Annotated in this window: 97 protein-coding genes and 2 pseudogenes; 42 read left to right on the top strand and 57 right to left on the bottom strand. The window is 50.1% G+C overall.

The window, feature by feature from the left end; all coding sequences use genetic code 11:
• Positions 1-59 precede the first annotated feature (59 nt).
• From ACKWMY_RS20295 to ACKWMY_RS20275, 5 genes are all read right to left on the bottom strand, one after another.
• Positions 60-1,064 carry a transketolase family protein gene (locus tag ACKWMY_RS20295; RefSeq protein ID WP_409486920.1) on the bottom strand — a complete coding sequence of 335 codons (1,005 nt, stop codon included), beginning with the start codon at positions 1,062-1,064 and terminating at the stop codon, positions 60-62.
• Complete coding sequence (locus ACKWMY_RS20290; protein WP_409486919.1) at positions 1,057-1,893, bottom strand: transketolase; 837 nt, start codon at positions 1,891-1,893, stop codon at positions 1,057-1,059. Before ACKWMY_RS20290 ends, ACKWMY_RS20295 begins: the two co-directional genes overlap by 8 nt.
• Positions 1,890-3,272 (bottom strand): PTS ascorbate transporter subunit IIC, encoded by a 1,383-nt coding sequence (locus ACKWMY_RS20285; protein ID WP_024530683.1) that lies wholly within the window; start codon positions 3,270-3,272, stop codon positions 1,890-1,892. The genes ACKWMY_RS20290 and ACKWMY_RS20285 overlap by 4 nt, the downstream gene beginning before the upstream one ends.
• A 23-nt stretch (positions 3,273-3,295) precedes the next feature.
• On the bottom strand, positions 3,296-3,577 hold the full coding sequence (locus tag ACKWMY_RS20280) for a PTS sugar transporter subunit IIB (protein WP_024530682.1): 282 nt from the start codon (positions 3,575-3,577) through the stop codon (positions 3,296-3,298).
• 97 nt (positions 3,578-3,674) lie between these two features.
• Positions 3,675-4,118 (bottom strand): PTS sugar transporter subunit IIA, encoded by a 444-nt coding sequence (locus ACKWMY_RS20275; RefSeq protein WP_409486918.1) that lies wholly within the window; start codon positions 4,116-4,118, stop codon positions 3,675-3,677.
• A 375-nt stretch (positions 4,119-4,493) separates the two neighbouring features.
• On the opposite strand from ACKWMY_RS20275, the gene ACKWMY_RS20270 reads away from it, so the two are divergent.
• A complete protein-coding gene (locus ACKWMY_RS20270; protein ID WP_024530680.1) occupies positions 4,494-5,513 on the top strand; it encodes a LacI family DNA-binding transcriptional regulator in 1,020 nt (339 codons plus the stop codon).
• A gap of 57 nt (positions 5,514-5,570) precedes the next feature.
• Here the strand turns inward: ACKWMY_RS20270 and ACKWMY_RS20265 are convergent, their stop codons facing one another.
• The 11 genes from ACKWMY_RS20265 to ACKWMY_RS20215 all read right to left on the bottom strand — a co-directional run bounded on the left by ACKWMY_RS20265 (position 5,571) and on the right by ACKWMY_RS20215 (position 18,343).
• On the bottom strand, positions 5,571-6,263 hold the full coding sequence (locus ACKWMY_RS20265; RefSeq protein ID WP_024530679.1) for an oligogalacturonate-specific porin KdgM family protein: 693 nt from the start codon (positions 6,261-6,263) through the stop codon (positions 5,571-5,573).
• 338 nt (positions 6,264-6,601) lie between these two features.
• Positions 6,602-7,891, bottom strand: a complete 1,290-nt coding sequence (locus ACKWMY_RS20260) for an ABC transporter substrate-binding protein (RefSeq protein WP_024530678.1) — start codon at positions 7,889-7,891, stop codon at positions 6,602-6,604.
• Positions 7,892-7,906: 15 nt separating this feature from the next.
• Entirely contained in the window at positions 7,907-9,034 is a 1,128-nt protein-coding gene (locus tag ACKWMY_RS20255; RefSeq protein WP_409486917.1) for an ABC transporter ATP-binding protein, read from the bottom strand.
• 13 nt (positions 9,035-9,047) lie between these two features.
• On the bottom strand, positions 9,048-9,962 hold the full coding sequence (locus ACKWMY_RS20250; RefSeq protein WP_024485192.1) for a carbohydrate ABC transporter permease: 915 nt from the start codon (positions 9,960-9,962) through the stop codon (positions 9,048-9,050).
• The gene (locus tag ACKWMY_RS20245; protein ID WP_024530676.1) at positions 9,955-10,845 is read right to left on the bottom strand and encodes a carbohydrate ABC transporter permease; all 891 of its coding nucleotides are present in this window, start codon (positions 10,843-10,845) and stop codon (positions 9,955-9,957) included. The genes ACKWMY_RS20250 and ACKWMY_RS20245 overlap by 8 nt, the downstream gene beginning before the upstream one ends.
• A gap of 682 nt (positions 10,846-11,527) precedes the next feature.
• On the bottom strand, positions 11,528-12,103 hold the full coding sequence (gene yfcD / locus ACKWMY_RS20240; protein WP_024530675.1) for an NUDIX hydrolase YfcD: 576 nt from the start codon (positions 12,101-12,103) through the stop codon (positions 11,528-11,530).
• Between the two features lie 131 nt (positions 12,104-12,234).
• Positions 12,235-12,786, bottom strand: coding sequence for a phosphodiesterase (yfcE, locus tag ACKWMY_RS20235; protein WP_024530674.1), 552 nt, complete (start codon positions 12,784-12,786; stop codon positions 12,235-12,237).
• A gap of 103 nt (positions 12,787-12,889) precedes the next feature.
• Positions 12,890-13,534, bottom strand: a complete 645-nt coding sequence (locus ACKWMY_RS20230) for an RpiB/LacA/LacB family sugar-phosphate isomerase (protein ID WP_021178550.1) — start codon at positions 13,532-13,534, stop codon at positions 12,890-12,892.
• A gap of 45 nt (positions 13,535-13,579) precedes the next feature.
• Complete coding sequence (gene kduD, locus ACKWMY_RS20225; protein WP_065683085.1) at positions 13,580-14,341, bottom strand: 2-dehydro-3-deoxy-D-gluconate 5-dehydrogenase KduD; 762 nt, start codon at positions 14,339-14,341, stop codon at positions 13,580-13,582.
• Positions 14,342-14,625: 284 nt separating this feature from the next.
• The gene (locus ACKWMY_RS20220; RefSeq protein WP_409486916.1) at positions 14,626-16,689 is read right to left on the bottom strand and encodes a right-handed parallel beta-helix repeat-containing protein; all 2,064 of its coding nucleotides are present in this window, start codon (positions 16,687-16,689) and stop codon (positions 14,626-14,628) included.
• 88 nt (positions 16,690-16,777) lie between these two features.
• Entirely contained in the window at positions 16,778-18,343 is a 1,566-nt protein-coding gene (locus ACKWMY_RS20215) for an MFS transporter (protein WP_024530672.1), read from the bottom strand.
• Between the two features lie 431 nt (positions 18,344-18,774).
• Between ACKWMY_RS20215 and ACKWMY_RS20210 the strand changes: the two genes are divergently transcribed.
• The 3 genes from ACKWMY_RS20210 to ACKWMY_RS20200 all read left to right on the top strand — a co-directional run bounded on the left by ACKWMY_RS20210 (position 18,775) and on the right by ACKWMY_RS20200 (position 21,532).
• Complete coding sequence (locus tag ACKWMY_RS20210) at positions 18,775-19,941, top strand: oligogalacturonate lyase family protein (protein WP_211135531.1); 1,167 nt, start codon at positions 18,775-18,777, stop codon at positions 19,939-19,941.
• Positions 19,942-19,967: 26 nt separating this feature from the next.
• Positions 19,968-20,291, top strand: a complete 324-nt coding sequence (locus tag ACKWMY_RS20205; protein WP_024530670.1) for a cupin domain-containing protein — start codon at positions 19,968-19,970, stop codon at positions 20,289-20,291.
• 629 nt (positions 20,292-20,920) lie between these two features.
• Positions 20,921-21,532 (top strand): helix-turn-helix transcriptional regulator, encoded by a 612-nt coding sequence (locus ACKWMY_RS20200; RefSeq protein WP_409486915.1) that lies wholly within the window; start codon positions 20,921-20,923, stop codon positions 21,530-21,532.
• 199 nt (positions 21,533-21,731) lie between these two features.
• Here the strand turns inward: ACKWMY_RS20200 and ACKWMY_RS20195 are convergent, their stop codons facing one another.
• A complete protein-coding gene (locus ACKWMY_RS20195; RefSeq protein WP_409486914.1) occupies positions 21,732-22,940 on the bottom strand; it encodes an MFS transporter in 1,209 nt (402 codons plus the stop codon).
• 103 nt (positions 22,941-23,043) lie between these two features.
• Here ACKWMY_RS20195 and ACKWMY_RS20190 point away from each other — a divergent pair, with 103 nt between their 5' ends.
• From ACKWMY_RS20190 to ACKWMY_RS20165, 6 genes are all read left to right on the top strand, one after another.
• Entirely contained in the window at positions 23,044-23,961 is a 918-nt protein-coding gene (locus ACKWMY_RS20190; protein ID WP_211136370.1) for a LysR family transcriptional regulator, read from the top strand.
• 671 nt (positions 23,962-24,632) lie between these two features.
• On the top strand, positions 24,633-26,594 hold the full coding sequence (locus ACKWMY_RS20185) for a type VI secretion system Vgr family protein (protein ID WP_121607393.1): 1,962 nt from the start codon (positions 24,633-24,635) through the stop codon (positions 26,592-26,594).
• A 3-nt stretch (positions 26,595-26,597) separates the two neighbouring features.
• On the top strand, positions 26,598-27,557 hold the full coding sequence (locus tag ACKWMY_RS20180; protein ID WP_409486913.1) for a DUF4123 domain-containing protein: 960 nt from the start codon (positions 26,598-26,600) through the stop codon (positions 27,555-27,557).
• 1 nt (position 27,558) lies between these two features.
• Positions 27,559-29,160, top strand: a complete 1,602-nt coding sequence (locus ACKWMY_RS20175) for a hypothetical protein (protein ID WP_409486912.1) — start codon at positions 27,559-27,561, stop codon at positions 29,158-29,160.
• Positions 29,161-29,194: 34 nt separating this feature from the next.
• Positions 29,195-30,211, top strand: coding sequence for a hypothetical protein (locus tag ACKWMY_RS20170; RefSeq protein ID WP_409486911.1), 1,017 nt, complete (start codon positions 29,195-29,197; stop codon positions 30,209-30,211).
• A 67-nt stretch (positions 30,212-30,278) separates the two neighbouring features.
• Positions 30,279-30,545, top strand: coding sequence for a type VI secretion system PAAR protein (locus ACKWMY_RS20165; protein WP_211136376.1), 267 nt, complete (start codon positions 30,279-30,281; stop codon positions 30,543-30,545).
• A 290-nt stretch (positions 30,546-30,835) separates the two neighbouring features.
• On the opposite strand, the gene ACKWMY_RS20160 is transcribed toward ACKWMY_RS20165, so the two are convergent.
• The 4 genes from ACKWMY_RS20160 to ACKWMY_RS20145 all read right to left on the bottom strand — a co-directional run bounded on the left by ACKWMY_RS20160 (position 30,836) and on the right by ACKWMY_RS20145 (position 36,400).
• Positions 30,836-31,126, bottom strand: coding sequence for a chorismate mutase (locus ACKWMY_RS20160; protein WP_074028079.1), 291 nt, complete (start codon positions 31,124-31,126; stop codon positions 30,836-30,838).
• Positions 31,127-31,233: 107 nt separating this feature from the next.
• Positions 31,234-32,850: an Ig-like domain-containing protein gene (locus ACKWMY_RS20155; RefSeq protein ID WP_409486910.1), complete on the bottom strand. Its 1,617-nt coding sequence runs from the start codon at positions 32,848-32,850 to the stop codon at positions 31,234-31,236.
• Between the two features lie 76 nt (positions 32,851-32,926).
• A complete protein-coding gene (locus tag ACKWMY_RS20150) occupies positions 32,927-33,625 on the bottom strand; it encodes a ZirU family protein (RefSeq protein WP_024530666.1) in 699 nt (232 codons plus the stop codon).
• Between the two features lie 81 nt (positions 33,626-33,706).
• Positions 33,707-36,400, bottom strand: a complete 2,694-nt coding sequence (locus tag ACKWMY_RS20145) for a ZirU family protein (RefSeq protein WP_409486909.1) — start codon at positions 36,398-36,400, stop codon at positions 33,707-33,709.
• 585 nt (positions 36,401-36,985) lie between these two features.
• On the opposite strand from ACKWMY_RS20145, the gene ACKWMY_RS20140 reads away from it, so the two are divergent.
• Entirely contained in the window at positions 36,986-37,561 is a 576-nt protein-coding gene (locus ACKWMY_RS20140) for a DUF2913 family protein (RefSeq protein WP_409486908.1), read from the top strand.
• 176 nt (positions 37,562-37,737) lie between these two features.
• On the top strand, positions 37,738-38,589 hold the full coding sequence (locus ACKWMY_RS20135; protein ID WP_409486907.1) for a DUF6216 family protein: 852 nt from the start codon (positions 37,738-37,740) through the stop codon (positions 38,587-38,589).
• Positions 38,590-38,878: 289 nt separating this feature from the next.
• Here the strand turns inward: ACKWMY_RS20135 and ACKWMY_RS20130 are convergent, their stop codons facing one another.
• From ACKWMY_RS20130 to ACKWMY_RS20115, 4 genes are all read right to left on the bottom strand, one after another.
• Positions 38,879-39,319, bottom strand: coding sequence for a hypothetical protein (locus ACKWMY_RS20130; protein ID WP_409486906.1), 441 nt, complete (start codon positions 39,317-39,319; stop codon positions 38,879-38,881).
• Between the two features lie 88 nt (positions 39,320-39,407).
• On the bottom strand, positions 39,408-39,782 hold the full coding sequence (locus ACKWMY_RS20125) for a hypothetical protein (RefSeq protein ID WP_409486905.1): 375 nt from the start codon (positions 39,780-39,782) through the stop codon (positions 39,408-39,410).
• Positions 39,782-39,994 carry a DNA translocase FtsK gene (locus ACKWMY_RS20120; protein WP_409486904.1) on the bottom strand — a complete coding sequence of 71 codons (213 nt, stop codon included), beginning with the start codon at positions 39,992-39,994 and terminating at the stop codon, positions 39,782-39,784. The genes ACKWMY_RS20125 and ACKWMY_RS20120 overlap by 1 nt, the downstream gene beginning before the upstream one ends.
• 171 nt (positions 39,995-40,165) lie before the next feature.
• Positions 40,166-40,519, bottom strand: coding sequence for an acyl-CoA dehydrogenase (locus ACKWMY_RS20115; protein WP_409486903.1), 354 nt, complete (start codon positions 40,517-40,519; stop codon positions 40,166-40,168).
• A 135-nt stretch (positions 40,520-40,654) separates the two neighbouring features.
• Between ACKWMY_RS20115 and ACKWMY_RS20110 the strand changes: the two genes are divergently transcribed.
• The 4 genes from ACKWMY_RS20110 (at position 40,655) to radC (ending at position 42,744) form a co-directional block, all read left to right on the top strand.
• A complete protein-coding gene (locus ACKWMY_RS20110) occupies positions 40,655-41,035 on the top strand; it encodes a helix-turn-helix domain-containing protein (protein ID WP_409486902.1) in 381 nt (126 codons plus the stop codon).
• 270 nt (positions 41,036-41,305) lie between these two features.
• Positions 41,306-41,728, top strand: coding sequence for a DUF2787 family protein (locus ACKWMY_RS20105; RefSeq protein ID WP_409486901.1), 423 nt, complete (start codon positions 41,306-41,308; stop codon positions 41,726-41,728).
• A 103-nt stretch (positions 41,729-41,831) separates the two neighbouring features.
• Positions 41,832-42,293, top strand: coding sequence for a hypothetical protein (locus tag ACKWMY_RS20100; protein ID WP_409486921.1), 462 nt, complete (start codon positions 41,832-41,834; stop codon positions 42,291-42,293).
• A 1-nt stretch (position 42,294) separates the two neighbouring features.
• On the top strand, positions 42,295-42,744 hold the full coding sequence (gene radC / locus ACKWMY_RS20095; protein WP_409486900.1) for a RadC family protein: 450 nt from the start codon (positions 42,295-42,297) through the stop codon (positions 42,742-42,744).
• A gap of 359 nt (positions 42,745-43,103) precedes the next feature.
• Here the strand turns inward: radC and ACKWMY_RS20090 are convergent, their stop codons facing one another.
• Together ACKWMY_RS20090 and ACKWMY_RS20085 are read right to left on the bottom strand one after the other, a co-directional pair.
• Positions 43,104-44,885 (bottom strand): UvrD-helicase domain-containing protein, encoded by a 1,782-nt coding sequence (locus ACKWMY_RS20090; RefSeq protein ID WP_409486899.1) that lies wholly within the window; start codon positions 44,883-44,885, stop codon positions 43,104-43,106.
• Positions 44,885-47,023, bottom strand: a complete 2,139-nt coding sequence (locus ACKWMY_RS20085) for an AAA family ATPase (protein WP_409486898.1) — start codon at positions 47,021-47,023, stop codon at positions 44,885-44,887. Before ACKWMY_RS20085 ends, ACKWMY_RS20090 begins: the two co-directional genes overlap by 1 nt.
• Positions 47,024-47,274: 251 nt before the next feature.
• Here ACKWMY_RS20085 and ACKWMY_RS20080 point away from each other — a divergent pair, with 251 nt between their 5' ends.
• On the top strand, positions 47,275-48,576 hold the full coding sequence (locus ACKWMY_RS20080; protein WP_409486897.1) for a hypothetical protein: 1,302 nt from the start codon (positions 47,275-47,277) through the stop codon (positions 48,574-48,576).
• 503 nt (positions 48,577-49,079) lie between these two features.
• Here the strand turns inward: ACKWMY_RS20080 and ACKWMY_RS20075 are convergent.
• From ACKWMY_RS20075 to ACKWMY_RS20060, 4 genes and pseudogenes are all read right to left on the bottom strand, one after another.
• Positions 49,080-49,221: pseudogene (locus tag ACKWMY_RS20075) on the bottom strand (IS630 family transposase); the annotation flags it as partial.
• An 87-nt stretch (positions 49,222-49,308) separates the two neighbouring features.
• On the bottom strand, positions 49,309-52,377 hold the full coding sequence (locus tag ACKWMY_RS20070) for a DEAD/DEAH box helicase (RefSeq protein ID WP_409486896.1): 3,069 nt from the start codon (positions 52,375-52,377) through the stop codon (positions 49,309-49,311).
• A 536-nt stretch (positions 52,378-52,913) separates the two neighbouring features.
• A pseudogene (locus ACKWMY_RS20065) lies at positions 52,914-53,134 on the bottom strand (DUF6500 family protein).
• Positions 53,135-53,206: 72 nt separating this feature from the next.
• A complete protein-coding gene (locus ACKWMY_RS20060) occupies positions 53,207-53,779 on the bottom strand; it encodes a hypothetical protein (RefSeq protein WP_409486895.1) in 573 nt (190 codons plus the stop codon).
• Positions 53,780-53,990: 211 nt separating this feature from the next.
• On the opposite strand from ACKWMY_RS20060, the gene ACKWMY_RS20055 reads away from it, so the two are divergent.
• The 13 genes from ACKWMY_RS20055 to ACKWMY_RS19995 all read left to right on the top strand — a co-directional run bounded on the left by ACKWMY_RS20055 (position 53,991) and on the right by ACKWMY_RS19995 (position 68,890).
• Entirely contained in the window at positions 53,991-54,182 is a 192-nt protein-coding gene (locus tag ACKWMY_RS20055) for a helix-turn-helix transcriptional regulator (protein WP_114196124.1), read from the top strand.
• An 8-nt stretch (positions 54,183-54,190) separates the two neighbouring features.
• A complete protein-coding gene (locus tag ACKWMY_RS20050; protein WP_409486894.1) occupies positions 54,191-55,030 on the top strand; it encodes a hypothetical protein in 840 nt (279 codons plus the stop codon).
• Positions 55,031-55,207: 177 nt separating this feature from the next.
• On the top strand, positions 55,208-56,887 hold the full coding sequence (locus ACKWMY_RS20045; protein WP_409486893.1) for a DUF927 domain-containing protein: 1,680 nt from the start codon (positions 55,208-55,210) through the stop codon (positions 56,885-56,887).
• Positions 56,888-57,173: 286 nt separating this feature from the next.
• Positions 57,174-57,494, top strand: coding sequence for a hypothetical protein (locus ACKWMY_RS20040; RefSeq protein WP_409486892.1), 321 nt, complete (start codon positions 57,174-57,176; stop codon positions 57,492-57,494).
• A gap of 1,677 nt (positions 57,495-59,171) precedes the next feature.
• Entirely contained in the window at positions 59,172-60,677 is a 1,506-nt protein-coding gene (locus ACKWMY_RS20035; protein WP_409486891.1) for a hypothetical protein, read from the top strand.
• Between the two features lie 184 nt (positions 60,678-60,861).
• Positions 60,862-62,946, top strand: coding sequence for a type VI secretion system tip protein VgrG (locus ACKWMY_RS20030; protein WP_409486890.1), 2,085 nt, complete (start codon positions 60,862-60,864; stop codon positions 62,944-62,946).
• Complete coding sequence (locus ACKWMY_RS20025; protein ID WP_409486889.1) at positions 62,936-63,520, top strand: DUF4123 domain-containing protein; 585 nt, start codon at positions 62,936-62,938, stop codon at positions 63,518-63,520. Before ACKWMY_RS20030 ends, ACKWMY_RS20025 begins: the two co-directional genes overlap by 11 nt.
• A gap of 81 nt (positions 63,521-63,601) precedes the next feature.
• A complete protein-coding gene (locus tag ACKWMY_RS20020) occupies positions 63,602-64,882 on the top strand; it encodes a hypothetical protein (RefSeq protein WP_409486888.1) in 1,281 nt (426 codons plus the stop codon).
• A 34-nt stretch (positions 64,883-64,916) separates the two neighbouring features.
• Positions 64,917-65,801 carry a hypothetical protein gene (locus tag ACKWMY_RS20015; RefSeq protein ID WP_409486887.1) on the top strand — a complete coding sequence of 295 codons (885 nt, stop codon included), beginning with the start codon at positions 64,917-64,919 and terminating at the stop codon, positions 65,799-65,801.
• 18 nt (positions 65,802-65,819) lie between these two features.
• The gene (locus tag ACKWMY_RS20010; protein ID WP_409486886.1) at positions 65,820-66,782 is read left to right on the top strand and encodes a hypothetical protein; all 963 of its coding nucleotides are present in this window, start codon (positions 65,820-65,822) and stop codon (positions 66,780-66,782) included.
• A gap of 44 nt (positions 66,783-66,826) precedes the next feature.
• A complete protein-coding gene (locus tag ACKWMY_RS20005) occupies positions 66,827-67,579 on the top strand; it encodes a hypothetical protein (RefSeq protein WP_409486885.1) in 753 nt (250 codons plus the stop codon).
• A gap of 76 nt (positions 67,580-67,655) precedes the next feature.
• Positions 67,656-67,919, top strand: coding sequence for a PAAR domain-containing protein (locus ACKWMY_RS20000; protein WP_409486884.1), 264 nt, complete (start codon positions 67,656-67,658; stop codon positions 67,917-67,919).
• Positions 67,920-67,990: 71 nt separating this feature from the next.
• Entirely contained in the window at positions 67,991-68,890 is a 900-nt protein-coding gene (locus tag ACKWMY_RS19995) for a transposase (RefSeq protein WP_409486883.1), read from the top strand.
• Between the two features lie 4 nt (positions 68,891-68,894).
• On the opposite strand, the gene ACKWMY_RS19990 is transcribed toward ACKWMY_RS19995, so the two are convergent.
• On the bottom strand, positions 68,895-70,175 hold the full coding sequence (locus ACKWMY_RS19990) for a tyrosine-type recombinase/integrase (RefSeq protein ID WP_409486882.1): 1,281 nt from the start codon (positions 70,173-70,175) through the stop codon (positions 68,895-68,897).
• A gap of 245 nt (positions 70,176-70,420) precedes the next feature.
• Here ACKWMY_RS19990 and yfcG point away from each other — a divergent pair, with 245 nt between their 5' ends.
• The 3 genes from yfcG (at position 70,421) to ACKWMY_RS19975 (ending at position 72,519) form a co-directional block, all read left to right on the top strand.
• Positions 70,421-71,050, top strand: a complete 630-nt coding sequence (yfcG, locus tag ACKWMY_RS19985; protein WP_021806021.1) for a GSH-dependent disulfide bond oxidoreductase — start codon at positions 70,421-70,423, stop codon at positions 71,048-71,050.
• Between the two features lie 158 nt (positions 71,051-71,208).
• Positions 71,209-71,586, top strand: a complete 378-nt coding sequence (folX, locus tag ACKWMY_RS19980; protein ID WP_021178565.1) for a dihydroneopterin triphosphate 2'-epimerase — start codon at positions 71,209-71,211, stop codon at positions 71,584-71,586.
• 27 nt (positions 71,587-71,613) lie between these two features.
• Complete coding sequence (locus ACKWMY_RS19975) at positions 71,614-72,519, top strand: TIGR01777 family oxidoreductase (RefSeq protein ID WP_024485206.1); 906 nt, start codon at positions 71,614-71,616, stop codon at positions 72,517-72,519.
• 248 nt (positions 72,520-72,767) lie between these two features.
• Here ACKWMY_RS19975 and hisP read toward each other — a convergent pair whose 3' ends face one another.
• From hisP to pdxB, 14 genes are all read right to left on the bottom strand, one after another.
• Positions 72,768-73,541, bottom strand: a complete 774-nt coding sequence (hisP, locus tag ACKWMY_RS19970) for a histidine ABC transporter ATP-binding protein HisP (protein WP_024530664.1) — start codon at positions 73,539-73,541, stop codon at positions 72,768-72,770.
• A gap of 16 nt (positions 73,542-73,557) precedes the next feature.
• Complete coding sequence (locus ACKWMY_RS19965; RefSeq protein WP_024485209.1) at positions 73,558-74,265, bottom strand: ABC transporter permease; 708 nt, start codon at positions 74,263-74,265, stop codon at positions 73,558-73,560.
• Positions 74,262-74,948, bottom strand: coding sequence for a histidine ABC transporter permease HisQ (locus ACKWMY_RS19960; protein WP_024530663.1), 687 nt, complete (start codon positions 74,946-74,948; stop codon positions 74,262-74,264). Before ACKWMY_RS19960 ends, ACKWMY_RS19965 begins: the two co-directional genes overlap by 4 nt.
• Positions 74,949-75,044: 96 nt before the next feature.
• Complete coding sequence (gene hisJ, locus ACKWMY_RS19955) at positions 75,045-75,827, bottom strand: histidine ABC transporter substrate-binding protein HisJ (RefSeq protein ID WP_024530662.1); 783 nt, start codon at positions 75,825-75,827, stop codon at positions 75,045-75,047.
• Between the two features lie 297 nt (positions 75,828-76,124).
• The gene (locus ACKWMY_RS19950; protein WP_309048623.1) at positions 76,125-76,697 is read right to left on the bottom strand and encodes a UbiX family flavin prenyltransferase; all 573 of its coding nucleotides are present in this window, start codon (positions 76,695-76,697) and stop codon (positions 76,125-76,127) included.
• A gap of 147 nt (positions 76,698-76,844) precedes the next feature.
• Positions 76,845-78,362, bottom strand: a complete 1,518-nt coding sequence (gene purF, locus ACKWMY_RS19945) for an amidophosphoribosyltransferase (RefSeq protein WP_021178572.1) — start codon at positions 78,360-78,362, stop codon at positions 76,845-76,847.
• Positions 78,363-78,383: 21 nt separating this feature from the next.
• Complete coding sequence (gene cvpA, locus ACKWMY_RS19940) at positions 78,384-78,884, bottom strand: colicin V production protein (RefSeq protein WP_024485212.1); 501 nt, start codon at positions 78,882-78,884, stop codon at positions 78,384-78,386.
• A 580-nt stretch (positions 78,885-79,464) separates the two neighbouring features.
• The gene (gene dedD / locus ACKWMY_RS19935) at positions 79,465-80,208 is read right to left on the bottom strand and encodes a cell division protein DedD (RefSeq protein ID WP_409486881.1); all 744 of its coding nucleotides are present in this window, start codon (positions 80,206-80,208) and stop codon (positions 79,465-79,467) included.
• Positions 80,209-81,474: a bifunctional tetrahydrofolate synthase/dihydrofolate synthase gene (gene folC, locus ACKWMY_RS19930; protein WP_409486880.1), complete on the bottom strand. Its 1,266-nt coding sequence runs from the start codon at positions 81,472-81,474 to the stop codon at positions 80,209-80,211.
• A 155-nt stretch (positions 81,475-81,629) separates the two neighbouring features.
• On the bottom strand, positions 81,630-82,538 hold the full coding sequence (gene accD / locus ACKWMY_RS19925) for an acetyl-CoA carboxylase, carboxyltransferase subunit beta (protein ID WP_021178576.1): 909 nt from the start codon (positions 82,536-82,538) through the stop codon (positions 81,630-81,632).
• A 231-nt stretch (positions 82,539-82,769) separates the two neighbouring features.
• Positions 82,770-83,432, bottom strand: coding sequence for a DedA family protein (locus ACKWMY_RS19920; protein WP_024485601.1), 663 nt, complete (start codon positions 83,430-83,432; stop codon positions 82,770-82,772).
• Between the two features lie 80 nt (positions 83,433-83,512).
• Positions 83,513-84,334: a tRNA pseudouridine(38-40) synthase TruA gene (truA, locus tag ACKWMY_RS19915; RefSeq protein ID WP_261160507.1), complete on the bottom strand. Its 822-nt coding sequence runs from the start codon at positions 84,332-84,334 to the stop codon at positions 83,513-83,515.
• Entirely contained in the window at positions 84,334-85,344 is a 1,011-nt protein-coding gene (locus ACKWMY_RS19910) for an aspartate-semialdehyde dehydrogenase (protein WP_024485602.1), read from the bottom strand. The genes truA and ACKWMY_RS19910 overlap by 1 nt, the downstream gene beginning before the upstream one ends.
• A gap of 102 nt (positions 85,345-85,446) precedes the next feature.
• Complete coding sequence (gene pdxB / locus ACKWMY_RS19905) at positions 85,447-86,568, bottom strand: 4-phosphoerythronate dehydrogenase PdxB (protein WP_199062923.1); 1,122 nt, start codon at positions 86,566-86,568, stop codon at positions 85,447-85,449.
• Between the two features lie 254 nt (positions 86,569-86,822).
• Between pdxB and ACKWMY_RS19900 the strand changes: the two genes are divergently transcribed.
• Complete coding sequence (locus ACKWMY_RS19900; RefSeq protein ID WP_074028073.1) at positions 86,823-87,404, top strand: common pilus major fimbrillin subunit EcpA; 582 nt, start codon at positions 86,823-86,825, stop codon at positions 87,402-87,404.
• Positions 87,405-87,420: 16 nt separating this feature from the next.
• On the opposite strand, the gene ACKWMY_RS19895 is transcribed toward ACKWMY_RS19900, so the two are convergent.
• Positions 87,421-88,194, bottom strand: a complete 774-nt coding sequence (locus tag ACKWMY_RS19895; protein WP_024530655.1) for an AraC family transcriptional regulator — start codon at positions 88,192-88,194, stop codon at positions 87,421-87,423.
• Between the two features lie 108 nt (positions 88,195-88,302).
• Here ACKWMY_RS19895 and ACKWMY_RS19890 point away from each other — a divergent pair, with 108 nt between their 5' ends.
• Complete coding sequence (locus tag ACKWMY_RS19890) at positions 88,303-89,196, top strand: DMT family transporter (protein WP_024530654.1); 894 nt, start codon at positions 88,303-88,305, stop codon at positions 89,194-89,196.
• 642 nt (positions 89,197-89,838) lie between these two features.
• Here ACKWMY_RS19890 and ACKWMY_RS19885 read toward each other — a convergent pair.
• Together ACKWMY_RS19885 and tctD are read right to left on the bottom strand one after the other, a co-directional pair.
• Complete coding sequence (locus tag ACKWMY_RS19885) at positions 89,839-91,251, bottom strand: sensor histidine kinase (RefSeq protein ID WP_409486879.1); 1,413 nt, start codon at positions 91,249-91,251, stop codon at positions 89,839-89,841.
• Entirely contained in the window at positions 91,238-91,912 is a 675-nt protein-coding gene (tctD, locus tag ACKWMY_RS19880; protein ID WP_024530652.1) for a transcriptional regulator TctD, read from the bottom strand. The genes ACKWMY_RS19885 and tctD overlap by 14 nt, the downstream gene beginning before the upstream one ends.
• Positions 91,913-92,035: 123 nt before the next feature.
• Between tctD and ACKWMY_RS19875 the strand changes: the two genes are divergently transcribed.
• Genes ACKWMY_RS19875 through ACKWMY_RS19865 form a run of 3 tightly spaced genes read left to right on the top strand, consistent with a single transcriptional unit; the run spans position 92,036 to position 94,994 of the window.
• Complete coding sequence (locus ACKWMY_RS19875) at positions 92,036-93,016, top strand: Bug family tripartite tricarboxylate transporter substrate binding protein (protein WP_409486878.1); 981 nt, start codon at positions 92,036-92,038, stop codon at positions 93,014-93,016.
• A 14-nt stretch (positions 93,017-93,030) separates the two neighbouring features.
• Positions 93,031-93,462, top strand: coding sequence for a tripartite tricarboxylate transporter TctB family protein (locus ACKWMY_RS19870; protein WP_024530650.1), 432 nt, complete (start codon positions 93,031-93,033; stop codon positions 93,460-93,462).
• Positions 93,463-93,473: 11 nt separating this feature from the next.
• Positions 93,474-94,994 carry a tripartite tricarboxylate transporter permease gene (locus tag ACKWMY_RS19865; protein WP_065683069.1) on the top strand — a complete coding sequence of 507 codons (1,521 nt, stop codon included), beginning with the start codon at positions 93,474-93,476 and terminating at the stop codon, positions 94,992-94,994.
• 79 nt (positions 94,995-95,073) lie between these two features.
• Here the strand turns inward: ACKWMY_RS19865 and ACKWMY_RS19860 are convergent, their stop codons facing one another.
• Positions 95,074-95,703: a CatB-related O-acetyltransferase gene (locus tag ACKWMY_RS19860; protein WP_409486877.1), complete on the bottom strand. Its 630-nt coding sequence runs from the start codon at positions 95,701-95,703 to the stop codon at positions 95,074-95,076.
• Positions 95,704-95,887: 184 nt separating this feature from the next.
• Positions 95,888-96,874, bottom strand: coding sequence for a DMT family transporter (locus ACKWMY_RS19855; protein WP_409486876.1), 987 nt, complete (start codon positions 96,872-96,874; stop codon positions 95,888-95,890).
• Positions 96,875-97,042: 168 nt separating this feature from the next.
• Between ACKWMY_RS19855 and ACKWMY_RS19850 the strand changes: the two genes are divergently transcribed.
• Entirely contained in the window at positions 97,043-98,497 is a 1,455-nt protein-coding gene (locus ACKWMY_RS19850; protein ID WP_409486875.1) for a PLP-dependent aminotransferase family protein, read from the top strand.
• Here ACKWMY_RS19850 and ACKWMY_RS19845 read toward each other — a convergent pair.
• Genes ACKWMY_RS19845 through ACKWMY_RS19830 form a run of 4 tightly spaced genes read right to left on the bottom strand, consistent with a single transcriptional unit; the run spans position 98,494 to position 102,154 of the window.
• Entirely contained in the window at positions 98,494-98,994 is a 501-nt protein-coding gene (locus tag ACKWMY_RS19845) for a protein disulfide oxidoreductase (protein ID WP_199062919.1), read from the bottom strand. The genes ACKWMY_RS19850 and ACKWMY_RS19845 overlap by 4 nt on opposite strands.
• On the bottom strand, positions 98,987-99,703 hold the full coding sequence (locus ACKWMY_RS19840; protein WP_199062918.1) for a DsbA family protein: 717 nt from the start codon (positions 99,701-99,703) through the stop codon (positions 98,987-98,989). The genes ACKWMY_RS19845 and ACKWMY_RS19840 overlap by 8 nt, the downstream gene beginning before the upstream one ends.
• Positions 99,703-101,736 carry a protein-disulfide reductase DsbD family protein gene (locus tag ACKWMY_RS19835; protein WP_409486874.1) on the bottom strand — a complete coding sequence of 678 codons (2,034 nt, stop codon included), beginning with the start codon at positions 101,734-101,736 and terminating at the stop codon, positions 99,703-99,705. The genes ACKWMY_RS19840 and ACKWMY_RS19835 overlap by 1 nt, the downstream gene beginning before the upstream one ends.
• A 49-nt stretch (positions 101,737-101,785) precedes the next feature.
• Positions 101,786-102,154: a hypothetical protein gene (locus ACKWMY_RS19830; protein WP_024530642.1), complete on the bottom strand. Its 369-nt coding sequence runs from the start codon at positions 102,152-102,154 to the stop codon at positions 101,786-101,788.
• Between the two features lie 180 nt (positions 102,155-102,334).
• Here ACKWMY_RS19830 and flk point away from each other — a divergent pair, with 180 nt between their 5' ends.
• Positions 102,335-103,360, top strand: a complete 1,026-nt coding sequence (gene flk / locus ACKWMY_RS19825) for a flagella biosynthesis regulator Flk (RefSeq protein WP_024530641.1) — start codon at positions 102,335-102,337, stop codon at positions 103,358-103,360.
• On the opposite strand, the gene ACKWMY_RS19820 is transcribed toward flk, so the two are convergent.
• On the bottom strand, positions 103,357-103,809 hold the full coding sequence (locus ACKWMY_RS19820; protein WP_024530640.1) for a rhodanese-like domain-containing protein: 453 nt from the start codon (positions 103,807-103,809) through the stop codon (positions 103,357-103,359). The genes flk and ACKWMY_RS19820 overlap by 4 nt on opposite strands.
• 92 nt (positions 103,810-103,901) lie before the next feature.
• Between ACKWMY_RS19820 and ACKWMY_RS19815 the strand changes: the two genes are divergently transcribed.
• Positions 103,902-105,353: a PLP-dependent aminotransferase family protein gene (locus ACKWMY_RS19815; protein ID WP_409486873.1), complete on the top strand. Its 1,452-nt coding sequence runs from the start codon at positions 103,902-103,904 to the stop codon at positions 105,351-105,353.
• On the opposite strand, the gene ACKWMY_RS19810 is transcribed toward ACKWMY_RS19815, so the two are convergent.
• Positions 105,322-106,437, bottom strand: a complete 1,116-nt coding sequence (locus ACKWMY_RS19810) for an SLC13 family permease (RefSeq protein WP_074028063.1) — start codon at positions 106,435-106,437, stop codon at positions 105,322-105,324. The genes ACKWMY_RS19815 and ACKWMY_RS19810 overlap by 32 nt on opposite strands.
• 145 nt (positions 106,438-106,582) lie before the next feature.
• Between ACKWMY_RS19810 and apbE the strand changes: the two genes are divergently transcribed.
• Positions 106,583-107,614 carry an FAD:protein FMN transferase ApbE gene (gene apbE / locus ACKWMY_RS19805; RefSeq protein ID WP_024530637.1) on the top strand — a complete coding sequence of 344 codons (1,032 nt, stop codon included), beginning with the start codon at positions 106,583-106,585 and terminating at the stop codon, positions 107,612-107,614.
• The last annotated feature ends 35 nt before the right edge of the window (positions 107,615-107,649 follow it).

The following is a 107,649-nucleotide window of genomic DNA, read 5'->3' as shown; positions in this document are numbered from 1 at the left end:
GATCTGAAAATTCGGTGGCTCACCTTGGATGAGGGGGCGGTCGAATTTGTTGAGATTACCTATTTACTTCCAGCAGAGCGCCGCCTATCAGCTCCCTCTCCCTGTGGGAGCGCCAGCAGCTCATCCGCCGCCGCCACAATATGCGCCGCCGTCAGGCCATATTCCTGCTGCAAGAACTCCTGCGTACCCACTTGCCCATAGCGGCCTTTCACTCCCACCCGCCGCATCGGTACCGGGCACTCTTCCACCAGTACCTCCGCCACTGCCGAACCAAGTCCGTTATGAATGCTGTGGTTCTCGCAGGTGACGATCCTGCCGGTTTTCGCCGCAAAGGTTTTAATGATTTCACGATCGATAGGCTTGAGCGTAAACATGTCTATCACCGCCGCGCTGATGCCACGCTGTTGCAGCTCCTGCGCCGCCTGCAATGCTTCGGCGACCATAATGCCGTTGGCGATCAGCGTAATATCGCTGCCGTCACGCAGCAGATTAGCCTTACCGATAGTGAAACGATAGCCTGCGGGATAAATATGTGTCGCCTGCTTACGGATGGTTCGCACCCAGTAGAAGCCTTGCAACTTCACCAGTTGCTGCAAAATATCCTGGAACATGGTGGCATCGGTCACCTCCAGCACCACCGAATTCGCCAGGCCGCGCACGATCCCCATGTCTTCAAACGACATATGCGTACCCCCGTTATGGCAGGCGCTGACCCCGGCATCGGAAGCGATCACCTTGACGTTGTTGCGCTGATAGTCCAACGACATAAACAGCTGATCGAAACAGCGGCGGCTGGCAAAAGCGGTGAAGGTGTGGACAAATGGCACTCGTCCGGTCAGTGACAAACCGGCAGCCACGCCAATCACATTGGCCTCCATGATACCGCAGTTGATGACCCGCTCTCGGTGATCCTTATGTACGCCATCCATCGCCATCGAACTCATCAGATCGGCTTCCAGTGCGATCACCGGCGTATCGGCTTCGGCCTGTTGACGGATCACGCTGGCGTACACCTTGCGCATCTCTACGGCGTCTTTTTCGAATGGCATTTCCAGGTTAAACATAGGCGGCCTCCAGCTCGGCAATGGCCTTTTCGATTTCGCTGCGAACATCTGGCGTTAAACGCAGATGATGTGAGTTTTTCAGGTTCTCGAGATAAGCCACCCCCTGCCCCTTGAGGCTATCGAGGATCACCACCAATGGCCGTTGCTCTCCACTGCGCTCCGGCAATACGGCATCACGGATCGCCGCAATGTCATCCCCACGAACGGTTTGCACCTCAAAACCGAAGGCGCGGAATTTACCGGCCAGATCGAAAGGTTTGATCACCTCATCCAGCGTGCCGTCCAATTGCTGTTTGTTGTAATCAATAAACAGCGTCAGATTATGCAGGTTATGGTGGGCGATAAACTGGAACGCTTCCCAGCATTGGCCTTCGTTCAATTCACCGTCCCCCAGGATGCAGAATACCCGGTTGCTGCGCTTTGCCAGTTGGTGTGCAAGCGCCATACCGGCAGCGATAGAGACCCCTTGCCCGAGCGAACCGGTGGTGGCATCTACCCCACGGGTGAGCAAACGGTCTGGGTGGCTCGGCAAACGGGTGCCATTCTGGTTGAGCGTTTGCAATTGCTCCAACGGGAAATAGCCCTTAAGCGCCAGCACGCTATACAGCGCCGGGCCTGCATGGCCTTTCGACAGCACGAAATAATCGCGCTCAGGCCAATCCGGGTCACCCGGATCGATACGCATCACTTCGCCGTACAGCACCGCCAGCGTTTCAACCACCGACATACAGCCACCATAATGGCCAAATCCCAGTCCAGTGAGTGCCTTCAGCGTTTCCAGACGGATTGCCCCGGCCAATTGCGTCAAATCAGTCACGGTGTTGCTCATGAGCTTTCCTCCTTATTTTTGGCTGGGGCATCTTTGCGTTTCCCCAAGAAGTTATGTGCGACCAGCAAGCCAAAAATGGCGACGATCGCGACCATGATCATTTCTTTGGTCAGGAAGCGCGCCATATTGCCCAACACGATCCCCACCACACCGAAGTCCGTATCGGAGAAGGTGGTGTTGGCAAAACCCAGCGCGCCCAGTACCGGCAACAACAGCACCGGCAGGAAGGTAATCAACAGACCGTTGGCAAATGCCCCCAGCATGGCACCGCGCCGCCCGCCGGTCGCATTGCCGAACACCCCGGCAGTGGCCCCGGTGAAGAAGTGCGGCACCACGCCCGGCAGGATCAGCACCATCTTCATTTGGCCGAGCAAAAATAGACCGGCCAAGCCCCCCAGGAAACTGAACAGGAAACCAATCAACACCGCATTAGGGGCGTAGGGATAGACCACCGGGCAGTCCAGCGCCGGGCGGGCATTAGGGACCAGTTTTTCCGAGAAGCCGGTAAAGGCCGGGACGATCTCGGCCAGGATCAGGCGCACCCCTTGCAGAATGATGAATACCCCGGCGGCAAAAGTGATCGCCTGAATAATCGAGTACACCAGGTAGTTCTGCCCGCCACTCAATTGGCTTTCGACGTAATCCTGGCCCGCGCAGATAGCCAGGATCAGGTAGATCACGATCATGGTCATCGAGATGGAAATCGAGCTGTCACGCAGGAAGCTGAGGTTTTTAGGTAAGTTCATCTCCTCGGTGGAACGCGAGTTTTTCCCCACCTTGGAGCCGATCCAGCCGGAAAGGACATAGCCCAAGGTACCGAAATGGCCAAAGGCAATGTCGTCGTTACCGGTAATGCGGCGCATATAGCGCTGGGCGATCGCCGGGAAGAACGCCATCACCAAGCCCAGAGTCAACGCTCCGGTGAACACCAGCTGTACGCCCTCAAAACCGGCCACGGTGAGGATGATGCCGATCATACAGGCCATGTAGAAGGTGTGGTGTCCGGTCAGGAAGATGTATTTCAAGCGGGTAAAGCGGGCCACGATGATGTTGGCCACCATGCCAAACGCCATGATCAACGCGGTGGAGGCACCGTATTTCTCTAGTGAGATAGAGACAATCGCTTCGTTATTGGGAATAATTCCCTGAATATTGAACGCATGCTCAAACATGCCGCCCAATGGATTCAGCGAGCCGACTAATACCGTCGCCCCACCACCCAACACAATAAAGCCCAGAATGGTTTTAACCGTACCTTTGACTACGTCAGAAAAAGATTTCTTTTGTGCCAATAAGCCAATCAAGGCAATCACCCCGACCAATACCGCCGGGACCTTTAATATATCAACCACAAACCTGAGCGTTTCCTGGATAAACATATCCACCTCGCCAATGGGTTAGATTAAATAATGGAGTGAGCTGCGAAGTAAGCACGCAGCTTGGCTTCAAGCTCATTAATATCAATGATATTGCTGATCACCACCAACTGGTCGGCAGGCACGCTGGCGCTAGCGGCAATATCTTTCGCCATCACGAAGATATCTGCCGCACCCGGCGTTGCCGAGGAAAGGTCAGAGTGTTCAACCTCCGCCTCAATATTCATTTTCTTCAGCACTTTCTTGATGTTCATTTCCACCATAAAGCTGCTACCTAATCCTGAGCCACAAATAGCCATGATTTTCATTATTCTTACCTGCCAAATTTTATGTGTAGGATAGCGTCACCCGATATCTATCGGATGTTGAGTATTATCAAAGGTTGCTGGTATAACCGGTTAGAGCTTAATAATTGGCGATAACATCCTCAATTTGCCGTTTGGTTTGCGCCAGGAGCAGTTTCTCCATGGCTTCGCTATCAGAAAATAATTCGGCCAGTTGCGAGATCATTTCAATGTGGCTACTGCTATCCGGAGCGGAAAGCATCACCACGATGAAGACCGGATCGTTATCTTCTGACTGAAAATGCACGCCCTGATTTATCTTCAATAGTGAAAGACCGAGTGCTTTGGCGCCTTCCTCCGGCCTGGCATGGGGCATCGCGATACCAGGTGCCAACACGAAATAGGGCCCCAGCGCCTGATGTTGGCGAAATATGGCCGTCAGATAATCGGCGGTGATCACTCCGCGCTGCAGCAGCGGCTGGGCGCTAAGCGTGACCGCCTCCTGCCAGTCGCTAACCTGATCGCACAGTTGAATGTGGTCGGCGTTCAGCCAGTCGTTGAGCACATCTCCTCCTTATGGGTATTTCCCTTAAGCCGCCAGAGTTTCCGACCCCTAACGGGACGAAATCTGTTGGCTATGGATCGTTTGATGGCGCGTGGCCGTCATGCAATAGCCCGGCGACGGTAAAACTTTAATCAACGCGCTGGGGTTAAACTGTGATTAAACGCACAAAGATAGCGCTACCAAAAATCAATCATCCAGATCTGTGATAGCGCTATCAAAACTATCGGGGACGAAACCCGGCGGCTTAGTTTTTTTATCGATCACCTGAGGAACGGGGTAGAATGGGTACAGAAGCGGGAACCACGAAGCCCAGTAATGGCTTTCAACCCATGAGCTCATTTATGCGTTATGCGCGCATTTCAGTCAGGATCAGCAATGTCGATCGGTAGAAAACGACGCAGTACCGGCCGGGTTACCCTGGCCGACGTGGCCCAATTGGCAGGCGTGGGCACCATGACCGTCTCGCGGGCGCTACGCACGCCGGAGCAGGTTTCAGATAAGCTGAGAGAAAAAATTGAGTCGGCGGTCAGTGAACTGGGTTACCTCCCCAACCTGGCGGCCAGTTCGTTAGCCTCGGCGTCTTCTTATACCATCGCCATGGTGGTGCCGAGTTTTTCCGAGTCCGGCTGTGCGGATATGTTTGCCGGGTTACAGCGGGTATTGCAACCGGCGGGTTACCAGATCATGCTGGCCGAGTCCCAACATCATATCGAGCGTGAAGAAACGTTGCTGGAAACCCTGCTCTCTTACAACCTGGCGGCGGCCGTGCTGTTAAGCATTGAACATTCTGAAAATACCCGTCAGGCATTAACCGCCGCCAATATTCCGGTGGTGGAGATTGGGGCAATCCGCACCGACCCGATCGACATCAATATCGGCATTGATTACGTCGCAGCCATGTATCAACTCACTCAAACCTTAATTGCCAGCGGGTATCAAAATATTGGCCTGCTGTGCGCCAATCAGGAGCAGTGGATTTTCCAACAGCATCTGCAAGGCTGGCACAAAGCGCTACTGCAAAACCACATGTCCCCTCATCGGGTGATTAATGCCGCGCAACCCGCCAGCTTCAGCCTCGGCGCTCAGCAATTGCCGGAGTTTTTACTGGCCTGGCCGGAGTTGGATGCCTTGGTCTGTGCGTCTGATGAACTGGCCTGTGGCGCGCTGTATGAATGCCAGCGGCGGAGGATCAAGGTGCCGGAGCAGTTGGCTATCGTGGGGTTTGGCAACAGCGAGGTCAGCCAGGTCTGCCAGCCACCGCTGACGACCATGACCGTGCCGCATAAGGAGATTGGTATCCAGGCAGGTAAGGCATTGTTGGCACGCTTGAACGATCAGCCCTGGCAACCAGAAGGTTCGATCCCTTCAACCCTGTGCCGTCGTAGCAGCTGTTAACGATGACGATACCGGGAACCCGCCAATAAGGCGGTATTCCCGGTAACTTAACCACACTTACCAGCTATAAGAGACCCCAACACGGTAGCGCGTCTGGCGGTTATCATTTTTGCTATCTTGCTTCACGTTCCCGACTTCAACATAAGGCTTCCAGTTTTTATCCCATTTGTAAGCCAGTTTGACGTTATGTTCGTAATCGGTTTTACCGTCGTCAAAAATAACCTTGTTGCTGCTCTTATACACGTAGTTATATTCGGCCGACCAGTCTTTGTAGAAGTTATAACCTAACCAAAAATCACCACGGTTGGTTTTCTCATCCCCCTCTGAACCTTTTGAGGTGGTGCGCTTATATTCGTAGCGATATCTGCCCGCCACATAAATGTCTTTAGTAAAGTTATACTGCGCGCGCAGATAAGGGCGATAGCCGTTATTATTACTGTTGGACTCTAGCGAGAAGCCAGGCTGTAGAGTGATTGCATCAAATTTATGCTGATAGCTGACGACGGCTTCTGTCCCATTACTGACCTGCTCGTGGAAAGGTTTATCAGGCGTTGAGTCTGAAGGATCCTGACGCCATTTTGCTTCCAGAGAGAATCCCAGGCCGTTATCGAAACGATGCGAGACCAACATACGATTTTTATGATCGCCTTTGCCGGTATCCTGCCATTCATGGCGCAAATCGAGCGACATGGCCATTGCACTAAAGTTTGCTACAGAGGCTAACACCAGAGTCAATAATTTAAATTTCATTATTACTACCCTTATCATTAATTATAGAAAAGACATCCCCACTCTATTTAAGGGGGTTATAGTGTTATTTAAAATACGTATTACTCAATAATGGAAATAGCGAACATTTAACTTAAAACAAACTTTATCTTTTTTGATGAATAAAGATTACCCAACATAAATAGTCGTACGTGATACCGCGCCACCTTAAGCCTCTGACAGATGGGCGCTATGCAGGTTAGCCGACCGTTGAGCGCATGGATGCGCGATTCGAGCCCCCAAGGACGGGTTCACGGCGTGCCGGCGTTCTGCATAGCTCCCAGCTGTATCACTAAAACTAACAGCTATTTAAGTAAGCCTTATCTCATTGCGCGTTTCAGAATACGGTCGCCCTGGCGCTGGAAATCTGTCGCGACTTCCTGAACCGTTTTCTTACCATAATCGATATTCTGAATGGCATCCTGGAACAGCACGACGATCTGCGGGTCATCAAAATACGGCGACGCAGTGATGGCATGCGGCAGTGACAGCGCCAGTTTCAACCCGGAAACTGCTGGATCGTTATCCTGGATCGCACCACTTTCGCGCAACTGGTTGACGGCCACTTTGCTCAGCGGTACGCCACGCTCCAGCTTCAGTGCCTCGACGCCTTCCTTACTGTTTAACAGGAAGTTAATCAACATTGCCGCTTCTTTTGGATGCTTGCTGCTTTTACCAATCGAGAACATTTGCGACGGTTTGAAGAACAATCCGGCATCCTTGGCTCCTGGCAGCATCGGGTATGGCCCCAGTTCAAGCTTGGCCGGTGCCTTCAGGTTGTCGGAATATTTGTTGATGGTGGAGTTCCACATATAGGTTCCGCCCCACTCCCCCGCAATCCAGGGTTTCATCTCATACATATTGCTTTTGCCGAACGAAGCATAGTATTTCGATGACGGCATGACGTGGCTATCCACCATGTCTTTATACATCTGGAAAAAGTCGACCCATTGCGCTTCGCTGTAAGCAAACTTTTTCTTAGACTCGTCGATAATATCAACGTTATATTTTTGGATCATATACGAGCGCAACAAGGCAAAGGTATCCTGATGCTCTAACACCACCGGATAATATTTCTCGCCCAGTTTTTCGTTGAAAGTTTTACCGGCGGCGAGCAACTCATCCCAGTTATTGGGATATTGCACGCCCGCGTCTTTCCAGGTGACATCGTTATAATAGAAAACGCGCGCGGTCACTGAAATCGGAATGCCGTTCAGCTTGCCGTCAATCGTGGTAGTTTGCAGCTCTTTGGGATCAAACTGGGTCAGATCCAGATACTCACTCACCTTGTTCAGGTCATAGAACCCGGTGCCGGTTTTTGAAAAGATCGGCAGCCAGTTCCAGTTGGTTTGCATCACGTCCGGCTCGGTGCCCCCGGCAATCTGGGTGGTCAGACGTGAAAGGTGGCCGTCCCAGCCGGTATATTCCGATTTCACCTTGATATTCGGGTTCTGTTTCTCGAACGCTTCGATCGCTTTCAACGTAACCTGATGGCGGCCATTGCCTCCCCACCAGGACATACGTAAGTCAACCTGTTCAGCGGCAAAAGCCTGATGGGCAAATATCGCCATGGACGAGGCTACCAGAGTACGTAAGACTATTTTTTTCATTATTTACTACTCCTGTTAAAGAGAAATATTCTTTTCTGTTTGCGCATCAAAAATGTGGCATTTATCCATATCGAATTTGAAGTAAACCGGACGATGCAGCCCATTTTTCAGGATCGGTTTAACGTCATCGGAAGGAATACGGCAGGTCAGTTCAAAATCATTCACCTTCAGGTAAACAAAGAACTCATGGCCCATATTCTCGACGCGGACCAGTTCTCCTTCGGAGTGGTTGCCCTCAAACGGCGACTCTGAAATCGACACAAACTCAGGCCGCACGCCAAAGAACACGTCCTGCCCGACAAAGCTGGCGACCTTATCCTGCTGATACTGGCTGAGGGTCAAGGTGTAATTACCGACGGTAAGGCCGATTTTGCCGTCCTTCTCTACCAGCTTGCTCGGCTTGATGTTCATTTCTGGCGCGCCGATAAAGCCGGCGACAAACATGTTTTTCGGGAAGTGGTACAGGTTATCTGGCGTATCCACCTGCATGATATGGCCCAGCTTCATCACGCAGATACGGTCGCCCATGGTCATGGCTTCGGTCTGATCGTGGGTGACATAGACGGTGGTTGCCGGTTTGCCGCTCTTTTTCAGCTGCTTGTGCAAGTCGGAAATACGGATACGCATCGAAGCACGCAGCTTGGCATCCAGGTTAGACAACGGTTCATCGAACAGGAACACGTCTGGTTTTTTCACAATTGCGCGGCCCACGGCCACACGCTGCGCCTGCCCACCAGAGAGTTGGCGTGGCAAACGATCCAACAGTTCTTCCAGCTCCAGGATCTTGGCGGCTTCGTTAACCTGCTCTTCAATCTGCTCTTTAGGCAGCTTGCTCAGCTTCAAACCAAACGCCAGATTGTCTTTTACCGTCATATGCGGATACAGCGCATAGTTCTGAAACACCATGGCAATACCACGGGATTTAGGGGCCAGGTTATTCACCACGCGGTCGCCAATGCGCACTTCGCCGCCGCTGATGGTCTCCAGCCCTGCCAGCATCCGCAGCGTGGTCGATTTGGCACAGCCGGAAGGGCCGACAATCACCATAAACTCGCCATCGGCAATGGTCAGATTGATGCCATGCACCGCCTTATAACCGTTGCTATACACTTTCTGCAGATTGTTAAAAATGACTTCAGCCATGATAGATCCTCAATTAACCTTTAATTCCGCTGCTGGTAACGCCCTGCACAAAGTAGCGTTGGGCCAGGAAGAACACGATGATGGACGGCAGAATAGAGATGCTTGCCATAGCCAAGATTTCGTTCCACGGCGCACCTTCTGTCACGTCGATAGACATTTTCAACGCCAGCGCAATCGGGTACTTATCGACGCTGTAGACGTAGATCAACGGGCCAATAAAGTCATTCATCGACCACATAAACTGGAACAGGGCGACGGAGATAATCGCCGGTTTCAGGATCGGCACCACCACATACCACAGCACCTGGAACGAGTTGCAACCATCAATCTGGGCCGCCTCTTCCATATCCCGTGGCACACCGCGCAAGAACTGGATCAACATAAAGACGAAGAACCCTTGGGTCGCAAATGCCAGCGGTAAATAGAGCGGCAGATAGCTGTCCAACATGCCCATTTCACGGAACATGATGTATTGCGGGATCAATAACACCGTGCTTGGCAGCAACATGGTGGTGATCAGCGTGGCAAACCAGAATTTCTTCCACGGGATCTCAAAGCGGGCAAAGCCGTAGGCCACAATGGTTGAAGAGATAATGGTTAATAACACCTTGGGGATCACAAACTTAAAGGTATTAAGCATGTAGTGACCAAAGTTATATTCCGTGCCGGTTTTCCAACCGTTGACGAAACCGTCCGAGGTCGCATTGTCTGGCCACAGGCCCAGAGTGGTGAAGATCTCCTGGTTGGGTTTAAACGAGGCCGAGAACATCCACACCAGCGGATACAGCATCAACAATCCCACCAGCAGCAGCACAACGTAACGAATAGCGGCGCTGATTTTTTCCCGGCGCAATGTGCGCTGAACTTCACGCTCAGCGATTTCCTGCGCGCTGGACATGGGTAATTGGTTCTGTTGCATGTCAGCCATTTTTGCCACCCTTATCTGCCGAGTAGAAGACCCAATACTTCGATGATTTAAAGGCGATTGAGGCGAACAGGGCCACAACCAGGAACAGGATCCACGCCAATGCGGCACCGTAACCCATATCAAAATATTTAAAGGCGGTATCGTAGATATACAGTGAGAATAGATAGGTGTAATGGGTTGGCCCGCCCCCGGTAATCACATACGGAGCCGTAAACTCCTGGAACGCCTGCGTGGTCTGCATAATAAAGTTGAAGAAAATCACCGGCGTGATCAGCGGTACCGTGACCTTCATAAACATCTGCCACTTGGAAGCACCATCAATCATGGCCGCTTCATATTGTGACTGTGGCACGTTTTGCAGCGCCGCCAGGAAGATCACCATCGCAGAGCCGAACTGCCATACACGCAGCAACGTGACCGACATTAATGCCAGTGAAGGCTCTCCCAACCAGTTGACCGGATCCATCCCAAAGACACCGATAAAGCTGTTTAGCAGCCCGTCGATGGCAAACAAAGCACGCCATAGCACGGCGATAGCCACGCTGCTGCCCAGAATAGAAGGAACGTAATATGCGGTACGGAAAAAGCCGATGCCGCGTAGTTTGAAATTAAGAACAAAAGCGATACCTAACGCAAAGGCCAATTTTAACGGGATAGTCAGAAACACATATGCAAAGGTGACGCCCATCGATTTCCAAAAAAGATGGTCTTCCATCAGCATATAACGATAGTTTTCTACCCCGTTAAACACCGGGGGATTCATCAGGTCATATTCCGTAAAACTCAGCAAGAATGATGACACAAAGGGGAACGCCGTAAATATGATCAACCCTATTATATAAGGTGATATATAGGCTAACCCCAGCATTCTGTTTTCATTCATGGTTGTTACCCATAGCCATTTAAATAGAAAAAGAAATGAAATTAGTTAAGTAAAATTTAAGTACGATTAAACATTAGAAATGACAAGCCCGGCAGTCTGCCCAGGTTCAGCATCCTCCCCGTCGTGATAAATCGATAAATTTTTTCAGGCGATCGCTGGTCAATCTCAGCCAGGGATCTGCGGCCAATGTTCGCATTGTCACTATGCTTTCGGGTTGCTTGCTACAGTAGGATAATTCCATTTCCCGGTCTCCCAGATGATCCTGTCATCGACCAACCAACAAACTGAAACACTATTTCAAATTATTATATCTGAAATTTTTCCAACGTCATTCAGCGGATGGCAAAAGTGTGACCAAAGTAGAAACGTTGTTTTGATTTTTTTATTTAAAAACAAAAATTATCAAAACCACGCACCACCGACATCGCAAGGCAATGAAAAATAATGATATTTTTTCTTGATGGATTTGTAACGACAAGGATAGCAATGTTGATGAGATCGGTTAGTCAATTGTAGGTAGGTAGAATCAGCGGATTTGAGTCGAGAAGGGAAGTATGAACGTCGTCATTGATGGTTACATTTGTGATTTAAGGTGATTGGCAAGGGGCGAGAGCCTAACTGGGAGGGAGAAGAATAGACGGCCTTGCTACTCTATGGATAGCAAGCAAGGCCGTGCGTTAAATCAGGCGTCTTCCTCGCCAGAGTTGGCTCTGCTTTCGCGCGGCAGCGGCTTACCGTGATCCTGGCCGTTATTACGCGTCAGCCACAGAGATAATGCCTTCAGCGAATCGGGGGTGAACTCGTCGCAGCGGGCGGTGATCTCCTCTGGCGTCAACCAGCTCACTTCAGCCACTTCTTCTTCCTGCAGGGCAAACGGGCCATTGGCGACGCAGCTAAATAACGCCCCCCAAATACGGCACTGTTCCTCTTCAAAGTAGAACAGGCCATGTTCGGCAAACGGGATCCCGGCAATACCCAGCTCTTCTTCCGCCTCACGGCGGGCAGAGTCCAACACGTTTTCCCCGCTTTGTACCACGCCCCCTGCGGTGGCATCCATCCAACCCGGGTAAAAATCTTTGGTGTCAGTGCGCCGCTGCACCAGAATTTTCCCCATGCCATCATGCACCACAATATAGGTCGCACGATGACGCAGCCGTTGGGCACGCATCTGTTGACGACTGGACTGAGCAATCACTTCGTTTTGCTCGTTGACGATATCAACCCACTCGGTATCTGCAGCCTGATCCTGTTCCGCCATCCTGTAAAACCTTCTTTTTTGGGCGCGATGCATGCCGCGCACGGGTTATGCTTCAATTATTTTTGGCATGTGTCCCAGCTCTGCCAAGGAACAACCCTGGCTGCCATTTTCGAGCTATCGGGTCTATAAAATTAGTGCGTTAACGCCACCTCTGCAACAACCTTGCCGTTGTGCAACTCGAGCACGCTCAAGACGTCGTCTGCCAGTATGCCATAGCTGGCTGGAAAACCCCCTTTCGGGATGCTGACCGAGCCCGGATTAAAGCAGTAGATATCCCCTTGCCTTTGTGCCTGGGGCAAATGCGTATGGCCATACACCAGCACGTCTCCGCGCGTTAAAGGCGGTAATGTGTTGGGATGATAAAGGTGCCCGTGGGTTAAAAACAATCGTCTTTTGGCTAATAGCACCTGTTGGTAAGGGGCCATCATCGGGAAGGAAAGCAGCATCTGATCGACTTCACTGTCGCAATTACCGCGAACGGCAACGATCTTGTCACTAACGTGATTCAATCGTTCGGCCACCTGCGCGGGCTGATAATTATCTGGCAAGGCGTTACGCGGACCGTGATTAAGCAAATCCCCCAACAGTATCAACCAATCGGCCTGGCTTTGAGCAAACAATTCGAGGATTTTGTCGGTGGCAGAGAGTGAACCATGCAGGTCCGAGGCGAACATCAGCTTCATAAGCTTTCCTTTAACACGGAATATGAAACCATTTTAACGTAGCTGGGGTAGACAACAAGCTGTGGGTAAAACCGGTGGCCGATATTCGGCCACCTGAAGAACATCAGGCGCGGGCCAGCAGTTCTTTGACAAACGCCACAATCTCCGGCTTTTTGCCGTTGGAGAACAGGCATTCCTGGAAGCGAGGGCCGCTAACGGCGGTCTTCACCAGCTCTGGATCGATGGCACGCAGCGTATCAAGGTAGTTGTCTTTGATCACTGCCTGCTTAACCTGATTGAGGATACCGGCGTTACGAACCTGAGGTTCCTTACGTTCTACCGGATAACCTTCACCTTTACGCCCGGTAAAGGCCTTCTCAAAGATATAGCGCACGTTCAACTCTGCCCCCCAGCCAAAGCCTTTGGCAAACGGCAGAGACAGCGCATTACCGTTGTTGATCTGAGCGAACAGGAAAGCATCCGCAGGATCGATACAATAGCCGCACACTACGCCAGGATGAATGTTCAGTGACATCAAGGCGCCCTGCCCGGTACCACAGCCGGTGACCACAAAGTCGACCGCTTCGGCGTTCAACAGAATGCTGGCCATAATCCCTAAATGAATATAGGTCAGATGGTGATCCTGCTCATCGCTCATACCCACGTTGAACACCGCATCATGATTGCCAGCCGCAACCGCCTGCAATTGTTCGAGAACCAGCGCATTTTTACCCGCCTGGCTGTTTTCCATCATCAGTGCAATATTCATCTTTCGCTCTCCGCAAATAAAATCAATCGGTTATTCTTTGTCTGGTTAGCGAGCCAACCAGCCGCCATCTACCGCTACGGTGTAGCCATTGATGTAATCCGACGCTGGTGACGCCAGGAATACCACCGGCCCCATCAGATCTTCTGGCAGGCCCCAACGGCCAGCCGGGATACGCTCGAGGATTTCCTCACTACGAGCCTGATCGTCGCGCAGTTGGCGAGTATTGTTCGTCGCCATATAGCCAGGAGCCAACGCGTTCACGTTGATACCGTGGCTGGCCCATTCGTTGGCCAACAGACGAGTAACCCCCATCACGGCGCTCTTGGACGCGGTATAAGACGGCACACGGATGCCGCCTTGGTAAGACAGCATGGAGGCGATATTGATGATCTTGCCGCCGGTGCCTTGGGCAATAAACTGGCGGGCCACCGCCTGAGACATGAAGAACACCGTCTTGATGTTCAGGTTCATCACGTCATCCCAATCTTTTTCGCTAAACTGCAGCGCATCCTGGCGGCGAATGATGCCCGCGTTATTAACCAGAATATCAATATGGCCGAATTCGGCCACCGCGCGCTCCAGCAGCTCAGGCAGCACTTCCAGTTTGCTCAGGTCGGCTTTCAGGCTCAGGAAACGACGCCCCAGCGCGGTGACTTTGGCGATGGTTTCTTCCGGCTCAACCACGTTAACGCCAACGATATCACAACCCGCTTGAGCCAGCCCTATGGCCATCCCCTGTCCCAACCCGGTGTCACAACCGGTCACAATCGCCACTTTACCCTGTAATGAAAAATTATCGAGAATCATGCTCTTGTCCTTAGTACTCAGGGCATCAGCGGCCCTTGTCAAAAGTGGGGATAGCGTTGCAATCCCGCCAGTGTCCGCAGCTTGCTGCCATACAGGGGGAGCGATATTGCCCGCCCCTGTCATCATGATGGCGCAAGTCTAACGCTTATCCCTGACGCGATCAATAAAATTGAAACAATGTTTTAATTTAAATGAAAGTAATTTTTGATTGTGTGATGTGTGCCGTTTTCACCAGGGAAAAGACGACGCCGCAGGTTCATCACATGCGGCGTCTCTAAAGAGGGTCATTTCATTGCTGATAACATAAAGGCATTGTTGTCGGCGATGTTCCCCACCACCGCATCGGCATATTCTCCCGGCTTGCTGCGCAGCGAGACGTTGCCGCTGAATACACCCTGTTTATCCTGCGTGGTATATGGGCCCGGGCGGAAAATGTAGTTAAACCTCTGGTTATCAATCGCCATATTGTTGGTCACTTGCAGTGCGCCAGGGTTGAAGTTGTCGGTAAACCCATCCATGCCGTTTTCAATGGCGAGGCTGTTAGTCACCTGATGGGCCACTGGCAACCCTTCTCCCCCCAGTTTGAAACCATTATTGACATTACGCAGCGCGACGCTGTTCTCAATGATCACCTTACCGTTCGGGCCATCCTCAATCTTGTTAAACAGATCAAAACCGTCATCTACGTTGTCATGGGAGAAGCAGGCGACTAGCCGATTTCCCTCACCCACACGCATTTTGACGGCAAACCCATCCGCATTGATCAGACCTGGATCCTTGTTGGCGTATGATTCGGAATGGGTGATCAGGTTGTGGCTGGCCCATAGTGGTCGATCGGCGTTGGCCGGGGAGGAAATGACAATTCCGGTATCATCCGCATGGTGTGCCACCACCCGATCAAGGTGGTTATGGCTGCCCGTAATACGCAGGCTTTTTTCCGTTACCGTGATGCCCTGAATATCCCAATGGCTGGCTTCCAGTTCCATCCCGTGCAGCACCACTTCATCCCCAAGCGGCCGGAGCTTTTTGGCATGCTTGGCAGTGCCACTGGCTACGGCAGGTATGACAGCCAAGGGATAATCCCCCGCCGCCAGCCAAAGCGTGCCGCCCGGCATTAATGATTGCACGGCGGTGGCAAAATCCAGCGGGTGCTGCTGGCTGCCATCATTTTCGGCTTTGCCCTGTGGCGCAGCATACAGATTAGCGGCGTCGGCATAGCGCGCTTTGCGCACCAGCAACTTGTCACTCTGAGCGTTGCCTTTTACCGTGGTGAAACGGTAATCCAGCGCGGTTTCGGCCTTCTTCAACACAACCTTCACCGCCAGCATCTCTCCGGCCTGTACCTTACGCTCTGCGGCAATGACCACGCCGTCCTGGCTTAGCGACAGAGTGCCACTCTCATTACTGCGGAGCTGGAAGACGTAATCATCCGTGGCGGATATTGGCGCAGAACCGATCTCGATCTGCAGCGGCATCGCTTTAACCGCGAACTCTTGTGCCGCCGGAAGCTGACTTTCGCTGAGCGTCAGGCTGGCCTGTTTGACGGTAATGCGTGCGTTACGTGAAGCAAAGAAGCCCACGTAGTAACCTTCAGGATCCAGCTTGGTGACGCGGTGCGGATCGTTGGTCGTTTTACTGACCCAATTGTCGCTACCTAGCGGGGCGTAGGCCGCGGTAAACCCCTGATCCGTGCGAGCCAGACGCAGCCGGAAGCTTGGCGTTTTTTGCAGATCGACCTCGGGCTGATAGCTCTCACGTTTGATCTCGACACCCGCGTTGCCCCAGGAGTTGAGCACGCCATTGCGGGAAATCAGCGTCATTTTGACCCGCTGATGATCCTTTTTATCCTGCGTCATGATGGCATTCATCACCATGTTGGATGCCGCCGGAAACTCCTCATAACCCTGCTGGATCTTCTCCAACCTTGGTTTGCCGAGGATATCGCGGATCAGCAACCCCGCCCCCTCCTGCCCGGCGGGCAGAGCCATATTTTCCGGGCCAAACTGATCGACCGTCACCTCCGCCTCCAGAACCACATTGGCATTGGCAGGAACGCGCGTGTAGTAGAAGGTCAGGCCATCATGACTATTGCCGATTTTGCCCCCACGGCTTTCAACGTGGAACGGCATTTTCAGCGGCCCGGCCAGCATCGGCTTACCGTTGGCCATCGTCACCTGATTGGTGCCCACTTTTTCCGGCAGCACGTTGGTGGCAAAGTTGACATCCGTTGACTGGCCAAAAGCGACGGCCTGCCAAACCAGTTCATTAGCGGCAGGCAGCGGTGCGGTGACACCGTGATGACACACGCTGGCCAGAGCAATTAATAACGACAGAGGTACGATCTTCATTTCCCTTTCCTTGTTTTTAATAGGTAGGGATCCCCCCGCCATGTTGGCGAGAAGATCCTGTTACTGGGTTTTGGTGAGATCAGGCCGGTTAGGCCGGTTTATACACAGGGGCAGAAACTTCAGGAGTGATATTCATCTTCTGGCAGATCTTGCTGTTGCCCCAGCACTGTTCGTAGGGCAGCCCCACCAGTTTCTCGATGACCAGGCGAACGTCGGGTTTGATATCGCCGATCTTGCCGCCAGCCTTGATGCGGGCCACTTCGTACAGCACCACCTGGTGAGTTTGGCGGTTAAGCGTCATCTGGCTACTAAAGACAATCGCCATCAGCGCCAACAAGATCACACCAGCAAAGAACACCCAGGAGATCGCGGTAATGGCGGTTTCCGGCTGAGTATGAGACTTGGACTGGAAGCCGTAGTAACTGAGGATCGCCCCCATGGTGAAGACGATAATCGAACGCATAATCTTGCCGGAGAAGGTCATCGCCCCAGCATAGATCCCTTCGCGACGGCGACCGGTAAAGACCTCATCCACGTCCGCCAGGAAGGTATATACCGTCCAGGGAATGTAATACACGCCGCCGGTGCCCAGGCCGAAGATCACGGTGATACCGATGATGGCAGCAGTGGCAATATGCGCAGGCAAGTTAAAGAAGTGCAGCAGGGAATAGCAACAGACCGCAAACATCACGATACCGAGCGCCCAGGAATAAGGTTTACTGAAGCCTTTTTTCACGCACAGACCAATAAAGATGGCGGTCGATATCAGCTGTAAGATGGCATTCAGGCTGTTCAATCCGGCCAGAATGGCGGGATCGTATTGCAGCACGAAGATCACGAAATAGGTGAATACCGAGGCAAACAGCCATTCCGCACCAAAGCCGAACAGATACATGCCCAGATGCTTGCGAAATACCCGCAGGTAGAAGGTCGATTGCATATCCCGCGCCAATGAAGCCAACGTTTTGAGCAGCGATTTCTTATGCTTAACCTCCGCTATCGCTTCATCCTTGCGTTCCCAGGAGAACAGATACAGCACGGTGATGGCAATAAACAGGATCACCCCATAGGTGATACCGGTATACAGAAAAGGCTGGGCCGACTCTTTGCCGTAGAGCAGAATAAATTGCCCAGGAATAAACGCCGCCAGAAAGTTGGCCATCTTGCCAAAAATCGCTTTATAGCCGGTCAGCTTGGAGCGCATGGCGAAATCATCGGTCATTTCGGTCGCCAGCGTCTCGTAAGGCACCATTACCGAGGTATAAATCAGTTCGAAAATGACGTAGGTGGCGAGGTAGTACCAAAAACCAAAGCCCTCAACCCACAGCAGCGGGTAAAAGACCATCAATGGCGCACCAATCAGCAAGAAGAAACGGCGCCGACCAAAGCGCTTACCGAGCCAGGTATTGCCAAAGTTATCGGTCAGATAGCCCATCACCGGGTTGCTGATAGCATCGATGACGCTCGCAACCGAGAAGATGAATGACGCCTCCAGCAGCGTCAGCCCACAGAACGTGGTGTAAAAATAGAGCAGCCAGGCACCGCTGATTGCCAGCGCGCCGCTGCCCAGCAGGTTCCCCCCGCCATAAGCCAGCTGATGCCCGAGCCTGACCGTTCTTCCCTTACCCAGAGCGTTAATACCATTAGTTGTCATCGTTTCTTCTCGCAAACAAAAATAATGAACTGCAATTTCATTTTTACAGGAATAGCGTTTTATACTTTTAGGCGAGTTATAATGTTGTGATGAAAGTCACATAAAAAATAAGGGGATCTCATTTAGCCATTTTTAAAACGCGGGCAGCATCTGGCCGCAGCCCCAGCATCAGGGATTGCCCATGCGTTATCTTTCTATAATGGCGAGCATGCAACGGCGTCATGCTGGTTGGCTATGAGCAAAACCGCGATCCGCCATCAATCGGGCAAAGCGCAACGATTTATGCGATGCAGCTCTCATAAATCACCCGTTCGGGTTGGCCTAATTCGTCACTTTGATATCATTTTTCTAAATTTATGAAACAATGTTTTATTTAATTAAATGATCGCCCGAACAGCGGCGGTTTATCGATAAGGTTAAGGGAGGCCATCGTGGCTAAAGGTTCAATCCACCAGTTCAATTTCCATCGTACAACCGATGCCGGTACCGGCGCACAACTCACTCGCCTGACACCGCCTGAAGTGCTGTGCCACCGCAATTATTTCTACCAGAAATGTTTCACCAACGACGGCAGTAAACTGTTGTTTGCTGGTGAGTTTGACGGTAACCGCAACTACTACCTGCTGGATCTGCAACTGCAGCAAGCGGTGCAACTGACCGAAGGCCCGGGCGACAATACCTTCGGCGGTTTTTTATCCCCGGACGATCGTTTCCTGTATTACGTGAAGAATGAGCGTGAGTTGCGCCGGGTAGAACTGAGCAACTGCAATGAACAAACCGTGTATCGAGTGCCTGAAGAGTGGGTTGGCTACGGTACCTGGGTTGCCAACAGTGAATGCACCAGCCTGGTGGGCATCGAAATCGATCGCCAGGATTGGCAACCTCTGACCGACTGGAAAATTTTCCACAGCTTCTTCACCAAAAACCCGCATTGCCGCCTGCTGCGTGTCGATTTGGCCAGCGGTGAATCACGTGTGATCTATGAAGACCGCCTCTGGCTGGGCCACCCAATCTATCGCCCATACCATAGCGACTGCGTCGCCTTCTGCCACGAAGGGCCGCACGATCTGGTAGATGCCCGCATGTGGCTGATCAACGAAGACGGCAGCAATATGCGCAAGGTAAAAACTCATGCCCCAGGCGAAAGCTGCACCCACGAATTCTGGGTGCCGGACGGTTCGGCCCTGATGTACGTCTCTTATTTGAAAGGCCAGCAAGAGCGCAACATCTGCCGTTACGATCCACAAACCGGGCAGGACGAGATCGTGATGACCATGCCAGCCTGTTCGCACCTGATGAGCAACTACGACGGCAGCCTGTTAGTGGGTGACGGTTCGGCTACGCCGGTCGATATCAAGGATTCTCAAGGCTACACCATTGAGAACGACCCGTGGCTTTACGTGTTCGACGCCAAACAAAAACGTCAGGCACGCCTGGCCGCGCATAACAGCTCATGGCGCGTGCTGAATGGCGACCGTCAGGTAACGCATCCGCACCCATCCTTTACCCCGGACAACCGGCAAGTGCTCTTCACCTCCGATTTTGAGGGTGAACCTGCGCTGTATCTAGCCCGCTTGCCGGAAGATCTCTTTGCTTGATGGCACTATTTGATTGAGGAACAACCATGTTTATCTACAAACAGGATTGTGCGTTAGAAGATTTAGGGAGCGGCGTGACACGCCGTATTCTCGCCCATGGCGGCACCATGATGGCGGTGGAGGTCAACTTTAGCCAAGGTGCTGTCGGCCCGTTGCACAGCCACCCGCACGAGCAACTGACCTACGTACTTTCCGGCCGCTTCAGCTTCACCATCGATGGCGTCACCAAGGAAGTGGCTGCCGGAGATACCTTGTACAAAAAACCCGACGTGGTGCATGGCTGCGTCTGCCTGGAGGCCGGAACCTTACTGGATACCTTCACTCCACAGCGTGAAGATTTCCTGAAGTAATCTCATGTGCTCCCGGCCATCATGCCGGGAGCATTTGACCCCCAATAAGCTGTAGCAATTCCCCCCCTCCTCTTGCATAAAATTGCCCTGTTCCCCTTGCCCACACCATCAATATGCCTGCCGCCAAACCGACCACAGACGAGAAATATCAATAATTCATATTTCAAACAATTAAACACTCATACATACATTCAGTGAATATATATGAGTCATTCTCAGTAATTGACCGATAAGTTAAGGATTGTTCTTATCTTTTGATTTCATTGAAATAATTAGTAACTTATCGATAAAATCAATTGTTTTTGTCATATCGATCTATTTTATTGATCATTAAAAACATCTCTGCTATCCTATGTAATATAAATTTTCAATATAAATCAATGGAATGAGTAAATATCATGGCTTACTGCGAGTATGTCGCCTATTGCCCACATTGTGATATTTCCATAGAGCTGACAGGGAACGTTCCTCCCTACGTTGAGGGGGCGGGCTGCTGTTGGATGTGCAGCAAGAAACTCATCCTGATTTTCAGAAAGTCGGCAAAAAACCGTGCACGCCATCGACAAGATTGCGGCTCATCCGCCAACCCGCGCACCAGATAGGATTATTACTGATTAGGATGATCAACTATGCCTGATATTCATATCTACACGGTGAGTAATGACCGCTATTTCTCCGCTGGCTTACACGCGCTGCTTAGGCACGGTGAAACCTTGCCCCACAATAAAATAGCGTTGCATGAATTACCCTTCGAGAAAGAGACATTTGAGGCTCACACGCTGCCGAAGCTGAAAAATAGCGCCTGTGATTTTCTGATTTTGGATTGCAGTTGCGGCTTTATTAATTATCACGGCGCCTGTTCCGCGCTCTATGCAGCCCTTGAGCAGGGCACGCTGGAGGCCAGGATCATCTTGATGTATGAAAACAGCCTGTGCCTGACCAACCCGGATATGTACAACCATTTTATCACTCTGGATAAAAATGCCTGCGTAGAGGATATCTTGCTAGCGATATTCCCTCGCCAAACGGTGCAGGATGAGTTTGATGCCGAGGTAGAGGAAGCCACAAGCCGGCAGTATCTGACCGGCCGAGAGCTGATCGTCATCAACGAAATCTACAGCGGTGCACAGCCTTATGAGATCGCCAAAAAGCTCAAGCTCAGGCTAAAAACCATCAACTGCTATAAAAACCGGGCGATGAAAAAGATTTGTAGCAAAAGAACGTTGGATGCATACGCATAACGGCCTGTTCGCTAGGTTAGTTCCCCCTTCATCGGCGGCGGTTTCACCTTGTTCGGGGTACTCCGCCACGACGAAAGCCGGGAGCCAACATCACGAGATCATATAGGCTGTCTCGGCATCCATCTTTATCTGAACCCCTTGTGACTTCTATGCCCAACCAGATCTGAAAGTCTGCTCAGTGCCAACAGCGGACGTTATGCTAATCATTGATGAGATGATTCGGTTGGAGCGTACGCTTAGCCAGTTTCTTTTTCAGAATGATAACCATGATTGGGAACCCTGATGCGGAAATTGCACATACCCCCAGCAACGTGTTCATATTTTGTGGTGCTATGGCGTGCCCAGGTAATAGAAAAGCTGACAGAAAAAATGCGACCGTTGTGATCATGTACATTATTGATGACTGCAATGAAGAGAATCCTGCTCGTTGCCTGTCATCAGGAAACTGAATGGTCAGCGCCGAGGAGGAAACCAGACGACTGTATGATGCACCGAGAAATACAGTAATAAATAGCCCCGCATGCGGATAGCCCAGAATGGGTATTAGCAAACTCACTATAAAGACGATGGTTGACCCTGTAGCCAGAACCAAAGCAGAGAAACGGGAAGTTAACGCGCCTGTCATTTTTGTTGACAGGTATCCTGCAATGCCCCCGGCGAAAAACAGCCATGGCAGCAGGTCTTGAGAGGCGCCCAGCAGTTGGGTCATTAATGGTACCAGAACAGGAATGATCAGCATCGGGCTAAATTGTACCAGCGCATTACTGGAAGCGAACAGCAAAGTATTAACGTCGAGTGGCAGTGCGTGGGGTGTGTCGAAAGAGAGTGGATCCGGAGGGATGATGGAAACAATCAGTGGCAATGCCAACAAACACAGCGTACTGATAAACCACAAAGCGACATGCCAGCCGTAATGAGCACACAAAAATAGTATCGCGGGCATTCCGACAATGCTTACCATCGAAAATGATGCAATGACCGTCGCCAACATTTTTCCGCGCAAGTTAGCCGGTGCGAGATTTATCAATATACTGATACCCACCCCCATTGTTGTGCCTCCTACCAGTCCTGCGCAGAATCGTAATGCAAGCAGAAGACTAAAACTGGAGGTGAATGTCGTCAAAAATGTCAGCATCCCCAGGAGTGCCATATTGACAAAGAGAAAACGTTTATTATTGAAACGACCAATCCAGTAAAAGGCGATAATTCCCGAGAGGACTGCCCCGGAGGTGTACATGCCGGATACGTAGCCTGAGAATGATACGGGAACGACGAAGTCTGCTGCCATAAAAGCAAAAACAGGGTTGAACATCATATATTCCAGTGCATTCGTGAACTGGATAAAAGCCATGACAACCGCCATCCGGATGAGGGCTTTATGATTAAACGTTGTTGTGACCAGTGACATAGCAAGCGACCTGTGGATGAAAGATATCTGAGTTTAACTGCTATCAATGCGGCTCATTAGATGGTAAAACTGACACTTATTGTTATCATTTATGGGATAGTTTATGCGGCCAGCTCTTGATTTTAATACCCTGAAAGTTTTCATTGCGGTGGTTGAAAGAGACAGTTTTGTTGGGGCATCGAAAATCCTTGAAATGCCGACATCAAACGTGAGTCGTTGTATTTCTCAGTTAGAAGACAGACTGAATCTTCAGCTTATTGAGCGCAACACCCGACATATGAAACTCACCCAGGCGGGACACCTGCTCTATACCCGGGCGAAGCCATTACTGGAAGCGCTTGAGCAGACTGAAACAGAATTAACGTTGCGGCAAATGCAGCTCAAGGGGCCACTACGTATCTGTATTCCCAATGAAATAGGTCCTGCACTGCTGGGTTCTGTGGTTGCCGATTTTGCCTGCCAGCACCCGGATCTGGAAATTAGCTGTGTCACAAATTTGTCTGGTTTTGAATCCCTGCGAGACGACCTGGATTTAGCCATCATTGTGAGCCGTGGCCAACTGGATGACAGTGATTACATAGCCCGTCATCTGGTGACAATCCCTTGCACTATCGTTGCAGCCCCCTCCATCATTCAGCGTTATGGCATCCCTTCTCGTATACAGCAATTTGAAGAATTACCCTGTATTACCACGGTAAATGCACTTAAAGGTGCTCCCTGGCAGTTTATGAATAAAAAGGGGGGATTCGAGACGATTAAGGTTAAAGGCCATTACAGGGTAAACAGCGGAGAGATGGCAGGATGCGCGGCGGTAGCGGGTGTTGGTTTCGCCATTCTTTCGAAACAGGCCTGCCAACCCTACATCGACGATGGACGGCTGATCGAGATTAAGTTTGAACAACCGCCAGCCCCACTTCAATTGTTCGCACTTTATTCTGACAGGCGTTATTTGCCAGCTAAAACGCGAGCGCTCATTGATTACATACAGCAGAATTTGAGCAATACATCCTTAGCAACCTAAGACTACATTAAACAGCCACAGAGAGTCCTGGTGTTACACTAGTCTCTAAATGCACAATGTCTGCTACTCGCTCTTAGCTGACGCGGTTCCGCCCTGTGGACTGCTAAGTTCCTGAAGCGGGCTTTGCAAACACTACGTCGCGTCAATCAATGGGAAGCATATAACACCAATATGCTTTCCTGTTCCAGACTCAAACGAACTTATCCAACGCATCAGAACTGTTTCCTCAGTCATAACTAGCCACAGCAGAGAACACCGACTAAATAGGGTTCTAGTGGCGTTGGATAGGACTTCCGGTGGTTCTTGGGCAAACTTGTGTCTGTAAGCCATTCATATGAATTAAGCCTATTAGTTTGATGGGATTAGGCGCTCGACACGATTCAACAGATTGCCCCGCCTACCAGGCTTGGAAGGAGGCCGATAAGAAGGGAAATTGGCTATCTCATTCTTGAACGCTTTGTTGAAAAATGAAGCTGTTCACAGCCTGAAGTGAACATTTCCTATCAGAGAAATTTCCCGATCTCTATGAGGCATAACCGTGCTAGCTCTCACTAAATGAACAAATTCAGGTTGTTGCCATTTTCCATATACATTAAAGTATCTTATATATTATAAATATTTTATTTGCATAGATTGGGATGCATTCACGCCATCAATAAGGAAATATGAACATGGATGCGAGTGGCCTGCGGTTTACGTTAAGTGTGGGGAACCTGCCATCTAAAACCTTCGTGGTATCAGGTTTTACGTTGCACGAGCAATTTTCTGCCCCTTTCACGCTTGAACTGGAGGTTGCCAGTGCCAGCCCCAATGTGGAGTTCCGTTCAATTCTAGACAATACCGCCACGCTGACCATTTGGCGTGAGACAGAAGTACAGCGTATCGTGAATGGCATTGTTACTTCCGTCGAGCAAGGCGATTCAGGACTTCATCAAACACGTTACCGACTCAGTGTGCACCCCGCCCTCTGGCGAGCAGGATTAAGACAAAACTCCCGCATTTTTCAGCAACAGGGTTTTCTGGAAATTCTTGAAACCTTGATGAAAGAAAATAAGATCAGTGACTATGCCCATGCTTTTCGCTACAAGCATGCACCCAGAGAGTTTTGTGTTCAGTATAATGAAAGCGATCTGGATTTCCTTCATCGAATGGCGGCAGAAGAAGGCATCTATTATTTCCTCGAGCATGAGAATGACAGGCACACGCTGGTCTTTGCCGACGATAACATCATCGTGAATGAAGGGCCGACGCTATCCTACTACCCAAATCAACAACAAACCTCACTCGATGAACCTTGCATTACCACCTTCAAGCGCCGGGAAAGTCTGCGCCCTTCAGAGGTATTGCTGAAAGATTACACCTTTAAAAACCCCTTGTGGGCCGCTGAATATCGCGATCGCGCTCGAGATGATGAACATCAGTCAGCGGAATATCTGCATTATGATTATCCTGGCCGCTATAAAGACACCGGTCCAAGCGGGGAAAAGTTTTCCCAATGGCGCATTCAGGCACTACGTAATGATGCCCATCAGGGCGAAGGGGCTAGTAATTGTCCTGCTCTACAACCCGGTGTGCGCTTTACCCTAGAAAACCATCCACTGGACACACTGAATACAAGCTGGCAAGTCACCCAGGCTATCCATAGCGGGCAACAACCCCAAGCTCTGGAAACTGTATCGGGAGGGCAAGGCACAACCATAACCACTCAGTTTGCGTTTATTCCCAATAATCAGACATGGCGCCCACTTTCACGGCCAAAACCACGCATTGACGGAGCCCAGATTGCGATTGTCACTGGTCCACCCTCAGAAGAGATTTATTGTGATCCTTATGGTCGGGTCAAGGTGCGTTTTCTTTGGGATCGTTCAGGGAAAGACGATGATACCAGCTCCTGTTGGATACGGGTATCGCATCCCTGGGCGGGGCCTCGTTGGGGGATGTCGGCCATTCCGCGCATTGGTCATGAAGTGATTGTTGAATTTTTAAACGGTGATCCTGATCAGCCGGTGATAATCGGCCGCACCTATCATGCCAACCATCTGCCTCCTGGTAATTTGCCAGGCAGCAAAACCCAGATGTCGATCCGTTCAAAAACCCATAAAGGCGAAGGATTTAACGAACTGCGTTTTGAAGATGAAAAAGATAATGAAGAAGTCTTCGTTCACGCACAAAAAAACATGGCAATACGGGTGCTCAATTCGAAAGACGAACGGGTGAACTACAACCGTAGCAGCAGTATCGGGCATGATGAAGAACTGGTGGTTGCCAACGATCGAAAAGTGACAGTTGAAGGTAATCAGGATCAGAAAATCACCGGTAACAATCTGGTGATGACGGAAGGCGACCGAGGTATACAGGTCAAGGGCGATCTGGCACAGAAAGTTAGCGGCGTGTTCAGTGTGGACAGCAACGGCGATCTGACGCTACAAAGCAATAGCAAACTGACGCTGAAAGTGGGTGGAAGTTTTGTTGTTATTCATGCCGGTGGCGTGGATATCAAGGCCCCCTCAATTAATCTGAATTCTGGTGGTAGCCCTGGTGATTTACTGACCCCAGCCAGCCCGGCAGTTTTAAAAGCAGCGGCGCTTGCAGGTTCAATGTTTGTCGCACATTGCCCACTGAAGGATAGCTAAGGTATGGAAGAACATAAACTGTACGCTATTATTGACGGTGCGTTAGAAGCCGATCTCCAGCTTATGCTCGAGCGTTATAATCCCCCGCACTGTTGTCTGTATGCCGAGCCGGTGCAACCGGAACTCCTTGAGCTTGCTCCCTGGTTGGTTATGGTCGATCAGCAGGTTGAAGCCTGGCTGGGGACTCGCGAAACGCCATGGGGAATTTATATCTATTCAAAGGCCAATATAAAATCGTTGCGTCAACATTTACGCAAATATTTACACGTATTGCTCCCTGATCAGGAAAAACCAGTCTATTTCCGTTTTTATGATCCACGTAATATCTGGGATTTTCTTAAAGTATTATCTGACTGGGATGTACATACCTTCTTGGGACCTATTACTAAAGTCAGGACATTATACAAAGCGGTTGAACGTGAAGATGACTTTTCGGCGATACGCGAACCATTTCCCAATGATGCAAAGTCGGGAAGGAAAATGCTGAAAATAACCGAGGCGCAGTACGGGGAAATCAATGCATTTGCGGAGAAGAGATATATTAACGTTCTGGCTTCAGATGTTGAGGCGTATTGGCTGTCAGGTCAAGAGGATATCGCTGAAGATGAGGACGATGACATCTTTAAAAGGATACATAATGGCACTTACTTCGATATAATAGATGAGAGCCCTACTATTTTCATATCGAAAAAAACGGCATGCAATGAAAAAAGGGATGCTTATTCCTTTGCTACCAAGTGCTTTTATTTCTGCAAGGAAAATACTATTACTGATGATCATTCAATAAGGGCAATGGTTCACCTTCTTCTCAAAAAAAACATCTCTACTATCGATATGATGCCTGATGCATGGAAAAATAAACTTACAGAAAGTCAAGCACCAGGATATTACCGGGTAGAATCTTTAATGCTCAGGGAATTAGGTGAAATCCCTGATGTGGCGCATTTAATCAAAGGAAGATAATATGGCCCGTTCTGTCGATGCAGGAACAGCCTGCGCAACCTGTAATAACCCGGACCCATGTATTCATGAGGTTGCGCTGGATTTTGATAAACAGCATCAAGTCTGGCCAGTCAAGCAGATGCTCTCGATGGATCTTCTGGATAAAGGTAAGGGGGCATCCGGCAGTATTAATATAACAACAAAGTGTAAAAAGGCAACTTCTCATACTGCTACACTTGAGAGCGTGAAATTTTCAGAAAAGATCCCACTCAACGCGAGTCAGGCAGTCACTTTGTTTTATAAGGATCAGAATCAGTCGCTGGTAGCAACCATGCCTTCAATCTGGTCATATTTATCTAATATTGCCAATCCAACTGATTTGTTCAATGACGGTAAACGCTATGATTTAGTCGTTAATGGCTGCGAAGGGAGACGTAATTACGCAACGCTCCGTGTTTTCCCTTCAGTGGAGTTTACCTACTCGGTTGCTTTTACGTATGCCTTCTCTCATAAGGAACGTACGATTAAAGAGCGCCGCGATGAACAGATAAAGGCACGTCAAGCCATGGAGAATGTTAAACCGAAAAATGGTAACAAACTCCGCTCCGGTTGGAAGACGCATACTGATAAATTCAGTTTGACACAAACTACATCGTTAGAGTTTACCTACGGACTAAAAGTTCAAGGTATGGATTACTCAAAAAAGTATGCTGACAAATATAAGAAAAACACCACAACCAAAACGCTGGATGCTATCTCTCGCATTGACAAATTGTTGAGTAATAGCCAAAAATATCTTCTTCCTGCACCGGAATCAATCGGAGCACAAAGCTATACTATCGCCGAACTGAAAGTAGAACCGATGAACGTGGGGGTTGCCTACGCCTATTCAAGATTGGATACAGTCGCTAGCAGTACACATTTTATTGGTTTCAATGCAGCCCCCTTTCTGGCCCTGACAGGCAAGCTAGATCTTATACAATTTGCAGCTGCTTACTGTAAAATTGATGCGCTAGCAAAAAAATGCCGTCAGGCACTGGCTCGTAAAAATGCCGGGGATAAAAACTATCTTGAAATTGAATGTTCCATATTGCTGAAATGCAGCCTATCTTTTCGTTTTGGTGCAGCATTAAAACAAGAAATATGGACGTTCTCCGCCGGTAGAGATAATGATCTGAAATTTAGTCTGGAAGGTAAGGTAAATGCGGCCTTTAAAACCAAGGTGATGATTATGGAGGTTGCACTCAATGCCAGTGGAGCGATCAAAACCGCCGCAGGGTTTAAGCTGGATCAGCATGATGATGGTATCGATTTGGTGGGCTACCATGATGGGATTGTGGCGGAGGTGGAGTTTAATGCAGATATTAAGAGAAAGAAGTCAGGAGCACCAGAAGAAAATACCAATACACTGAGCGCAAAAAAGCGATGGGTCATAGCAGCTCCGTTGAAAGAGAGTGAGTCCGCTCTACGGGTGAACTTGATCGGTAAAGAGCGGCCGATCGTCAGGCCCAAAGCCATCCCAGGTGAACCCTGGGCAATGGGTTCTAACCCCAAAGGAAACACACCACCCAAACCGAATAACGAGCCTTGGGCAATGGGCTCCAATCCCAAATGGAATAAATAAACTGCAAAACCGTGTTTAGCCAAATGAGAATAAGATGAGATTACCTAAATTAGCATTACTATTATCAGGAGTGATGATGACATTTACTACCTATGCCGAAGAGCCACGGTTATATATCCGCAGTCTGTTTGATATTCAATATGCCTTTTGCGCCATCAAAACCAATCAGGTGGTGGGTATGGACAATCGCAATTCGGCGCGTGAGGGACGCGGTTTTGGTACCTCGAGTACCGCTGCGATGATGCTGATGGAAAATGGTGAAAACGAGATCAGTTTAGAGATCGGTGCGTTGGGCTGGTTTAATAAGAAAGAGCTGCCGGAACCTGAACGCGCACAGTTTTATCCACAGGCGGGTTGCAAGCTGGAACTGACGAAAATGCGTGGCAGTAACAGTGAAGTGCTGAGCGCGATTGAAGTAGGTATCGGTAAGGATGGCCTGCCAGAAGCCAAAGTGTCTTCGGACGAACCGAAGTATAAAGCTATCAGCAGCCCAGTGGTTCGGGACAAAATACTGGCTGAGCAAGTGGTGCCAGGGCATAAGGATAGCAAATATTTTAGCTTAGTTGAGTATCCACATAATATGGAGCTGTATCGTTTTAGTCGTCAGGTCAAGGTCAGTGGGTTACCAATGTGGCCTTGGGTCAACGCCACACCCTATACCGGTACCCCAGAGCAGCGAAAGCTGTTAGAGCAGGCTTATCTTCAGGCCTGGCTGGCGATGGATAATAAAGATCTTGCCACTCTTCATCAACAACAGAAAATAGCTTTAGCAGCTTGGGCCTGGTCCACGGGAGAAACAGAGGATAGTATTTTTTCTGATAGTGGAATAGGTGAGGATACGAATAACTCCAAGTTCAAAATGATCCAAATTAACTGGCGGGATTATGATGTAAAAATAATGAATAAAGGTCGAATGGTGCAGTTGGTTAATAAATCAGATCCATCATACTCACCACTTTCATATTATATCGATAGTGATGGCACTATTTTCATGAACACGCTATCACCGATATTTTCCTTAATAAATGGTAAATTTGTGCAAGTGATTTAATCCGTAGAGTGGGTGTTAGTTATTAATACCTACTCTTCTTTTTATAAGTAAAGAGGAAACTAACACCATGGGCAATGCAGTTAAACTTGGTGATCAAGATACCGGCCACGGTAGTCATCCACCGACTCCAGTCGTAACAGGTTCTTCAACCGTTAATGTTGATGGTTCTCCATTGGCTCGACAGGGTGATGCTTTAGCTTCTCATGGGCATAATCGAACTATCAGTGGCGGATCATCCAGCGTATTTATTGATGGGCAACCTGCTGCTCGTACAGGTGATGCGGTTAATTGTGGCGGTGTACTGATTGGTGGAGGTAGCGTTAACATTGGGTAGTCGGACTATGATTCATGAACCTGAGACCAACTATTACCTTTATCTGCCAGAGTCCCTGCAGCAAGAGGCCGATCGTTTTATCCGCTACCTGAAGCATTCCCCGTTTGAAACGAGTTGTTGCCCCAAGTGCGGCCACAAGTCGTTTCAGCGGGACAACCGGGCCAGCAAGCGAGACAAAACCATCAAAAACTATCGATGCTATAACTGTGATGCGGGATTCAATCGTTTGTATGGAAATATACCCGCGCACCCTTGTTGCTCCCACCCTATTCGGCAGAGGTTGGCCGAAACTACTTTTGTACCAAACTTCGGTGCTGTTCCATCTCATAATCAATAAATGCGTTAATCATCGTACGGTAAACTTTTTCAATAATGTCTTCGGGGAGTCCGACCACAGCGGCTTCTGCCCTGACCTTATCAATGACCCTCTGAACCCTGTCGGGCGCACGAACAGCATCCTGATCTTTTTTGAATCCAGCAGCTGCTTTCACAAACCGACCACGTTCGGCAATGAGTGAAACAAGTTGGGAGTCGATGCCATCTATGGCCTTTCTTACGTCTTCGATAGTAGAAAAATGCACCCTTGTACTCCCTAGCTAGTTTAGAAGTACACGCTATCATAGCTATCGATGGCTGTCCTACCCTTTTTAAGATTCCTATCGGGTCCTGCTGCCTTTGCCACATTCGCCTATAGAGAGGTTGAGCAAGTCACATAGGTTACGCCGTCTAACGGGAAACTGAATAAATTACCGTTCCCCAGGTAAACATAATGCCGTTCGTTACCGGCAGCGGTAAGTTCCCTCCCCCAGTAGTTCCCCCCAAACCAACCGTTAGAGTATCGACTCATGCTGCCCCATTCATTCCATAATCTGGCATTGGCATCCCGGTTGGCCCCGGTCTGGGCTATCGGGGTTCGGTCTGTCATCTCACTATAGCTCGGCACCGCGTAGCCTCCCCCTTGGGAACTGCACCACGCGGCAGCCTCACTGGGTTCCATAAGGAAGTGGCTATTATTCCTGAACCAGCGGTTGACGGTAAATTGATAGGTTAACGTTGAGCCATTGCCTGTATGTTCGGCCGTAATGGTGACCCGATTATTAGCCGATGTAGGTTCTTGATTAAACCTCACATTACCGCTGCCATCCACGCTGGCCCAACTCTGATCGCTACTCCAGCTATAGGAACTGTTCCCGGCAGGATCCTCGCCAACCACCAACTGAAATTCCGCACCGGTAAATCCTGTTTTAGGGAAGCCATCATCAGCCGAGAAAGAGGCGCCGTTGGCCAAGATATGTGTCATCTGCACATCATCAAAAAACGCAACGTTGACGGTAGCAGAAACACCGTTAGCAGTGGTGGCCGTGACGTCACTATTGACAGCCGTGTCACTGGTCAGGGCTATTTTCACCTCACCGTTGCTGTCCGTAACGCCACTGGTCGCCAGCAGCGTTACGCCGTTGGTCGCAGTGAAGTTTACCGTTTCACCCTCAATACTGTTGCCATGGCGGTCTTCGACATAAACCACCACATTATTATCGTCAATGCCGTTGGCCAGCGCATTGTCCTGGGTGACTTCCGCATGCACAACCTCCACTGGGCCGGCAACAAACAGCGTATTGACCGTCTGAGCATCATCATCAATCCTGGCCGTTACCTGAGTGGTACCTGCAATCACATTCGTCACATACGCCGTTGCCTCGCCCTCAACTCCAGTTTGCGCACTGGCCGAAATTGCGCCCATATTATCGGCATCGAAAAGCACCGTTGCGCCCACAACAGGTGTACCGTCCAGATACTGAACGGTAGCATGTACGGTGTTCACCGCCAGCCCATCGGCAACCGCTCCCAGGGGAGACTCGGCCCATACCAGGCTGGAAAGCATCCGCTGCCACTTGATATTGATAGGGTTAGGTAGCTGAACCGGCAGCCCCTCACTTGGAATGGTAATATCGGGATTGGTTTGAGGGGTTACGATCACGTTCAACGCACTGCCCGCCAGGATGTTACTGAGCTCCAGAGTATAACTGGGGCTGGTTGCCCCATTAATGGCAGCACCGTCCAACGTCCACTGGTAGGTCGTTCCCTGTTCCGCATCACCATCCACATCATTGAAGGAGGATGTCACGGTAATCACCTCCCCGGCCCGCGGCTTGAGGTTGTCTACCGAGAGCGTGGTGGTCGGTGGCCGTCCGTGGACTGGTTGGGTAGATTGCTGGACAGCCTGCACCACCTGGCTCATCACGACGATCAGAACCAGTAATATCCTGAATACAAAAACCTTAAAGAGATTATTGCGATGCAACATCCAGCGTATCCATCATACTGATTTGTTAAATCAACTGGCCCAGGCACGCCTGAAGCATGCCTGGGCTGACTCTTTATTACTGAGCCGCAGAGTTGCTGACAACTACCTGAACTCTCAGTCTCTGGTCTGTACGCACTGGAGTATAGGTGCTGCTGGTTGCCCCGCTTATGTTGCTGTAAGTATTTGTGCCCTGGCCAGTTTCAAGCTGCCACTGGTAGGTCACGCCGGTACAGGTCCCCCCCGCACAGGTTGCTGTCGCAGTCAGAGTAGAATCAACCTGTGGATAGCCACCAACTTCACCAGTCACCGTCACGCCGGTGACTGTCCCACCCGCAATAACGGTCAAGGCATTGGAGGCAACGGCTATACCAGAAGCCGGGTCGGTAATGGCAGGGTCGGTATGCGGAGTGACTAACACGGTAATGGTTTTGCCCAGATCTCCGGCAACAATGGTGTAGGTATTGCCAGTAGCTCCCGCAATATCTGCACCATTAGCCTGCCATTGATAGGTTTCCGGTATCGCCGTATCACCATCCGCGTCGCTGAACGCCCCAGCGGTACCGATACTCAAGGTATCGCCGATATCGATCAAGCCGTTACCACTGGCATTGTCGGAAACAATGGTACTCTGCGTCACTACCGGGGCGCGCCCCCTGACGGTGGAAGTCGGGCTGGAGGTCACTGCAGACCAGGCAGAACCGACTATCAGCATGCTGAGTAACATCCCCGCTAGCAGGGACACCAGCCCTCTGCGTGAGCCAATCTTGTTGTCCATTGTTTCTTTCCTCTGCTGTACTCAAAATCAATGTTTGAATCACCTTCCAGGCCAGCCTGAAATAATGATAAAACCCCGGTCTTAATGCGATACCACTCGAATAGCCCGTTTCTGTAAGTTTGCCGTCACCGTCAATGTTTCAGAGGTTGCACCAGGAATTGCGACAAAGACCCCCGAACCTGCAGATGACTCGACTTCCCACTGATAATTCATTGGTATTCCGTTACACAAAGCAATTGAACACATTGCAACGGCCAGGAGGTTATCCCCAACGACAGGATGCCCAGTCAGCTCGGTACCGTTGCTGTATATCAACAATTTGACCGGTGTTTCTGGCACAAAAGAGAGCTCTGTACTGGCCAGATGATCACCGATGGTGGCGGTCACCGTGGTGACTCCGGCATTAACATTGGCTAGCTTCACCGTCACCTGCCCCTCATTATCTGTCCTGGCCGCAGGGGACAGGACCGTCGCACCATTGTCTACCTCAAACTCCACTGCAGTAGCATTGATAGGATTGCCATGGCTATCGGTTACCCTTGCTTCAACCTTATTAACATCAACGCCATTAGCGTATGCATGATCGCTAATCACCATCAGCTCAATGGTCGCAGTACCGCGATCGGCGGTGAGCACCACGTCGTGCGACTTCATCTCCACGGCGGCACCATTTACTGTAGGAACTACGGTTACCGTGCCTGCGACTGTTCCACTCAGTTTGCCGCTGTACACGCCGTTATTTTCCGTTACCGCGCTCAGCGTAACCTCGGGAATACCCGTAACCTCAAAGGCCACCGTTAACCCTTTAATAGGCTGGTGATTGATATCCTGGGCAGTAAAGTCCAACGTACTGGTCTGTAAACCATCAGCAATAATTTCTGCCGGTTCTACGCTAAAAAGGGAGTTTTCCGGGCTCAGTACCTGACTACTCGCGATTAAATTAACTTTAGCTGAAGCCAGAGAGATATCATTAATGGTTGGAGCAATAATAGCTTCTCCCTGGGAGAACCCTGCCGTTAACTGATAGGTGTAGACCCCCGGTGCGGTCTCGGTAACGGCACTCAACAGCGGGTTACTGATAGGCTGAGCTGCCCCCGTATTCGGTGTAAAATGCAAATCCGCAGTCAGTTGGTCTCCCATTCCCTTAACCGGCAAGTTGTTAACATCTTTTAAATTCAAGGTAATCAAGCTCTTGGCAACGCCATCAGCAGGTATTTCAGCCGGGGAAGCCTGAATGCTGGAATTGACCGTGCTGACATTTTGTTGTGTCACAACGATCTGTGTGGTACTGCGGTTTGAGGCATTGCCCTGATTATCGTAAGCCACGGCACCTAACGTGTAGTTATTATTGCCTGCCCTATAAGGGGGTAATTTTATCGAAATGCTTTGTGAAGAGGTTTGTATAACCATCCCCCCGGCTGCCACCAACGATGCGCTATCCCAATCGATTCGTTCAAGCCCATATTTCGCCGTCACCTGTGCATCCACTTTGATCGTTTCAAAGGCACTTCCGGTCATTTGATCCGGCAATGCCAATTGGATTAACGTCTGTTTCTGGTACTCCAGCACAATCTGGTTATTACGTTCCACCAGATCATAACGGCTACCTGCCAGCGTACGGCTTGCTGCCACCGCAGAGGGATCTATTTGCGCCTGCCATGATTCGCCCAAACGGTAGTTCAGTTGCACACTGATGTTGCTATCGTTACGGCTACCTTTGCCAGCACGGTGCTCTGCTCCGATAGTGATCAGGGGGATCGGCGTATAGTTGATCCCCGCAGTGATCGCATAAGGATTTTTCTGCCGGTCATCCTTACCAAACAATGCCACTTCGTCACCCCGGTACTGCTCAAACATCAACTTTCCACCCAACTGAGGATAAGCGGGCAAATACGCTTCTGCCCGCAGGTCATAACCGTTGGCAGGACGTTCATTGTAATCAGCAAAATCCCGGGATTGATGCCAATCGGTGAGAGCCAGATAGCTGTTAGCCGATAGCTTCAGGTAATCCGTCCAGGCTTCAACCCCAAAGCCGACGCGGTCGTTCTTACTGGTCATGTCACGATCAAAAAAGGCGTTAACACCATACATCCAATTATGTTGCACAGTCCGAACACCCGCCCCGAGATTGACGGTGTTGCGGCTGTCTTGGTTTCTAAGTCCTAACTGGCTGAATAAAAGCGATTTTTTGTTATCATAAAGCGGTACCAGCAGGTCAACCGAGCTCCCTTCCAGGCTGAAGTCATCATTAAGATTAAGTTGAACGCGCGCAGTCCCATACGAGCTCAGCCAATGTTGTGCCGAATCATTGAATTCACCCACCACCATCGAACGCGCCATGCCAGCCGCTGCCAACGGGGTGTTATCAGCAGCTAACAGTGTGGTCCCCTTTAACAGGCCATGTGCCAACCTCTCATTATGTTGAGGAGGGGGTACCGCTGGGGAAGCTTCTGTTTGCTGGTTTTTTACGCTCAATGAGGCTGCGGTCGGGATATCAATTTCATCGCCGCTCCCCAGTTGATTGAACGGTTTTGAAAATGAGCGAAACTGATTAGCCCTTTTTAGCTCCTCCAGCGTAATATGCTGTTTTTTAGCCACACTATAGACGGTTTCACCCACCCCCAAGGTGTATGGCTCGGTTTCATACAGCGTAACAGGCTTGGTTAGTGGAGCGGGGGCAAGCATTTTTGCTATTACTGGGACAAAGGAAAGGCTCAACGGCAATAACAGTTGAAAGGTAACATTAACCCACACAACAAGAGGTTTGAATGCCACGGAGGAAAACTCCAACGGGATATCTGTTAGAGTAGTCGGGCTTTAATTCTTTCACAAATGGGAGGAGGCATTGAACTACACCGTGCTGACTTCAAGCGGATGCACGCTCCCGTCATCAACGGTTGTTGAACCAGTCTAGCGTGGCTAACTCTGCTGGCTACGGTAAAGCATTTTGCCCATTATTGTCCTCCCCATCTGCGGTACTCCGCGTGACCAAAGCCTGGATCCAACATCACGCAATCGTATAAGCTGTAACAGTACCCTCTGCATCCGCGATAGGGCCACCGATAAAGCCCAAGCGGATGCTCGCATAGCCTCAAGCGAACCAACCGATCTATGCTCATCTTATCTTGATGTTTTATAAAAACCATTATAGTTATGATTTTAATTGATTTTTTATAATTAAACTTTAAAAGTTTAATTTCAGCCTACATTTTAAAAATCATCTGATTTTCATTAAATTTACTAGCTGTAGCAGCTATCAGCAGATGAACAATGCTTTCCCCCTACTCACCCTTTTAAGATTGCCACTGCCAGCAAGCCTAGATACCATCAGCATCAATTTTAATCAGCTTAGTGGCATCAATGGCTACACATCCCGATCAAACTACCCGCGACCTTGCCCATCTCGCTTTCTGTGCTCTTGTTGCGTTACAGACCGCTGTTCAGGACGGTGCTGTGACTTCCCCAATGGCAGAGCATTTTTTTATTGTTCGCTGGCTGGCTACCGCCCAAAAGCAGAAGCGTTTTCCCAAGACAATCGCGATTGATATCCAACTGCTGTTGGATAAGGGCCGTAAGCAAGGTATCGGGGCCAAGCTTAAATCTCATCTTGAGTATGTCTGGCGCTCATGCAGCGGTGAAATACAGCAACAAAGTGACCTTTTTAGGCTGACCTACACGCTGGAAAGCCTCAAAGTACTGGGGTGGCGTAACGAGTTGGTCACTCCTGCTGAATGGGATTCAGAGGCGCTGGATGACGTTGCTCCTGCGATGTATGTGATTAAGGCAGCACTGCAATCAGCTTTCACCAGTGAGGGCCAGTTGGTCACACCACTTACATTTAAGGTTGTTGGGGATACGCAGATCGTCGTGGATGCGATGACAGCCAATAGTCTAACCACCGAATGGTTGGGGAATGTCGTGACACTCACGCCTTAATGTTGTCCATGTGTCAACGAGGTTGTAGCAGAGATCGGGGCAAGATAACATCTGTATGGCATCTCGAAGGGTTAACTCTGTTGGTTGAGGAGAATGGGCGATCAACACTACCCAGTTTTGGAACCAAGAGGAGTTAGAATATTGTCACATCTCATATTATATAAGGATATAGCATTGTGAATACACAGTTCGATACGTTTATCTCCCTTTTATTATCAATTATAGATAACAAGTTCATCCTATTTTCATTCATCTTTATAATGATGATGTCATCTCTTTATTACATTAAGCGTAAAGCGAAATCAGGTTTTTCCATTGTAAATAGATTTTGGGCCTTTTGGCTTGGTTATAAAAAAGAAAGCAAACATGACTTCATTAATGACATAATTGAAATTGAAAAATTTAATTACCACTACAATACTGATGCTGTATCGATAAAACAAAAGAAAAAGTTCGAGGGTTGGATTAAAAAGTATGAGTTAAACTTCAGAATCATCGCAAAACTTAAACGAAATCTTATAATCGATACATTGAAGATAAAGAAAATCAACAAAGTAATACCAATACTAACTTTTTTATCTCTGTTCCTCCCCCTCTTTCTTTTCTTTGCAGCACTGGTTGTAGCTATTAAACCAGCAGGATTAATAAACATCAATAATACAGGTTGGTTTTGGTTTAATAAAAAAGAGGCAATAGAGTATAACGTTTTAGGTGGCAGGGAAAACTCTTGGGTTATAACACCACAAGAATGCGAGAAGAAAACTGACATAGTCATAAAACTACCGCCTCAAACTATAGATATAATCTGTGAATCTTTTAATAGCCAAAGGTCATTAGAATACATCGATACCTTAGTAGCAAAACAAAGATGGGCATTTGGCTTGTTAAGTGTAATACTTTTGTTTTTTGCTGCTATTCTTTTCAATATTACTTTTCACTTGATAATTACATTCGATGCAAGAGAAATGCTTCTCTTTAAGATAAAAAATACAGATCTGACAGAGGTAAATAAAAAGAGGGATAGGTAGTCGTTAAAAGCTACCTATTCCATTTTCAAACGAATTAGTTTACTTCTTTGATTGCAGTTGCACTTTGCAAGAGATTTCACTGGGTGCCGGTTTTTTACCATCCAATATGGTGGTAATGACAGCCCGGCATTCACCCGGTGAACTCGATTGAACGTAAAGGGTATTAGCTTTGGATGGTGTTTCTGGTATCCTCTCTTCGGGCGTAAACAACCAGATAAGAACAGCAATGATGAACGTGATAATAGCTGTGATGATTGTCTTTAATTTTATTGGGGCATTATGTACCACCTTAATTAGCATTGAAAATGTTATGAAGCACACCGGTATAAAATGCAGCACAGATCGCATGATACAATACACGCGATGGATTATCCCAGCATGGGATGAAATACGCGCCTGGAATATCTCTCTTTAAATGATAGCCTGGATGCACCAGAACAAAATTGATGGCTTTTAGTGTGCTGGCAATATCAATAAACCCTTCACTTTCTTGGCTGTCGATGATAATGACATTTAAATCCACGTAATGATCAGGAAATTCATGCTCTTCTGCGGAGGATATTTTTTTATATAAAACATCACGTTCGAAACCGGGTAGCTTACTTTCATCTATTGCTTCTGAGTTACATGTGAATATATTAACTTCGAGATCGTGCTCTGGCATTTCGAGTAATGGAGGCACTGAAAAGTCCAAATAGCAAACATTGCCTTCTATATAATAGGTTTTCATATGGCGTTCTCAATGTAATGAGGGGGGGAGTAAAATCCAGGTGGGTATAAATTTTCTGACGGCTATCCAATGGATAACCGCCTATAAATTACAATCCAAATACGTTAATATAGAATTGACCGTTATTGTCATCGGTCTTTTGAATGCGGTAGGTGATCGGTCGAGATGAGTTAAGTTCTATGTGTTTACTATATGTAAAATTAACATCCGCCGCACATAAATAAATGTCAAGATTGGAATTATGCTGTTGAGTTCTCACATTGCTAACTGTGATTGATGGCACATACACGGGATCTACTTTCTGTGCTGCTGTATAGCGTGTGGCGGGTCTATCAGCATAGGGTTTACTGGCAATATCAACAACCAGGTTTTTAGCCTCATCACTGTTGCATTTTGGTGTGCCAGAATCACAGCCAGAAAGAATAATAATGGCAGCACATATCAATAATTTTTTTAGTTTCATTAAATAACTTCCTTATTAATTGTCGTTCTTATCTGTTCAAGAAGGTTAGCCGCCCGGTTATAACCAATCCTGAAATGATGTTGAACGGCAGTGACACTATTGTTTAGTTCACCACTGACGAGCATATTAAGAGTTTGGACATAAAGTGGATCTACTGATAATATCGAATTAGCATCAATGGATTTTTTCATTTCTGATTTCAGAATAATCATGATTAGTACCTACTAGCTATCTTTATTTTTTTGATTAATATTATTAAGTGTACCCTCAAGGCTTTCAACGCGACGAGTCAATTTTATTAAGTGCCATGCACTTACAAGGACAATACCGATAATAGAGCCAGTTAAGAAATTCATATTAGGATCTCGAGGGTTTAGCGAAGGTTATTTATTTTTATAGAGGCCATCCATAGCGCCAATCGCTGACATCCCACAGTAAGCTTCACAGCCTTTAGTAGTCACATTGATAGTTCTATCCATGTTTTCGCTAAAAACTGCCATGCATTGGCTGCTTTGATCATCAAATACCCAGCGATTACGTTGCTTTTTGTTCGGTGGGATAGGTTCAGCGTTCCCCTCCATGTTGCAGACGCCAGAAGCATCATATGCAGCATTGATGCTGAACTCGGCACCGTCATGTCTTGGTTGCAGTGTTAGCAAGCCGTTAGGTTTTACGTATTCACCTGCCAGCGCAGAGGTGCTAACTAGCGCCATCAATGCCCATATACTCTTCCTCATCTTCCTCTCCTTAGCACAAATGTCTATTAGTGAGTAACATAGTTAATTACACACCAATAATGATGTTTATGCAAGAGTAAAATACACTGAAAATTCCACTTATTAGGTAAAAAAAAACTTAGGGTAAGTGGAGTCATGTCTAAATTGACGGTTACAGAAGCAGATAAACTAATTGGGCAACGCATTCAACAGCGTCGTAAGGAGCAAGGGCTAACGGCTGCAAAGCTTTCTGAGGAGATCGATGTTTCACAGCAACAACTCTCACGTTATGAACGTGGGACCAACAAAATTAATGTTACCCATTTGATTGATATTGCGACTCGCCTAGATACGCCAATAAGCTGGTTTTTCATGGATTTTAGCTCTGATGCCAATTCAGGTATTAGCGAACATGGTCATAAAAGTTCAGAAGTGAAAGACGATGAGTTAAAAGCACAGCTTGACTATTTATGGCCTCGATTGAGTTTAGAACAACGTCGTGCATTTGTTGTGCTTCTTGACTCTTTAACTACTTAATCCCAATGAATTGAAATACCTTGGATATTATCAATAACTACTATGCCATAGGTATTTCTAAAATGTTGTTTGCATTTACAAACCATTATCTAGTTAATAGTTTCTCAATGAAATCATTTGCCATGACATGTATTTTTTGATAAAATGTCATTGTGGTAAAGTGAATATTTACAGCCACTCAATCCAGTAATATTTAATTAATCCTTAACGGGAGGTACAACTGTATTTCAAATTCGACTTGTTGACTATTTTAACTTAAATGGAAACGTTATGAATATCATCCATCAGGAAGGTTATAGGCTTCCCGTCAATCAAAAATTGATTGCGATATTATTTAAAGAAATGGACAAGGCTCCGCCTATAAATCAAAGATTGAAAGCTGTGTCATTTATTTTTAGAGACCCCGAATACAGTGCCGAGTGTGGTGGCTATCATCCAGTGGAAATCCGGCTAATCAGAAAGGACGAACAATGGCATTTCGATTACGTGACTGACTTTGCCTATATGGGCCGGGCTTATCCTGAATTGGAAAAGGAAATTGATTTTAGCTGGTCACAACAATATACATTTCATGCTGGATTAGGCGACCTCGGGCATAAAGCTGGGTGCGAGCTATTTGAATTATGGCAATCCAACTTTATTCAGTATTACGACCTAGACGTTTATACCGTCCAGTTCCTTTGGGAAATCTAAATTAAATCCATTTGGGGTATCTATTGTGGTCAAGGATAGAGGGATCAGTGCGTCCCAACAGGGCGACCTGGATTGTCTGTGCGGGGCGTACAGCTTGGTGAATATGATGGGCTACCTGTTTGATGGCAAAGTGAAGAGAAAGCCACTGATGCGCGCCTTGTTGCGAGAATATAGCTATGAATGGCCTTTAGAGGAGTGGCTGACCCACGGTCTTGATGAACCCCGAATGGATTACTTGATTGACCGGGTATTGCGGCAAGGATACTACCACAAGCACTTCCCCACTCAAATCAGCCAGCCCTTCCGAGAACTTAAGAGATTAACCACCCAGCGTATCCTCACCGAGATGGCCGAATACCTCAACCACAGTGACTTTTCCCGCCTCATCCTAATTAGCGATCAACATCACTGGTCAGTCATCACCCGCATAGACAACCCATACCTCTACTTCTTCGATAGCAGCGGCCGACGAAAATCATCACGCAATAGTTGGTCACTCAAGCCCGGTAGCAGCTCACACCAACTTTTTCCCGACAGTATTTACTTTGTTGAACGGGAGTTCTGACATGATTGATCGCTGCAATGAAGATTTGATCCTAAAGCAGGCACAAACCATCATCGAGAACCGCTATATCCGGGGCCAGCAACTGCTATCAGTACAAGAGGTACGGGACTATCTCATGCTCAAACTGGCACCGTTGGAACACGAAGTGTTTGGCTGTCTATTGTTAGATAACCAGCAACGCATTCTCGCTTACCAGGAACTGTTCAGAGGCACTATCAACGGCGTCAACGTCTACCCTCGCGAAGTGGTGAAGCTAAGCCTGCACCATAACGCAGCGGCGTTGATCCTTGTCCACAACCACCCCAGCGGTGAGCCGGAACCCAGTCAGGCAGACTTGGCAATCACCAAAAGGCTGGTATCTGCATTGGGATTGGTTGATGTGCGGGTGCTCGACCACTTCATTATTGCTGGTACTCAAACCGTCTCAATGGCGGAGCGTGGGCTGCTGTAAGCAACCCTACTTCAATTAGCCCCAGCGGATTAGCTCTGAGCGTCAGCTAAGTGCCAAGTTCGGACATTGCAAACATCACGCTGTTTTAATCAATGGGGAGCATGTCATCTCGGGTAGCGGACTTTTGCGACAAGCCGCTTAAAACTGAAGCGTGCAGCAGAAAGACTGCTGCACGCTGGCATCGACCTTCGGGGAGCAACGTTCAAATCTGGCGTCCCGAAATTAGGCCCAGCACCTTTAAATCATAAGGTCACATATCTCTGCTGGTAACATCTTTCTTCCAAGTGAGCTCATTAAGCTAAGCATGCCTCAAGAAGTAATACATCCGACTGTCTCAGCGGTCAATCCGACTAAAATTTTTAGTCCGGGTCATAACTGAAGTGACAAGCCGCGAGTAACTCGGTCGAGGCATAGACACCGTATCTTCCTCTCTGTCGTCCTGACTCCGAGATCAAGTGAAGATTTTTACGAGCACGGGAGCTCAATACATAGAGGAGCTTGCTTGCGGCGACATGTCCATTCGCTTCATTGAAGTGCGGTACCATGCCCTCCAGTAAGCCAAAGGCGATGACGACATCGAACTCGGCGCCCTTGACACCATGGATGGTGGAGACTGTGATGCCGGTTCGCTCGCGAAAAACTTTTTTGAAGAATGATACTTGATTGATGTACGTCGCCCCTTCCTTCTGCAGCCGCTCTATTCGCGCTGCCGAACTGCTGAAAAATGCCTCTCGGTGGGTCAAGAGCGCAGGATGGATTTCCTGGGAGATATCGAGCCTCTTGAGCAGATCGTTGAAGGCCTGGTCCAGGTAGCGGAGTCCGTCCGTTTCATCGATTGTGAGTGCGTTAATTTCCCGCAGCAAGATGCGCGGAGTCAGTGTTTTGGTGTCAACGCCGAAACTATCGAGGTCTTTGATTACGTCGTTTGCCCAACGCATTCGCCTGACGAGCAGTCTGGGGGAGGAGTCCGTTAGTAAAACCTTGGAGACCTTGAACCAGAAATTATCGAAGTTGTTACTGAAAGGGACGAGACCTGGGCCATCAAATTGCTGGTCAGGCAACATCGCCACTAGTTTTCGTGTCGTGGATGCAAGCAAAACCCACTGTGGAGCGAGAACGCAGATGTTTTCGGGAGAGTGGCCGTTGGCGAGACTCGCCCGAATCAACCTTACAATCTCATCATGCACATCGCTGCGTGTTACGTTTTGATTGTAGGTCACCCGGCTGGGAAACTTAGCATGTTTCCCAGCGCCGTTGATTTTTGTTGCGTGTACGCTGTAGTTCGAAAAGTAGCTGATAATTCGCTCACTGGAGCGGTAGTTTAGGCTGAGCGCAAACTCCTTAATCGAGATCCCGGCGCGGGTACGGAATTCATCTACTGGCATAGCGTAGCCACCCAGTGAGCCATAGATAGCTTGATTCGGATCGCCAACGATGAGTATTTTGGTCTGTCCGCTGCCTGCGCGAAGTATGGACGTCACAATAGTGTACTGGATCTGTTTGGTGTCCTGATACTCATCCACAAGGATGTGGGAAAACACACGCGAGAGCAGCACTGCGATTTGGGCTCTGTCCCGCATCAAGCTGTAGGCATGCCAAAGGATAAGTTCGAAGTCGATCTGTCGGTTCGCTGAAAGCTCGTCGAAGTACGCCTTCAAAACCTCATGTATGATATGGTGTTTTCCCACGTCTACACAGCCAAGCTGATACCCCGTCTCAGTAACGTAGTAATCGCAATCCCAATGAGTGACACCTTTATACGGAGCGCATAGCCTCTCCAATAGGCGTTCGCGATCATGCGGGTCGATCACGCGGTAACCGTGAGCAAGTTCAGGGGAATAGATGCCGTATGGCTTGAGTATCCACTCTAGACAGAATGCATGGATCGTACCAATCCATAGACCCGAAGTGTCGACTCCTAGGTCCTCAATACGCTCTTGAATCTCATCTGCAGCGCGGTGGGTGTAGGTAATGGCTACAACGATCCGCTTGTCAGTACGACGAGATAGTTCGTAGGCAATTTTGTAGGTCAGGGTGCGGGTTTTACCGCTGCCAGGGCAAGCGATCAGAAAGATGCTTGATGGCTCGATCACTGCCGCCGCCTGCTCAGGATTGAGGTCCCTTGGGTCCCAAGCGAACATCACTGCATCTCCGCTAAGAATGCATCAATAGCGTCTCCCGGTAGCATGTGTCCGATTGCTATCCTGAGTTCAGCCAAGCCAATATCCCCTTGCGCAAAACGCTCAACTTCCAGAAGAAATGCCTGCTTCGCTGGCGAATTCAACACATCGGAACCGTATCGGTATTCGGCGCGATGTTGGAGAATTCTGGCAAGAAGGGGGAGAGGAAATGTGCCATGTGCAAAATGAATGGCCTGCATGATGTAGGCTGGGATCTGGACTTGGGGAGTGAGGTACTCAGCGAGCAAGATAGCGAACCACCCCTTGCCCTCTTGCTTGGCCATCGTCAGCGTACGACGGCCCATTTGTCGCAGGTCTCGGGATTGGAGTTGCTGCTTTGCCTCGTCCCTGGTTCCCTCGTCCTTGTAGACTTTTGGAATGGTTTGGACAACGGCCTCATGGTTACCGGCTGCGACAAAGTCGACCTCAAAGGTGTGTTTGGCGTAGAAGGTTACAATCCATGGATTTTCTGCAGTGAACTCAGTCAGATCGGCCTGCCGTTCTAAACCGGCTTTCTGGGACCCAGCGGCTTTGGCCTTTATCTTAGCCACACCTTCCGTATCAGTTGTCTGTACGGTGATGTCAAAGAAGGCCTGGTCCAAATCAGTGATGATGGCGCATCGTTTCTTAATGCGGAGGTTATGGAAGAGAACCGCAACATTCTTAAAGCCTGTGCTGCGAATGTTGATGACACTGATGCCCAACTCGTCAACGCTTACTCCCAGTACTAGCTTAATTAGGATTGGTATCAGAATTTCCTCCACATCACCTTCGACGAGTATCACGCTTTTGGCGAAGAGCAGATTGCTACGCACCGCATCCAGGTAACGCTGGATACTGTTGATCTGAGAGGGCTCAAGACCTCTGGCAGGCTGATAGGCCTCGCAGAACGATCCATGACGGCCCAAGATGTTGACATTGCTTACATTGCTGACTTCAGAGATGTGAGTGGAGTGAGTAGTGTAGATGATCTGCGCGTCGCTGTATGCGATGCGATCGAACAGGGTTTTTTGAATGTGTGTATGGATGTGCGCTTCCGGCTCCTCGATCAGGAGGAAATTGGCCATGGCCAGCTTTTCGCGCTGGTACTTGAACTCCAGTAGTTTGAGCGTCAGATAGATGAGGTTGGCTCCACCTAGGCTCAGCTCATGAATTGCGCCTTCGTACCCTTCCTCTGATTCACCCACGAAAAGTCGGAGAGACTGGAAAAGCTTATCGGCTTCTTCGGGAAGATCGGATTTGATCGAGAGTGAGGCTGGCGAGTAGGTTTCACCTGCGGCGTCCTTGATGGTCTCACGAATGTGATTGCGAACTGACTGGACGTCCTCTAGGCCTTCGATCGAGGTGTTGAGTTCGCGGACCATCTCGGTGATTGGCTCCATCGTCGCTGGATTGATCTCTCCACTCTTGCTTTTGAGCAGGGTGAGTAAAGGGTTGGTGCGGTTGTTGTGGAACTCAGAAACAACATCGCGCAAGGCCTGGATGAAAGTCAGCGATACCTCTTTCGTAACGGAAAGGAAGCCGGGCACCTTTGCCCCGATTTCTGGAAACTCCGTCTCTGATGAGAAGTCACAAATATCGAAATCGCCAACGATGCTTTTGTATACCGCAGGATTGCCGAAGTCGGCCCAGCTCCGTCCTGTGAAAATCGTTTCGTAATCATCGATCGTGATTGCGTCACGGATCTCCGAGAGTTGTTCATACTCAAACGCTCCCAAGGCTGCCAGCTTCAACCTGATTTCTTTTTTAGGCCGGAAGATCAGGTTATAGGTGGCCTTATGAATCGGCCCATCATCCACTGGAGCTGTTCCATGGAGGAAGAGTGCCTGAACGGATTCATCGGTGGTGATCTCCTCAAACTCCATGCTGATGATAATCCAGTGGCCCTGCCATTGGCCGAGTGAGCGGCTGAAATCAGACTCATCTAGGCGATAGGCAGCACGCACCATGGTGTCGTCAAGCAGGAGGCGGATAGCTCGCAGGATGTTAGATTTACCGGAGCCGTTTTCCCCGATAATGGTGTTTACTCCCTTGTGAAACTGCAGAGACGTGTTCTTGAAGTTCTTGTAGTTGACCAGGGTCAATTTGGAAATATGCATGGTTCTCCGGCCTGCTGCTCCTTGAGCAGCCTTAGTTTTTTGCCCACGATTTTAGCGCAACTGCTGTATAACTACGAATGGTGAATGGCCACCTTGGTTAAGGTTAGCGTTGCATCGAAACGTTGAACTCACAGCCAAAAGCAGACATTTCTAACGCTACGGTGCGTTAATCAATGGGGAACTGACCAAACTTCTTACAATTACCAACAGGTAAAGATTTCTGATAATGTTAGCTAAAGAAGGGAGGCGTAATGTCAGAGATTAATTTACACGATGCCGCACGGGCCTTACCTCAGGATCGGGAAACGCTGTATCACTTGGTCTGGAGCGAGCCTGCGGAGCGTATCACTGAGCTGTATGGCATCAGTACTGAGTTACTAGCGAAACGATGCAGCGAAATGCGTATCCCCAGACCACTTGCCGGTTACTGGAAGGCGCTGGTGAAAGGAGCTGCCCCTGCAATTCCAACTCTGCCTGCTCTGAAAAAGGAAAAGGTGGTAAAGGTGGTAAAGGTGCTGAAGAATAACACTCCATCAGTGCAACCTTCCACCATTATGGCATCAAAGCCAGTGTCTTTAGTAACCCGAAAGCAAGCTCCCGTTATGGGGAATGCCTATAGATTGATAAACGATCTCAAAACGTATCTACCAGCCTCCTCGGTTACAGAAGATGGCTATTACAAGCCTACGAAAAAGAAATTACTGGATCTCAACGTTTCTGATACGGGATTTGATAGCGCAATAGAGTTCCTGAGTCGGTTCTTTGATGCCCTTGGGAAAAAGGGGTATCGTGTAACTCTGGATTCGCAGGGAGAAAGGCTACATCGTGCAGATATTGATATTAAGGAAGATCCGAAAGAGGGAGGATATCGCTGGGCCAATTTATGGCGGCCTTATACGCCAAGTATCATTTGTATTGGGGATATGTACTTTGCGTTTAATCTTGCTGAAATGACGGAGTATGTCCCAGCGAAAAAAGTCAAAAATCGCTATGTACGTGATGAAAAGATGGGGCGCTGGATGCGGGGAAATAGCAGTTTTTTTCCTCACGTATCGAAACATACTCTTCCTACCGGGCGATTTCTGTTGCAGCTTTACTCGCCTTATTCTTCCGCCAAATGGTTACTTCAGTTCCGGCAGACAAAGCAGTGTGGATTGATTAGCCAGATCCCTAAGATGATTTCGGCGATACAGGAGGCTGTTCCGCTAATTTCAAAGCAGTTAGAAGAGGCCAGAATCGAAGCTGAGGAGTGGCGTATTCAGTATGAGCGGAAACACGCCATATATCTGGAAAAGAAGCGAATAGAGCAGGAAGAGGAAGCGTACAGCGCCAGCCGCACCGAACTGAAATCAATTATGGCCCAGTGGAATGAAGACAAACGACTGGAACAGTTTTTTGACCAAGCAGAGTCAGATGCGGCAACATTTGATGAGCAGCAGAAGGTAATGGTTATGGAACGTCTGCAACTGGCCCGCCAGTTCCTGTCGGATGATACGGCAGTTGAGCGGCTGTTGAAGTGGAAAACGCCGAAAGAGCGATTAAACAATGGATAAGCCTATTACCTCAGCACTTGTGAATCGGCCAACTGACTATCACTATGAACGATATGAGCTTCCTTTAACGTCAACTTCATCGCCAGTAAGTCTCTCAATAACCTCAATTGCGTCTGGGTCACCATGCCAGGCCATGCAATTTAAACAATCGCCTCCACAATCAAGATTGAGAGTCTCTGGTATTTTGCTCATTGGCTGACCGCATGTCAGGCAGTTGTTAGTTTCCACTGGGAGGACATCCTGTTTTTTTTAAATCAAACTGCTCAGTGTTGTCTAACATACCACAATGTAAGGCCACTTCGTTTGAGACAGTCATAGGGCAGCTATGAGCGAGAAGCGGAAGTAATGAATGATAAGAATATGAAACACAGTCGCAAAAGTCCAAGCTGCACGTCAAATGAAATGGAAAATTCCACCTGTTACATTGCCTGACTTTTTAAACCCGTTTTTCAGGTTCTCGCACTAGCAGGCAAGCTCTGAACCATTACCGTAACGGATTCACCAGCTTCGTCACTAATATGCTCGGCATGATTTAGCATGAGCATAGCAGCCAGTCTGCGGGCATAATTTTTATCGTACGTTTTATGAATACCCTTCTGCATCAAGCGTCGGTCAGTACGGGGAGCTCGTGCTTATGATCGGCATCACTCAGCCCGGATTGTTCGGATCGCACAATCCGGGCTGAGTTCCCTTCAAGTGATCTATTTTAGACGCAGCTATTGAGGCTTTCATTTAATCCGAAACAAAAAATTTAACATCGATATCATAACTTGATGCTTGCAAAAGCCATGTGTCTATAAGCTGATATGCTTGCAATGATTCAGGGGATACTTTCCTGACCCCAGAAAATTGGCTTTCAAAATGTTTCTTCGAAAAAGCATTGCCAATAACAATCCATATTTCTTTTCGAACTGATATCATGGCGCGCCGATGTTTAATTAAGTCAAGAACATCCTCTAATGAATGATTAACATCAAACGTTTTATTATATAACCGAATGCGGCTATTAAGTTTTACACCGTTGTCATTTCCATTATCACTTGGCCAGCATTTTTTTAATCTTGAAAGATTTGCAAACTCAAGGGATGAATTTTGAGAGATCAAGAAATGTATATTCTTTAATGCTTGACTTCCAACTTCAGTGATAGCTCCAGCAGAGGATTCTGGATTTATAGTTTTACCGCATTTCACATGAACATATACCAATTTACTTTTCGAAGAAATTACAAAATCTGCAGGTTCGGTATCCATGTCTGTACATAAGATTATATCAACATCCGGAATATGCTCATAAAAATCTCCAAGTTCAGAGATTGTCGGATTATAATTTTTCACATTTGATATATTATCAATCAGACTAAATACTGAGTTCACCCCGAATGCGGTTGATGTTAAATTCGGAAGATCCTTTTCACTTAATTCAGGTTTAGAAAGGCATTTTAATGGATAAATTTTATCAAGTACTGCTTGACTTATTTCTCCGTTTTCAGAAGGTAGTTGAAACTTATAAAACACCCCATTCAAGAAAGTCACACCTTTGTTAAATAATAATTTAACTGTATTGGCATTAAAAATATTTTCAGATGATACAATAGATCCATTTAAGTATGTATTAATCCCATTGCTATTAACTTTAAATTCATTATTTTCAAAATTAAAAACTATTTTATTTTTTAAACCAGATGAAATATACTGTCTATAGTCAGATAGTCTAAATATAAATGGCGACGATATTCTTTTAATTATCCTCATGTTGATATCTTCAAGTTTAAAAAAAGAAACGCCTCTATTATACATCTTAAATAAAAATGTATTCTTAATCATAACCCTACAATTAGAATGCTCCAACTCAAGGACACCCGGTATATCACTAAAGTCAATTACACATGATATAGGTTCCTCATCTGGAGTCCCGTCAATAGGTTGAGAGAAAGAACTCAAAAAGTTACTTTTTAGTTTATTATTACTATCGAATGTATACTTGATCTCATCAATCCATGTACAAAAACTATCGTAGTCAAAATTTCGAAATTTTTGATCACTGACCCTACCAGAACCCATGCCTAAATAATATGAGGATGCAATTTTATCATCTATATTCAAATTAGAACCCTTCGCCGTAGTCACAGCATAACTTGAATTAGATTGTGGATGATTTATACTTTCTAGGTTCTCACCTATGTAGGCAATCCCTTCAGCTTTTAATGAACTTCCCAATAATGCACGAGAGGTTGCTTGTGTTGTTCTGGATTTTTCTGTTTGAGCTAAAACTTTATAAAGAGTGTCTGAATTGACCGCTCTACCTAGATTGAGGTCAATCCTATGATTAAATCGACGACCACTACTATCAAATATAGCAACTAACGTCCCAAGATCTTTTACTATTACAACTTCTAAGGAAGGTTCAAAGAACAATCTATCAATTAAAAACTTAGAATTTTTAAAACAAACAGAAGTTATCACTCCCGTTTCTTTATCATATTTTGACAAAGCTCCCTCTCTAGTAAACTCCCAATATATCTTATCTATAAAATCAGCTAAATCAAAGTTAGGAAGTTTATTAATAAAACACACCGAAGCTAAAGGAATAACTAAGGATTTTTCAGGTTCAAACTCTGCGAAATTGAATTTCTTTTTATACGAAGATTCAAAATAACTATGTTCAGGAAAAGCATCCAAATATTTTTCTAGCAATGCAGCTGTATTTAGTGTATTTAAGAATTTTTCGGACGAAGTTTTATCTGATATATACTCATCGAACTCAATATAGTTACCCCAAAGTCTAATATTTTTACTATTACCTAACTCAAATACAATTGGGTAATAATCACGAAACACTCTCACAACCCGACCAATTGTTTGAACTAACTCCTTACCACTACCAACAGAATAGGTAAGAATTAGTATCTTCGCCTGCGGGAGATCTATTCCCTCATCAAGCTTACGTTGATGGATATAAACTTCATATTCAAGCTCGTCAATTTTAGCTGGGACATAGTGTAAGTTATCATCTAGCGGTTCATCTTTGAAACGATCGTGAATTGCAAGTGTTTTAAATGTGTCCTTAAGAAAGGAATAATACTTACAAATATCATCGAAGTTTCTGCATTTTACAATACAAACAACATCTGGATATTTTGCCCTAAAGTCTAATATTTTATGTATCAATTGCTCATGACTAATCTCCTCAAAGGTTGGTTTAACTATAACCTTATCACTTATAGCTTTCTTATATGTATATATAAAGGCGTGCTTTACATCTATATCAAAACTAAATAGATCATTTCTATAAGGAGTTGCTGTTATGATTACTTTTTTTGATTCAAATTTTCTTATAACAGAACCCCATTGTGGTGATGGTTCAGCATGACCTTCATCTATAAGTATTAATTGAAAAGAATCCTTTAGTTTATTTACATCCTCTTCTGGTAAACTTGTAAGCTTTTGGAATGTAGTACAATAGACACCATTAAGAACATCTAACGAGATACCATTGATAACATTCTTTTTTACCAATGATGGTTCATATTCATCTTGCAATATTTTCTCAAAAAAACCGCCCTTTAGCTGTCTGTATAATTGATTACATACAGCACGTCTATGGCTTACGACCAAAACTTTATCAATTTTACTATAATGAGCCACACAGCATATAACACCACTCTTACCTGAACCAGTAGGCAAACTAATAAGGCAAGCACCTTCTGAAGGTTCGTCTAAATAATTTGATATAGTATTAATACTATCGTTTTGACAATCTCGTAACCTAGAGACTATTGATTCTGGAACTTCTACGCTCATTTACTATCTCCACAGATTTCAGATATTTTTAAGTCCATTAAATCTTTATTAATAAACCACTACGATGAATATTTGATATGCGTCACATTTTTTGTTATAAAATTTCTTATACCACGTTTTATAACATTTTCTAAGTGTTCATTCCAAAACAATATCCTAGTTCTTCTGTAAACAGTCATTATTCTCAGAATTTACATAGCTATCGCCATGCTATAAGCGCCTAAGCGTGAAACCTCAACATTAGCCACTATGACCTGCTCCCTTATGTTTAATTCAGTGAAAATTAAGCAACTTCCGCTTTTGGCACTGAACCGACTGTTAGTTCTGGTTCCACCAAGATAACCCCTTATGGCAGTCCAACCACGCCACCAAACCCCAGCAACCTCAGTATGGCTGAGGCCTGCGCAAGTGCTACCCTAGGAAAAGAGTCTACGCGGTACCTCCCCAAACTCAACTTGCAGGGAAATAGCAAATGCCTCGGCAGCCCTTGGTTCATAAGGAGTCACTACTTCTCACCCCAATCATCAGATCACGAGTCAATCACGGATAGACTCAACCAACGCTTTGATCCTTACCGCCTTCTCAAAGTGATCCCACTTAATTTCTTGAATCCACTAACTGGCAGCTTCCATCAACAATTCAGGATCATCATTCTTGTTGGCAAAAACGCATAGAAAGAAAGCCCAACGTTGTTGCCCTTCGCAGCGATCTTGTTATCGCAAACCTGAATGATCTTGGCTCTTGACGCTTTTCTCATCATCGACCTCCTTGTCTGCTACATAACAACATTTATTGAGCGCCTGTTGCTGCCTTGAGTTACAGCTGATATTCACCCGTTTAAGGCACGAAGATCTTTATTCAGAATCTCAAAATCCAGCACATCTTTGACTTGTTGAACCGTCCACAAAGGCGACCGATTCTTCGGATCAAAGCCAGGTATCATGTTGGGTGGCCGGTGACCTGCTTTGTTTAACTTGTTCTTGATCTCAGTGTAACTAAGGCCATTGCCTTGCAAAAAAATAGCTGCTTGGTGTAAGTCGTATAGTTCTTGGCTTCTGGCATTTTTCGCTGGGAGAGCTTTGCTTACCCCTCTATCTTCCTTTTCTATGTACATCTGCTCGTAGACCTTGTTGATGCAGAAGCTGATGACCTGGCTAAGCGAGTCTATGTCTTTACGCCCGTCGATGTTCAAAGAATTACCCCGCTGGTCTTCATAGATCTCAGCAAGGGTTTCATAGGTATCTCTACCTAAGTATATCTTTAACCTAGAAAATCCAGCCTCTTTGCTTTTTTCCTCTCTCTTACGCTTGTTTGCGGCATCCCTTTGGCGTTTTATCTCCTTTGAATCCATTTCATATACATAATCCGCTGTTAATTGATTAATTAACCCGTTTTTATCCATGTGCGACCTCCAGTCAACATCATTTAATGTGCATTTTATGTTCGATTTAGGATTCTAGAACCAATGTTTTCAAGAAGCGGCTCTCTACTTTTCACTATCCCTGCTTTAGACACTGAAATCCAACAGATTTGTAAGTTTTGAGAGCCGCTTCTCAAAAACACGATTTTTTTAGATCGGTTATGATGCAGACATGTTGAACGGGAGGGAAAGCATGAAAGAGAGCAAGTTACTAAAAATAAAGGAAGTTTTAAACCGTTGTGCCATCTCAAGGGCGACTTTGTACCGTCTTATCGAGGCAAAACGCTTCCCTTATCAAGTGTCATTGACAGGAAGTCGGGCGATAGCCTGGAGGGAAGAAGATGTACAACGCTGGATTGAGGAGCGGCCAACTCTTAGTAAATAAGGAACTGGATGAATATACGTCGAATAATGCCATTGGCAAAATTGAATGATGAACTTGAAGAGTTCGCCAAGACACTCCCAAAATTCGAAACAGTAAAGGAGGTACGTGCCGAGAGGCTTATAAGAGAGAAAGCATTACAGAAACGTAAAGACAAAATATATCAAACTTTGTTTAAGAAACTATGGGAGTGTGAACCACGTTATCCTTGTGGCAGTGCCGCATGTCCTGAATGTTTCAGACTTCATCGGCTTATAATGATCAAGGAGGTAATGAAGTTATGTAAGAAGAGAAAGAAATGGCGAGGATTAACTTTAATCTTCTATCAAGATGCGATTAGTGATGAGGAATTTCTTGAGTGGAAGCCTAGCACTTTAAAAGCACGACTCCGGCGCTGGCTAAAAGAGTGTGGCTTCGAAGGAGTGGTGATTGGCGGATTTGAAATGGATTTCCATACAGGGATTCAGAAATGGCTACCTCATTTCCACTTGATTATTACCAATGATAAAGAAGCCATCAAGAAACTGCGCAATAAGATGAAAAACAAGAGGAACATGAATACACGAGAGGGAGTGAAAAATCGACCGCTACTATCAAGTAAATTGAAAGTGCCGAAAAGACAAATAAGCTATCGATTTAAAGCTATTTGGTGGCGGGTTGAATCTATCCAATATAATGACGTCTATATGCTGGATGGGAATGAGAGGAAAAGAAAACGGTGGACTAGGAAATACAGATTATTGAGCAAGCAACATACTGACTCTCTGATTATGTTGGATACAATCGGAATGGCTGAGTTAACCTTTATGTATAAAGTAAGGAGGTATGGTGACCATTTTTTAATGAGCTAAACGCAAGAATCCTTCATAGGCAGTAACAAACGTTATGCCGACGCGTTAAACCTACTGTTTGATTGAAATAGCTATACAACACTACTCAGATTAACTGCGTAGATGACCTTTCACGCACTTACAAAATTAAAAGTGATTGAGTGGGTGCGTGATTACCTAACGATAATGGAATCAATCATGAAACTAGTAGAAAAGAAATTGAATAAGAATGAACAGAAGCTTTTTGTTAAATTGATGGCTAATACAAAAATGTTGTTTCCGTCTGATGTGGCCTATCGCCAAGTCAAAGTTTTTAGCGAAAACAGTGGGAAGTATATTCTTATCCTTATTCCTTCGTTTTTACTGGCAAGTAAAAATGAGGTTAAGAAATACTTGCTCAAAGCTGGGCACCGTGCTGATATGTTGAAGGAATACTGGGATATGGCATATGAGGAGGTTAGCAAGCAAACTGAAAACGTTATCCTTTTGCGCTATAAACCTGGTCATTGCGGCAATGTTTACTTGTGTGTCAATGATAAGGTGATTGGTGAAGTTAAGGGCGATAGGCCCGTATTGCACCCTAGTGCTAAAAAGCACTTACCGATCGAAGCGACGCAAGGAACATTAAAAGAATGGAAAATTAATGTAGCAGCTCTTGCACTATACAGTTCTCGCATTTTGCTGGCTATTTGCAGTGCAATTTCAGGGGCCTTGCTTAAAATTTTAGATATGGAGGGGGGCGGTTTCCACCTTTGGGGCACAAGTAGCATGGGGAAAAGTTCGTCTGCTTATATTCTTGCTTCTGTTGCGGGTGATCCAAACACAATTGTCACTTTGTGGAACAACACTGATAAAGGTCTTGAAGAAATTGCAGTGGCCCACAATGACAGCACGTTGATTCTTGATGAAAGCAAGTTGCTGGATAAAGATCCAGCAATGACGGCTAAAACCATCACAAATCGTGTTTACACACTGGCAGGTGGTAAAGGTAAAGCGCGTTCGGCGCTCTACGAGAACAATGTTGCAGAATGGCAATTGACTGTTTTCAGTACGGGGGAACTTAGCCTTGCTCAACATGCTGAGGCCGGTAAGATTGAGCGCTTGGAAGGTGAGAATGTGCGTATGATTGATGTTCCTGCTGATGCTGGCCATGGTATGGGGATCTTCGAGTCACTGCCTGAAGGCGTCAGTTCCAGTAATGAGCTTGCGCACATCGTTAAAGATGTCACTTACCGCTATTACGGGTCAGCTAAACCGGCATTCTTGAAGCGTCTGGTTGCTGATATTCAGGATGATCGCGAGGGGCTTAAAGTGTTTCTTGAAAAAGGTATCAAGTACTTTTTGGATCAGCATAAGGTAAACCGTAACTCAGGCATCGATGTGCGCATCGCCAAACGCTTTGCTCTGGCGTATGTTAGCGGTTGTTTGGCTATCAAATATAAGATCTTACCTTTTGAGAGGAGTGATGTGATGCACGGTATCTCAAAGTGTTACCGTGATTCATTGAATATGCCATGTTCGCCAGAACCGACTCTTTCAATGCTGTTGCACCCAGATGTTATTACCATTTTGAAATCAGGGGCACAGATGAACTTGATCAAGAATGGCGGCTTAAGCCATGATCTGATTAAAGGTGTATCAGTGGTACTCTGTAAAGTGAAAGGGAAAACAGTACTCGCCGTTGATGCAAAATCGATTAATGATACCATGAAGCTTAACTCACGTAAGTTCGTGTTAAAAAAACTGACTGAACAAGGTATTTTGCTGTCTGACAACCAAAAGGAATACAGTACAGTACAAATCAGTTATGAAGGAGAGGTAATTGACCGCCGTTATTGTTTCGTCCAAAGCAAATTGGTAGATTTGTTGAACAATTAACGATTAATACGTCAGACCGATGGAGTAGACAAGCTACTCCATCATTTTTGATACGTATAAATTAAAGTTTGGCGGGAAGATTTAATCATCAAAAGTGCGAAGATTTTATAAATTAGATGTTAATCTTCAGCGCAAAGAAATACGGATTAAAATCAGTTTACGTTCTACTTAGCTTCCCCCATTTTTAGGCAATAAGGTAGTCGTTTGTCCATTTTTGTGTGAAAATCGCTTACAGCGCTGTACTATACGTTGTATGTGGATATCTATTTTATTAGTGAGGGACTATATGGCAAAGCGTGGTTTTTTTGATTTAGGCAAAGCCGTTGATGATGTTCGTAAAGCTGATGGTGTTGCAGATACTGGTTTAGCGTCTCTATCGCTTGCAGGAAAGGGATTGTTTAACGTTGCTCGATTTGTGGTTACAGAAGGTCTTGACCAGTTTACTAAATCTACTGGAAAAGCAATTTTAGAACATAAAGGTACGACCGAAGAGAAGAAAGCAGAGGCTCGTGAAAACATTGCTGCTGCAGAACGACGCTTGACTGAACGTAGGGAAAAAGATCGAGAGTGGGAGGCTGAACAGCAGGAATTGAACAAAAAGCGGTGAAAAACAAAACACTTGTATAGTATACTGCAACCGCATTCTATTCTACTAACAGGGAGTTAATGACTATGGCAACTATCTATAGGGCTAAGTGCTTGGATTGTAAGCATGAATGGACCAGTCGGGCTGGGTATGGGACACCTGATTATTGCCCTAAATGCAGAAGTACACGTATTAGTACTTCTCCTATTGGTTAATTCCTTTAGTAATGCCGTTGGCTTAGTATCATACCGTCGTTAACGAATGATTACTCTAGCCGTAGGTATAAAAGTAGATTATTTAACTACTTAATCCTCCTAAAGCATATAAGCTTTCGTTCATATTCTGCTTGTATGCTTTCTTGTGATTTTTTCAGTCTTACTCGGTGCTTTTTCCGCATATTTTTGACGGTTAAAAATCGTAATACTATTGGTAAGATAGTCCTTCTGCTGGCTCCATCTCAATGCGTGCTTCTAACCACTTAGAGAGAACCACTTCACCACACTTTCCTTGACGCACGCTAGACCCACTACTGTTAGCCAACTATTGAAAAGACTGTTGGGGCGATAGGTGATCAAGGCTGAATGCGTAGTTCTGCCCATTCAGCTAACACTGCGGCAGTGAGTTCCGGCCCGTTATCACTGAGTATATCGTTAATCTGCTTACGGTTTGTTAACGAGGTTTCAGCTGAGATCAAATGAAGAAGGTTCTACGCGTCGGGTAGATGCGTCAAACCTGCTGGTTGATGAAAATGGGCGATCAACACTACTCAGAGCTTGCTGCTTGGCTGTCCGTTACATTATGGGCATAGTCAAAAAGTGATTGAGTGATTGGCGCATACCACCAGTGCCTGTTCGCAGGATACGATTGTGCGGCCTCTCCACTCAGAATCACTTTTTGCGATCAGGGCATGTGGTGTTTAAACCGCAGAGTATCACAATCAAATCGCCTGTTAAACCGTTGGACAGGCGATTTTAGTGGGTCCAGATTTCACTATCGTACATCCCCCCCTGAAGCGTTCATCGCTCGCATCTTCTACCTTCTACGAAAACCGCTAATCTGCCGTGTTTCAATTCTGTCTGGCAGACAAGAAAGTACCAGACCGAGTAAAATGGTGCTTCAACTCGGCGAGTTGATGCATTTACTCTGGCTGTAGACCTGCCAAATCAACCATCAGATGAGCAGTAAATCGGCATATCGTACAATGGCTAGGGAAAACCGGAGATCACTTTTTATCTCTCACCAAAGATCAGCGTTTTCTCTGTAAACGTGTCAAATCTCGGTTTGGAGCGAAATAGCGATCTTAATATTGGTAAATATCAGAAATAATGGGGTTCTATAAGCTTGGTAGGCTACCTAACTCTGATTGTAGATACATCTATAAGTAGTTTTAAGGGGGATGTTCTCTAATCCCACTACAAGCTGGTTGTTATTTATCTGATATTTGTATCTAGGTGGTATATAGATACATGTACATACTCTATAAGTGTATATAACAGTGTATATCATGAATATGGCTTCCCCATACTATAGCCATTATCCAGCATTAGCGTTATATCAGCCCTCAGCTTGTTAGGAGGCTGAGCCTCCATTATCTATCATCATCAATACTATCATATTATTTTTTTTGCCTGCGTAATTACAACTGTAAATAAGTGGCGTTAGCACACCACATTCTTTTCAATCAGCAGGCGTTTATATATGAAAGCATATCTCACAAGGAATAATATCCTGGTAACTCTGTATACTCTCGAAGCATTTATTAAGGCTGTATTCAACATTCCTTTTTATGGTCCGAAACATTTACGGCGACCCTATTACGGTGATATTGCCCGATTCCTTGAACATCTTATTTGTTGCGCTACGGTCAGCCGGAACACTCGTAAAAAGGCTCGCTCCAAAGGTGACAAAGATTGGACTTATTCTGTACCCTTGCCAGCAGAGACTCTCGGTAAACCTGAGCTTCCGCGTGTGTTTAAGCAACCAAAAGATCTGCCGCATACTCGTGCTCTGGAGTTGATTGAGGAGGCCGGGTTAGTCAAGATCATTGACTATACACATTCTGGGCGTAAATGCAGGGAGTTCGCGGTATCCAAGCGGTTCCTACACAGCTTATTCACCAAGGATCGTGCCAAATATCTCCGCCGGACTGATCGCCTAAGTTACTTGACGAATATTTTCAATAAACGCAAAACCTACTCTTTTGATGAATTGATCGGACAGGCCATTAGCCGTGGCTGCCAGACAGTGAAGCATCAATGGTCAAAGCGCGATATCCCGAACGAGCCATTCAGGAATCTTTTGAAAGCCGTGTGGAGCAATCTAGAACCGCTGCATATCAACCTTGATGCACTCCGGCAGTACGTAGATACCCACCACTCAACCAAGAATACGATGTTCTACCGCTCTTTCCTGTCTCATTTGGCAGAAGTGGGTGTCGAGCTGATTTCAGACACCCCGCTGGTTGTCGCATACCGCCAATCCTACAAATCGGCCAAGATTGGTGGGCGTTCGTTCGAGGTGGGGACTGGCTTCCAAAGCTTGCCATCCGCCATGAAGTGGGCCTGTCTTGCACAAGGTTACAACTACGACATTAAAGGGTGCCAACTTGAGCTCCTCCGCCGTGAACTACAGTCGATTGGCGTTTCAGACAGCAACTTACAGCTTCTTGACACAGAGGTGATCTGCAAGGTTCTGAAGGTAGAAGAAGCGCTGGTTAAGCAGTTCCGCTATGCCAGTGTGTTCAACTCAGGATATGTTAGCCTCTCCTTCAAAAGCGCGACTGTCCGCCTGCTGAGAAAGGCGTTCGTGCAGTCCAAAGCCAAACGTATTCTGTTGCGCTGGCGCGAACACCTAGAGCCACTCAAAGCTGATCTGGCTAGGTTACTCGATCACTACGAGGCAACAGCCCGGACGAACCGCTACGGGAAATGTGTCACTAATGCTGTAGGTCAGACCTTCAACTGTACTTACAAATGCGTGGCAACGGGTACACGGCGGAGGCGTGATGTAATGCGCCGTAAGCTGCTCAGTCATATGCTGCAAGGGTTAGAAAGCCGGGCGGTCTATGAGTTTGTCAGCACTCATCCGGGGCAGGTATGCGCGTTAGAGCACGATGGGTTTGTATCTTACACAAAAATTGATCGGAGGGATTGGCAGCATCCATTCTTGACGATTGTCTTGAAGAATAAATCCATTCACCAGTAGAAGAGGTCACTGCCAATCACGCTATCTTCTCGGTTATAACAAGATATAACCGAGATAGGTCTCACTGAATGCGTAGATACAGGTTGTTGCTGCTTTCTCCATGCATTAAAATGTCTTATATATCATAAGTATTTTATTTGTATCGTTCGGGAATTATTCACGCCATCAATAAGGAAATGTGAACATGGATGCGAGTGGCCTGCGGTTTACGTTGAGTGTGGGGGACCTGCCGCCTAAAACCTTCGTTGTAGCAGGTTTTACGTTGCACGAGCAATTTTCCACACTCTTCACGCTCGAACTTGAGGTTGCCAGTGCCAGCCCCAGTGTGGAATTTCGTTCAATTCTGGACAAAACCGCCACGTTGACCATTTGGCGTGAAACAGAAGTGCAGCGTATCGTTAATGGTATTGTCACTTCCGTTGAGCAAGGCGATACCGGACTTCATCAAACCCGTTACCGGCTCAGTGTGCGCCCCGCGCTCTGGCGAGCAGGGTTAAGACAAAATTCCCGCATTTTCCAGCAACAGGGTTTTCAAGAAATTCTGGAAACCTTGATGAAAGAAAATAACATCATTGACTATGCTCATGCTTTTCGTTACACGCACGCAGCCCGGGAGTTTTGTGTCCAATATAACGAAAACGACCTGGATTTCCTGCATCGAATGGCGGCAGAAGAAGGCATTTATTATTTCTTCGAGCATGAGAATGGCAAACACACGCTGGTCTTCGCTGATGATAATATCATCGTGAATGATGGGCCGACGCTCCCCTACTACCCAGATCAGCTACAAACCTCACTCGATGAGCCTTGTGTCACCACCTTCAAGCGCCGGGAAAGTCTGCGCCCTTCGGACGTGTTGCTGAAAGATTACACCTTCAAAAATCCCGAATGGGCAGCAGAGTATCGCGACTATGCCCGAGATGATGAACACCAGTCCACCCAGTATCTGCATTATGATTACCCTGGTCGCTATAAAAATACCGGCCCGAGCGGGGAAAGGTTTGCCCAGTGGCGCATTCAGGCATTGCGCAATGACGCCCATCAGGGCGAAGGGGCGAGTAATTGTCCTGCCCTGCAACCCGGCGTGCGCTTTACCCTGGAAAACCATCCGCTAGACACACTGAATACCCGTTGGCAAATCACCCAGGCCATCCATACCGGGCAACAACCTCAGGCTCTGGAGACGGTCTCGGGAGGGCAAGGTACAACCATAACCAGCCAGTTTGCATTTATTCCCAACGATCAGACGTGGCGTCCGCTTTCACTACCCAAACCACGCATTGATGGTGCGCAGATTGCTATTGTCACGGGCCCATCCTCTGAAGAAATCTATTGTGATGAGCTTGGCCGGGTCAAGGTGCGTTTTCTTTGGGATCGTTCAGGCAAAACAGATGATACCAGCTCCTGCTGGGTTCGTGTGTCTCATCCCTGGGCAGGCACAAAGTGGGGAATGTCAGCCATTCCGCGCATTGGTCATGAAGTTATCGTGGAGTTTCTGAATGGCGATCCCGATCAACCGGTGATTATCGGGCGGACTTATCATGTCAACAATCAGACCCCCGGTGACTTACCCGCAACCAAAACCCAGATGACGATACGCTCCAAAACCCATAAAGGCGAAGGGTTCAACGAACTGCGTTTTGAAGATGAAAAAGCGCGGGAAGAGATCTACATGCATGCGCAAAAAGATCACCGTACAGAAATTCTCAACGACCAGTTCCACTCTATCGGCCACAACCGTACCAAATCTGTCGGCGTTGACCAACAGGAAGAAATCGGCCAGGACAAACGCACTAACGTGGGGCGAGATCATTTTGAAACCATTGGTAATAACGCTGTTCTCAGGGTAATGAAAGATCAGGAAATTCAAGTAGAGAACAACCGTACTTTAGTCGTCAACAGCTCGAAAAAGAACGTTATTTATGCCGATTCCATTGAGCAGATTGGGGGTAACAGCCGGCTTGAAATTGAAGGCGTCTACGACGAGATAGTGAAAAGCAAAATCTTCTCTCGTTCACCTACTTACATTATGCATGCCGACCAAACCATCACATTGGCAGGCCCCGGAGGCAGTATCACTATTGATTCCAGTGGCATTACCCTCAAAGGGAAGCAAATTATCTTGGCTGCCCCCAATGTAGAAGTTAAATCTGGCGGTGCGGATCAGATAGAAGCACTTACCGCGATGGTGCAGGAAGGTGCGCCATTCTGCGAGATTTGTGCCAAAGCGAAGAAAGCGGCAGAAGAGGCAGCTAAAAATGGTCAGTAACAATCAACGATTGCGCCGCATAGCGTTGCCTGACGATGCCAACGAAGCACAAGCGATAATCAAAGAGACACTGTTTGGAGCAGTGGTCCCCTTCTCTCCTCAGGGTAGAGAAGTGATCAGTGCATCTTCCTCGGCCCCATGTCATACCTACGCAGTGATTGATGCGTTGCAACGTTCAGATATTGCCGTCCTGCTGGAGGCTTATGAAACAGAATGGAGCTGCTTATGGAAGGGAGACAGCGCAGAACGTTTTGCCTTTCATGCCCCTTATCTGGTTCGCCTAGAACCAGAAAGTGACTTCACTCAATGGTTACTGACTGAAGGATGGGGCAAAAACTGGGGGATTTTTCTGCGCAGCTACTTACCATTACCCGTAGTGAGTCACCACTTGAGAAAATTCAATCAGGTCTATGACGAGGTTCAAGCGCGTTGGCTTATGTTCCGCTACTACGCCCCCAATACGGTGAAAACACTGCTGCCTTTTTTACCTGCCCAAACCTTTATTGAGTTTACTGATGGACTCACTCGGGTGATTGCGGAAGATCTTGATGGCAGGCAGATTGTGATTATCTGAGTCCAGTAGGGGACAAGGCACTTGATATGAATCGGGCAATATTACTGCCCGTCAGTACGCCACGCTAGGAGAGCATACGTTATGGGACTGGAACCAAAGCCAATTTGGCAAAAGACTGCGATTGACAATACCTATGTAAAAAAACCGTCCTTTCCAAGGCTGCAAAACTACCAGCAGCCAGCGGCGGTAACCACCGCAAGTTTCCCAGATGAGCCTGTCAGCCAACAGGTTCAGACCGCGCCGTGCCAGGTACTCGATTTTATCTTGCAAATTGATGATAAGAAGGAGGCGGAGCAGGCATTCAGAAATATAGCCAGCCCACTGGATATGGTCATGGAAGAGCTCCCCGACCCACAGGATCCCACTAAATTGGCGCAAGAAGAAGCCTTGCCCATGGGCGCATCCTACAGCTCACTGATGGCGCATATAAAGAATAATAGCCAAGCCTCGAAGCCAGAAGCAATACACAAGGTTGCGCAAGAAATCAGTAATATGGATCTGTTGTTTGACAAAGTGCGCCAAAAAGTAGGTGAAAAAGAGTTTGCTACGTTTTTAGCCCTGTTCTCACTGGCTAGCCGCACGGAAGATAACAAGGGAAAATGGAATGTGACCCTGAATGGCAAAAAAGTGCCTATGAAGAGCGCCCAGTTCAAGGTGACCTTCCATCAGCGGCTTGACCATACTGTTTATGTTGTCGGTAGGTCACCTATCGCGCCAGAGTACGGTGATAATGTGTTTCGGCGTGGATCAACATTTTGTAATGACAATTTTGAAATCGTTGTCGCACAAGAATTCACCGAAACGGTCATGAGCGGACTTTATGTCGGCAAGCCCTCACCCGTATCGAAGAAAACGCTTGATGAACTGGCCGACTTGCTGATCGATACAATCTATCAAACGGTGGATCTAAACAATACCGTTGATTGGTGGACAGACAAAACATTAACCGCGGTTGAAATCCTCATCACGGTTGCAGCTATTGTCAGTGGCGTCGGAGCGGTCGTTGCAGGGGGAGCAAAACTGATCCGCGCTGCCTATATAGGGATGATCATTCTGGAAAGCAGTAATGTCACCGATGCGGCTGTACGTTTTTTAGGCGTTCGCGAAAAAGGTTACAACCCGCTGTTAGAAGCCGCCAAAATGCTGGATAAACAAACGGGTAATAACAGCCGTATGATTGAATACACGTTTCACGGCTTGAACATGATGATGACTTTCGGGAAACGCCCGTCGACGAAAATTTTGACAACGCTGGGTTCAGGTATCGCAGGGGGAGGGATGACCTATGTATTACAAAGCGGCATGTTGACTCAAAAACCTGTAGAGGCCTATGAAGATAAAGCCTCTTTCACTGGGCAGTAGTCTGCTTGAAACTCGTTAATAAGGGATAACGAAAATGGCATCAACACCTGAAGTCATCATGCAAATAGTGAATAAAGAGAAGGCTGCTAACCATGCTGTAGCTCAACGGTTAAGATTACAGCACCACCCTTCTATGCGAGCCATCACTAAATTTTTCACTGAGAATGTGCGTGGAGCAAAGATTGAGTTTTTAGGTCCACTCCCCAATGGCTCAACGGTGATGCGTATTTTGGCCAACACTAAAGAGTTGACTCAAGAAGGAAAACTGTTAAAAGCGCATGTCGAAATAAATCTGTCGGGTAAAGAACTGATGGAGTATGTGCAGAAAAAAGAGTTTTACCAAGGCCTTGCTGCACTTAAGCTAAATCAATATACCGGTTATATTGCGGAACAATACATTATGAACTTTGCCCGCCAAGGCGTATTACATGATAAAATGTTCTTTAAGGTCGGAGGTCGAGCTACTGCACAGTCATTTAAAAATTCAGCAAAAAAAGCCATACTAAAAGATAAAGTTTGGGCTATACAAAATAAAAGTGGACACGGTGTAGATTTACTCTGCGAAGTTATCCCATCACCACCACCACCTCGATGGATCACTTTGGACGCAAAAGCAACATTAAGAGAAAAGTTCACTGATCACGGTACACCAAGGGGACCATCGCTGAGTAACGAACAGAAAAAACCCTTAGAAAATTTATTAAAACACTTAAATGACGCGACGTCTGACTATCGTGATTCCAACCGTTATAGTCTTACACCTGAGCAATATAAAGAGTTTAGGAAAATAATTAAAGAAATCACTAATAACCCCAATGAACTACAGGGGTATGTTGCAACTGTTGGTTTGAAAGATGGTTTTAAACTCGCAGGAAATACAAAATATAGTACAATGATTGTTTGTAACGAAATTAAGTAAAAACATAAGGGGATAGTAATGCCTAGTTTAATTGAAGTTGAAAAATATGTAGTTAGTGAGCAAGTTATAAAGAACAAAAAAAAAGAAGAGTACATCATTAATATTGAAAGTGATATAAATGAAGATATTCAAGATAGTTTGGATGCAGAAAAAAATAAAACATTGTCATTCACGGCAACCTCTTTAGATTTAGGTAAAAATCTTTATGGTAAAATTTATCTGACTGACATATTCACCACTCAGAAAAATAGACTAAATGAGTTTTTATGCAAATACTATATGACATCAATAACTGGTGTTTTTTGTGATTATTATAATGATATAAATGAACGATTTAATCATGGCTTAGCTTACCAAGGTGAAATGTTATTAATGTCATTTTCCACTGGTAGATTTGATGTTATCGAGCATTGCTATCCAAAGATTAAGGAAAGTCTTTTAAATGGTAAAATGAGTAAATCATTGGCATGGGGAGGGGATGGAGAAGGTAACGTTGTTCCACCAACGCCTCAGAGGCTAGGTGTTCTTGCTATTGAGATGATGGCTAGTGAGCATAAGCAAACTATTGACTGGCACTCAGTTAATATTCCAACAGATCCTTTCTATGTGCGTTTCTGTCAAGAAGCGCTTTATGAAAAAGATGAGAATATAGTTAAAGAATGGCTAATGGAGCTTTGTGATAACCATCTGAAATGGGCATCATTATTTTTGGATAATAATCAAAGTAGCATTACAGGCCATGAGATTGAACAGCCAGTATTATTACTGTGGCCTTTCGAGTATCAGGCAGTAAAAAACTTCCGCGCACGTCATGGATTAACCACACCAGAAATTGATCACCCGTTGTTGAAAACCCCGATGGCTATTGATCATCGCCCCGATTTTAACCAGTGGCAGAAACCGGAGTGGTTCCAGCCTGTTATGGATAAATTAAAAGAAGCTAATCCAGCGTTGGCTTTCTTACCTGATTTATTTAATTAATTGACTTAACGACCCTTACAACAGCTACCGGGGGGTAACGAAAAATGAAAATAACGTCTGCTATGCATGACACTATTTATGACAATCGAACGCGGGATTTCGTTACCAATGGGGTAGAAAATCTCTCGGCTAACTTCTCGACCTTGATAGCCATGCATAACATCACCGAGGAGGCTCTGGCACAGGCAGTCACACAGAGTTATCAGTGGACTGAGGACAATGGCCGCCCAAGCCAATTGTTGGCAATACGGGTATGCTCAGCCAGGCTCTGTTTTGGTTCTTTCTTCATGCAAGATAGTCGTTTTCACGCTTTAAAACAGATTGTCCTGCAAGAGTTGAATGCTCTCTACTTAGCCGATGATGATCCGATCCATGGCTATCTAATTGAGTATCAACAAGATTGGACTCGGGATTGGTTTGAGGAACAAATGTCACTGATCCTCAGCATTGTGGTACCCCAACATCAGCCAGATACCAACCAACCTCAGTGGCATGAGCCTTCTCTGGCAATCAATAAACTTTTTGTCGCAGAAGGGAGAAGCTATATGCCCGTTGATTTCGAAGAATTCTCTGCGATGTATCAGGCTTTGCACAAGATCAGTACTCAAGCCCTGCCAGTAAACGGTGATGCTCATGCCCACCTACTGCTAACCATTGCCCAATATTATGATGGGGCTTATTGTTTCAATGATCCTCTACGCCCACGTTGGTACAACTGCTTGGCGGCAAAAGAGATCTCCTTGAGGGTTTATCATCTCCAACAATGTTTCATGCAATGGTCAAATCAAATAGCGTGATGGGAAAGTACTTATCTTTGTTGGAAACCCGGTTCATACCTATCCGTAGAAAAATCACTCAGAGAACAGGATTAACATGTCTAAACCATTGATTGTACTTGGCGATAAAACTGATCATGGCGGAGTTGTTAGTACTGCCTGTTCAGGCTTTAAAAATCAGGGCGCGATGGTCGCCTGTGAAGGGGATACAGTCGTATGCCCACAACATGGTTCTACAGTGATTGTTGGCCATGCTCAAGGATTTAGCGTTAGTGGTAAAAATGTCGCTCGTGAAGGAGACCAAACCAGTTGTGGTGCACGTTTGATAGCTAGCCGCCATGGCACAACTCATTCGGGATAACGGGAGTATTACGCTCCCGTAGCTATCCCTTCGGTAGGCCATAGCTGTAGAGAATAAACGAGATTTGTAACGTGATTCATGAAACTGAGATCAACTATTACCTTTATCTACCAGAGTCTCTACATCAAGAGGCCGATCGCTTGATCCACTATCTGAAGCATTTCCCGTTTGAAACGCCAGAGTGTTGCCCCAAGTGCGGCCACAAGTCGTTTCGGGTAGACAACCGGGCGAGCAAACGAGACAAAACCATCAAAAACTATCGGTGTAAAAGCTGTGATGGAGGATTCAATCGCTTGTATGGAACGCCCCTGGCAAGATGTCGACAAGAGTTTATTCCGTTATGGCCCCACATTGCAGCTTACCGCCTTTCAGGGATGACCACTGCCAAGATTAGCGAACGCCTGAATATTTCGATAGCAGGCGTTTATCACCGTGATAATGTCATCGCCGAGATTATGCGCGTGGACTATCCCGCGTTGTATGCTTGGTGGTTCCCACGTCAGCAACGAGAGTTTGTCGAACTACCCGAAAAAGTGAGCCAGCAATGTGAGCAGTTCAAGGCCTGGTTGCATGATCTTGAGTTCAGTCAAACGGCAAACTGTGCAGTGTGTGGACAGTCTTGCTACCGTATCCATACCCGCCCGCAGTTCTATTGCACAGGCTGTCAGCAAGGCTTCAACCTGCTAGCCAATACACCGCTGAGAAAGCACTACCATATGCCACTCTGGTCATCTTATGTCGATTGCCTGGTTCGGGGAGATACCATTTCGGATATTCAACGCCAACTGGGGGTACAGATGTTACTACTCAACCGCTGGAGAGATAGCTTCGCGTTGACGATGCAGCAACAAGGGTACGAGGAATTGGTAGCTTGGATAGCATGGCAGCGCAGCCGTCGCCATGTTCAAGTCAACAAGCAAACGATGAATAATTTCTATGCCAGGACACAAGTTGAGGATGCAAAAGAATGAAAAATCATGCTTTCAAAGTATCAAGGTGATCCGCCCATTTTTGCAGCCAGACCTTACACTCAGGCTCGTAGCTATAAAGATCATAAGTGCCTTCGATACCTTTGCGGGAGTGGCCTAAAACAGCCTCTGCCACTTCGCTAGGGCATCCAAGACGAGCTAAGCCAGTACGTACGGTTCGGCGTAAGTCATGCGGTGTCCAAGGCGGGATATCGATCATTCTATTAAGTTCGCGTAAGCGGTGTGAGTCTTTATTAAGAAAATACTGTGTAATCGGTTTATTGGTTCTCCGCGAGGTAAAAAGGTAATGAGTCGAAGAATCTCGAAGTGATTTAAGAAAGTCGATTGCTTGCTTTGATAGCTGAACATGTCTTTCACTACCTGTTTTAGTCTCTTTCAGGTGAATGGTGCCTTTTTGGAGATCAACATTTTCCCAGGCCAATGCACAAATCTCACCCGTGCGGCAGCCGGTCAATAGTGTTAGCCATAAAACATTTTTAACATTAGGTGGAAAACTAGAATTAGGTAACCAATCGAGCATCTGCGCCAATTCACTTTCTGCTAAAACGCGCTTGCCAGGTTTAGCTGTGAGCTTTACTTTCGCTTGGGCAATGCTTGCTTTTGCCAGCAATGCGGGGTTGGCAAAGTTCTCGTCTAATTTACCGAGGCCGAGAGCAAATTCATAGGCAGCACACAATTCCCTCAGTATGCTACCAGCCAGCACGTTTGCCCCGCGTTGAACCGCAGCCATAACAAGTTCAATCACATCTTTACGCGTCACATCCTGAGCAGCCCGATCACCGATCTTCTCAACAACATCTTTCGTCAGGGTTCTTCTCGTAGCATACTGGCTTCTTGAGTTCCTAGCTCCCAAGATAATCTTCCCATCTTTCCCATGACGATCTTCAATGCGTTCGGTCAAGTACAATTCGACTAAATCTTTTACGGTGAAGACAGCCTGCTGCGCAGCCAACTCGACTTGCTGTTTGTGACTTTTTTCAGCTTTCAGTTCGCTCGCAGGGCATCGGCCTTCATTTTTTACCAGCTTGAGCATTTGCAATTCAGCACGAGCCTGAGCTAGGGTGATATTGGGGAAATGGCCGATTTTGACTTGGGTAAGTTTATGAGTGATGGGGCTGGTGTAGCGGTAAAAGAAAGTTTTAATGCCGGTGGCGCCGCAGGTGATCCTCAACCCACGATTTTCACTAGTATCAGCTTTGTCAGAGCAACCGGGTTTCATTGCTTCAATGGCTTTAGTTGACAGTGGTTTTTTCTCTGTTTTTTCCACTTAGTTAGCTCCATGCGTGGTTACTACTGTATGGCGTACATTATAACACAGGTAAACTGGCAAGCTACATTTTGACCTACATTAAAGTGTAGGATTCAGTGGTTTTCAGTGGGATTTGATGAGACAACAAGAAACAATACGCACATACAAAAATATTTATAAAACAGCAAATTGAACACCGAAATTCGTTATAAACACTGCCTTAAATCATTTTTGTAATGGTAATTTATAAGGAGTATTATCATATGATTGATCTGTATTACGCACCGACTCCCAATGGGCACAAAATTACCCTGCTTTTGGAGGAGGTTGGTTTACCTTATCGTATCCATCGCGTAAATATCAGTGCTGGCGATCAATTCACACCAGCGTTTTTAGCCATTTCTCCCAACAACAAAATCCCGGCAATCGTCGATCAACAACCCGTTGACGGTGGGGCTCCCATCAGCCTGTTTGAATCGGGTGAGATCCTGCTCTATCTGGCAGAGAAAACCGGCAAGCTGCTCAGCAAAGGGGTTCGCGAACGGGCAGCAACGCTACAGTGGTTATTTTGGCAGGTCGCCGGATTTGGGCCGATGCTTGGGCAAAATCATCACTTCAACCACTATGCCCCCCAACCTGTCCCCTACGCGATAGAACGCTACCAGCAGGAAACCAAACGCCTGTATGGCGTACTGGAAACCGAGTTGCAACGGCACCCTTACCTGGGCGGCGACAACTACAGCATTGCCGATATTGCGACTTATCCCTGGGTTGTGTCTCATCCGCGCCAGCGCATCGATCTGGCGGATTATCCGGCGGTGCGCAACTGGTTTGAACGCATCCGTAACCGCCCGGCAACGGAACGTGCCTATAAATTGGCAGATCAAGCCTAACGCGGCCCTCCCCCCTCTCTTACATCGTGTACTCATCGGAGAGGGGAAACCGGTGTGATCTCCCCCGCGTTGCTCTCTTTAAGCGTCTGGCTACATTATCTTTTCTTCACTTTCCGTGTATTCTGAGTACAAACAATCAGACCTCCGGAGAATCTCTGATGCCATGCCAGCAACCCGATGCCATTATCCGTATTAAAAACCTGCGGTTACGCACCTTCATCGGTATCAAGGAAGAAGAAATCAACAACCGTCAGGATGTTCTGATCAACGTGGCGATCCACTACCCGGCGGACAAGGCGCGTAATAGCGAAGACATTAGCGACGCCCTCAACTATCGCACCATCACCAAGGCGATCATTCGCCATATTGAAGACAATCGCTTCGCGCTGTTGGAAAAATTAACTCAGGATGTGCTCGACATAGTGAAACAACATCCATGGGTAACCTATGCTGAAGTAGAGATAGATAAATTGCTGGCCCTACGTTATGCCGACTCGGTTTCCATGACCATGAGTTACCGACGAGAAACCGCTTAGCACTCACCCCTACCAGGGAGGCCGACCATGAAGATCCTGATTACCGGCGCAACTGGGTTGATCGGCAGTAGCCTGACCAGGCAACTGCTGCACCTTTCGCATGAGCTCACCCTGTTGACGCGCAACGTCGCCAAAGCACGGGATAAGTTCGGCGATCGGCTCAGCTACTGGGCTTCGCTTGATGAACAACGCTCTCTGGACGGTTTTGATGCTGTGATCAACCTGGCGGGTGAGCCAATTGCGGACAAGCGCTGGAGCAAGGCGCAGAAAGAACTGCTGTGCCGCAGCCGTTGGGACTTGACCGAACGATTAGCTACGCTGATCGCCGCCAGCAATACCCCACCTTCGGTACTGATTTCGGGCTCGGCGGTCGGTTATTACGGCGATCAGGGCCAGGCGGTGGTAACGGAAGAAGAACCTCCGCACGATGAATTTACCCACCAGCTGTGTCAACGCTGGGAAGCTTTGGCCCTTCGGGCACAAAGTAGCTACACACGCGTCTGCCTGCTGCGTACCGGCGTTGTCTTGTCGCCCAAAGGGGGAGCACTGGCGAAAATGCTACCGCCATTCCGTATGGGCTTAGGCGGGCCGATCGGCAATGGCCGCCAGTATCTGCCCTGGATCCATATCGACGATATGGTCAATGCCATCATTTACCTGTTGGACAATCCTCCGCTGCGTGGGCCCTTCAATATGGTGGCACCTTATCCAGTGCATAACGAACAGTTCACCGCCACTCTGGCCAAGGTGCTGGATCGCCCGGCGTTTCTTCGTGCGCCCGCCTTTGCCATGCGCTTACTGATGGGTGAAGCGGCGGTGTTGGTATTAGGTGGGCAACGGGCGGTGCCGAGGAGGTTGGAAGAGGCGGGGTTTGTTTTCCGTTTCTTTGAGCTGGAGCAGGCGCTGGATGATGTGATCAATCAGCAGGCTTGATGACCTCTCCCACAGGGAGAGGGCGCTGTCAGCCCCTGCTTTGTTGAAAGTAAAGAGGTCATTACAGCATACTCGATCGACCCTTTCTCCAAAATACATCTCCCGTTTGACACCTCTTTTGTAGAGGGAAAATTTATCACCCTAAGTTGGTGCCCAAGATCATTAAGCCAAATCAATCACGGCATTTTCAGCCCACTCGATCGGTCCCCTCTCCCTGTGGGAGAGGGTTAGGGTGAGGGGCAAAATATCTACTTCAGCGCTCCGGAAAGGAACTGCTGCAAACGTGTGCTCTTAGGGTTACCAAACAACTCCGCAGGCGGCCCCTGCTCTTCAATCAGCCCCTGATGCAGGAAAATGACGTGGCTGGAGACATGGCGCGCAAACTCCATTTCGTGCGTCACTACCACCATGGTTTTCCCCTCTTCTGCCAATTTCTGCATAATGCGCAGCACTTCGCCCACCAGTTCAGGATCGAGCGCCGAAGTCGGTTCGTCGAACAGCAGCACTTCCGGCTCCATTGCCAACGCCCGGGCAATAGAAACCCGTTGCTGTTGCCCGCCGGAGAGGTGAACCGGGTATTTGATTTGTGCCCGCGCATCAATGCCGACCTTATCCAGATAGCGCACCGCCCGTTCCCGCGCCTCGGCCTTGCTCAGCCCCAGTACCTGGATTGGAGCTTCCATCACGTTCTCCAGCACCGTCATGTGGCTCCACAGGTTGAAATGCTGGAACACCATCGTCAGGCGGGTACGCAGCAGCTGCAGCTGTTTCTTGTCAAAGACTCTAAGCTGGCCATCCTTGTCGCGCACCATGCGAATATTTTCATTATTCAGGCTGATGGTGCCTTCGCTGGGCTTCTCCAGGAAGTTGATGCAACGCAGAAAGGTACTTTTACCGGAGCCGGAAGAACCGATAATGCTAATCACATCGCCCGCATTGGCCGCCAGGGAGACCCCTTTCAGTACTTCATGGTCACCATAACGCTTGTGCAGTTCGGTGACGGCTAATTTTTGTTCAGGCATGGTGGATCCCCGTCATTCATCGATGAGTTACGTGCGCCATCCAGCGTTTTTCTGCCCTGCGGAACAGGCTGATCAACGTGTAGGAGATAATCAGATACAGCACGGCCGCAATGCCAAAGGCATAAAACGGCTGGTAGGTCGCCGCGTTGATATCACGGGCTACCTTCAACAGGTCCGGCACCGTGGCGGTAAAGGCCAGCGCGGTCGAATGCAGCATCAGAATAACTTCATTGCTGTACGCCGGTAGTGCCGAACGCAGCGCCGAAGGCAAAATAATGCAACGATACAGCTTAAAGCTGGAAAACCCATAGGCCCTGGCCGCTTCAATTTCTCCGTGCGGCACCGAACGAATGGCCCCGGCGAAAATCTCCGTGGTATAGGCACAGGTATTCAGCGTTAGTGCCAAAATGGTGCAGTTTAATCCGCTGCGGAAAAACGCATTGAGCAGTTCAGTGCCCCGCACGATTTCCAGGCTGTACATACCGGAATAAAACACCAGCAATTGTACGTACAGCGGCGTACCGCGGAAAACATAGGTATACAACCATACCGGATAACGCACCCAACGGGTGGAAGAAACCCGAGCTACCGCCATCGGAATGGCCAGCAGCCCGCCCATGACCACCGAGGAGATCAGCAGCCACAGGGTCACCGCCACACCGGTATAGCGATAGCCATCGGTCCACAGCAGTTGCTGCCAATACTGATGCAGGATATCGATCATAGTTCGGCCCTTTTGACGCCCAATGAATAACGCCGCTCAAGCCACAGCAACACGCCGTTGGAAATCGTGGTGAATAACAGATACACCAAGCCTGCGACAATGGCATAGAAGAAAGGCTGATAGGTGCCCTTTCCTGCCAGCTGCGTGGCCTTTACCAGATCGTTGAGTCCAAGAATGGAGACCAAGGCCGTCGCCTTGAGGATCACCTGCCAGTTATTACCGATGCCGGGTAACGCAAAGCGCATCATGGCCGGGAACAGAATGCGACGGAAAATCTGCGCGTTGGAAAAACCGAAGGCGGTAGCCGCCTCGATCTGACCACGAGGCACCGCCAGGTAGGCTCCCCGAAAGGTTTCGGTAAAATAGGCTCCGTAGATAAAGCCCAGGGTAATAATGCCCGCCCCCAGCGGATCGATATCAATCTGTGAGAAGCCAAAAAACTCCGTCACGCTGTTGAGGGCAATTTGCAGACCGTAGAAAATCAACAGCATCAACACCAGGTCCGGCACGCCACGGATCAAGGTGGTATAGGCACCAAAGATCGTGGAAATAACAGGGTTTTGCGAAAGTTTACCGCCAGCGCCGATCAAACCAATCACCACCGCCAGCAATACGGAGCTGAGGGCCAGCTCCAGCGTCACCAGAGCCCCCTCAAATATCAGTTGGGAGTAACCTTGTAGCATTTACGTCACCCTGTCGTCATTGAGCACGTCATGACACTCCAGCCAGAACAGGCCCGGAGAACCGGGCCTGTTGCCATAGAGAGTACCCGACAGGAATTAGCCGCCGTAAACGTCAAAGTCGAAGTATTTTTTCGCGAACTTATCGTAGGTGCCGTCTTTGCGCATTTCGGCAAAGGCTTTGTCTAACGCCGCTTTCAGCTCGGTTTCATCCTTGCGCAGGCCCATACCGGTGCCGACACCAAAGAATTTATCGTCCTTCACCGACTCACCGGCAAACGCGTACTCCTTGCCTGGAGGCTGTTTCAGGAAACCTTCGCTCGCTGCGACTTCATCCTGAAACGCTGCGTCAATACGCCCGGAAGCCAGATCCGCGTACACCAGATCCTGATTCTGGTAAGGCACCACGGTCACGCCTTTTGGCTGCCAATTGGCGTTAGCAAAGGCTTCCTGGGTGGTACCCTGCAATACGCCGATGCTTTTGCCCTTCAGCGCATCGACGGTTGGCAGGATCTTGGAGCCTTTGGGTGCGATCAGGCGTGAGTTGGCCGCAAACAGCTTGTCGGTAAAGGCAATTTCCTGCTGGCGTTTTTCGGTAATGGACAGAGAAGAGATGATTGCGTCGATTTTCTTCGCTTTCAGGGAGGGGATCAGCGCATCAAAATCGCTTTCCACAAAGATACACTTGGTATTTATGCGTTTGCACAGCTCGGTGGCCAGATCGATATCGAAGCCAACCAGTTGACCCTGCGCATTTTTCGACTCAAACGGCGCATAGGTGGGATCGGTACCGATTTTCAGCGTGGAAGGTAATGCGGCGAATGCACTGCTAACCGCGCTCAAAGCCAAAACTAAAGGGAGAACTTTAACAAGCTTTTTCATAATTACCCTCAAATGGATATTTTTGCCGATGCCACTACGGGCATTACTTTCATCACACACAGGATCTGCAGTAATCATGCCACTTTGTCATTAGCGAGCGCGGGGAACGGCCACGCTCTGTTCAAAGCTCTTCCCAGAGACAATCAACGACAAAATGAACGGCAAACTCGGGCTTCGCCACGGAAAACCAGCAAGATACTGAAACAGAGTGCATGGGGAAGCAGGATCATTATGATGCATCAATCGCACTAAATCAGTGCGATGTTGCACAAATGTATAAATTTGAGGGTGAGTTAGTTAATTAACGCCTTGCCAACGCGTGAAGAGATCTTGCGGCAGTTCGATGTCAAACTGGTCGATGACCCGATTAACGGTCTGATCGATAATATCGTCAACGGTTTGCGGACGATGGTAGAAAGCCGGTACCGGCGGCATAATCACCGCCCCCATCTCCGCTGCCTGGGTCATCAGCCGCAGATGGCCCAGGTGCAACGGCGTTTCGCGCACGCAGAGCACCAGTGGCCGACGCTCTTTGAGCACCACATCGGCGGCGCGAGTCAACAACCCATCGCTGTAACTGTTGACGATGCCAGATAACGTTTTGATTGAGCATGGCAAAATCACCATCCCCATGGTTTTGAACGATCCGGAGGAAATACTGGCGGCAATATCACGCGCATCGTGCACCACATCGGCCAAGGCCTGAACGTCACGCAGGCTCAGAGAAGTTTCCAGGGCCAGCGTCTGGCGTGCCGCGTTGCTCATTAACAGGTGGGTTTCCACCTCTTCTACCCCACGCAGCACCTGCAATAAGCGCACGCCGTAGATAGCGCCGCTGGCGCCGGAAATACCGATAATGAGTCTTTTCATCAAGCTGGCCTTTGTCGGGAAATATGCCGTAAGGATAGCCGAATAGGGGCAGGTTTGGCAGCAACCTTCGTAGATTCGAGGTGGGAATAAGACAATGCACCGTAACCAACGCTACGGTGCACCGTTTTGGTGAAGCACGTGGGCGCGTTAGCCCTCGTTATGCATTTCCAGATTTTCTGCTTCTGTCTGGCCGCGCAACGCTTTGGCATCGTCATTACGCAGCGTTTCCAGATACTCCAGATAGCTCTGGTCAACGTCTTTGGTCACGTAGATGCCGTTAAACACCGAGCATTCGAACTGGGCAATGTCCGGGTTCTCTTCGCGTACTGCGGCGATCAGGTCATCCAGATCCTGGAAAATCAGGCCGTCGGCACCAATAATCTGGCGGATTTCGTCCACTTCACGCCCATGGGCAATCAACTCCGTGGCGCTCGGCATATCGATACCGTACACGTTAGGGAAGCGGATCTCCGGGGCGGCAGAAGCCAGATAAACCCGTTTGGCACCGGCGTCACGCGCCATCTCCACAATCTGCTCTGAAGTGGTACCACGGACGATGGAGTCATCAACCAGCAGCACGTTCTTATCGCGGAATTCGGCACGATTGGCGTTCAGCTTGCGGCGTACCGACTTACGACGAGCCTGCTGGCCCGGCATGATGAAAGTACGGCCAACATAGCGGTTTTTGACGAAGCCCTGGCGATACGGCTTATCCAGAATACGGGCAATTTCCAGCGCGATATCGCAAGAGGTTTCCGGGATCGGGATCACCACGTCGATATCCAGATCTTCCCATTCGCGCGCAATCTTCTCACCCAATTTCTGCCCCATACGCACGCGGGCGCTGTAGACGGAGATCTTGTCCATAAAGGAGTCAGGACGGGCAAAATAGACATACTCGAACAGGCAAGGATTGGTTTTTGGGTTCTCCGCGCACTGGCGAGTGAACAGCTGGCCTTTTTCGGTGATATACACCGCTTCGCCCGGCGCCACATCGCGCAGGAAGTCGAAGCCCAAGGTATCCAGCGCCACGCTCTCAGAGGCCACCATGTACTCACAGCGGCCATCTTCCAGCTCACGTTTGCCGATCACCAGCGGGCGAATGCCGTTGGGATCGCGGAACGCCACCAGACCGTGGCCGATAATCATGGCCACGCAGGCATAAGCGCCACGCAGTTGCTGATGCATCGCGGCAACGGCGGTAAAAATGTTGTCGGACTCCAGTGGATAATGCGGGAAACGGTCAAGCTCGGTGGCCAGCACGTTCAGCAGGATCTCGGAATCGGAAGTGGTGTTGACATGACGACGGCCACGTTCAAACAGCTGTTGGCGCAGTTCGTGGGCGTTGGTCAGGTTGCCGTTGTGTGCCAGCGTAATGCCGAACGGCGAGTTGACATAGAAAGGTTGAGCTTCTGAAGCGCTGGAGCTGCCAGCCGTTGGGTAACGTACATGGCCAATGCCCATGTTGCCCTGCAGGCGCAGCATATGGCGGGCTTCAAAAACATCTTTCACCAGACCATTTGCCTTGCGCAGGCGGAACCCATTATGGGCATCAATAGTGACGATGCCAGCGGCATCCTGTCCACGATGCTGGAGCACCATCAATGCATCATAAATCGACTGGTTTACCGGCATAAAACCGGCGATACCGACAATACCGCACATGTTGTCTTTTCCTCTAAGCCGCTACCGCCCCGGTAATTGGGTTGGTAAGAAACTCGACGTGCTTTGCAGATAGTCAAAGAACCATCTGATGATGTAACTGAACTGGGGGATCAACTGTGACTGTTTCCAGTCCGCACTTTGCGACAGGGTGGTAAAGGTATCCAGGAAGAACAGTATCGCCGCTACGATCAACACGCCGCGCAGTGCGCCGAAACACACGCCCAGCACCCGATCGGTGCCCGATAATCCGGTTTTCTCTACCAGTGACCCAATCACATAGTTAACGATAGCGCCCACAATCAGCGTTGCAATAAACAAAATGGCAATCGCAATGCCGTTACGTACCAGCTCATCTTCAAAACGGGTGAAGTAGGCTGCAAGGTATGGGTAGAAATGGCTGGCAACAAAGAACGCACATCCCCATGTCACAAGTGACAATGCTTCGCGAACAAAACCTCGGATCAGGCTCACCAGAGCCGAAAATCCAATCAACGCTATAATGACGTAATCAATCCAGACCATGAACTATTCCAATGATGAATCGCCCCTGCATCCAATCGCGGCGAATTCTAACAGAAAAAGAAAACGTTTGCGTAGCGGATTTCCCACCACGTAACAAATAAAAAACGGCGATGTTACCCTATGGATTTCAAGCTGCAGCCAGGCGACAAGCTATCTCATCCTCAGGAGCTTACGTTTAGTAAGTGACTGGGGTGAGATAGCGCAGGTAACAACGCTGCAGCTTGAAAGACGACGGGTATTAAAATTGCTAATCGCCGCGCCTACTTAGGTCATCAGGCCTGTGAAAGGCACATTTTTAGTGGTGATTTGGCAATCCTCCTCCTTGAGCACAGTGGCCCCTCACCCTAACCCTCTCCCACAGGGAGAGGGGATCGTCCGAGTCGCTGTTAGCAGCTGTGACACTACTCAGTTCCCTCTTGATATTTAACAAGAGCATAGGAAAAACTACTGGCTTATACCCTATGGATTTCGAGTTGCAGCTAGGCGACAAGCTATCTCATCCCCAGGAGCTTACTTTAGTAAGTGACTGGGGTGAGATAGCGCAGGTAACAACGCTGCAGCTTGAAAGACGACGGGTATATCAACGCGCGCTATACGCCTTCACCTGCCCGCTTAACCCACTGATCCCATTCAGCTCCGCCAGCGAAGCCTGCAGTTTCTGCTTCGAGGCATCTGGGCCAACGTAGATGCGGGTGATTTCCCCCTGCACCGGCGTGGAGGGCACGGTATAAGCCCGGTGCCCAGACAGGCGCAGCGAAGCGACGATCTCATTGACCTTGGCAGCATTCTTCAACGCCCCCAACTGCACCACATAAGCCTGGCCAGCCGGTGCCTTTTCTTCAACCGCAGGTTTGGTTTCAGGCTTCGGCTCTGGTTTCACTTCCGGTTTTGGCTCTACCTTTGGCGGTGTTGGCACCGGCTTAGGTTTCACTTCCACTGGCTTCACCTCTACCGGTTTAGGTTCCACAGGCTTAGGTTTAGTTGGCTGAACCGGTTTGGTTTCGATAGGTGGCGGAGCAACAACCGCAGGCTGCTGTGGTTGAGTCGTTTGATTAGCCGCCTGCTGGGCGGAAGCCTCGGCGGCGGCCTGCTGTTGTTCAACCAAAGCACCAGCCCCTTCAGGCGGCACTGAAGGTAGCGCCTGATTGGCCGGTGGGATCACGTCGATTTCATGAGCATCCCCAGGCTTGGGCACCAACGGGATCGCCGCAAACTCATCCTCATAATGCTTCTTTTTGCCGTCAAGCAGCCCCGGCAGGACAATCACCCCCAGGGCAACCAAAATCACGGTTCCGACCAGTCGATTCTGAAATTTACTTGCCACTCACACTCCCCGCCTCTCGTCTAACGCCGCCATCACGTGGGCAACAGTGTGGAAAGACCCACAGACGATCACAATATCCTGAATATCCGCGTCCTGCATAGCCTGACGCCAGGCAGTTTCGACATCGGCAAACTTGCGTGGTTCCGTTAAATACTGTGCCAGCAGCTCAACGCTGGCTCCGCGCGGGCCTTCCAGCGGCGCACAATACCACTCGTCCACCTGCTCGCTCAGGCAGGCCAGCGTACCGGCAATATCCTTGTCTGACAGCATCCCCACCACCGCGCGTACTACGCCGCCATTGCGGGGAAGTTTCGCCAGTCGCCCAGCCAGATAGGCCGCAGCATGGGGGTTGTGGGCAACGTCCAGGATCAGCTGCGGGTTCTGCTGCACGGTCTGAAAACGCCCTGGCAAAGCGGCCTGCTGTAGACCGGCAAAAATCACCTTCTCGTCGATTTCCAGCGCTGAATAGTGCAGCGCAGCCAATGCCGTCGCCGCATTGGCCAAGGGGACGTTAGGCATAGGGAGATCGGTCAGGCGTGTGCCGCCCCCTTCCCATTGCCAGCGTTCGCCCTGTTCACTGAACGACCAGGCTTCATCACGGCGGTACAGTTGAGCGTTGAGATCTTCCGCTACCTGCTGGATGCTATGTGGCATATCCGGCTCACCGACCACGGCAGGCTTGCCGCCACGGAAAATCCCCGCCTTCTCGCGGCCGATGCTTTCACGATCGTGGCCTAGCCAGTCGGTGTGATCCAGCGCAATGCTGGTCACCACGGCGACGCTTGGCTCGACGATATTGGTCGCGTCCAGACGCCCACCTAGCCCCACTTCCAGGATCACCACGTCAAGCTTAGCCTGTTTAAACAGCTGCAATGCCGACAGGGTGCCAAATTCGAAATAGGTCAGCGAGGTTTCCCCCCTGCCAGCTTCAATCGCGGCAAAAGAGCGGCTGTGTTCAGCCTCACTCAGCTCTTCACCCTGAATGCGAACCCGTTCGGTGTAACGCACCAAATGCGGTGAACTGTAAACCCCGACCCGCAGCCCGGTAGCCAGCAAAATGGCCTCTAACGTGCGGCAGGTGGTGCCTTTGCCGTTAGTACCGGCAACGGTAAATACGGTAGGAGCAGGAGTGAGAAGGTCGAGGTGCGCCGCAACGTGTTGCACACGCTCCAGGCCGAGTTCGATCGCCTGGCTATGCAGACGTTCCAGATAGTAAAGCCACGAGCTCAATGGCGACGTGGCTTGGGGAATTTGGTGGTTTTGCATGAGTCCCATCACTGACTTTGGGTTCATAAATCCGTAAGACGCATCGCCCTGACGACGTCAAAAGCGATGCTCTTCGTTTCCCGCCGCAACTTAGCCACAAAATGGCGGCGGAACCCGGCGCAGGCTTGCACCTATACCGGGTCTTTGTCTGCGCCTCAGGCGTCGGCCTGATTTTCCTGAGCGATGACCGGCGCCGCCTCATCGAAATGCGGCTGCGGCTGGTTAGTCAGCTTGGAAAGAATGCTGGCCAGGGTCTGACGCATCACCGGGCGGCGCACGATCATGTCGATAGCGCCCTTTTCAATCAGGAACTCGCTGCGCTGGAAGCCCGGCGGCAGTTTTTCACGTACGGTTTGTTCGATAACCCGTGGCCCGGCAAAGCCGATCAGCGCTTTTGGCTCGGCAATGTTGATATCGCCCAGCATCGCCAGGCTGGCGGATACGCCACCCATGGTTGGATCGGTCAGTACCGAAATATACGGCAGGCCACGCTCTTGCAGCTTGGCCAACGCGGCGCTGGTTTTCGCCATCTGCATCAGCGACATCAGCGCTTCCTGCATACGCGCACCGCCACTGGCAGAGAAGCACACCAGCGGGCAGTTATCTTCCAACGCCTGCTCAACCGCACGCACAAAGCGCGCACCGACCACGGAAGACATCGAACCACCGATAAAGGCGAATTCGAAGGAGGCCGCGACGATCGGCATGCCATACAGCGTGCCCTTCATCACCACCAGCGCGTCTTTCTCGCCGGTTGCTTTCTGTGCGGCAACCAGACGATCTTTGTACTTTTTGGAATCCTTGAACTTCAGAACGTCTTTCGGCTCCAGTTCGCTGCCCAGTTCCACTTCACTGCCTTCATCCAGCAAGGTATGCAGACGCATACGGGCTGACATGCGCATGTGGTGGTCGCACTTGGGGCAGACCTCAAGGTTACGCTCCAGTTCGGCACGGTAAAGAACCTGACCACAGCTATCGCATTTGGTCCAGACCCCTTCAGGAATGCTCACCTTACGGGTTTGCGTAACATTGCTTTTGTTGAGAATTCGTTCAATCCAGCTCATCGATGACCTTTCTGTTTGAACCTGGCAGACCCTAGTCCGCTGTTCATGCCTTAACAATCCTCCCGGAACACACCCAATGCAAAAATGCCGAGCTCAGCGCAACAGGTGCGCTACCAAGGCATTGGCTTCAGGGTCGTTCGCGGGAACAGACCATAAATGTCGCTCATTAAACCATATCGGCCCGATTGTGTGGACAAAAAACTGGTCGAACCGACAGGTTAAGCGGTGTTTTTACTGTTTTTGTTGGCGGGCAGCCGCACGTTTATGGCGCCAGATTTCAATAATGCCCGGCAGAATTGAAACCAGGATGATGCCAACAATCAACAACTTCAAGTTTTCCTGCACGATCGGCAAGTCGCCAAACAGGTAGCCAGCATAAGTGAACAGCAGCACCCAAAGTAGCGCACCAATCACGTTATAGGCAGCAAAGTGGCGATAGGACATATGCCCCATGCCGGCCACGAACGGCGCAAAGGTGCGCACGATCGGCACAAATCGCGCCAGAATAATGGTTTTTCCGCCGTGTTTTTCGTAGAACTGGTGGGTTTTGTCCAGATAGCTACGACGGAAAATTTTCGAGTTCGGGTTGCTGAACAGCTTTTCGCCGAACAGCCGACCAATAGTGTAGTTGACGGCATCGCCAATCACCGCTGCAATCACCATCAATGCCACCATGGTATGTACGTTGAGATCGTTCGAAGGTAACGCGGCCAGCGCACCAGCGACAAACAGCAGAGAATCCCCCGGCAGGAACGGCGTAACCACCAGCCCGGTTTCACAAAACAGGATCAGGAACAGAATACCGTAAACCCACATACCGTATTGCGCGACCAGTTCTGCCAGGTGCACATCAATATGCAAAATAAAATCAATCAGAAACTTGATGATGTCCATAAACTCTCTCAATTGACCAGGTGTCTCTCTCACCCGGCGTTGGCACCAGTAAATAACGTATTAATCTGCCAGCCTGCCAGTTAATCGTCGGCTAAAAACAGCGGCCCCATCGGCGGCCGGGGTAAGGCAAACGACTCGGGATAATCAACCGCAACCAGGTACAGTCCTTCGGCCCGTGCGGTAGCGGCCGCCAGGCTGCGATCTTTGAGCGCCAACAGTTCGCCCATCCAGTTCTCATCCTGATTGCCACAGCCAATCTCCATCAGGCTGCCAACAATGTTGCGCACCATATGATGGACAAAGGCGTTGGCCTTTATATCTACCACGATATATTCGCCATAGCGCGAAACCTTAACGTGTTTTACGTTTCGCCACGGCGTGCGTGACTGGCATTGCACCGCCCGGAAGGAGGTAAAGTCGTTTTCCCCCAGCAGGGCCTGTGCGGCACGATGCATGCGATCGGCGTCCAGCGGATGATAAAAGTGCGTCACCCCTTGCTGCAAGACCGCCGGGCGATAGCGGTGATTATAAATAATGTAGCGATAACGCCGCGCGGTGGCGCTGAAGCGAGCATGAAAATCGCTGCTGACCTCTTTCACCCAGCGTACCGCGATATCCGGTGGCAAATGGCTGTTCACCCCCATCGTCCAGGCGGCGTCTTTGCGCAGTGCGGCGGTTTCGAAATGCACCACCTGCCCGGTGGCATGCACTCCGGCATCGGTTCGCCCGGCGCAGAATACGCCGATCGGCGCATCCGCCACCTTGCTTAACGCTTTTTCCAGGCAAGCCTGGACGCTGGTAACCTCTTGCTGACGCTGCCAACCGTAATAACGGCTGCCGTCATACTCGATCCCCAGCGCAATTTTCAGCATTGGCTGGGTTGGCAACTCCACCTCGGACATCAGTACATCTGCTCCTGCAACAGCCGTTCAGCGGTTTCGATCGCCATCAACGCGCCGCCAAAGCGCACGTTATCGGCCACCGACCAGAACTGCAGCATCTCGGGGATACCATAATCATTGCGCAGACAGCCAATACTCAGCATATCGCTGCCGGAAGCTTCGGTAACCTGAGTTGGATAATCGTCCTCTTCGCTCAGTTGGATATCTTCAGCTTGCTCCAGCTCGTGGCGAGCTTCTTCTGCCGCGATTGGGCGCAGCGCTTCCAGATGCACCACTTGTGCGTGGCCGTAGAACACTGGCGACTGAACGCAGCTCACCGAAATCGGCAGCCCTTCATCCTGCAACACTTTACGCACCTGATCGACGATCAGACGCTCTTCACGCACGCTGCCCTGCTCATCGGTCATCAATGGCAGCAGGTTAAACGCCAACTGCTTGGCGAACACGCCCGGCTCTGCGGGGATGCCGTTCAGCAGACGCGCACTCTGGCCTGCCAGATCGTCCACCGCGACCTTGCCGCGAGCCGAAACCGACATCAACGTAGTGACGTGCAAGCGTGAAAGCCCGGCCTGTTCGGTCAGCGGCTTAATCGCCGTCAACAGCTGGCTCACCATGCTGTCGGCCACTGCCACGATATTGCGGTTGCGATAATCCGCCAGCACCTGCGGGTTAACGCCAGGCACCACCAACGGCACGTCCGGCTCCAGGGCAAAATGGCCGCTGGTGTCGATCACCAGGCAGCCCATGTTGCCCGCATCATCGGCGTAACGGGCCGCGGCTTCGCTACCGGCAACAAAGAACGCCAGTTGCGCCTGCGACCAGTCGAATTCTTCTACATTTTCCACCAGCAAGGATTTGCCGTTGAAACGCACCGTCGCACCAGCACTGCGCTCGCTGGCTAAAGGAAAGAGTTCACCCACCGGGAACTGGCGTTCCTGTAGCAATTCCAGCAACGCTTCACCTACTGCGCCAGTGGCACCGAGCACAGCGATATTCCAGCCGTCAGACATTGGGTTTCTCCAGAGTATTTGATTCAAATGCAAACGGGCGATGCACTCACCGCCCGATAAACTTTACCGCCAATTGCCTTAAGGCAACCTTATGCTCGCCTTTTACAGAACGCCGAAGCCCAGTTTGTGCAGTAGTTCTGCACTCGCACTGTCATCACACTGCACACGCAGTGAAGACCACTCTCGGCGTTCCTGATAATGCTTGCGTAGTCGATCGAACTCACCCGGCAGCCCGGCAACTTGCCGCAGCGGCGCATCATCGCGGCGCACATCATACACCAAGTGCATCAATCGTTTTAACTTGCCTTCGTCCAGCGGCCCATTGAGACGGATTTCGCTGAACTCTGGCACCGGCAGCAGCGAGGCCAGCTCAATAGATTGCGGCTGCCCAAGATGCTGAGCAAAGGCTTCAAACACCTGCGTGGTGCCGCGTGCTTTACCTTCCAGCGTGTAACCGGCGATATGGGCGGTGCCGATATCCACGAGATCCAACAACGGCACGCTGAGATCCGGCTCCGGCTCCCACACGTCCAGTACCGTACTCAATCGCTTACCCCGCTCCAACACGTTAAGCAACGCGGCGTTATGTACCACGGCACCCCGGCAGGCGTTGATCAGAATGCGATCGTCGGGCAAGGCATCCAGCAGATCCGCGTTGGCCAGATGCAACGATTTATACGGGCCAGTCTTGTTCAACGGAGTATGGAACGTCAGCACGTCGGCCTCTGCCACCAGCTTTTCCAACGGCCAGAATTCGCCGCTGTCTCCACGATCGGCGCGCGGTGGATCGCACAGCAGCGTACGCACACCCAAGGCTTTCAGACGAGCGTCCAGCCGAGATCCAACGTTACCCACCCCCACGATCCCAACGGTTTTATCACGCAAAGAGAAACCATCGCGCTCCGCCAATAGCATTAATGACGAAAGCACATATTCCACCACCGCAATGGCATTACAACCAGGCGCGGCCGAGAAACCAATCCCTGCCAGCTGCAACCACGCCTCATCCACATGGTCGGTCCCCGCCGTCGCGGTGCCAACAAAACCGATCTTGGTGCCAGCCAACAGCTCCTGATTCACTTTGGTCACCGAGCGCACCATCAAGGCGTCGGCTCCGGCCAGCGCATCGGTTGGGATCGGGCGGCCAGGCACGGCCTGCACTTCCCCCAAGCGGCTAAACAAATCCACCGCGTAGGGCATATTTTCATCAACCAGTATCTTCACGTCACTCTCCAAAGATCTACCCGTGCCTTTCAAGCTGCAGCTTGAAATTCATAGGGTATAGGTAAGCAGTAGCTACAAAATAGTGTGCCACCGAATGGCTTGGAAACCCAAGCTTGTTATGCCCGGTGAAATAACGATGATTTTCTTCTAAGCTTTATTGAGTTTTTTCCGATAATTATCACGCAAGGAGGCGAACCTTCGCGTTAGCGACCGGCTAACGGGCAGAAACAAATCGAAAATCAAGGGCGTTAACCATGAAAAAAGCGACACTTGTTCTGGCGATCGTGGCAACACTCACAGCCGTTGGTACCGCTCAGGCTGAAAACGTGACTTCACAAGCATTGGCCACTTGGCCTGCGATAGCGGTGAAAGACTCCGCCAGCCAATTGGTCGTTACGCCCATTGGCAGCCTGTATTTCCAATATGCTGAAGGCGTCAAGCGCTTCAACAGCCAGCAAGGCGTGTTCGACGTGGCTCTCGAAGGCGAAGGCACCGCGATTAAACTGACCGCCAAACTGGTTTCCAATACCCTGACTCAGTTGGGCACCTCCGGCTCTACCCTGGAAGTGGGGGTTAAACACCACGGCGCTGCGATAACAAAAACCGCTCAAACCACCCTGATTGATACTTCTGCCGGTATGTCAGGCGGTAACCTGAGTAAACTTGCCAACGCTGACAAACAGCCTGGCCGCCAGGGGGCGCAAGACCACTTCGATTTCACTATCATCGGTGCGACGGCTGATGGCACGACCCCAGTGACCGACTTCAGCACCTTGCCGGCAGGGACCTGGAGTGGTGATGTAAACGTTCGGTTCGACGTAACCTGGGCCAGTTGATGTCGTGTTGGGATTGTCATGCCCGGCGGAAACGTTCTGGCGTGGTGCCGGCGATCTGCTGGAACATCACAATAAACGCGGAAGCCGAGCTGTAGCCCACATCGAGCGCCACATCCTGCACTGTTTTCCCCTGTTCGAGCAGTGAAAGCGCATGTAAAAAACGCAGGCGCTGCCGCCACTCGCTAAACGACATGCCCAGTTCCTGCTGGCAGCGGCGCGAAAGCGTCCGTTCGGTGGTATACACCTTGCTGGCCCAGACTGCTAATGAGGTGTTATCCGCCGGGCAACGTTCCAACGCCTGTAACACTGGCCCCAAAAACTTGTCTTGCGAGGTCGGCAGATAGGTCTGTTGAACCGGGGAAATCCGCAGTTGGTCGATCAGCACCCGGCAAAGACGCAGATCCTCTTCGCTAGTGGGCTCCAGCATTTTGCGCCCCAGGCAATCTTCAACAATAGCGCTGAACACCGGCGAGACGTTGATCAAACAGGCCTCTTCTGGCAACCCGACGCATAAGGATTTGGCGATATTGATGGTGCGGAACAGCACCGGTTTGCGGTTATGGCTGGAATGCTCCATTCCCGGCGGTAACCAGACGGCAAACTCCGGCGGGGCCAAAAAACGCTGCCCGGCAATATTCAGCGCGATCACTCCGGTTTTGACGCAAATCAGCTGCCCCCAGTCGTGGCTGTGCGGCAGATATTCAGTATCTGCATTGGTTTCTTCGCAGCGGAAAAACAGCGTGCGCGGAGCAGCGACGTCTGCGGTGGGATAATTACGGGTTTCGGCCATGGTGAAGTTGTCTTGATTTCGCGAAATGCTGTCTGATTTTGACTATATATAATAAACCGGACACGGGTAGACTAGCCAGCATGTTATTCGTTGTTGAGAATTATTATCATGAACGTGCTCTTTCCCCTGTTGGCAGTGCTGATCTGGTCGATTAACGCCGTAGTCAGTAAAGTATCGGCAACCGCCATCGATCCGGCAGCCATCTCCTTCTATCGCTGGGCATTGGCGCTGATCGTGCTCACCCCTTTCGTGCTACCAGGAGCGATCCGCAATTGGCCAGCCATTCGCGCCAACTGGTGGAAACTAATGATCCTAGGCCTGCTGGGGATGGTGCTCTATCAAAGCCTGGCCTATTACGCCGCACATAGCGTCAGCGCGCTGTTTATGGGCATCCTCAACTCCCTGATCCCACTGCTGACGGTGTTAATTGGCATCTTTGTCCTGCGCGTTGCCCCCACCGTGGGTATCGCACTGGGCAGCATCCTGTCGCTGGGCGGGCTGGTGTGGCTGGTTAGCGCGGGGCAACCGGGGCTGCTGCTGCAACATGGCATCGGCAAAGGCGAGCTGATGATGTTCGCCGCTTCGGCCTCCTACGCCCTGTACGGCGTGTTGACCAAACGTTGGGCGATCCCGTTGCCCAACTGGCAGTCGTTGTATGCGCAGATCGTGTTTGGCGTGGTACTGCTGTTGCCGAACTTCCTGATGGCACAGGATGTACAGCTTACCAGCCAGAACATCCCACTGGTGCTGTTTGCCGGTATCCCTGCTTCGATTGCCGCGCCGTTCCTGTGGATCCAAGGGGTGATGCGCCTGGGAGCTAACAAGGCGTCGATCTTTATGAACCTGGCACCGGTGTTCACCGCGATAATTGCGGTTCTGTTCCTGCATGAACAGTTGCATAGCTACCATCTGATTGGTGGCGGTGTCGCTCTGCTGGGGGTGATCTTGTCACAGCGCCTGCGCACGCCATTAGGGCGCAGAAAAAGCACCGTAACACCGTAATCACTGGCCCCTCACCCTAACCCACTAGGGGACCGATCGAGTTCGCTTGAAAGTGCTGTGATCAATCATGAGTATTAGTTGACTCATCTGGGATGGAGAGGCGCTCAAATTTTTGCTGGGATGATCTTCTTTCTCCCAACAGAGTAAGGGCTAACAGCTCCCTCTCCCACAGGAGGACCGATCGAGTTCGCTTGAAAAGTGCAGTGATCAATCATGAGCATTAGTTGACTCATCTGGGATGGAGAGGCGCTCAAATTTTGCTGAGATGATCTTCTTTCTCCCAACAGAGTAAGGGCTAACAGCTCCCTCTCCCACAGGAGGACCGATCGAGTTCGCTTGAAAAGTGCAGTGATCAATCATGAGCATTAGTTGACTCATCTGGGATGGAGAGGCGCTCAAATTTTGCTGAGATGATCTTCTTTCTCCCAACAGAGTAAGGGCTAACAGCTCCCTCTCCTACAGGAGGACCGATCGAGTTCGCTTGAAAGTGCTGTGATCAATCATGAGTATTAGTTGACTCATCTGGGATGGAGAGGCGCTCAAATTTTGCTGAGATGATCTTCTTTTTCCCAACAGAGTAAGGGCTAACAGCTCCCTCTCCCTGTGGGAGAGGGTTGGGGTGAGGGGGAAATACGTCCCCTTTCACCCCAACAGCTTAAAGCGTATCCGTACCAACAGACCGCCTAGCGCGTCAGAACTCAGCAGTTCCGGGCGGGTGCCGTGATAAGCGGTAATATCTTTAACCAATGCCAGTCCCAACCCAGCCCCAGGCTGATCGCCTACGTTATCCAAACGACGAAACGGTTGCAGCGCAGCGACCGTCTGATCCTGAGCAATGCCTGGCCCGCTGTCTTCTATCTCTAACAGTCCCTGCCCATCCACCATCAATAAACGGGCGGTCACAATCCCCTTGGCTGGCGTGTATTTCAGTGCGTTATCCAACAGGTTGGCGCAAAGCTCCGCCAACAGCAACGCCTCACCGCCCACCCAACACACTCCCGCTCCTTCGTAGCCAAGATCGATCTGCTTGCTGCGGGCCTGCGGCAGCCGCGAAAAACAGGCGTCACGTAACACCTGCGCTAGATTAACCGGCAGCAACTTACGCTCGGCCTGATGCTCGTGCGCCTTCAGCCGCGAGAGGTATAGCAGGCGATCGGTCAACGCGACGGTACTGTCCAGAGTGGCGCTCATCCCTTCCAGACTCTCACGCCATTGCTCGGGCCGTTCGCTGGCCAATGCCACTCCTACCTGGGTTTTCAAAACCGTGAGCGGCGTACGTAGCTGGTGGGAGGCATCGGCACTAAAACGTTCCTGACGCGCCACCATCAATCGCAACCGCTCAATATAACGGTTGAATGCCAACAGCAGCGGCTGCATTTCCGACCAGGGCAACACCATCGGCAAAGGCGTCAGCTCCCCCGGTTCGCGCCGCAGCATCATGCTGGACAGCTTGCGCAACGGTTGCAGCAGCTTTTTCAACAGGATGTAAGCCAGAATGAGCGTCAATACCACCACTGTCCCCTGGCTGAGCAGCGCCGCCAGCAGCATCTGCCGTGCCAGATAGCGCCGCGACTCCAGCGTTTCCGCCACCAGAATGGTCGCCATCCCCATAACCCCGCCCTCATTCACCGGCTGGAACAGCGCCGCCACGCGGATTGGCTGTCCGCGATAGTGCGCATCGTAAAAATGCACCAGGGCCGGATAGAGGTTGGAACGAGGAATATAGGGCGGCATCTTGGGCAAATCGTTATAGCCCGAAATATTCCGCCCCTCAGGGGATATCACCTGATAGTACAGCCGGTCGTTCATGTTGCGCTCGAAGCTGTCCAGCACCACATAAGGCACATCCACCTCCAGGAGCTGATTGCGCACCACCAGCCTCTCCGCCACCGTGCGTGCCGATGCCAATAAGGTGCGATCGTAGGCCAGCGTCGCCGCACTCATCGCGCTGAAATAGTGGGTGTAAATTGAGATCCCACCCAATGCCAGCAACGGCAAACCAAAGAACAGCAGCAACTGATAGAACAACGAACGCGGTGCTTTAAACCACCTCATCGCACAGCTCCAGGCTGTAGCCCAGACCCCGCAACGTCACGATCGCCACGTTGCTCCCCTGGAGTTTTTTACGTACGCGATGAACGTAAAGTTCGATGCTTTCGGGATTGGCCTCGTCAGAGAGCGTAAACACCTGCTCAAACAGTTGCTGCTTGGCGACCGGACGACCACGGCGATGCATCAAGGTGGTCAGCACCGCCAGCTCACGGGGAGTTAACGACAGGGGTTTTTCTGCCAGCAAGAAATAGCCCTCGTCGTGATAGGTCAGCAAGCCGTATTGCAACGCCTGTTGCGTCACACCAACGCTGCGGCGCAGCAACGCCCGGATGCGAGCCTCTAATTCATCCAGTTCAAAGGGCTTGGTGAGGTAGTCGTCAGCCCCAAGATTCAGCCCTTTAACCCGATCGGCCACCTCGGTACGGGCCGTCAATAGCAATACTGGCAGAGTCTGCCCACGCTTACGCAGCCGCGCCAACAGATCCAGGCCATTGAGCCGGGGCAGTGCGACATCCAGTACCACCAGCGCATAGCTCTCGTGCAATAACAGATGGTCTGCCGCCACGCCGTCTATCGCAACATCCACCGCAAACCCAAGGCCGGTAAGGGCTTTCTGCAACCAATGAGCCAGCTCGGGGTGATCTTCCACTAACAAGAGACGCATATCACATCCTGTAAACTTTCCCGGTCGCTGAAAGGTAAATGAAAGGTTTATGTTTTAACAATTTGGCAACCCCGTGTCAGCGGGGATTCTCACAAACTGAAACAAAACCGATGGGGAAACGTCATGAAAACAATAATTACCCGTACGCTTACCGCCACTGTTCTGCTGTTCGCCGCCAACCAGGCGTTCGCCGTGGAAGCACCAAAACGCACCGAATGTATCGCCCCAGCCAAACCCGGCGGAGGCTTCGATCTCACCTGCAAACTGATTCAGGTCTCCTTGCAAGAAACCAAGGCTATCGATAAGCCGATGCGCGTCACCTATATGCCCGGCGGCGTGGGAGCCGTTGCCTATAACGCCATCGTTGCCCAGCGGCCAGCCGAATTTGGCACCGTGGTAGCGTTCTCTGGCGGTTCCCTGCTGAACCTGTCGCAAGGCAAGTTTGGCCGCTACAACGTGGATGATGTTAAGTGGCTGGCGGCAGTGGGTACCGATTACGGCATGATCGCCGTACGTGCCGATTCGCCTTACAAGACGCTGAAAGACTTGATGACAGCCTTCCAAAAAGACCCGAACAGCGTGGTATTTGGTGCTGGAGCCTCCATTGGCAGCCAGGACTGGATGAAAACCGCCCTGCTGGCCCGTGAAGTTGGCGTAGATCCCCACAAGATGCGCTATGTGGCGTTTGAAGGGGGCGGCGAGCCGGTGACCGCGCTGCTGGGTAATCACATTCAGGCGGTGTCCGGCGATCTGAGTGAGATGGTGCCTTACCTGAAAGGAGACAAACTGCGTGTGCTGGCGGTGTATGCCGAAGAGCGCCTGCCGGGAGAGTTGGCAAGCGTCCCTACTGCCAAGGAGCAGGGGTTCAATCTGGTGTGGCCGATCATCCGCGGTTTCTATCTTGGCCCAAAGGTCAGCGAGGGCGAGTATCAGTGGTGGATCGACACCTTCAAAACCATGACGGCAACCGAGGAGTTCAAACAACAGCGCGATCTACGCGGCCTGTTTGAATTCAACCTGACCGGCAAAGAATTGGATACCTACGTGAAAAATCAGGTTACCCAGTATCGTGAACAGGCCAAAGCGTTCGGGCTGGCCAAATAACCGGGGGGATTGGCATGAGCGATCGTATTTTTGCTGCTCTGTGGCTACTGCTGTGCGGCGGCGGCCTGTTTCTCGGTTGGGGCATCCAGAGCGAATACAGCTACGAACCTTTGGGGCCACGCCCCTTCCCTTTGGCCATCCTGAGCCTGATGGCCCTGTGTGCCGCATTGCTGCTGTTGCGTCGGCCACAGTTAGTCGAGTGGCCACATAAAAACGTGCTGCAACGCCTGCTGGTGCTGGTGATCACGCTGGTGCTGTACGCCTGGGGATTCGAGTGGCTCGGTTTCCCACTGGCAACGGCTCTGCTGACTTTCAGCATTGGCCTTCTGTTCCAGGCCAGCATCAAAGCCGCGTTGATTTCAGGTACCGTAATGGGCGTTTCTCTGTTCTACGCCTTTGACTATTTACTGGATGTCACACTGCCACTCGGCGTTTGGCTGAGCTAACGGGAGCGATAATGGAAACCTGGATGTATTTATCACAAGGGTTCGAAGTGGCGCTACTGCCTCAGAACCTGATGATTGCCCTGATCGGCTGCTTCGTGGGTACCATCGTCGGGCTGCTGCCGGGCCTTGGCCCGATCAACGGCGTGGCGATCCTCTTACCACTGGCTTTCGCTTTGAAGCTGCCCGCCGAGTCGGCCTTGATCCTGCTGGCCACCGTGTATATCGGCTGTGAATACGGGGGGAGGATCTCTTCGATCCTGCTCAACGTCCCGGGGGATGCTGCCGCAATCATGACCGCGCTGGATGGCTACCCTATGGCCCAACAGGGCCGTGCAGGAGTTGCCCTGTCGATCTCCGCTGTCAGCTCTTTTACCGGCTCGCTGGTCGCCATTATCGGCATTATTCTGTTCGCCCCGATGCTGGCCCGCTGGTCGCTGGCGTTTGGCCCAGCGGAATACTTTGCCCTGATGGTCTTTGCTATTGCCTGCCTTGGCAGCATGATGAGCCAGAACCCGTTGAAATCCCTGTTGGCGGCCCTGATTGGTCTGGGGCTGGCCACCGTGGGGGTGGACGCCAATACTGGCGTATATCGTTTCACCTTCGACAGCGTGCACCTCTCCGACGGCATTCAGTTTATTGTGGTGGTGATCGGGCTGTTCTCGGTCAGCGAGATCTTGCTGATGCTGGAAAGCACCAGCACGGGCCAGAAGCTGATCCGCAAAACCGGCCGTATGCTGTTTAACCGTAAAGAGGCTGCCGAGTGCGTTGGCCCAACTCTGCGATCCTCCTTTGTCGGTTTCTTCGTCGGTATTCTGCCCGGTGCCGGAGCGACCATTGCCAGTGCGCTTACTTATATGACGGAGAAGCGCATCAGCGGTAACAGTGAGTCATTCGGTAAAGGGGATATTCGTGGCGTCGCCGCGCCGGAGGCTGCCAATAACGCTTCCGCCTGCGGTTCGTTTATCCCGATGCTGACCCTGGGCGTACCGGGTTCAGGCACTACGGCGGTCATGATGGGAGCACTGACGCTGTATAACATCACCCCTGGCCCGGCAATGTTCACCGAACAGCCGGATATCGTTTGGGGGCTGATCGCCGCGCTGCTGATCGCCAACGTCATGCTGTTGATCATGAACATCCCGTTGATTGGCCTGTTCACCCGCATGCTGACCGTGCCGCTGTGGTTCCTGGTACCGGCGATCGCCGCCGTTTCCGCCGTTGGGGTCTATGCGGTGCACAGCACCACCTTCGATTTACTGCTAATGGTGGGGCTAGGCGTGTTTGGTTATATCCTGCGCAAAATGCACTTCCCGATGTCGCCGCTGATCCTGGGATTTGTGCTGGGGGAAATGCTGGAGCAAAACCTGCGCCGGGCGTTGTCTATTAGCAATGGGAACTTTGACATTCTGTGGAGCAGTGCCATCGCCCAATGCCTGTTGGTGCTGGCAGTCGTGGTGTTGGTGTTACCCCCACTGCTGCGCAAACTCCGCAAGCACCGCCGTATCACTGGGGAAGCGACGGAAGTCGAGTAATGCAAAAAGGGCGCTGCACATGCAGCGCCCCGATGTTGTGAGCCGGTTGAACATCGGGCGGGTTAACCCGCCCGACTTATTATTGGCATATAACCTCAACAGCTTGTTCCAAGGCCGTAATATCATCGCTGGCCAACAAAGGCTGGATGCTGGCGAACGCCTCGGCGGGCAAATCGTAAATCTGCAACGCGAGTAAACGCTCGATTGTCTCCGCAGAGAACCGCCGTTTAATCATCCGGGCCGGATTACCGCCAACGATAGCGTAGGGCTCGACATCCGCAGTCACCACGCTACCGGCGGCAACTATCGCCCCTTCGCCAATCGTCACGCCAGGCATCAACATGGCCCGCATCCCGATCCAGCAGCCGTCGCCAAGGCTGGTATCACCTTTAGGCAAATAAGACGCCTGGATGGTTTCCATAAAGGGATACAGACTCAGCCAATCAATACGATGGGTATGATTCCCGCCCATCAGGATCACCGCTTCGGCACCGATACAGACATAATCGCCAATGTGCAACCTGTCTAGCTTCCCCAGGGGCTCCCACTGTTGGCTGACCGCATCGCCGTGCAAATAGCGCACTACGGAACGTTCAAAGCTGTCATCCCAGCAATGGCTGTAATAACTGTGGGTTCCCTTGATCAGGATATTGGGGTTGGTTACCGTCTGGTGGAGTAATTCTACTTGTGACCAGTGTTTCTCAGTCATGGCTTCTTCTCTTAATTTATTGCAAGAGCCACGGAACGTAATGTCAGTGGCAGCGTTTTCCGTTCATAAAACACTGCCCCATCAAGCGATAAGCGCTCGTTTTAACCTTGGATTAATGATCATTTTCTGTTTGCACCCTGTTGTTTCGCGGCCAATGGTAACAAACTGGCGCAGAAAACCAAGCCTACTTGGCTTTTCTGAGCATCAACACCCCGCCCATCACCAACGCGCTACCCAGTAGCTGTAACTGGTTCATGTTTTCCCCCAACAGGAAATAGGCAATGACCGCGGTAAATACCAGCTCCAGCGACAGGATCAGGTTGGCCACCGCCAGCGGCAGGGTTTTCAGGCTGATATTATACAGGCCAAACCCCAGCAGCGTTGGCCCGGCGGCCAGCGTGAGCAGCAACAGCCAGCCGCTCCACTGAATGCCTTGAACGCCCTGGGACAGAAACCACAGGTCCCCCGCCATACCGTGAAATGCCGCCAAGGGGAAAAACGTCAGCAAGGTGTTGAACAACCATTGGTACACGGCGGAAAAACCAAATACGTACAGGATGGTATTCCACACCGGGTAACGCCGCTCGCTGGCGATACGCCCGCCGAGGGTATACAAGGTGTAACCAATGCCGGACAGCATGCCGACCATCAGCCCCAACAGATCAAAACGGCTGTTGCCCATGCTGTCGCCGTTGCTGACCAGGAAGCAGCCGCCCAGGCTGACCACAATCACCAACAACTCGCGCAGGTTGAGGCGTTCGTTGTACATCATCCAGCCCAGGAACACGGTAAAACCGACCGAACAATAGGTCAAAATAGTCGCCACCGAGGCGCCATTGAGCGCCACCGACAGCGTCCATAAGCTGTTAAACAGCGCCAACAACAAACCGTAGCCAGCGTAGAACGGCACCTGTTCACGACGCAGATAGGCCCATTGCGGTTTGAACAGCAGCAATAACGGTAGCAATACCAGGGCCACCAGGGCCGCACGCCAGAAGGCCAGCACAAACGTCGGTAGATGGTAATACTCGGTCAGCGCGCGGATGATGATGGCGGTGAAGGCCAGCAGCATGGCACTGATTATGGCGATCACGTAACCCTGGTTGGTTCCCCGCAGGATCCCACCACTGACCACAACTGGTTCTGCTACAACACCCGACGGTAACGACATAACACCCTCAAAATTCCACCGCATAATCATCTGGTGGAGATTTTAACGCGGCCAGATTTTGCCACCATAGCCACTTTGCTACGATGTTATGCAGGCCACTTTAATCGGTGCTAAGCCTTGTTACTCTGGGATATAGTGAAATCAGACTTATGTGACCGGGCCAATTTCATGCATATTCCACTGGATCGTCAGCAGGACATTCCGCTGTATCTACAGATCGAAGAAGCGCTGCGCCGCGCCATTCTTGGCGGCACCTTTGCCGATGGCGATAAATTGCCGTCAACGCGCAGCCTGGCCGCCGAGCTTTCGGTCAGCCGCCTGACGGTGGAAAGTGCCTACGCCGAACTGACGGCCAAAGGATTGTTACAACAGCGGCGTGGCAGCGGCGCCTATGTCCGCCACCTGCAACCGGCCCCCATGCAGCAGCGGCCAGCATCCAGCGAGCTATTCCCTGCGGATCGTTTCACCACCACGACATCGCGTCTGGACGGTTATCCAGATATTCCGTTGCCGGAGCACATCATCAACTTTGCCGCTGGCGTCGGCAGCCCCAAGGTGTTCCCAATGGAGGCGTTCCGCAAGATCCTGCTGTCGATCCTCAGTCGTCATGCGGAAGAGGCCTTCAGCTACGGTGATTATTGTGGTTACTACCCGCTGCGCGACACGCTGGGCCGGATCTTGACGGCGCAAGGTATCCCTACCCGTGCCGAACAGGTGTTAATCACCAACGGCTCGCAACATGCCATCAGCCTGATTTTCCAAACTCTATTACGCCCAGGGGATACGGTGATTGTCGAAGAGCCCACCTATGCCGAAGCTTTGGGGTTGCTGCACCTGCACCAGATCAACATTGTTCCAGTGCCCAGCGATCGTTACGGCATGTGCGTTGAACAACTACCGGAGCTGATCGCACGACATCAGCCAAAAATGATCTACACCATCCCCAATTTCAATAACCCCACCGGGCGCTGTATGAGCGAAGCCCGACGCAGCCGCTTGCTGGCGTTGGCGCAGCAGGCCGGGATAGTGATCCTGGAGGACGACTTTGTTGGCGATCTACGTTACAACGGTAAAAGCCTGCCGTCACTGCGCGCCATGGCTCCCGCAGGCACGGTGATCTATGTCAGTACCTTCTCCAAAATGCTGCTGCCCAGTATGCGCATCGGTTATCTGGTAGCGGACAGCGAACAGTATCTGCAATTCTCACGGCTCAAGCATGTCGACAGCTTTACCAGTTCCAACCTGATCCAGCGCGCACTGGACGCCTTTGTCACCGTTGGCAGCTACGACAAGCAACTGCGTCGGGCGGGAAGGATATACCGCCAGCACCGTGATGCTATGGTGGCTGCATTAAGCGAGCACCTGCCACCCGGCTGTCGGTTTGAAATCCCAGCGGGAGGGCTGTTTATCTGGCTGGAATTGCCACCTACCGTAAGCACCACAACGTTGATGCCAATAGCCTGGCAACAGGGTGTCACCTTTGCCCGTGGCGAATGCTTTTATGTTGAGGAGCAGCACGGTGCACATGGTTTGCGGTTGAATTTTGCCGCCAATACGCCGGAGTTGATTACCGAAGGGATCGCCCGGCTCTGCCGGGCGATTGTTAAGGTTATGGGGAATTAAACGCTGGCCCACCAGAGCCGCAGTTTCATGCCCCAATAGCTGGTCCAGCCGGTGGTGCTCTGCACCACCTTGCCTTGAGAGATCACCACAAGGGTCGGCGTCACGCCAATCTGCCACTGCGCCGACAGCTTGCCCTGCTCATCGTTAACCACCGGCATTTGCAGCTTCTTAGCCGCCAACCACTGTTCAACCTGCTGGTCATTGCCCGAACGCAGTGCCACGGTCATCACATTAGCGCCGTTTGCTACCAGCTTGGCCACGTAAGGCGTGGTAAAGCGACAAACCCCGCACCAACTGGCCCAGAAATAGACCAACAAAGGCTTATCCTGGCTGAGCTGCGCCAACGACACCGGCTCTCCGTCCAGGGTTTCCAGCATCTGTTGGTCAAAGGTCAAGGGAGCCTGCGGGGCCCGCCACCAATCCATGGCGAACATCGCCCCCAGCACGAGCAACAGCAAAATCAGCAGTTCGCGCGCCCAGCGCCGCAACCTAGCCATTTTTTACCTTCGCCAATTGCTGCTTCACTAGCGCTTCCAGATCCTCATAAGACACCGCGCCCGGCAGCATCTGATCGCCAATCAAGGTGGCCGGCGTTCCCTGCACGCCAAACTGTTCCGCCAACTGCATATTGGTGCGCAGCGAGGTCATACTCTGCTCGCTGGGAGCAACCGGCTTAACGCCAGTTTTCTCTTGCGCTGCGGCGATGCTGGCATTGTCATGAAAGCCTTTTTTTGCCATCAGGCGCTGATGCAACGACCAGAACTGTTCAGGATGCTGTTCCCAAGCCGTCAACGCCACCCGTGATGAGGCGATCGAGCTTTCCCCTTTGAACGGCAGCAGTTTCACCACCAGCGCCACATCGGGATATTTGCTGACGATCTTCTCCAACATCGGATCAAACTGCTTACAGTACGGGCAGTTGTAATCGGTGAAAGCCACCAGAGTCAGCTTGGCATTCTTGGGCCCCAATCTTGGGCTGGCAGGATCGTCAAACAGGATTTTGCTATTTTGCTCAATCGCCTGGCCGAGTTGTTGGCCGTTGGTTTGCTGCTGCCAGGCGTTAACCGCTTCCGCCAGAATATCCGGGTTAGAGACCAGCGTTTCGCGGATCAGCTCTTTGATCCGCACTTCCTGCTCGGCGGTGAAAGGAGCCGCAGCCCAGACCGGGGTGACAATCAGCAGCAGTAACATCAGTAACTTGTTCATTATTGGTTTCCTTTGGCAGTAGACAGGGCTTGCAGAACGGCTTCGCGGGTGAGCAGCGGTGACAGCACTTCGCCGTCTGGCGAGCCGGGGCCATAGATTTGGTTAAAGGGAACGGCAACGCTGCCGCGCTGTTGCAGGAAGGCCGAGATGGTTTCCGACGGGCGGCTCCAATCACCGCGCAACGCCACCACATCCCCGGCGGTCAGTGCTTTTTGCACCTCATCGCGCAGCAATACGTTGTATTTATTAGCCTTGCAGGTTACGCACCAGTCGGCGGTCACGTCGACAAACACCCGCTTGTTGTCGGCCAACGCCTGCACAATCGCCTGCTCAGAAAGCGGTTGCCAGGCGATGTTGTCGTGTAACGGCTGTCGCCACTGGTTGGCCGTCAACGATCCCACCAGCAATGCCAAACCGCCTACCACCAGCACGCTTGCCGCCGCGATCCCCGCTGACCGGGCACCTAACCGTTGCCACACCGCCAGCAATAAGCCAAGCAGCAAGATGGCACCGACAATCAGAGTCGGCCTCACGCCGATATGGTTGGTCATCAGGCTAAGCAGCCAGAGCGAAGACACCAGCATCAGTAGACCTAGTACCAGCCTCATCCCGTTCATCCAGCGGCCAGGGCGCGGCAGGCGTAACGCCAACGTTGGCCATGCGGCAATCAGCAACCAGGGCAGGCTCATACCAATTCCCAGAGCCACAAACATACCCCAAAGCACCGGCAACGGGGCCGCCAATGCAAAGGCGACTGCCGTTCCCAGGAAAGGTGCCGAGCAAGGCGTTGCCAGCAGCGTGGCAAACGCTCCTTGCCAGAAATGACCGCTCAAGCCACGCCCGTTATGAGTGGCCAGCTTGGTATTCAACGAGGAAGAGAGTTGCAGGTGGAACAGGCCGAACAGATTGGCGCTGAACAGCAGCGTCACCAGCACCATAAAACCGATAAACCACGGGTTTTGGAATTGGATCCCCCAGCCCAGCGCGTGATTGCTCAGGCGCAACAGCGTCATCAACAAGGCCAGCGCCATGAAAGACACTACGATCCCCAAGGAAGAGGCCAGAAATTGCCAACGCACGCTACGCCGATCGCGCTGTTCGACCTGTAAGATGGAGCCTAGCTTCATCCCCAGCACCGGCAGCACACAAGGCATCAGGTTAAGAATGAAACCGCCCGCTAACGCCATCAACACCGCTTGCCACAAGGGGAAAGCTGCGCTGGAGGGTAAAACAAGCGGCCCGCCAATGGTCAGCGTAGCCTCCTGAGCGATCCCAGCATCGCTGATAACCAGCCGCACCTGTTTACCGCGCAGATCCGGTGCTGCGTCTCCCCAGCCATCACTCACGGGAACTCGCGCTTGCAGTTTCTCGCCATCACTGCTGACCGTTGGCTTGCCTAAATCGGCCCCCGCCACCGTATCAAAGAACAGCTCAGGCTGCTGCCAACCCGCACTACGTTCCGCGCTAATCTGCAACTCGCCGTTGTGATAACCGGCGCGCAGGCTGTCCACCAGCCCGTTGGCAATCGGCACCTGCCCCATCGCCTGAGCAAAGTCGTGATTGAACTGCGGACCAGCCGGGGTGGTGAGATCCAGTTTGAACGGATAGTCAGTGAGGATACAGACATTGCTACAGGTGGATAAGGTAAGCGTTCCCGCCAGTTGCTGCGGCGCAGCCCCCTTTAACACGATGGGCAGCGTAACCCGCTGCTGATAGCCCTGCGTCGAGATCCCTGCCACGTCAAAGCGCTGCGGCGTTGGCCAGAACCAGGTTGCCGGTGGTGGGTTGCCCTGCCAGGTGATAGCCGGCGCAATGCCCCCTTCCCCTGGTGAGCGCCAGTAGGTTTTCCATCCTTTTTCCAACTCAACAGCGAGCAGCACACGGGTTTCGTCCCCGTTGCTGGCGTCGGCACGCAGCCTGACTTGCGCATGGTCGTTCTGCGGGCTTTGCAGCCAGCCGCTATCCGCTGCCTGTGTCGCAGGTAGCCAAAGCACTAACAGGCAAGCCAACGCCAGCCTGATGATATTCCACATAGTTGTTCTCCATAAATAAATTAGTCACTCGGTTTGACGAGGGATTAACTCATTCACGGAACACGCATAATCGCAGATGCACCCTGAGGGTGGTGGGGGAAATAACTCGTATAGGAGGGTACGGCAGGCGTGGAGCAATGATCGGAGCCAGCAGGACCAGCAACATCCCCAGGCCAAACAGCACGTTTTCAAACATCACCGGTGGAGAAGCCAACAGCGATTTGGCACTCAGCTCACAAGGGGTCGTGGTGGTGGCCTCTTCATCACCGCTGGCCGAGGATTGGCTAACGCTGACAGTGGGCAGGCCAAGGGCCAGCTGCAAGGTATGCAAGCCCGCCATGCGCTGGGTGAGGCACGTCAGTACCACCAGGCAAGCCAGGGTTAAAAACCATTTTGCAATCCGCTGCCGATTTATCATCACGCCCTCAATGCCGTATCTGCGCCTATCTTAGCGGCGCAAATAGGATAAGCAACGATTGGCCTGTAAAGAAATGTCTGGCGGCGGTATTGATGGCACGAAATTACAGGTATCATAAGCGATTAAGCCTGTGCTTTTCGCCGGGTATGTCGACTCTATACACTGCGAAGGACTGGTGATATGCAACCATTAAGTGGACCTGGCGCTCCTGGCGCAGCCGATCACCCTCCGACCGCTGGCATTACGCCCCCTGCCGACGATCAACCGCTCTCCCCGGCCCAACGCACCCAGTTGGAAAAACTGATCGTCAAAATCATGGCCCTCAGCCCAGCCAAATCCGCCGAGATCTGGGTCACGCTGCGTCATGAATTAGGGGCGGATAACCACAGCGAACTGTTGGCACGCCATTTCCAACCGGCGGAACAGCTACTGCAAAACCGCCTTACCGTGGCACAGCAGAGCCATGCCAGCCGCCAACTGCTGCAACAGCTCACCGAACTGCTGCCACAAGGCAATAACCGCCAGGCGGTCAGCGACTTTATCCGCCAGCAATTTGGCCATACGGTGTTAAGCCAGCTGAGCCACCCGCAGCTCCAGCAAGTGTTGAACCTGCTGCGGACCGGCGAACTGACAATCCCTCACCCGCAACAAACGGCCACCAGCGATCGTTCGCTGCTGCCTGCGGAACATCAGCACTTGCAGCAGCAGGTCACCAAGCTCAGCGCGGCTACCGGTGAGACAACGGCCAAACTCTGGCAGGCACTGTTCGATCTGGTCGGGGTAAAAATCAACGATCCGTTGCCCGCACGCCACTTTCAACTGCTCAGTCAGTTTATGCAGGTGAAATTGGCGCTCAGCCCGCAAACGGCGCCGACGCTGCAAAACCTGCTGGCGGTATTGAAACAGCCAGCAGACCAGCAGGAGCAGCAACAGCTCAATGACTATTGCCAGAACCGCTTTAACGGCAACCTCAATACGCCGTTGACCCACGCGCAGCTAAACGACGTGATCCAGCAACTGTTTACCCGCCGTCTGGACAAGGCTGGCCACGCTCCGTCGTTACACAGTGACGTTCAACAGCCGCAACCATTGCTTAACCCGCTAATCGCCGCCCTGCCGCAACCTTTACAGTCGGTGTTCAGTAAGCCCTTGGCGCTGGTTGTCGGCGTTATCGTATTGGCATTGGTACTTTGGGCGCTGTTTTAACAGCCGCACTCCGGTGCTTTATCCCGCCCCTGCATCGTCCCCTGCTCAACACCGATGGCCACCGGATGGCCATCGCGTAGCCAGAAATCCAGCCCGCCAATCAGCTCTTTGACCCGAAAACCGAGCTTGGCCAACTTGTATGCCCCCTGGGTGGAACCGTTACAGCCGATACCGTCGCAGTAGGTGACATAGACCTTGTCACGATCGAGAGATGAGGTGCTGCTTTCATCCATTAAGCGGTGGGGAAAGCTCAGCGCTCCAGGAATATGCCCGGCGGAGTAAAGCGCGCTGGCACGGGTATCGATCACCACAATCTCGCTGACGCCATTGCGCAAATCTTCCGCCACATCCGCCGAGTCGGCGTAAAAGCTGAGCTTAGCCGCCAGATAATCCAGGCTTTGTGCTACCGCTGCCGGGGGAAAAGCCAATACCAGTGAAGAGACGTTCATAGTGCAACTCCAGTGCCTTAAGATTGATGACAATAGTGCCTGATTTTGGTCTTATGGTTGAGACCCATTTTGCCAAGGTAATAAGACCGATTATGTCTCAGGTATTGCTGACGCTATTTCAACAGGCGGATAACGCGAAGGGCACGCTACGTGAGCGAGTGTGTAATACGCTACGCACGGCGATCCATAGCGGCACGTTAAGCGCGGGCCAGCGGCTGCCCTCCTCGCGGGTTCTGGCGGCCGATCTGGGCGTCTCACGGGTTACCGCCGAAGCCGCCTATGCGCAGCTGGAAGCCGAGGGATATCTACATCGCCGGGTGGGTCAAGGCACCTCTGTCGCTATCCAGATCGCCAAGCCTGCGCCAAAACGCAAATCCAGCGGCCAACTGCGGCTCTCACAGCGCGGTTTGGCGATTGTGCAAACCGGGGGCTGCCGTGATCCACAGCAGCCACTGCCGTTTGCTGCCGGTTCACCGGATCTGCGCGCCTTCCCGCTGAAGCTGTGGCAACAGCTCACTGCCCAACGGTTGCGGCTACAGGGGGAAAAACTGCTGCGTTATGGCGATCCCCAAGGCTACTTGCCGCTGCGTGAAGCCATTGCCGGTTACGTCTGCCAAACCCGAGGCGTGAACTGCGACGCGGAACAGGTGATCGTACTGACCAGCTCCCAACAGGCATTGCAGTTGATTGCCACCTTGCTGATCGATAGCGGAGATGTGGTGTGGGTCGAGGAGCCTGGTTACAACGGAGCCAAGAATGCATTTACCAGCGCGGGAGCTAATCTGGTACCGGTTGCGGTGGATGAGGCCGGGCTACAGCCAGACGGTTCGTTACCTCCCCCTCGCCTGATCTATCTGACGCCTTCGCATCAGTACCCCACCGGCGTGGCACTCAGCCTGGAGCGGCGATTGGCCCTGTTAGAACAGGCGCGGCAATCGCAAAGTTGGATTATTGAGGATGACTACGACAGCGAGTTTCACTATGACGGCCAACCGATGCCCGCCATGCAGGGTCTGGATCGCCACGGCACGGTGCTGTACGTCGGCACCTTCTCCAAAGCGCTGTTCCCTTCGTTACGTCTGGCCTATCTGATTGTGCCCCCCGCGCTGGTGACGGCGTTTACCACCGCACGTTCGGTCTATGACGGCCATTGCGCCCAGTTGGCACAGGCCGTCACGGCAGAGTTTATTCTGCAAGGGCATTTTGCTGCCCACATCCGCTACATGCGCCAACTCTATCGCAGCCGCCGTGATTGGCTACTGACACAGCTAGCACAGCACCTGGAGCATTTTGCCACGCCACAGCACGCGGGCGGCGGGCTACAGCTCGGCGTTTGGCTACCGGAGGGCCAAGAGGCAGCACTGACCCGACAGGCGCAACAGCTAGGCGTCATTACCCCCGGCCTGTCCACGCAGTATCAGAACACCCGCGCCAGACGCGACGGCTGGTTATTGGGGTTCTCCGCCCTTACGCCAGGGGAGATAACGCTGGCCGTCGAGCGGCTGAATCGAATTAACGCAGTAACAACCACCCCACCAACGTAGCCCAGGCCAGGAACGGTATCGAATAGTAATGGAACCGCAGCCAGATTTGGCGTTCTCCCGCCATCCGCAGGGCGATCAGGTTCGCCAGTGAGCCGATCGCCAGGCCAAATCCCCCGGCGTTTACCGCATAGGCCACCAAGGCGCTGGAAGGTACATAGTTCAACAACAAAATGGTCGCCGGAACGTTGCTGATCACTTGGGATAAAGCGATCCCCAACACATACACGCTGCCGTCCGCCAGCGAGGCAATCTGGTCAAACAACGGCTGCAGCGCTGGCAGTTGGGTCAGCAAGCCAATATTGATAAACATGGCGAGAAATACAAAGATCAGGCTCCAGTCAATCTGCAGCAGCACCTGCCGAGCCAACAGTAGAAAACCGGCAAACACCAGTAACACGCCATACAACGGCACGTCCAAATCCAGACAGATCAGAAAGGCCACATACAGCGCGACACTGGCCAGCAACAGACGCAATTGATAAGGATAAGGTTGGGTGTTTGGGGCTTTAACAATTTTCCGCGCCGGGAAGCTGAACCAGGTGACCACCAGCAGGCTAAGCATCATAAGAATGCCAAACGGTGCCATGCGCCCGATAAACTCCATAAAGGTCAGCGAAGACTTGCTCCACAGCAAAATATTCTGCGGATTGCCAATCGGCGTCAGCAACGACCCGGCGTTAACCGCCAGTGCCTGGAAGATGATCAGGCGGCTGATCGGTAGTGAAGAGAGCTTTTTCAGCGTAATGGTCAACGGGATCACAATAAACAGTGCCACATCGTTGGTGAGAAACGACGACAGCACCGCAGCGGCACACACCAGAAACAGTGCCAGTGAGCGTTCACTTTGCAGGGTGTTCACGATCTGGCGGCCGATAAAATCGAAATAGCCGCTAACCTCAACGCCTTTGGTCAGCAGCATCAACCCCAGCAGGGTCATGATGGTGCGCCAATCGATAAAGCCAGAGAGTGCCCTCAGCGGCTGTGGTCCAATGGCGTACAGCAGCATCCCCATCAGCAGCAACGCATGCAGGAAGCGGTCATGCAAAAATGGCCTCAACAAACTGGTCACCGCATTTGAACTCATGTATTTACTCTTATTTTTCAAGCGAAGACTGGAAAACGACGTTAGCCGAAGCTCTTGAATTACGCCAGTAAAAAAGCACGTTGCCCTTTCCATTTATCGTATTTTGTTTTATACCCGTCGTCTTTCCCTGCTTTTAGGATTTTCTATGGCCAATTCCATTGCCAAAAGGCTGCTGCTCAGCGCGGCGCTGATGCTGCTAGCCGCCTGTAACGATGCCAACACCCGCCCCCAGATCGACATCGAAGGCAAAACCATGGGGACGTTCTATAGCGTGAAGGTCAGCGGCACTGTCACCGAGAGCAAACAACAATTGCAGCAGGAGATCGATGCACTGCTGGAGCAGGCCAACGACGATATTTCCACCTACCGCCCCGATTCGGTGTTATCCCGCTTCAACCAGAACACCACGGCCGAGCCGCAGCCCATCCCCCGTGGAATGGCCGATATCATCCTCACCGCTCAGCGCATTGGCCGTGATACCGGGGGCGCGATGGATATCACCGTCGGTCCATTGGTTAACCTGTGGGGATTCGGCCCGGACAAGCGGGCCGTCAAAGTCCCCAGCCAGCAGCAAATCGATGCAGCCCGCCAGCATATTGGCCTACAGCATCTGAAATTACTCAGCGACAATCGGGGTGAATGGCTGCAAAAAGATCTGCCGGAAATGTATGTCGATCTCTCTACGCTGGGCGAAGGTTACGGGGTGGATCAGTTGGTCCAGTTAATGGCGCGCAAAGGCATCACCAACTATCTGGTCTCGGTGGGCGGAGCCGTTTCATCACGCGGCGTGAATGGCCAGAACAAGCCTTGGCGGGTGGCGATCCAAAAGCCCACCGACCGGGAAAATGCGGTGCAGGCACTGGTTGATCTGCAAGGCTATGGCATCAGCACCTCGGGGAGCTACCGTAACTACTTTGAGCAGGACGGTCAGCGCTATTCCCACGTGATCGATCCCGTCACCGGGCGGCCAATCACCCATAAGCTGGTTTCCGCCACGGTCATTGCCCCTACGGCGTTGGAAGCCGATGGTTGGGATACCGGGTTGATGGTGCTGGGCACGGAAAAAGCGCTGAAACTGGCCGAAGAGAAAGGGTTGGCGGTGTATTTGATCAGCAAAACCGATGACGGCTTCAGCGCGGTGATGACGCCGCAGTTTAAGGCGTTTTTGGTGCAGTAAAGAGTTTTGGCTCACGTGTTGTCCCCTCACCCTAA

The organism is Serratia sp. J2 (assembly GCF_046269175.1).
GTDB lineage: Bacteria > Pseudomonadota > Gammaproteobacteria > Enterobacterales > Enterobacteriaceae > Chania > Chania fonticola_C.
The sequence above is the reverse complement of the archived record's forward strand: the minus strand, read 5'-3'. Positions and strand labels throughout refer to the sequence as shown.

Bases quoted from the DNA above. Each gene is read 5' to 3' on its own strand.
- ACKWMY_RS20295 (WP_409486920.1), bottom strand. From the start codon at position 1,064: ATGTTTAACCTGGAAATGCCATTCGAAAAAGACGCCGTAGAGATGCGC.
- ACKWMY_RS20290 (WP_409486919.1), bottom strand. From the start codon at position 1,893: ATGAGCAACACCGTGACTGATTTGACGCAATTGGCCGGGGCAATCCGT.
- ACKWMY_RS20285 (WP_024530683.1), bottom strand. From the start codon at position 3,272: ATGTTTATCCAGGAAACGCTCAGGTTTGTGGTTGATATATTAAAGGTC.
- ACKWMY_RS20280 (WP_024530682.1), bottom strand. From the start codon at position 3,577: ATGAAAATCATGGCTATTTGTGGCTCAGGATTAGGTAGCAGCTTTATG.
- ACKWMY_RS20270 (WP_024530680.1), top strand. From the start codon at position 4,494: ATGTCGATCGGTAGAAAACGACGCAGTACCGGCCGGGTTACCCTGGCC.
- ACKWMY_RS20265 (WP_024530679.1), bottom strand. From the start codon at position 6,263: ATGAAATTTAAATTATTGACTCTGGTGTTAGCCTCTGTAGCAAACTTT.
- ACKWMY_RS20260 (WP_024530678.1), bottom strand. From the start codon at position 7,891: ATGAAAAAAATAGTCTTACGTACTCTGGTAGCCTCGTCCATGGCGATA.
- ACKWMY_RS20255 (WP_409486917.1), bottom strand. From the start codon at position 9,034: ATGGCTGAAGTCATTTTTAACAATCTGCAGAAAGTGTATAGCAACGGT.
- ACKWMY_RS20250 (WP_024485192.1), bottom strand. From the start codon at position 9,962: ATGGCTGACATGCAACAGAACCAATTACCCATGTCCAGCGCGCAGGAA.
- ACKWMY_RS20245 (WP_024530676.1), bottom strand. From the start codon at position 10,845: ATGAATGAAAACAGAATGCTGGGGTTAGCCTATATATCACCTTATATA.
- yfcD (WP_024530675.1), bottom strand. From the start codon at position 12,103: ATGGCGGAACAGGATCAGGCTGCAGATACCGAGTGGGTTGATATCGTC.
- yfcE (WP_024530674.1), bottom strand. From the start codon at position 12,786: ATGAAGCTGATGTTCGCCTCGGACCTGCATGGTTCACTCTCTGCCACC.
- ACKWMY_RS20230 (WP_021178550.1), bottom strand. From the start codon at position 13,534: ATGAATATTGCACTGATGATGGAAAACAGCCAGGCGGGTAAAAATGCG.
- kduD (WP_065683085.1), bottom strand. From the start codon at position 14,341: ATGATTCTCGATAATTTTTCATTACAGGGTAAAGTGGCGATTGTGACC.
- ACKWMY_RS20220 (WP_409486916.1), bottom strand. From the start codon at position 16,689: ATGAAGATCGTACCTCTGTCGTTATTAATTGCTCTGGCCAGCGTGTGT.
- ACKWMY_RS20215 (WP_024530672.1), bottom strand. From the start codon at position 18,343: ATGACAACTAATGGTATTAACGCTCTGGGTAAGGGAAGAACGGTCAGG.
- ACKWMY_RS20205 (WP_024530670.1), top strand. From the start codon at position 19,968: ATGTTTATCTACAAACAGGATTGTGCGTTAGAAGATTTAGGGAGCGGC.
- ACKWMY_RS20200 (WP_409486915.1), top strand. From the start codon at position 20,921: ATGCCTGATATTCATATCTACACGGTGAGTAATGACCGCTATTTCTCC.
- ACKWMY_RS20195 (WP_409486914.1), bottom strand. From the start codon at position 22,940: ATGTCACTGGTCACAACAACGTTTAATCATAAAGCCCTCATCCGGATG.
- ACKWMY_RS20190 (WP_211136370.1), top strand. From the start codon at position 23,044: ATGCGGCCAGCTCTTGATTTTAATACCCTGAAAGTTTTCATTGCGGTG.
- ACKWMY_RS20185 (WP_121607393.1), top strand. From the start codon at position 24,633: ATGGATGCGAGTGGCCTGCGGTTTACGTTAAGTGTGGGGAACCTGCCA.
- ACKWMY_RS20180 (WP_409486913.1), top strand. From the start codon at position 26,598: ATGGAAGAACATAAACTGTACGCTATTATTGACGGTGCGTTAGAAGCC.
- ACKWMY_RS20175 (WP_409486912.1), top strand. From the start codon at position 27,559: ATGGCCCGTTCTGTCGATGCAGGAACAGCCTGCGCAACCTGTAATAAC.
- ACKWMY_RS20170 (WP_409486911.1), top strand. From the start codon at position 29,195: ATGAGATTACCTAAATTAGCATTACTATTATCAGGAGTGATGATGACA.
- ACKWMY_RS20165 (WP_211136376.1), top strand. From the start codon at position 30,279: ATGGGCAATGCAGTTAAACTTGGTGATCAAGATACCGGCCACGGTAGT.
- ACKWMY_RS20155 (WP_409486910.1), bottom strand. From the start codon at position 32,850: ATGTTGCATCGCAATAATCTCTTTAAGGTTTTTGTATTCAGGATATTA.
- ACKWMY_RS20150 (WP_024530666.1), bottom strand. From the start codon at position 33,625: ATGGACAACAAGATTGGCTCACGCAGAGGGCTGGTGTCCCTGCTAGCG.
- ACKWMY_RS20140 (WP_409486908.1), top strand. From the start codon at position 36,986: ATGGCTACACATCCCGATCAAACTACCCGCGACCTTGCCCATCTCGCT.
- ACKWMY_RS20130 (WP_409486906.1), bottom strand. From the start codon at position 39,319: ATGAAAACCTATTATATAGAAGGCAATGTTTGCTATTTGGACTTTTCA.
- ACKWMY_RS20125 (WP_409486905.1), bottom strand. From the start codon at position 39,782: ATGAAACTAAAAAAATTATTGATATGTGCTGCCATTATTATTCTTTCT.
- ACKWMY_RS20120 (WP_409486904.1), bottom strand. From the start codon at position 39,994: ATGATTATTCTGAAATCAGAAATGAAAAAATCCATTGATGCTAATTCG.
- ACKWMY_RS20115 (WP_409486903.1), bottom strand. From the start codon at position 40,519: ATGAGGAAGAGTATATGGGCATTGATGGCGCTAGTTAGCACCTCTGCG.
- ACKWMY_RS20110 (WP_409486902.1), top strand. From the start codon at position 40,655: ATGTCTAAATTGACGGTTACAGAAGCAGATAAACTAATTGGGCAACGC.
- ACKWMY_RS20105 (WP_409486901.1), top strand. From the start codon at position 41,306: ATGAATATCATCCATCAGGAAGGTTATAGGCTTCCCGTCAATCAAAAA.
- ACKWMY_RS20100 (WP_409486921.1), top strand. From the start codon at position 41,832: ATGATGGGCTACCTGTTTGATGGCAAAGTGAAGAGAAAGCCACTGATG.
- radC (WP_409486900.1), top strand. From the start codon at position 42,295: ATGATTGATCGCTGCAATGAAGATTTGATCCTAAAGCAGGCACAAACC.
- ACKWMY_RS20090 (WP_409486899.1), bottom strand. From the start codon at position 44,885: ATGTTCGCTTGGGACCCAAGGGACCTCAATCCTGAGCAGGCGGCGGCA.
- ACKWMY_RS20085 (WP_409486898.1), bottom strand. From the start codon at position 47,023: ATGCATATTTCCAAATTGACCCTGGTCAACTACAAGAACTTCAAGAAC.
- ACKWMY_RS20080 (WP_409486897.1), top strand. From the start codon at position 47,275: ATGTCAGAGATTAATTTACACGATGCCGCACGGGCCTTACCTCAGGAT.
- ACKWMY_RS20070 (WP_409486896.1), bottom strand. From the start codon at position 52,377: ATGAGCGTAGAAGTTCCAGAATCAATAGTCTCTAGGTTACGAGATTGT.
- ACKWMY_RS20060 (WP_409486895.1), bottom strand. From the start codon at position 53,779: ATGGATAAAAACGGGTTAATTAATCAATTAACAGCGGATTATGTATAT.
- ACKWMY_RS20055 (WP_114196124.1), top strand. From the start codon at position 53,991: ATGAAAGAGAGCAAGTTACTAAAAATAAAGGAAGTTTTAAACCGTTGT.
- ACKWMY_RS20050 (WP_409486894.1), top strand. From the start codon at position 54,191: ATGAATATACGTCGAATAATGCCATTGGCAAAATTGAATGATGAACTT.
- ACKWMY_RS20045 (WP_409486893.1), top strand. From the start codon at position 55,208: ATGAAACTAGTAGAAAAGAAATTGAATAAGAATGAACAGAAGCTTTTT.
- ACKWMY_RS20040 (WP_409486892.1), top strand. From the start codon at position 57,174: ATGGCAAAGCGTGGTTTTTTTGATTTAGGCAAAGCCGTTGATGATGTT.
- ACKWMY_RS20035 (WP_409486891.1), top strand. From the start codon at position 59,172: ATGAAAGCATATCTCACAAGGAATAATATCCTGGTAACTCTGTATACT.
- ACKWMY_RS20030 (WP_409486890.1), top strand. From the start codon at position 60,862: ATGGATGCGAGTGGCCTGCGGTTTACGTTGAGTGTGGGGGACCTGCCG.
- ACKWMY_RS20025 (WP_409486889.1), top strand. From the start codon at position 62,936: ATGGTCAGTAACAATCAACGATTGCGCCGCATAGCGTTGCCTGACGAT.
- ACKWMY_RS20020 (WP_409486888.1), top strand. From the start codon at position 63,602: ATGGGACTGGAACCAAAGCCAATTTGGCAAAAGACTGCGATTGACAAT.
- ACKWMY_RS20015 (WP_409486887.1), top strand. From the start codon at position 64,917: ATGGCATCAACACCTGAAGTCATCATGCAAATAGTGAATAAAGAGAAG.
- ACKWMY_RS20010 (WP_409486886.1), top strand. From the start codon at position 65,820: ATGCCTAGTTTAATTGAAGTTGAAAAATATGTAGTTAGTGAGCAAGTT.
- ACKWMY_RS20005 (WP_409486885.1), top strand. From the start codon at position 66,827: ATGAAAATAACGTCTGCTATGCATGACACTATTTATGACAATCGAACG.
- ACKWMY_RS20000 (WP_409486884.1), top strand. From the start codon at position 67,656: ATGTCTAAACCATTGATTGTACTTGGCGATAAAACTGATCATGGCGGA.
- yfcG (WP_021806021.1), top strand. From the start codon at position 70,421: ATGATTGATCTGTATTACGCACCGACTCCCAATGGGCACAAAATTACC.
- folX (WP_021178565.1), top strand. From the start codon at position 71,209: ATGCCATGCCAGCAACCCGATGCCATTATCCGTATTAAAAACCTGCGG.
- ACKWMY_RS19975 (WP_024485206.1), top strand. From the start codon at position 71,614: ATGAAGATCCTGATTACCGGCGCAACTGGGTTGATCGGCAGTAGCCTG.
- hisP (WP_024530664.1), bottom strand. From the start codon at position 73,541: ATGCCTGAACAAAAATTAGCCGTCACCGAACTGCACAAGCGTTATGGT.
- ACKWMY_RS19965 (WP_024485209.1), bottom strand. From the start codon at position 74,265: ATGATCGATATCCTGCATCAGTATTGGCAGCAACTGCTGTGGACCGAT.
- ACKWMY_RS19960 (WP_024530663.1), bottom strand. From the start codon at position 74,948: ATGCTACAAGGTTACTCCCAACTGATATTTGAGGGGGCTCTGGTGACG.
- hisJ (WP_024530662.1), bottom strand. From the start codon at position 75,827: ATGAAAAAGCTTGTTAAAGTTCTCCCTTTAGTTTTGGCTTTGAGCGCG.
- ACKWMY_RS19950 (WP_309048623.1), bottom strand. From the start codon at position 76,697: ATGAAAAGACTCATTATCGGTATTTCCGGCGCCAGCGGCGCTATCTAC.
- purF (WP_021178572.1), bottom strand. From the start codon at position 78,362: ATGTGCGGTATTGTCGGTATCGCCGGTTTTATGCCGGTAAACCAGTCG.
- cvpA (WP_024485212.1), bottom strand. From the start codon at position 78,884: ATGGTCTGGATTGATTACGTCATTATAGCGTTGATTGGATTTTCGGCT.
- folC (WP_409486880.1), bottom strand. From the start codon at position 81,474: ATGCAAAACCACCAAATTCCCCAAGCCACGTCGCCATTGAGCTCGTGG.
- accD (WP_021178576.1), bottom strand. From the start codon at position 82,538: ATGAGCTGGATTGAACGAATTCTCAACAAAAGCAATGTTACGCAAACC.
- ACKWMY_RS19920 (WP_024485601.1), bottom strand. From the start codon at position 83,432: ATGGACATCATCAAGTTTCTGATTGATTTTATTTTGCATATTGATGTG.
- truA (WP_261160507.1), bottom strand. From the start codon at position 84,334: ATGTCCGAGGTGGAGTTGCCAACCCAGCCAATGCTGAAAATTGCGCTG.
- ACKWMY_RS19910 (WP_024485602.1), bottom strand. From the start codon at position 85,344: ATGTCTGACGGCTGGAATATCGCTGTGCTCGGTGCCACTGGCGCAGTA.
- ACKWMY_RS19900 (WP_074028073.1), top strand. From the start codon at position 86,823: ATGAAAAAAGCGACACTTGTTCTGGCGATCGTGGCAACACTCACAGCC.
- ACKWMY_RS19895 (WP_024530655.1), bottom strand. From the start codon at position 88,194: ATGGCCGAAACCCGTAATTATCCCACCGCAGACGTCGCTGCTCCGCGC.
- ACKWMY_RS19890 (WP_024530654.1), top strand. From the start codon at position 88,303: ATGAACGTGCTCTTTCCCCTGTTGGCAGTGCTGATCTGGTCGATTAAC.
- ACKWMY_RS19885 (WP_409486879.1), bottom strand. From the start codon at position 91,251: ATGAGGTGGTTTAAAGCACCGCGTTCGTTGTTCTATCAGTTGCTGCTG.
- tctD (WP_024530652.1), bottom strand. From the start codon at position 91,912: ATGCGTCTCTTGTTAGTGGAAGATCACCCCGAGCTGGCTCATTGGTTG.
- ACKWMY_RS19875 (WP_409486878.1), top strand. From the start codon at position 92,036: ATGAAAACAATAATTACCCGTACGCTTACCGCCACTGTTCTGCTGTTC.
- ACKWMY_RS19870 (WP_024530650.1), top strand. From the start codon at position 93,031: ATGAGCGATCGTATTTTTGCTGCTCTGTGGCTACTGCTGTGCGGCGGC.
- ACKWMY_RS19865 (WP_065683069.1), top strand. From the start codon at position 93,474: ATGGAAACCTGGATGTATTTATCACAAGGGTTCGAAGTGGCGCTACTG.
- ACKWMY_RS19860 (WP_409486877.1), bottom strand. From the start codon at position 95,703: ATGACTGAGAAACACTGGTCACAAGTAGAATTACTCCACCAGACGGTA.
- ACKWMY_RS19855 (WP_409486876.1), bottom strand. From the start codon at position 96,874: ATGTCGTTACCGTCGGGTGTTGTAGCAGAACCAGTTGTGGTCAGTGGT.
- ACKWMY_RS19850 (WP_409486875.1), top strand. From the start codon at position 97,043: ATGCATATTCCACTGGATCGTCAGCAGGACATTCCGCTGTATCTACAG.
- ACKWMY_RS19845 (WP_199062919.1), bottom strand. From the start codon at position 98,994: ATGGCTAGGTTGCGGCGCTGGGCGCGCGAACTGCTGATTTTGCTGTTG.
- ACKWMY_RS19840 (WP_199062918.1), bottom strand. From the start codon at position 99,703: ATGAACAAGTTACTGATGTTACTGCTGCTGATTGTCACCCCGGTCTGG.
- ACKWMY_RS19835 (WP_409486874.1), bottom strand. From the start codon at position 101,736: ATGTGGAATATCATCAGGCTGGCGTTGGCTTGCCTGTTAGTGCTTTGG.
- ACKWMY_RS19830 (WP_024530642.1), bottom strand. From the start codon at position 102,154: ATGATAAATCGGCAGCGGATTGCAAAATGGTTTTTAACCCTGGCTTGC.
- flk (WP_024530641.1), top strand. From the start codon at position 102,335: ATGCAACCATTAAGTGGACCTGGCGCTCCTGGCGCAGCCGATCACCCT.
- ACKWMY_RS19820 (WP_024530640.1), bottom strand. From the start codon at position 103,809: ATGAACGTCTCTTCACTGGTATTGGCTTTTCCCCCGGCAGCGGTAGCA.
- ACKWMY_RS19815 (WP_409486873.1), top strand. From the start codon at position 103,902: ATGTCTCAGGTATTGCTGACGCTATTTCAACAGGCGGATAACGCGAAG.
- ACKWMY_RS19810 (WP_074028063.1), bottom strand. From the start codon at position 106,437: ATGAGTTCAAATGCGGTGACCAGTTTGTTGAGGCCATTTTTGCATGAC.
- apbE (WP_024530637.1), top strand. From the start codon at position 106,583: ATGGCCAATTCCATTGCCAAAAGGCTGCTGCTCAGCGCGGCGCTGATG.